General features: G+C 44.9%; 121 protein-coding genes (2 of these 121 running past the window's edge). 66 read left to right on the top strand and 55 right to left on the bottom strand.

Going from position 1 to position 114,134, the window contains the following annotated elements; genetic code table 11:
• The 5 genes from AC20MK_RS11710 to AC20MK_RS11690 form a co-directional block, all read right to left on the bottom strand.
• Positions 1-1,062 carry the 5' portion of a sodium-dependent transporter gene (locus tag AC20MK_RS11710; protein WP_487355987.1) on the bottom strand. It extends 315 nt beyond the left edge of the window, so only the first 1,062 of its 1,377 coding nucleotides appear in the window; the start codon lies at positions 1,060-1,062; its stop codon lies off the left edge, out of view.
• 124 nt (positions 1,063-1,186) lie between these two features.
• Entirely contained in the window at positions 1,187-1,537 is a 351-nt protein-coding gene (locus AC20MK_RS11705) for a nascent polypeptide-associated complex protein (protein ID WP_487355986.1), read from the bottom strand.
• Positions 1,538-1,600: 63 nt separating this feature from the next.
• Positions 1,601-1,924, bottom strand: a complete 324-nt coding sequence (locus AC20MK_RS11700) for a HesB/IscA family protein (protein WP_487355985.1) — start codon at positions 1,922-1,924, stop codon at positions 1,601-1,603.
• Positions 1,925-2,019: 95 nt separating this feature from the next.
• Positions 2,020-3,342, bottom strand: a complete 1,323-nt coding sequence (locus AC20MK_RS11695) for a hypothetical protein (RefSeq protein WP_487355984.1) — start codon at positions 3,340-3,342, stop codon at positions 2,020-2,022.
• A 52-nt stretch (positions 3,343-3,394) separates the two neighbouring features.
• Positions 3,395-4,168, bottom strand: coding sequence for an RAD55 family ATPase (locus tag AC20MK_RS11690; RefSeq protein ID WP_487355983.1), 774 nt, complete (start codon positions 4,166-4,168; stop codon positions 3,395-3,397).
• A gap of 119 nt (positions 4,169-4,287) precedes the next feature.
• On the opposite strand from AC20MK_RS11690, the gene hisI reads away from it, so the two are divergent.
• A complete protein-coding gene (gene hisI, locus AC20MK_RS11685; protein ID WP_487355982.1) occupies positions 4,288-4,653 on the top strand; it encodes a phosphoribosyl-AMP cyclohydrolase in 366 nt (121 codons plus the stop codon).
• A 97-nt stretch (positions 4,654-4,750) separates the two neighbouring features.
• Positions 4,751-6,604 carry an ATPase, T2SS/T4P/T4SS family gene (locus tag AC20MK_RS11680; RefSeq protein ID WP_487355981.1) on the top strand — a complete coding sequence of 618 codons (1,854 nt, stop codon included), beginning with the start codon at positions 4,751-4,753 and terminating at the stop codon, positions 6,602-6,604.
• 51 nt (positions 6,605-6,655) lie between these two features.
• On the opposite strand, the gene AC20MK_RS11675 is transcribed toward AC20MK_RS11680, so the two are convergent.
• Together AC20MK_RS11675 and cbiM are read right to left on the bottom strand one after the other, a co-directional pair.
• A complete protein-coding gene (locus AC20MK_RS11675) occupies positions 6,656-6,952 on the bottom strand; it encodes a PDGLE domain-containing protein (RefSeq protein WP_487355980.1) in 297 nt (98 codons plus the stop codon).
• Entirely contained in the window at positions 6,949-7,605 is a 657-nt protein-coding gene (gene cbiM / locus AC20MK_RS11670) for a cobalt transporter CbiM (protein ID WP_487355979.1), read from the bottom strand. Before cbiM ends, AC20MK_RS11675 begins: the two co-directional genes overlap by 4 nt.
• A gap of 286 nt (positions 7,606-7,891) precedes the next feature.
• Here cbiM and AC20MK_RS11665 point away from each other — a divergent pair, with 286 nt between their 5' ends.
• The 4 genes from AC20MK_RS11665 (at position 7,892) to AC20MK_RS11650 (ending at position 11,496) form a co-directional block, all read left to right on the top strand.
• Positions 7,892-8,746: an energy-coupling factor ABC transporter ATP-binding protein gene (locus AC20MK_RS11665; RefSeq protein WP_487355978.1), complete on the top strand. Its 855-nt coding sequence runs from the start codon at positions 7,892-7,894 to the stop codon at positions 8,744-8,746.
• A gap of 5 nt (positions 8,747-8,751) precedes the next feature.
• Entirely contained in the window at positions 8,752-9,564 is an 813-nt protein-coding gene (gene cbiQ / locus AC20MK_RS11660) for a cobalt ECF transporter T component CbiQ (RefSeq protein WP_487355977.1), read from the top strand.
• Between the two features lie 88 nt (positions 9,565-9,652).
• On the top strand, positions 9,653-10,948 hold the full coding sequence (locus tag AC20MK_RS11655; protein WP_487355976.1) for a UDP-glucose dehydrogenase family protein: 1,296 nt from the start codon (positions 9,653-9,655) through the stop codon (positions 10,946-10,948).
• 5 nt (positions 10,949-10,953) lie between these two features.
• Positions 10,954-11,496 (top strand): hypothetical protein, encoded by a 543-nt coding sequence (locus AC20MK_RS11650; RefSeq protein ID WP_487355975.1) that lies wholly within the window; start codon positions 10,954-10,956, stop codon positions 11,494-11,496.
• Here the strand turns inward: AC20MK_RS11650 and AC20MK_RS11645 are convergent, their stop codons facing one another.
• Both AC20MK_RS11645 and AC20MK_RS11640 read right to left on the bottom strand, forming a co-directional pair.
• The gene (locus AC20MK_RS11645; RefSeq protein ID WP_487355974.1) at positions 11,497-11,943 is read right to left on the bottom strand and encodes a carboxypeptidase-like regulatory domain-containing protein; all 447 of its coding nucleotides are present in this window, start codon (positions 11,941-11,943) and stop codon (positions 11,497-11,499) included.
• 25 nt (positions 11,944-11,968) lie between these two features.
• Positions 11,969-12,451, bottom strand: coding sequence for a carboxypeptidase regulatory-like domain-containing protein (locus tag AC20MK_RS11640; RefSeq protein ID WP_487355973.1), 483 nt, complete (start codon positions 12,449-12,451; stop codon positions 11,969-11,971).
• 289 nt (positions 12,452-12,740) lie between these two features.
• On the opposite strand from AC20MK_RS11640, the gene AC20MK_RS11635 reads away from it, so the two are divergent.
• The 3 genes from AC20MK_RS11635 to AC20MK_RS11625 all read left to right on the top strand — a co-directional run bounded on the left by AC20MK_RS11635 (position 12,741) and on the right by AC20MK_RS11625 (position 15,401).
• Positions 12,741-13,148 carry a hypothetical protein gene (locus AC20MK_RS11635; RefSeq protein WP_487355972.1) on the top strand — a complete coding sequence of 136 codons (408 nt, stop codon included), beginning with the start codon at positions 12,741-12,743 and terminating at the stop codon, positions 13,146-13,148.
• A gap of 307 nt (positions 13,149-13,455) precedes the next feature.
• Complete coding sequence (gene hisH, locus AC20MK_RS11630; protein WP_487355971.1) at positions 13,456-14,064, top strand: imidazole glycerol phosphate synthase subunit HisH; 609 nt, start codon at positions 13,456-13,458, stop codon at positions 14,062-14,064.
• Positions 14,065-14,078: 14 nt separating this feature from the next.
• A complete protein-coding gene (locus AC20MK_RS11625; protein ID WP_487355970.1) occupies positions 14,079-15,401 on the top strand; it encodes an AIR synthase-related protein in 1,323 nt (440 codons plus the stop codon).
• Between the two features lie 3 nt (positions 15,402-15,404).
• Here AC20MK_RS11625 and AC20MK_RS11620 read toward each other — a convergent pair whose 3' ends face one another.
• A complete protein-coding gene (locus AC20MK_RS11620) occupies positions 15,405-16,718 on the bottom strand; it encodes an NfeD family protein (RefSeq protein ID WP_487355969.1) in 1,314 nt (437 codons plus the stop codon).
• 15 nt (positions 16,719-16,733) lie between these two features.
• The gene (locus AC20MK_RS11615) at positions 16,734-17,492 is read right to left on the bottom strand and encodes a slipin family protein (RefSeq protein WP_487355968.1); all 759 of its coding nucleotides are present in this window, start codon (positions 17,490-17,492) and stop codon (positions 16,734-16,736) included.
• 114 nt (positions 17,493-17,606) lie between these two features.
• Here AC20MK_RS11615 and AC20MK_RS11610 point away from each other — a divergent pair, with 114 nt between their 5' ends.
• A complete protein-coding gene (locus tag AC20MK_RS11610) occupies positions 17,607-19,730 on the top strand; it encodes a DHH family phosphoesterase (protein ID WP_487355967.1) in 2,124 nt (707 codons plus the stop codon).
• Positions 19,731-19,796: 66 nt separating this feature from the next.
• On the opposite strand, the gene AC20MK_RS11605 is transcribed toward AC20MK_RS11610, so the two are convergent.
• From AC20MK_RS11605 to AC20MK_RS11595, 3 genes are all read right to left on the bottom strand, one after another.
• The gene (locus tag AC20MK_RS11605) at positions 19,797-20,408 is read right to left on the bottom strand and encodes an orotate phosphoribosyltransferase-like protein (RefSeq protein ID WP_487355966.1); all 612 of its coding nucleotides are present in this window, start codon (positions 20,406-20,408) and stop codon (positions 19,797-19,799) included.
• A gap of 63 nt (positions 20,409-20,471) precedes the next feature.
• Entirely contained in the window at positions 20,472-20,951 is a 480-nt protein-coding gene (locus AC20MK_RS11600) for an NOB1 family endonuclease (RefSeq protein ID WP_487355965.1), read from the bottom strand.
• 70 nt (positions 20,952-21,021) lie between these two features.
• Positions 21,022-22,386 (bottom strand): ATPase domain-containing protein, encoded by a 1,365-nt coding sequence (locus tag AC20MK_RS11595; RefSeq protein WP_487355964.1) that lies wholly within the window; start codon positions 22,384-22,386, stop codon positions 21,022-21,024.
• A 169-nt stretch (positions 22,387-22,555) separates the two neighbouring features.
• On the opposite strand from AC20MK_RS11595, the gene AC20MK_RS11590 reads away from it, so the two are divergent.
• On the top strand, positions 22,556-23,347 hold the full coding sequence (locus AC20MK_RS11590; RefSeq protein ID WP_487355963.1) for an NAD+ synthase: 792 nt from the start codon (positions 22,556-22,558) through the stop codon (positions 23,345-23,347).
• Here AC20MK_RS11590 and AC20MK_RS11585 read toward each other — a convergent pair.
• On the bottom strand, positions 23,339-24,634 hold the full coding sequence (locus AC20MK_RS11585; protein WP_487355962.1) for a TiaS agmantine-binding domain-containing protein: 1,296 nt from the start codon (positions 24,632-24,634) through the stop codon (positions 23,339-23,341). The genes AC20MK_RS11590 and AC20MK_RS11585 overlap by 9 nt on opposite strands.
• A 74-nt stretch (positions 24,635-24,708) precedes the next feature.
• Between AC20MK_RS11585 and AC20MK_RS11580 the strand changes: the two genes are divergently transcribed.
• From AC20MK_RS11580 to AC20MK_RS11505, 16 genes are all read left to right on the top strand, one after another.
• Complete coding sequence (locus AC20MK_RS11580; protein ID WP_487355961.1) at positions 24,709-25,680, top strand: transcriptional regulator; 972 nt, start codon at positions 24,709-24,711, stop codon at positions 25,678-25,680.
• 115 nt (positions 25,681-25,795) lie between these two features.
• Complete coding sequence (gene purN, locus AC20MK_RS11575; RefSeq protein ID WP_487355960.1) at positions 25,796-26,404, top strand: phosphoribosylglycinamide formyltransferase; 609 nt, start codon at positions 25,796-25,798, stop codon at positions 26,402-26,404.
• A gap of 106 nt (positions 26,405-26,510) precedes the next feature.
• A complete protein-coding gene (gene glyA / locus AC20MK_RS11570) occupies positions 26,511-27,755 on the top strand; it encodes a serine hydroxymethyltransferase (RefSeq protein WP_487355959.1) in 1,245 nt (414 codons plus the stop codon).
• 28 nt (positions 27,756-27,783) lie between these two features.
• Positions 27,784-28,644: a bifunctional methylenetetrahydrofolate dehydrogenase/methenyltetrahydrofolate cyclohydrolase gene (locus tag AC20MK_RS11565; protein ID WP_487355958.1), complete on the top strand. Its 861-nt coding sequence runs from the start codon at positions 27,784-27,786 to the stop codon at positions 28,642-28,644.
• A 79-nt stretch (positions 28,645-28,723) separates the two neighbouring features.
• Positions 28,724-29,956: a dihydropteroate synthase gene (gene folP, locus AC20MK_RS11560; RefSeq protein ID WP_487355957.1), complete on the top strand. Its 1,233-nt coding sequence runs from the start codon at positions 28,724-28,726 to the stop codon at positions 29,954-29,956.
• On the top strand, positions 29,953-30,567 hold the full coding sequence (locus AC20MK_RS11555) for a methylenetetrahydrofolate reductase C-terminal domain-containing protein (protein ID WP_487355956.1): 615 nt from the start codon (positions 29,953-29,955) through the stop codon (positions 30,565-30,567). Before folP ends, AC20MK_RS11555 begins: the two co-directional genes overlap by 4 nt.
• A 127-nt stretch (positions 30,568-30,694) precedes the next feature.
• Positions 30,695-30,979, top strand: coding sequence for a PLDc N-terminal domain-containing protein (locus AC20MK_RS11550; protein ID WP_487355955.1), 285 nt, complete (start codon positions 30,695-30,697; stop codon positions 30,977-30,979).
• Positions 30,980-30,981: 2 nt separating this feature from the next.
• A complete protein-coding gene (locus tag AC20MK_RS11545) occupies positions 30,982-31,230 on the top strand; it encodes a hypothetical protein (RefSeq protein WP_487355954.1) in 249 nt (82 codons plus the stop codon).
• 224 nt (positions 31,231-31,454) lie between these two features.
• Positions 31,455-31,766 (top strand): hypothetical protein, encoded by a 312-nt coding sequence (locus tag AC20MK_RS11540; protein WP_487355953.1) that lies wholly within the window; start codon positions 31,455-31,457, stop codon positions 31,764-31,766.
• Positions 31,767-31,890: 124 nt separating this feature from the next.
• Positions 31,891-32,775, top strand: coding sequence for a methylenetetrahydrofolate reductase (locus AC20MK_RS11535; RefSeq protein ID WP_487355952.1), 885 nt, complete (start codon positions 31,891-31,893; stop codon positions 32,773-32,775).
• Positions 32,776-32,806: 31 nt separating this feature from the next.
• Positions 32,807-34,054 carry a phosphomethylpyrimidine synthase ThiC gene (gene thiC, locus AC20MK_RS11530; protein WP_487355951.1) on the top strand — a complete coding sequence of 416 codons (1,248 nt, stop codon included), beginning with the start codon at positions 32,807-32,809 and terminating at the stop codon, positions 34,052-34,054.
• Between the two features lies 1 nt (position 34,055).
• Positions 34,056-34,832, top strand: coding sequence for a coenzyme F420-0:L-glutamate ligase (cofE, locus tag AC20MK_RS11525; protein WP_487355950.1), 777 nt, complete (start codon positions 34,056-34,058; stop codon positions 34,830-34,832).
• A gap of 215 nt (positions 34,833-35,047) precedes the next feature.
• Entirely contained in the window at positions 35,048-35,317 is a 270-nt protein-coding gene (locus AC20MK_RS11520; protein WP_487355949.1) for a thioredoxin family protein, read from the top strand.
• Positions 35,318-35,425: 108 nt separating this feature from the next.
• Positions 35,426-36,439, top strand: a complete 1,014-nt coding sequence (locus AC20MK_RS11515) for an MBL fold metallo-hydrolase (RefSeq protein WP_487355948.1) — start codon at positions 35,426-35,428, stop codon at positions 36,437-36,439.
• Positions 36,440-36,526: 87 nt separating this feature from the next.
• Complete coding sequence (locus AC20MK_RS11510) at positions 36,527-36,916, top strand: EMC6-like membrane protein (protein WP_487355947.1); 390 nt, start codon at positions 36,527-36,529, stop codon at positions 36,914-36,916.
• Between the two features lie 75 nt (positions 36,917-36,991).
• Positions 36,992-38,761: a ribosome biogenesis/translation initiation ATPase RLI gene (locus AC20MK_RS11505; protein ID WP_487355946.1), complete on the top strand. Its 1,770-nt coding sequence runs from the start codon at positions 36,992-36,994 to the stop codon at positions 38,759-38,761.
• 44 nt (positions 38,762-38,805) lie between these two features.
• Here AC20MK_RS11505 and AC20MK_RS11500 read toward each other — a convergent pair whose 3' ends face one another.
• Positions 38,806-39,090, bottom strand: a complete 285-nt coding sequence (locus AC20MK_RS11500; protein ID WP_487355945.1) for a hypothetical protein — start codon at positions 39,088-39,090, stop codon at positions 38,806-38,808.
• Positions 39,091-39,155: 65 nt separating this feature from the next.
• Positions 39,156-40,961, bottom strand: a complete 1,806-nt coding sequence (locus AC20MK_RS11495) for a BatD family protein (protein ID WP_487355944.1) — start codon at positions 40,959-40,961, stop codon at positions 39,156-39,158.
• A gap of 98 nt (positions 40,962-41,059) precedes the next feature.
• On the opposite strand from AC20MK_RS11495, the gene hisF reads away from it, so the two are divergent.
• The 7 genes from hisF (at position 41,060) to AC20MK_RS11460 (ending at position 46,851) form a co-directional block, all read left to right on the top strand.
• On the top strand, positions 41,060-41,881 hold the full coding sequence (gene hisF / locus AC20MK_RS11490) for an imidazole glycerol phosphate synthase subunit HisF (protein WP_487355943.1): 822 nt from the start codon (positions 41,060-41,062) through the stop codon (positions 41,879-41,881).
• Positions 41,882-41,903: 22 nt separating this feature from the next.
• Entirely contained in the window at positions 41,904-42,191 is a 288-nt protein-coding gene (locus tag AC20MK_RS11485) for a MazG nucleotide pyrophosphohydrolase domain-containing protein (protein WP_487355942.1), read from the top strand.
• A gap of 190 nt (positions 42,192-42,381) precedes the next feature.
• The gene (locus tag AC20MK_RS11480; protein ID WP_487355941.1) at positions 42,382-43,332 is read left to right on the top strand and encodes a DUF7490 domain-containing protein; all 951 of its coding nucleotides are present in this window, start codon (positions 42,382-42,384) and stop codon (positions 43,330-43,332) included.
• A complete protein-coding gene (locus AC20MK_RS11475; RefSeq protein ID WP_487355940.1) occupies positions 43,332-43,568 on the top strand; it encodes a DUF8060 family membrane protein in 237 nt (78 codons plus the stop codon). The genes AC20MK_RS11480 and AC20MK_RS11475 overlap by 1 nt, the downstream gene beginning before the upstream one ends.
• Positions 43,569-43,715: 147 nt before the next feature.
• Complete coding sequence (locus AC20MK_RS11470) at positions 43,716-46,148, top strand: U32 family peptidase (protein ID WP_487355939.1); 2,433 nt, start codon at positions 43,716-43,718, stop codon at positions 46,146-46,148.
• Positions 46,145-46,573 carry a nucleoside 2-deoxyribosyltransferase gene (locus tag AC20MK_RS11465; protein WP_487355938.1) on the top strand — a complete coding sequence of 143 codons (429 nt, stop codon included), beginning with the start codon at positions 46,145-46,147 and terminating at the stop codon, positions 46,571-46,573. Before AC20MK_RS11470 ends, AC20MK_RS11465 begins: the two co-directional genes overlap by 4 nt.
• Positions 46,574-46,611: 38 nt before the next feature.
• Positions 46,612-46,851: a pro-sigmaK processing inhibitor BofA family protein gene (locus AC20MK_RS11460; RefSeq protein ID WP_487355937.1), complete on the top strand. Its 240-nt coding sequence runs from the start codon at positions 46,612-46,614 to the stop codon at positions 46,849-46,851.
• On the opposite strand, the gene AC20MK_RS11455 is transcribed toward AC20MK_RS11460, so the two are convergent.
• From AC20MK_RS11455 to AC20MK_RS11440, 4 genes are all read right to left on the bottom strand, one after another.
• Positions 46,825-47,490, bottom strand: coding sequence for a class I SAM-dependent methyltransferase (locus AC20MK_RS11455; protein WP_487355936.1), 666 nt, complete (start codon positions 47,488-47,490; stop codon positions 46,825-46,827). The genes AC20MK_RS11460 and AC20MK_RS11455 overlap by 27 nt on opposite strands.
• Before the next feature lie 2 nt (positions 47,491-47,492).
• Positions 47,493-49,079, bottom strand: a complete 1,587-nt coding sequence (lysS, locus tag AC20MK_RS11450) for a lysine--tRNA ligase (protein WP_487355935.1) — start codon at positions 49,077-49,079, stop codon at positions 47,493-47,495.
• A gap of 64 nt (positions 49,080-49,143) precedes the next feature.
• Positions 49,144-50,193, bottom strand: coding sequence for a decarboxylase (locus tag AC20MK_RS11445; RefSeq protein WP_487355934.1), 1,050 nt, complete (start codon positions 50,191-50,193; stop codon positions 49,144-49,146).
• On the bottom strand, positions 50,190-51,164 hold the full coding sequence (locus AC20MK_RS11440) for a deoxyhypusine synthase family protein (protein WP_487355933.1): 975 nt from the start codon (positions 51,162-51,164) through the stop codon (positions 50,190-50,192). Before AC20MK_RS11440 ends, AC20MK_RS11445 begins: the two co-directional genes overlap by 4 nt.
• Before the next feature lie 120 nt (positions 51,165-51,284).
• On the opposite strand from AC20MK_RS11440, the gene AC20MK_RS11435 reads away from it, so the two are divergent.
• The 4 genes from AC20MK_RS11435 (at position 51,285) to AC20MK_RS11420 (ending at position 54,854) form a co-directional block, all read left to right on the top strand.
• Positions 51,285-51,827, top strand: a complete 543-nt coding sequence (locus AC20MK_RS11435; protein ID WP_487355932.1) for a pyruvoyl-dependent arginine decarboxylase — start codon at positions 51,285-51,287, stop codon at positions 51,825-51,827.
• Positions 51,828-51,923: 96 nt separating this feature from the next.
• On the top strand, positions 51,924-52,604 hold the full coding sequence (locus AC20MK_RS11430) for a metal-dependent transcriptional regulator (RefSeq protein ID WP_487355931.1): 681 nt from the start codon (positions 51,924-51,926) through the stop codon (positions 52,602-52,604).
• Positions 52,585-54,561 (top strand): ferrous iron transport protein B, encoded by a 1,977-nt coding sequence (gene feoB / locus AC20MK_RS11425; RefSeq protein WP_487355930.1) that lies wholly within the window; start codon positions 52,585-52,587, stop codon positions 54,559-54,561. The genes AC20MK_RS11430 and feoB overlap by 20 nt, the downstream gene beginning before the upstream one ends.
• Before the next feature lie 74 nt (positions 54,562-54,635).
• Entirely contained in the window at positions 54,636-54,854 is a 219-nt protein-coding gene (locus AC20MK_RS11420; protein ID WP_487355929.1) for a hypothetical protein, read from the top strand.
• A 10-nt stretch (positions 54,855-54,864) separates the two neighbouring features.
• Here AC20MK_RS11420 and AC20MK_RS11415 read toward each other — a convergent pair whose 3' ends face one another.
• From AC20MK_RS11415 to AC20MK_RS11385, 7 genes are all read right to left on the bottom strand, one after another.
• Positions 54,865-55,650 (bottom strand): C15orf41 family protein, encoded by a 786-nt coding sequence (locus AC20MK_RS11415; protein WP_487355928.1) that lies wholly within the window; start codon positions 55,648-55,650, stop codon positions 54,865-54,867.
• A 3-nt stretch (positions 55,651-55,653) separates the two neighbouring features.
• Positions 55,654-56,286 carry an endonuclease gene (locus AC20MK_RS11410; RefSeq protein WP_487355927.1) on the bottom strand — a complete coding sequence of 211 codons (633 nt, stop codon included), beginning with the start codon at positions 56,284-56,286 and terminating at the stop codon, positions 55,654-55,656.
• A 133-nt stretch (positions 56,287-56,419) separates the two neighbouring features.
• Positions 56,420-56,902: a hypothetical protein gene (locus AC20MK_RS11405; RefSeq protein WP_487355926.1), complete on the bottom strand. Its 483-nt coding sequence runs from the start codon at positions 56,900-56,902 to the stop codon at positions 56,420-56,422.
• Positions 56,903-56,931: 29 nt separating this feature from the next.
• Positions 56,932-57,780: a ribose-phosphate diphosphokinase gene (locus AC20MK_RS11400; RefSeq protein WP_487355925.1), complete on the bottom strand. Its 849-nt coding sequence runs from the start codon at positions 57,778-57,780 to the stop codon at positions 56,932-56,934.
• A gap of 114 nt (positions 57,781-57,894) precedes the next feature.
• Positions 57,895-58,383, bottom strand: coding sequence for a cyclic pyranopterin monophosphate synthase MoaC (gene moaC / locus AC20MK_RS11395; RefSeq protein WP_487355924.1), 489 nt, complete (start codon positions 58,381-58,383; stop codon positions 57,895-57,897).
• Between the two features lie 17 nt (positions 58,384-58,400).
• Positions 58,401-58,580 (bottom strand): hypothetical protein, encoded by a 180-nt coding sequence (locus AC20MK_RS11390; protein WP_487355923.1) that lies wholly within the window; start codon positions 58,578-58,580, stop codon positions 58,401-58,403.
• Positions 58,581-58,593: 13 nt separating this feature from the next.
• Complete coding sequence (locus tag AC20MK_RS11385) at positions 58,594-60,039, bottom strand: NAD(P)H-hydrate dehydratase (RefSeq protein WP_487357109.1); 1,446 nt, start codon at positions 60,037-60,039, stop codon at positions 58,594-58,596.
• Positions 60,040-60,188: 149 nt separating this feature from the next.
• On the opposite strand from AC20MK_RS11385, the gene AC20MK_RS11380 reads away from it, so the two are divergent.
• From AC20MK_RS11380 to AC20MK_RS11370, 3 genes are read left to right on the top strand one after another with little or no spacing between them, the layout of a single operon-like run.
• Positions 60,189-61,691, top strand: a complete 1,503-nt coding sequence (locus AC20MK_RS11380; RefSeq protein ID WP_487355922.1) for an NAD-binding protein — start codon at positions 60,189-60,191, stop codon at positions 61,689-61,691.
• Positions 61,692-61,709: 18 nt separating this feature from the next.
• On the top strand, positions 61,710-62,420 hold the full coding sequence (locus AC20MK_RS11375; protein ID WP_487355921.1) for a YkgJ family cysteine cluster protein: 711 nt from the start codon (positions 61,710-61,712) through the stop codon (positions 62,418-62,420).
• Between the two features lie 53 nt (positions 62,421-62,473).
• Complete coding sequence (locus AC20MK_RS11370; RefSeq protein ID WP_487355920.1) at positions 62,474-63,760, top strand: 3-isopropylmalate dehydratase large subunit; 1,287 nt, start codon at positions 62,474-62,476, stop codon at positions 63,758-63,760.
• A 171-nt stretch (positions 63,761-63,931) separates the two neighbouring features.
• Here the strand turns inward: AC20MK_RS11370 and AC20MK_RS11365 are convergent, their stop codons facing one another.
• Positions 63,932-64,336 carry a CBS domain-containing protein gene (locus tag AC20MK_RS11365; protein ID WP_487355919.1) on the bottom strand — a complete coding sequence of 135 codons (405 nt, stop codon included), beginning with the start codon at positions 64,334-64,336 and terminating at the stop codon, positions 63,932-63,934.
• A gap of 264 nt (positions 64,337-64,600) precedes the next feature.
• Here AC20MK_RS11365 and AC20MK_RS11360 point away from each other — a divergent pair, with 264 nt between their 5' ends.
• Positions 64,601-64,900, top strand: coding sequence for a phosphoribosyl-ATP diphosphatase (locus AC20MK_RS11360; protein ID WP_487355918.1), 300 nt, complete (start codon positions 64,601-64,603; stop codon positions 64,898-64,900).
• A gap of 7 nt (positions 64,901-64,907) precedes the next feature.
• Here the strand turns inward: AC20MK_RS11360 and AC20MK_RS11355 are convergent, their stop codons facing one another.
• On the bottom strand, positions 64,908-65,783 hold the full coding sequence (locus tag AC20MK_RS11355) for a CBS domain-containing protein (RefSeq protein ID WP_487355917.1): 876 nt from the start codon (positions 65,781-65,783) through the stop codon (positions 64,908-64,910).
• A gap of 175 nt (positions 65,784-65,958) precedes the next feature.
• Between AC20MK_RS11355 and AC20MK_RS11350 the strand changes: the two genes are divergently transcribed.
• A complete protein-coding gene (locus tag AC20MK_RS11350) occupies positions 65,959-67,041 on the top strand; it encodes an NOG1 family protein (RefSeq protein WP_487355916.1) in 1,083 nt (360 codons plus the stop codon).
• Between the two features lie 46 nt (positions 67,042-67,087).
• Here AC20MK_RS11350 and AC20MK_RS11345 read toward each other — a convergent pair whose 3' ends face one another.
• From AC20MK_RS11345 to AC20MK_RS11290, 12 genes are all read right to left on the bottom strand, one after another.
• Positions 67,088-68,200, bottom strand: coding sequence for a pyridoxal phosphate-dependent aminotransferase (locus AC20MK_RS11345; protein WP_487355915.1), 1,113 nt, complete (start codon positions 68,198-68,200; stop codon positions 67,088-67,090).
• A gap of 11 nt (positions 68,201-68,211) precedes the next feature.
• On the bottom strand, positions 68,212-68,820 hold the full coding sequence (gene hxlB, locus AC20MK_RS11340; RefSeq protein WP_487355914.1) for a 6-phospho-3-hexuloisomerase: 609 nt from the start codon (positions 68,818-68,820) through the stop codon (positions 68,212-68,214).
• Positions 68,821-68,835: 15 nt separating this feature from the next.
• Positions 68,836-69,351: a hypothetical protein gene (locus AC20MK_RS11335; RefSeq protein WP_487355913.1), complete on the bottom strand. Its 516-nt coding sequence runs from the start codon at positions 69,349-69,351 to the stop codon at positions 68,836-68,838.
• An 18-nt stretch (positions 69,352-69,369) separates the two neighbouring features.
• Positions 69,370-69,729 carry a DUF2073 domain-containing protein gene (locus tag AC20MK_RS11330; RefSeq protein WP_487355912.1) on the bottom strand — a complete coding sequence of 120 codons (360 nt, stop codon included), beginning with the start codon at positions 69,727-69,729 and terminating at the stop codon, positions 69,370-69,372.
• Between the two features lie 5 nt (positions 69,730-69,734).
• Positions 69,735-70,358: an Era-like GTP-binding protein gene (locus AC20MK_RS11325; protein ID WP_487355911.1), complete on the bottom strand. Its 624-nt coding sequence runs from the start codon at positions 70,356-70,358 to the stop codon at positions 69,735-69,737.
• 138 nt (positions 70,359-70,496) lie between these two features.
• A complete protein-coding gene (locus AC20MK_RS11320; RefSeq protein ID WP_487355910.1) occupies positions 70,497-71,525 on the bottom strand; it encodes a PhoU domain-containing protein in 1,029 nt (342 codons plus the stop codon).
• A gap of 83 nt (positions 71,526-71,608) precedes the next feature.
• Positions 71,609-72,244 carry a protein-L-isoaspartate O-methyltransferase gene (locus AC20MK_RS11315; protein WP_487355909.1) on the bottom strand — a complete coding sequence of 212 codons (636 nt, stop codon included), beginning with the start codon at positions 72,242-72,244 and terminating at the stop codon, positions 71,609-71,611.
• Positions 72,217-72,864, bottom strand: a complete 648-nt coding sequence (locus AC20MK_RS11310; protein ID WP_487355908.1) for an HVO_0476 family zinc finger protein — start codon at positions 72,862-72,864, stop codon at positions 72,217-72,219. The genes AC20MK_RS11315 and AC20MK_RS11310 overlap by 28 nt, the downstream gene beginning before the upstream one ends.
• Before the next feature lie 53 nt (positions 72,865-72,917).
• On the bottom strand, positions 72,918-73,787 hold the full coding sequence (speB, locus tag AC20MK_RS11305; RefSeq protein ID WP_487355907.1) for an agmatinase: 870 nt from the start codon (positions 73,785-73,787) through the stop codon (positions 72,918-72,920).
• A 15-nt stretch (positions 73,788-73,802) separates the two neighbouring features.
• Positions 73,803-74,186 carry a translation initiation factor IF-5A gene (locus AC20MK_RS11300; RefSeq protein ID WP_487355906.1) on the bottom strand — a complete coding sequence of 128 codons (384 nt, stop codon included), beginning with the start codon at positions 74,184-74,186 and terminating at the stop codon, positions 73,803-73,805.
• Positions 74,187-74,359: 173 nt separating this feature from the next.
• A complete protein-coding gene (locus AC20MK_RS11295) occupies positions 74,360-75,055 on the bottom strand; it encodes a matrixin family metalloprotease (protein WP_487355905.1) in 696 nt (231 codons plus the stop codon).
• A 19-nt stretch (positions 75,056-75,074) separates the two neighbouring features.
• Positions 75,075-76,475 carry a sensor histidine kinase gene (locus AC20MK_RS11290; protein WP_487355904.1) on the bottom strand — a complete coding sequence of 467 codons (1,401 nt, stop codon included), beginning with the start codon at positions 76,473-76,475 and terminating at the stop codon, positions 75,075-75,077.
• A 143-nt stretch (positions 76,476-76,618) separates the two neighbouring features.
• Between AC20MK_RS11290 and AC20MK_RS11285 the strand changes: the two genes are divergently transcribed.
• The 10 genes from AC20MK_RS11285 (at position 76,619) to AC20MK_RS11240 (ending at position 85,905) form a co-directional block, all read left to right on the top strand.
• Entirely contained in the window at positions 76,619-77,395 is a 777-nt protein-coding gene (locus AC20MK_RS11285; RefSeq protein WP_487355903.1) for a thermonuclease family protein, read from the top strand.
• 83 nt (positions 77,396-77,478) lie between these two features.
• Positions 77,479-78,279, top strand: a complete 801-nt coding sequence (locus AC20MK_RS11280) for an HAD family hydrolase (RefSeq protein ID WP_487355902.1) — start codon at positions 77,479-77,481, stop codon at positions 78,277-78,279.
• Positions 78,280-78,544: 265 nt separating this feature from the next.
• The gene (gene atwA / locus AC20MK_RS11275) at positions 78,545-80,161 is read left to right on the top strand and encodes a methyl coenzyme M reductase system, component A2 (protein WP_487355901.1); all 1,617 of its coding nucleotides are present in this window, start codon (positions 78,545-78,547) and stop codon (positions 80,159-80,161) included.
• A gap of 29 nt (positions 80,162-80,190) precedes the next feature.
• Positions 80,191-81,756 carry a methyl-coenzyme M reductase-associated protein Mmp3 gene (mmp3, locus tag AC20MK_RS11270; protein ID WP_487355900.1) on the top strand — a complete coding sequence of 522 codons (1,566 nt, stop codon included), beginning with the start codon at positions 80,191-80,193 and terminating at the stop codon, positions 81,754-81,756.
• Positions 81,756-82,190: a methanogenesis marker 6 protein gene (locus AC20MK_RS11265; RefSeq protein ID WP_487355899.1), complete on the top strand. Its 435-nt coding sequence runs from the start codon at positions 81,756-81,758 to the stop codon at positions 82,188-82,190. Before mmp3 ends, AC20MK_RS11265 begins: the two co-directional genes overlap by 1 nt.
• Before the next feature lie 9 nt (positions 82,191-82,199).
• The gene (locus AC20MK_RS11260) at positions 82,200-82,655 is read left to right on the top strand and encodes a methanogenesis marker 5 protein (RefSeq protein WP_487355898.1); all 456 of its coding nucleotides are present in this window, start codon (positions 82,200-82,202) and stop codon (positions 82,653-82,655) included.
• A complete protein-coding gene (locus AC20MK_RS11255; protein WP_487355897.1) occupies positions 82,652-83,896 on the top strand; it encodes a methanogenesis marker 15 protein in 1,245 nt (414 codons plus the stop codon). The genes AC20MK_RS11260 and AC20MK_RS11255 overlap by 4 nt, the downstream gene beginning before the upstream one ends.
• Positions 83,897-83,901: 5 nt before the next feature.
• The gene (locus AC20MK_RS11250; RefSeq protein ID WP_487355896.1) at positions 83,902-84,495 is read left to right on the top strand and encodes a methanogenesis marker 17 protein; all 594 of its coding nucleotides are present in this window, start codon (positions 83,902-83,904) and stop codon (positions 84,493-84,495) included.
• Positions 84,495-85,427, top strand: coding sequence for a methanogenesis marker 7 protein (locus AC20MK_RS11245; RefSeq protein ID WP_487355895.1), 933 nt, complete (start codon positions 84,495-84,497; stop codon positions 85,425-85,427). Before AC20MK_RS11250 ends, AC20MK_RS11245 begins: the two co-directional genes overlap by 1 nt.
• 28 nt (positions 85,428-85,455) lie before the next feature.
• Positions 85,456-85,905, top strand: coding sequence for a carboxymuconolactone decarboxylase family protein (locus tag AC20MK_RS11240; RefSeq protein ID WP_487355894.1), 450 nt, complete (start codon positions 85,456-85,458; stop codon positions 85,903-85,905).
• Positions 85,906-85,995: 90 nt separating this feature from the next.
• On the opposite strand, the gene AC20MK_RS11235 is transcribed toward AC20MK_RS11240, so the two are convergent.
• The gene (locus AC20MK_RS11235; RefSeq protein WP_487355893.1) at positions 85,996-86,895 is read right to left on the bottom strand and encodes a presenilin family intramembrane aspartyl protease PSH; all 900 of its coding nucleotides are present in this window, start codon (positions 86,893-86,895) and stop codon (positions 85,996-85,998) included.
• A 163-nt stretch (positions 86,896-87,058) separates the two neighbouring features.
• Between AC20MK_RS11235 and AC20MK_RS11230 the strand changes: the two genes are divergently transcribed.
• The 3 genes from AC20MK_RS11230 to fen all read left to right on the top strand — a co-directional run bounded on the left by AC20MK_RS11230 (position 87,059) and on the right by fen (position 88,887).
• Positions 87,059-87,385 carry a hypothetical protein gene (locus AC20MK_RS11230; protein ID WP_487355892.1) on the top strand — a complete coding sequence of 109 codons (327 nt, stop codon included), beginning with the start codon at positions 87,059-87,061 and terminating at the stop codon, positions 87,383-87,385.
• Between the two features lie 152 nt (positions 87,386-87,537).
• A complete protein-coding gene (locus AC20MK_RS11225) occupies positions 87,538-87,852 on the top strand; it encodes a hypothetical protein (RefSeq protein WP_487355891.1) in 315 nt (104 codons plus the stop codon).
• Between the two features lie 18 nt (positions 87,853-87,870).
• Positions 87,871-88,887 carry a flap endonuclease-1 gene (gene fen / locus AC20MK_RS11220; RefSeq protein ID WP_487355890.1) on the top strand — a complete coding sequence of 339 codons (1,017 nt, stop codon included), beginning with the start codon at positions 87,871-87,873 and terminating at the stop codon, positions 88,885-88,887.
• Here fen and gpmI read toward each other — a convergent pair.
• From gpmI to AC20MK_RS11190, 6 genes are all read right to left on the bottom strand, one after another.
• Positions 88,884-90,440 carry a 2,3-bisphosphoglycerate-independent phosphoglycerate mutase gene (gpmI, locus tag AC20MK_RS11215; RefSeq protein ID WP_487355889.1) on the bottom strand — a complete coding sequence of 519 codons (1,557 nt, stop codon included), beginning with the start codon at positions 90,438-90,440 and terminating at the stop codon, positions 88,884-88,886. The two genes, fen and gpmI, sit on opposite strands and share 4 nt — an antisense overlap.
• A 126-nt stretch (positions 90,441-90,566) precedes the next feature.
• Positions 90,567-91,808 carry an ABC transporter permease gene (locus AC20MK_RS11210; protein ID WP_487355888.1) on the bottom strand — a complete coding sequence of 414 codons (1,242 nt, stop codon included), beginning with the start codon at positions 91,806-91,808 and terminating at the stop codon, positions 90,567-90,569.
• Positions 91,805-93,106: a COG1361 S-layer family protein gene (locus AC20MK_RS11205; RefSeq protein WP_487355887.1), complete on the bottom strand. Its 1,302-nt coding sequence runs from the start codon at positions 93,104-93,106 to the stop codon at positions 91,805-91,807. Before AC20MK_RS11205 ends, AC20MK_RS11210 begins: the two co-directional genes overlap by 4 nt.
• 1 nt (position 93,107) lies before the next feature.
• Positions 93,108-93,845: an ABC transporter ATP-binding protein gene (locus AC20MK_RS11200; protein ID WP_487355886.1), complete on the bottom strand. Its 738-nt coding sequence runs from the start codon at positions 93,843-93,845 to the stop codon at positions 93,108-93,110.
• Positions 93,846-94,239: 394 nt separating this feature from the next.
• Positions 94,240-94,983: a helix-turn-helix transcriptional regulator gene (locus AC20MK_RS11195; protein ID WP_487355885.1), complete on the bottom strand. Its 744-nt coding sequence runs from the start codon at positions 94,981-94,983 to the stop codon at positions 94,240-94,242.
• A 56-nt stretch (positions 94,984-95,039) separates the two neighbouring features.
• On the bottom strand, positions 95,040-95,963 hold the full coding sequence (locus tag AC20MK_RS11190; protein ID WP_487355884.1) for a hypothetical protein: 924 nt from the start codon (positions 95,961-95,963) through the stop codon (positions 95,040-95,042).
• A 506-nt stretch (positions 95,964-96,469) separates the two neighbouring features.
• Here AC20MK_RS11190 and AC20MK_RS11185 point away from each other — a divergent pair.
• From AC20MK_RS11185 to AC20MK_RS11175, 3 genes are all read left to right on the top strand, one after another.
• Positions 96,470-97,336 carry a hypothetical protein gene (locus AC20MK_RS11185; protein WP_487355883.1) on the top strand — a complete coding sequence of 289 codons (867 nt, stop codon included), beginning with the start codon at positions 96,470-96,472 and terminating at the stop codon, positions 97,334-97,336.
• Between the two features lie 116 nt (positions 97,337-97,452).
• A complete protein-coding gene (locus AC20MK_RS11180) occupies positions 97,453-98,049 on the top strand; it encodes a hypothetical protein (protein ID WP_487355882.1) in 597 nt (198 codons plus the stop codon).
• Positions 98,050-98,105: 56 nt separating this feature from the next.
• Positions 98,106-98,960: a class I SAM-dependent methyltransferase gene (locus AC20MK_RS11175; protein WP_487355881.1), complete on the top strand. Its 855-nt coding sequence runs from the start codon at positions 98,106-98,108 to the stop codon at positions 98,958-98,960.
• Between the two features lies 1 nt (position 98,961).
• On the opposite strand, the gene AC20MK_RS11170 is transcribed toward AC20MK_RS11175, so the two are convergent.
• Positions 98,962-100,329 (bottom strand): MATE family efflux transporter, encoded by a 1,368-nt coding sequence (locus tag AC20MK_RS11170; RefSeq protein WP_487355880.1) that lies wholly within the window; start codon positions 100,327-100,329, stop codon positions 98,962-98,964.
• A 184-nt stretch (positions 100,330-100,513) separates the two neighbouring features.
• On the opposite strand from AC20MK_RS11170, the gene AC20MK_RS11165 reads away from it, so the two are divergent.
• Positions 100,514-101,437 carry a UbiA family prenyltransferase gene (locus AC20MK_RS11165; RefSeq protein ID WP_487355879.1) on the top strand — a complete coding sequence of 308 codons (924 nt, stop codon included), beginning with the start codon at positions 100,514-100,516 and terminating at the stop codon, positions 101,435-101,437.
• 14 nt (positions 101,438-101,451) lie between these two features.
• Here the strand turns inward: AC20MK_RS11165 and AC20MK_RS11160 are convergent, their stop codons facing one another.
• From AC20MK_RS11160 to AC20MK_RS11145, 4 genes are all read right to left on the bottom strand, one after another.
• The gene (locus AC20MK_RS11160; RefSeq protein ID WP_487355878.1) at positions 101,452-102,252 is read right to left on the bottom strand and encodes a helix-turn-helix transcriptional regulator; all 801 of its coding nucleotides are present in this window, start codon (positions 102,250-102,252) and stop codon (positions 101,452-101,454) included.
• Between the two features lie 277 nt (positions 102,253-102,529).
• Entirely contained in the window at positions 102,530-104,146 is a 1,617-nt protein-coding gene (gene purH, locus AC20MK_RS11155; protein WP_487355877.1) for a bifunctional phosphoribosylaminoimidazolecarboxamide formyltransferase/IMP cyclohydrolase, read from the bottom strand.
• 74 nt (positions 104,147-104,220) lie between these two features.
• Positions 104,221-106,122: a phosphoadenosine phosphosulfate reductase domain-containing protein gene (locus AC20MK_RS11150; protein ID WP_487355876.1), complete on the bottom strand. Its 1,902-nt coding sequence runs from the start codon at positions 106,120-106,122 to the stop codon at positions 104,221-104,223.
• Between the two features lie 52 nt (positions 106,123-106,174).
• The gene (locus tag AC20MK_RS11145; protein WP_487355875.1) at positions 106,175-106,993 is read right to left on the bottom strand and encodes a CRISPR-associated protein Cas4; all 819 of its coding nucleotides are present in this window, start codon (positions 106,991-106,993) and stop codon (positions 106,175-106,177) included.
• Between the two features lie 122 nt (positions 106,994-107,115).
• On the opposite strand from AC20MK_RS11145, the gene AC20MK_RS11140 reads away from it, so the two are divergent.
• Genes AC20MK_RS11140 through cyaB form a run of 5 tightly spaced genes read left to right on the top strand, consistent with a single transcriptional unit; the run spans position 107,116 to position 111,055 of the window.
• Positions 107,116-107,856 (top strand): helix-turn-helix domain-containing protein, encoded by a 741-nt coding sequence (locus tag AC20MK_RS11140; protein WP_487355874.1) that lies wholly within the window; start codon positions 107,116-107,118, stop codon positions 107,854-107,856.
• Positions 107,857-107,912: 56 nt separating this feature from the next.
• Positions 107,913-108,962 (top strand): hydroxymethylglutaryl-CoA synthase, encoded by a 1,050-nt coding sequence (locus tag AC20MK_RS11135; protein WP_487355873.1) that lies wholly within the window; start codon positions 107,913-107,915, stop codon positions 108,960-108,962.
• Between the two features lie 10 nt (positions 108,963-108,972).
• Positions 108,973-110,145: an acetyl-CoA acetyltransferase gene (locus AC20MK_RS11130; RefSeq protein WP_487355872.1), complete on the top strand. Its 1,173-nt coding sequence runs from the start codon at positions 108,973-108,975 to the stop codon at positions 110,143-110,145.
• A 6-nt stretch (positions 110,146-110,151) separates the two neighbouring features.
• On the top strand, positions 110,152-110,553 hold the full coding sequence (locus AC20MK_RS11125; RefSeq protein ID WP_487355871.1) for a Zn-ribbon domain-containing OB-fold protein: 402 nt from the start codon (positions 110,152-110,154) through the stop codon (positions 110,551-110,553).
• The gene (gene cyaB / locus AC20MK_RS11120; RefSeq protein ID WP_487355870.1) at positions 110,540-111,055 is read left to right on the top strand and encodes a class IV adenylate cyclase; all 516 of its coding nucleotides are present in this window, start codon (positions 110,540-110,542) and stop codon (positions 111,053-111,055) included. Before AC20MK_RS11125 ends, cyaB begins: the two co-directional genes overlap by 14 nt.
• 40 nt (positions 111,056-111,095) lie before the next feature.
• On the opposite strand, the gene metG is transcribed toward cyaB, so the two are convergent.
• Positions 111,096-113,150, bottom strand: coding sequence for a methionine--tRNA ligase (gene metG, locus AC20MK_RS11115; protein ID WP_487355869.1), 2,055 nt, complete (start codon positions 113,148-113,150; stop codon positions 111,096-111,098).
• 132 nt (positions 113,151-113,282) lie between these two features.
• Between metG and sppA the strand changes: the two genes are divergently transcribed.
• Positions 113,283-114,134 carry the 5' portion of a signal peptide peptidase SppA gene (gene sppA / locus AC20MK_RS11110; protein ID WP_487355868.1) on the top strand. It continues 375 nt past the right edge of the window, so 852 of the gene's 1,227 nt are visible here — the first part of the coding sequence; its start codon is at positions 113,283-113,285; its stop codon lies beyond the right edge, outside the window.

Here is a 114,134-nt window from a genome sequence, read left to right as displayed (position 1 = left end):
AAGTCCGCTTATAATTGATGCTTTCTTTCTTTTCCATCCCCATTCGTCCATTGAAAAGGCTATTACATTTTCCGAGATGCCCATTACAGTTGACATTGAAGCAAAGGCGAGGAACAAGAAGAAGAGAGTTCCCCACAATATACCTGCAGGCATTTGATTGAAAACGTTCGGTAATGTTACAAAGAGAAGGCCTGGACCTGATCCTACATCGATACCGAAAGCAGAACATGCCGGAAATATCATAAGGCCTGCCATGAGTGCTATGCTGGTATCAAGGAATGTGATCCTTAGGGATTCTCCTGTAAGGGAATGGTTTTTGTTGATATAGCTTCCGAAGATGGTCATACCGCCTACTCCTACGCTCAGAGTGAAGAACGCCTGGGTCATGGCGGCATAGATTCCTTGCCAGCTTAGGACCGAAAAATCCGGTTCAAGGTAAAAGCTGATCCCTTCAGCAGCGCCAGGAAGGGTCACAGAACGAAGTACGAGTATTATCAAGATAAAGAAAAGCCCTGACATCATCACCTTGGATGCCCTTTCAACCCCTTTCTGCAGTCCTGCTGAACATATGAATGTCCCAAGGCCGACCACCAAAGCCATCCACGTTATCATCTCCAGGGTCCGACCCATGAACAGGTCAAAGAAAAGCCCTATTTCCGAGGGTTCGAGGTAAATGAAACTACCTTTGACCATGTAATAGAAGTATGCAAATCCCCAACCTGAAACGGTAGTGTAGAACATGAGCAGTATGACATTTCCTATGATGGCTAAATACCCGAACAAGTGCCATCTTTTTCCACTTGGCTCCAGCTTACGCAAGGACCCTGCAATATTCTGCTTTCCCGCTCTTCCAGTAGCAAATTCCATTATCAATATCGGCAGTCCGAGAAGGAGGAGGAATGCAAGATAAACAATAACAAAGGCAGCACCTCCGTATTTTCCTACGATGAAAGGGAAACGCCATATATTTCCAAGGCCTATGGCACATCCCGCAGAAACAAGCAAGAATCCAATCCTTGTAGCTAATTGCTCACGGTTGATATCCGATGTGCCATCTTTCATCTTTATCCCTCTTAATATGAATGTCAGGGATATCTATAGATGTCACTGTATAACTATAATTCGATGAAGTTTCAAAATAATGCCCTGTTTTGAGGACAATAAAAAAGCAGGAACCCGTTAGGGTTCATGAAGAAAGGGCTAGAATAGCCTCTGCAAGGTCTCCATTCGCATTTTTAAGAGATTCAAGAGCAGCTTCTTCGGACACACCGGTCTGTTCAGCCACAAGTCTGACGTCATCCGCAGGGATCACAACTTCCCTTGGAACCTCTTCAGGAGTGCCAACCACTTGGTAAGTATCCACGCCCTGTGCGTTCATGATACTGACCTCTGCATCGTTGAACACAATATCCTTATCTGCGGTCCTGATGATGACCTGTTCAACACCTTCTATCTGATCGATGTTGATGCCCATCTGTTTCATCATCTGCTTGACTTTTGCCGGGTTCATGCCCCGACCGCCCATACCTGGAATCATATGATCACCTATTAATTGTTACCGCGTAGGATTGCATTACTAAATTAAAGTCTTGTTCTAATATTAGTGGCAGCTACCACCGCAGCTTCCGCATCCTGTATTTGCGGTTGGATTGTCAATAATGAAGCCTTTGCCACCCTCGGTGTCAATATAATCTACAGTTGCTTCATCAAGCTGTTCGCTGATGTCAGGACCCATTACTATCTTGATATCCTTGCTTGTTACTGTAACATCATCTTCCTTGATCTCGTCATCAAGTGCCATTCCATACTGTACACCACTGCATCCCATGCCAGCGACAAATATTCTGAGTGCGTGATCCTTCTTTTCTTCAGCTTCAAGAAGTGCTTTTAATTCGGTTGCAGCAACGTCTGTTATCTCGATCATTCTTAATTCACTCCATTTTGATATATGAAAATAATAAATGCATTGAACGTTATATATACGTTGTCATATTTATAAGTTCGCAAAAGGGCGAACTATCATACAAACTCCACATCATCATCTACCGGTTCGGTAAGGATCTCCTGTGTGTAAGCATTTATCTCGATCGAGTTCCTTGATCCTTTAACTTCCCATATTGGGACATACACAAGCTCGATATTGAAGCGAATATCATCTGCTGTGGGCTTGAATATCTTATGCTCGGATATCATGGCCTCCCCGACAACATTGCTGAAACGTACATCCTTCGTATATTCCTCTATGATCTCGGACAAAAGGGTATTTTCTGCTTCCTGTTGATCGAACATCTGAGTCTTGATCTCATAACTGTCATCCGGCAAAGTTATGCTGTCATTTACCTGCTGTAGTTCGATATGTTCCCTGTTCCCATTAAGTGCATTCAGGCACCCCTGTCCCTGTCCGGATATGTCTACAACTTTGTTCTTGAACCGGTGTTCAGCCTTAACTGCATATGCATATCTCCAGTATGGGACAAATTTCAGAACAACATCTTTCGGCATTCCTATCTCGGACCTTGCCATTGCAATAGCTCTATCCTTCTGTAATCTTATAGGTACAGTGTGAAGATCTAGCGTAAAAGGCATCTGGCTTTGAGGTTGCCATGATGTGGTCTGTGGTTCTTGCATCATGTTTGGTTCTGGCGCTGGTGCCTGGTTCTGTGGCTGCCATGATGTGGTCTGTGGTTCCTGCATCATGTTTGGTTCTGGAGCTGGTGCCTGGTTCTGTGGCTGCCATGATGTGGTCTGTGGTTCCTGCATCATGTTTGGCGCTGATGCTTGTGCCTTCCTTTGTGGGTGTTCATATTGTATGAAATCGTTGTTTGTTTCTGCCTGTTGCATCTCTGGTGATGTTCTCCATATATTAAATCCAGGTTTGCTATTTGCTGGTACAGCAGGTTCAACATTGTTCGAATCCCATATTTCTGTCTCTTCACATGAATGGCTTATATCAGGTGTCTGAGCAGGAAGTTCTTCATGATGCTGTTTCTTCACATCATATGCGACAAGTTCCAGATCGGAGGTATTTCCTTCTATGTCAGCAATTACTGCTTTTCCTATCTGGAATGCAAGTTCATCGCGGTCCCACGTAATGAGTCCTATATGTGTTGCATAGTCCCACATTTCAGCACTCATCTTTTCCAAAGTTACATAGAGTCCAATGTTGTCTTCCACAACAGCAGCAAAGCTATTTATCTCTGAAATATCAGGCTGTGTTGTCAACTTGATGTAGGTCTTAGTGCCATTTTTTTCGATGATCAGATCCACAGTGTCTGATTCTGAAACACTGTGTCCTGAAGTTGCAAATATATTTGTCAGGAGTTCAGCAAGGTTATCTTTCATTTTTATCAACCATTTTTTTAGCAAATATTAAGGATATCTTTTCCAAAAACGATCAGAGAACTCTGGTCGTGGTCTCCAGTTCAATTCCTTTGTGAGTGATATTATATGAGATCGTCTTGTCAGGGGTTATCATTCCTCTCATCTTACGTATCAATATTGATCGCTCGATATCACTTCCACGCTCCCTCATTCGAAACTCTATGACTCCGTCACACACGCTCTTTAGATTATTTTCGACTTTAGGGTCGTGCATGCCGCCAGTCATCATAACGAGTTGGACCGATTTTGTAAGTTTGCCTATGGAAGATATTATCTCAATAGCCTCAATGACGGAGTTGAGCTCATAGGTTCTCAGGAAGTAAGAAATAGAATCCACAACGCCTCTGTATGCCCCCTTTCTTTCCTTTGTAACAGACGACTTAAGATGGTTCATAGCGTCAGTGTTCAGTTTCAAAAAATCTTTTGCGGAAAGGTCACTGAAGTTCTTATTTGGTAAAATATTGGAAAAACGTGTAGTATAGGCATCAATGAAGTCAACGTTTCCTTCCTTGATATGTTTTTCAATATTCCACCCGAAATTTTTCATATCTTCAACTATCTCCTGGATCGGGTGTTCAGCAGAAAAATAATAGACCTCTTCCTGGTTTATCAAACCACCATAAATGAATTGCTGTGCAAAGACCTCCGAGCTTGCACCTGGTTCTGCAAGAAGAAGTATTGTAGTTCCCGGTGGGACGCCGCCTCCGAGTTGTATGTCCAAACTCGCTACTCCAGTTGGGACGCGGTATCCCCCAGTGCCATTGAAACTGTAATCCATTTTATCCATCCTGTGATCTTCCTTAGGAAATGATTCTGACGAATTCATTCGGGCATCATAATTGTTATCATAGCATATTGATTCCTCTTAGTTTTTATAGTTATAGTATATTTTAATAATTGATTACTATGATCGATCTTGATACTCTCAAATTTGATGGAAATGGTCTGATCGGTGCAATAGCCCAGGACAATGGGACAGGCGAAGTGCTCATGTTTGCTTTCATGAACAGGGAAGCTCTGGAAAAGACGATTGAGACCGGAATTGCCCATTACTGGAGTCGCAGCAGACAAAAGCTCTGGAAAAAGGGTGAAAGTTCCGGGCACATGCAGAAAGTTCATGAGCTACTCATTGACTGTGACATGGATGCTCTTGTCGTTAAGATCTCTCAGGAAGGCGGAGCTTGTCACACTGGACATCGTTCTTGCTTCTACCGCAACATCGAGGGAGATGTTGTAGGCGAGAAAGTGTTCGACCCGGCTGACGTTTATTGATGTTCTGATGAACCTTTTAAGTCCCACTCCTTCCTTTTTTTAATATTTCATTGTTCGTGTCAGTTGTGTTAAATAGTTTTGAAGGATAGTTCTACTTATGGTAAAAGAAGAAAATTACAGGATAGTTCCTGATACAAGTGTGATCATCGATGGTCTCCTGTCCGAGATGGTCGAGAGTGGGGAATATGAAGGTATCGAACTGTTCATATCAGAAGCCATGGTGGCAGAACTGGAATCTCAGGCAAACCGCGGCCTTGAGATCGGTAACAAAGGGCTTGACGAGCTAAAACAGCTTCAAGAGATGGCCCATGAGGGTATGTTAGACATGTCCTTCACAGGCAAAATGCCCACTGCCGAAGAAAGGATGTATGCAAAAGCAGGTACTATCGATGCTATCATCCGTTCCTGTGCTGAAGATCTCGATGCTACCTTTGTGACCGGTGATAAAGTACAGTATGATGTGGCAGTGGCAAAGGGAATGGATGTGGAATATCTTCCTCCGAGGAAGACTGAATTAATGCCTTTGCTCATTGAAGACTTTTTCACTGAGGACACCATGTCCGTCCATTTAAAGCATAAGATCGCTCCAATGGCCAAACGCGGTTCCATCAGGAACATCGAGTTCGTGACAATAAGGGACACTCCTTGTAGTTCCCATGAATTGAAACAAATAACAAGGGAACTGCTTGAGCGTGCAAGGGCAGATGATGAGTCTTTCATCGAGATGTCCCTTAAAGGCGCAACGGTCCTTCAGATACGTGATATGCGAATAGCCATATCCAATCCTCCGTTCTCCGATGATGTTGAGATCACTGCAGTTCGCCCGGTTGCATCGGTAAGTCTTGATGAATATCATCTTGGTGATGAACTAAAGGAAAGAATTCTGGCGCAGCGTGGGATTCTGGTTTCAGGTCCACCGGGTGCTGGAAAATCCACCTTTGGTGCAGGTGTTGCCATATTCCTGCATGAGAACAACTATGTTGTCAAGACAATGGAATCCCCAAGGGACCTTCAGGTTCCAAATGAGATAACCCAGTATGCACCGCTTGAAGGAAGTATGGAAAAAACAGCTGATGTGCTGTTGCTTGTCAGACCGGACTATACTATCTATGACGAGGTTCGCAAGACCCGCGACTTTGAGATATTTGCAGATATGAGACTTGCAGGCGTGGGCATGATAGGTGTTGTACACGCAAACCGTGCCATAGATGCTGTGCAAAGGCTCATTGGCAGGGTCGAGCTTGGTGTCATCCCTCAGGTCGTGGATACTGTCATTTTCATCGATAAAGGCGAGGTTGCACAGGTAATGACTCTTGAGTTCACTGTGAAGGTACCATCAGGGATGCTCGAGGCCGATCTTGCAAGACCTGTCATAGTTGTCTCTGATTTTGAGACCTCTGCTCCTGAATTCGAGATATATACTTTCGGTGAACAGGTCGTAGTAATGCCGGTCTCTGACTCGGGCTCGGTAGTCCGTAAGCCTGTCTGGGGTCTTGCAGAAGGTGAGATCGAAGATGTTGTACAGCGATACGCCAACGGTCCGGTGGATGTTGAGATGTTGTCGGATACAAGTGCTGTTGTAAAGGTTCTTGATAGTGAGATCTCCAAGGTCATAGGCAAAAGTGGTGTGACCATCAATGAGATCGAGAAGATCGTCGGAGTTCATATCGATGTGCGTGAACTTGATGAGGCCTCCCTTAAAAGAGGTAATAAGGACCGTTCTCCCGAAACATCTTATAGGCCTACCATCGAACACACGAAGAAACATGTTATACTGAACGTCCCGGAAATAGCTTCTCAGGATGTCGAGATCTATACAGGAGATGACTATCTTTTCACTGCAACGGTCGGTAGGCATGGCGATGTCAAGGTCCGTAGCAATTCTGCCCTTGCAGAGGATATCCTGGATGCAGTGGATGCCGGAGAGCCAATAATCATTAAAGTACTATAATTAAAATGAGCTTGAGGGGACTATCCCCTCATTTTCCTTATTGTTTTGATATTAGGCCTTGAGTATCTTCCCAAGACCAAAGCTTATTGCCAGAATGCCTATGGTACCCAGGCATATTGCGATTATCTCTCCAAGTTTGCCCTTACCTTCAATGGAATAATCCGGCATTGGTGAATCAATGGCAGCTTCAGTTTCTTCCAGTTCTGCAAATCTCTCTTCCCCGATGACCTTTTCAGCCGCACTTTCTAATCCGTCAGGATCAGAGGATGCAAGGAAAGGTGCGAGTACGGATATCAGGATCGCGAGTGCAAGTACGACATAAAGTAGTTTCATGTTAGGATTGCTCACAACGTAACCTCCTTTGAAGTTTCCACTGCCTTATCATCTACAAGGTCAGGACGTGCTTTTGCAATTGCGCCAATGGCGATGGCAGTGATGAGACCCTCTCCGATCAACCCTATCACAAAGTGGAACGTTCCCATTGCAACTATTCCCGGGACAAGGGGGAATGTGCCTGCTAGGCTCATCTCTATGGCCGTTGCAATGGATGAGATGAAAAGGCCGAGCCATGCACCGATAAATGCCGAGACCTTTATGTCAATCTTTCTTTTCCTGAGTGCGACAAAACCATAGTATCCTATAGATCCTGAGATCACTCCCATGTTGAGTATGTTAGCACCCATTACGGTAATTCCACCGTCAGCAAATACAATTCCCTGTACTAACAATACAAGGGTAAGAACAAGTATTCCTGCAAACGGACTTCCAAATATTATTGCTACAAGGGCTGCACCGACCATGTGGCCGCTGGTCCCCATTCCGATTGGGATGTTGAGCGCCTGAATGGCAAATATACCTGCAGACAATGCTGCAAGAATCGGTATTTTCATGTCATCCATATCTCTTCTTGCCCATCTGAGGGACATGAAGATGAATGGGAGTGCTATTGCCCAGTAGATAAGCGCCTGGGAAAGCGGCATAAATGAATCTGGTATATGCATTTTATCTTCCTCCTTACGAATATTGGAAATTACGTACACGGAAGTGTTACGTAATAGTATCAAAGTAACACTCGAGAAATTAGTTGTAACATATATAAATTTAATGGTAATAAGAATTGTATATTTCGTATTACTCACTACAATTTAAAACGCTATTCGAAGCGACTCTCTTCAAATTTGGAATGCCCAGTGTGACGTTTGTGGCATAATTTATTAATAATAACATCTCTTTTTCCTGTCAGCTGACTGCTGCCTCTGATTAAAAAAGTAGCAGGTGAAGGTGATCATGGCTTCTGAAAACCCTATTATAGAACTGAATGACCTTTCTTACAAATATTCTCACAGTGACGTAAAGGCACTTGACGGGATCGATCTAAGCATCTATCCGGGTGAGAAAATTGCTATTCTTGGGGCCAATGGTGCCGGAAAATCCACTCTCTTCAAGCATTTGAATGGTATAATCTCTCCCTCTTCAGGTGCTGTGCTGATCAAAGGGGAATCCATCTCCAAAAAAACGATATATAAAGCAAGACAGACCGTTGGGATCGTCTTCCAGAATCCTGACGACCAGATATTTTCTCCAACAGTGGAGGAGGATGTGGCCTTTGGTCCTATAAATATGGGACTTTCAGAAGAAGAGGTGGAGGAAAGGATCAGAACCTCCCTTGAAATGGTCAATCTGTCCGGGTTCGAGAAGCGAGCTCCGCATCATTTGAGCGGTGGCCAGAAGAAACTGGTCGCAATTGCAGGCGTTCTTGCCATGCAGCCTGAGGTGGTCGTCCTCGATGAGCCCACAGCAGGCCTTGATCCCTTAAATGCAGCCAAGGTGATGACCATCATTGAAAGGATGAACCGCGAACTTGGTATGACAGTTGTGCTTTCAACACATGATGTCGATATTATTCCGGCATTCGCTGACAGGATATGCATAATCGACCATGGGAAAATCCTGGCAACAGGCAGTCCTAAGGAGATCTTCAGGGACCATGCCCTTATTCAGAAAGCCCATTTGCGCATGCCAAGAATAGCAGAGGTCTTTGAGCTTCTACAGGAAGAGGGTATCGATGTGCAGATACAGATCACTCCGGTGGATGCAAAAGATGAGATCATGCGTGTGATGGATATTCACGCTTCGGAGTAAGATACATGAGCATTGGCCTGACAGAGATCGAAAGGGAATCTTACAAGGACAGTCCTGTTCATAGGCTGGATGGGCGGATCAAGATCATAGCTCTGCTCAGTATCGTATTCTATGTGGCGGCTCTTCCGCGATTGGATGACTCTAATATGATCAAACTTCTTGTGCTCGAGTCCTATCTTTTCGCTTTGATCATTATCGCTCGACTCAATATTTTCTATGTTCTTGTCAGGATGCTGGCGGTACTGCCTTTCGGTTTTGGGCTGGCAGTATTTCAGCCCTTTATAAGACAGCCCTTCGTTGAAACGTTTACTGTCTACCCGGTGTCCCTTCCTTTAGGTTTGACCATCACCTATGAAGGGCTTGATTTCGGGATCACCCTGATGGCAAGGTTCCTTGTCTGTGTGACCTCTATCATTGTTCTTTCATCCACCATGAAAATGAGCGATTTTGTGGTGTCTGCAAGGAGACTTGGTATTCCAAAGGAATTCGTTCTGCTTTTGACCATGATGGTGAGATATCTGTTCGTGTTCTGGAGCGTTCTCAAAAGGATACGTGTGGCACAACAGTCCCGCCTTTTCGATATCTGGAACAAGAACACTCCGAGGAAATGGATACTCGAGCAGGTTGGCAATACAATAAGTTCCCTTTTCGTACAATCGTACGAGCAGGGCGAAAGGACTTACATAGGAATGCTTTGCAGGGGCTATAGCAATGACAATAGTAACCTTTTCATTCGCAGGTCGAAGGTAAAGGCAAAGGATGTAATGTTCTGTGTCATTACAATAGGATTGATATTGTACGTGCAGTTCCTTCTGTGATTCAGGATAGCTACTCTTCAATTCTTTTTTTAATACCATATACTAATATACATTCGTTTACATTTCTTCTATTTAAGGAGAGTTTTTTGTGAAAGTATCTATTATTGGTTCAGGTTACGTTGGTTCAGTGTCAGCTGCATGTTTTGCAGAGCTTGGTCACGAAGTGATATGTATCGACATTGATGAGCAGAAAGTGAAGATGATCAATGATGGCATTCCTCCGATCTGGGAGGAAGGGCTTGAAGGACTGATGCAAAAACATGCTGAGAAGAATCTTATTGCAACTTCCGATTACGACTATGCGATACAGAACTCGGATATATCCTTTATCTGTGTAGGCACACCTTCCAACGAACACGGGAACATCGATCTTTCTATCGTTGGCAATGCTTGCAAAAGTCTTGGAATGGCAATGGCAAAAAAGGAAGGTTTCCATATCGTGGTCGTCAAGAGCACAGTGGTCCCGGGGACCACAGAGGATGTCGTGTTGCATCTTCTCGAGGAACATTCCGGTAAGAGTGCAGGGAAGGATTTTGGTGTGGCAATGAATCCTGAGTTTTTGAGGGAGGGCAAGGCCGTCTATGATTTCATGAACCCTGACAAGATCGTTGTGGGTGGTATAGATGGACGTACAATTTCTCTTGTTTCGGAGCTTTATCGTGATCTGGAATGTGAGGTCACACGTACGAACCCACGGACTGCTGAGATGATAAAATATGTGAACAATTCTTTCCTTGCTACCAAGATCTCATTTTCCAATGAAGTGGGCAATATCTGCAAAAGACTTGGAATTGATACCTATGAGGTCATGAACGCAGTGGGCAAGGATTTCCGTATATCTGAACATTTCCTGAATTCCGGGGCAGGCTTTGGAGGCTCCTGTTTCCCTAAGGATGTACGTGCTCTCATAGGAAAAGCAAAGGAACTTGATTATTATCCTGCTCTTCTTGAATCTGTGGTCGAAGTAAATGATCTGCAGCCGATCCAGATGTTTGAGCTCCTCGAAGAACATGTGGATGATGTGAAAGACAAACGCATAGCTGTACTTGGGTTGGCGTTTAAGAACGATACTGATGACATCCGTGAATCCCGTTCAATTCCGGTCATACGCAAACTTCTCGAGAAAGGTGCTTTAGTGGCTGCTTATGATCCAATGGCATCGGAGAACATGAAAGCTGTCTTTGGGGATATCACATATTGTGAGAGTGCTGAAGAGGCCCTTAATGGAGCAGATGCCTGCCTGATCATGACGGAATGGGCGGAGTTCAGAAAGCTCGATAATGAATTTAGTGGCATGAAGAACAAGGTTGTAATTGACGGCAGGAAGATGATCGATCCTGGTGAACTGGGACAGGATATTATCTACGAAGGCCTTTGCTGGTGATATTCATGAGTGGCGGCACTGTAAAGGAAGATGTGCAGGGGAGGGTCGAGTCCTTTGACCAGAGTGTCAGAAGTCTTGAAAAGCGTCTCCGTGCAGTGGAAAGGCGTTTGTCGGTGGAAGTTAAGGCCGAGGATGTCGAAGGAACGGTCTTCGAGAACACAAGAACAGAAGCTTCCGGGGATGTTCGTCAATTTGTTGAAGATCTTGGAATGTTGAGGTCGGACATAAATGAACTGCGTGATCTGGTCGAGGTATCAATTCGCACGGATATCAATACCATCTCCGAAAGACTTGATTCTGCCATCCTTGAACAAAATGAAAGGATGGCACGAATAGATGACCGCAACAAGATCACTATAGGTTCCATCAAAATGCCGGTTGAGCTTTCCGGTATCGTTGGTGCAGCTCTGCTGTTGCTTACAGGTGGGCTGATATATGCGGACAGATGGGATATTCTCCGGTCCCCTTATTTTTCTCTGGGACTGGGAATTATCCTTGCAATGGCAGTGTTGGTCAAGTTCTATATGGCCAACAGAAGCTCCATTTGATCAGTCACGTATGACCTTGATGAAGTACTCGTTGTGATGGTCCAGATATCCGTCACTCATCACTTTTATGGATATGTGGTCTTCCTGTTTTCCATCAGGCATTGACATATTGTACAGCTTCATTCTCGCATTGCCAAAACTATCTGTTATCGCACCATCGGCAACGGTTCCGGAAGGGTCTCTGATCACCACATTGGAATTACCTATGCTTTTTCCTTCAAAGTCAGAGATGGTTATGTTCAAATAACCGGAATCTCCTGTACCATTGGTCAGTGAGATGCTATATACATCAGCAGTTGCATACATTGGTCTTGGTGCCACTTGTGTGCTCATTACGGCAGATACGATCACAGCAAAGCCTATCAATCCTATTATTGTCAGCACTACCATTCGTATGGGCAGACCTATGGCTGCTTGCTCATTGCGAATAATGTTTTTACGATACATACTTCTCAGAAATGATTGGGTGAGATCATTTTGTCTTAATGATCATCACTGAATCCTTTTTCTCATAGTCGTAAAAACCATTCGCAGTTATGGTAAGGTCCATTGTACCTTCATTCTGGTTCGCTCCCATCTGTAACTGGGCAGTGGTCGTTGCCAGCAGGGTCTCCCCATTTATATCTGTCGTATTGGTAGCTACGCCTCCAAGTCCGCGAAGGACAGCGTTGGCATTGCGTACAGGATTCCCATCAGGGTCGGTCGCTGTGATCTTTACCATTACTGTAAGGGGGTTCCTGGCAGTGACAGCGTCGACGATAATCGTGTTTCCTGCACTCAGTGGGTTTCCCTGAATTCCAGCTTCATCGATGTTCACGGACATGTTCTTTGTGGGGGGCGGGATTATTGCAATAAGGGCTGCTAATGCCACCATACCTACGACCAACATCACCACAATATTGATCGGGAGCTCTATCGCTCTCTCATCATTAAATAGCTTATTTCTATTTTTCATACCATCACCTTAGGTATTATTTCAGTACCTAACGTTTTTGGTAAAAGGTAAAAAGAAATATAAGAGTAACTATATTTCATAATAATAAAAATAATTTTTGATAGAAACCATCGATTCGTTACATTGGAATGCACATATTTTCATTTTAATGTGTAAGTTAGGCATGTACTGTCTAATTCGGGAACATTTGTATTCGAAGCTCTTCAAAGAGAATGAAATGTAAGTTGAAATAAACATATTTTTACAGGCATGTAATATTCAGGTATTATCTAACAAAGTGGTGCAATACATGAATCTGAGGAATACAAAAAGTGAAGAAACTGTTGGGATGTTTTGTGGGATATTTTGCTTTATTATATACTTATTTACACTAATGAATTTAATCGAATTTTCACCGATATTATATACTCATCAGACCGGTTTTTCTCAAATAGCTCAATGGATGTTGTATGGGCCTATGCTTATTTTTGAGTTTGCAGGAATGTATCTTATAGCAAAAAAAGTAATTGATGAGGGACGGAAAACAGAATACGTAGTGGGTATTAAGAGTTCAATAGTCGGTTTTTTTGTCTGGTTTATTTTAGTGGTATTAGGATCCTCATTAAATATTACAATAAGCTACAATGCAAATATTATTGGAGGGTACTCTGTGATTTTACTGGTATTTTTCTGGATGAAAAAGAGGGCGATTGCCTGATATGAGAAAAACACGATTGATTATTTTGTAAATCATTTAGATTTTGTCACTATCACGTTGTAACAATGTGTGGGGATTTCATCACAATCTGGGGGATGCATAATTGTATGGTATGTTGTGTATATTACCCCAGAATATGCTTATCGTGAGTTGCACCAAAATTATGACCAAATCCATAGGCTGTTACAATACATCTATCATTGCAAAGTGCAGTATAAAGCTAACTATATTTCACAATAATGTAACTAATTTTTGATAGAATATATCGATTCGTTACATTGATGTACCAAAACCGTATGTACTCCCCATGAAAAAAATAGTGATAATTGATTATGGGCTTGGCAATCTTCGCAGTGTTCAGAAAGGGCTGGAACATGCGGGGGCAGAAGTGCTCATCTCAAAGGATCCTGCGGACATTGGAATTGCCGATGGTGTCATTCTTCCTGGGGTGGGTGCCTTTTCAGATGCAATGAAGAACCTTGTTCCTTTTTTGGGATCCATTCATGATTATGTGGCATCAGGAAAACCGGTTCTCGGGATCTGTCTGGGGATGCAAATGCTCATGACCCGTTCCGAGGAAGGAGGTCTTACAGAAGGACTGGACCTTGTCCCGGGAAATGTTGTGAAGTTCCCGAGATCTGAGTTGAAGGTCCCTCAAATGGGCTGGAACTCTCTGAAGATCGAACAGGACCATCCATTCTATGAAGGTATCTCTGATGGTGCTTTCGTATATTTTGTACATTCCTATTATGTTGATACCGATGCATCCCACACGCTTGCATCATGTGATTACGGGATAGACTTTGCTGCATCGGTGGTGAATTCGGCAGGTAATGTCATAGGGACACAGTTCCACCCTGAAAAAAGTGGCGATATAGGTTTGAAAATGCTCAAGAACTTTGTAGACATGTGCTGATAAGGAGCGATTTTATGGATATAGAAGGTTATGCAAGAAAAGGACTTCGAAATAATGATCCCGGGCTTGAGGACAAGCTGACAGAAAGGATACTCGAGATCAAGAACACATCTGAAAAACACGCTCGCAATCTTGCAAAGGCAGCTATTGTGGAAGCAAAGGCGACCTTGAATGTCGAAGGCGATGTACTGACATCAACCGTTTCAGGTGTTACCATGGGTGAGTTCGGTGTGGGCTCCCGGGGACTGGGGGATTTCTATGCACACGAAAAGATAGCTGAGGTCATAGGCAAGACCAGTGCAGCGGTGGACACATCCCATCTCGATGATTCCGGAGCTGTACTGAACGAAAAGGGGGATGGTTACATCATCGTCACCATAGACGGTATTCATTCCCGGTTGAGCGATTTTCCTTTCCTTGCAGGTTTCCACGTGGCCCGCGCATCTCTGCGCGATGTCTATGCCATGGGTTCCCGACCGGTTGCTCTCTTGTCCGATATCCATGTTGCCGATGATGGGGATGTTGCAAAGATATTCGACCACATTGCAGGCATAACCACGGTATCGGAACTTACCGGTATCCCTCTTGTTACCGGAAGTACATTGCGAATTGGTGGTGATATGGACATTGGCGAGCGTATGACCGGTGGCGTTGGTGCAGTGGGCACAGCCACTGAACTGACCTCCCGTGTGCAGACTCAGGTGGGAGATGTCATATTGATGAGCGAAGGTGCAGGCGGAGGAACTGTTTCCACAGCAGCGCTCTATTATGAGATGCACGATGTGGTTGATGAGACCATAAACATAAAGTTCCTGGAAGCATGTGAGGCTCTGATAGCTTCTGGTCTTACCAAACACGTCCATGCAATGACCGATGTGACCAATGGCGGTATTCGCGGGGACGCAAAGGAGATCTCAAGAACAGCTGGCGTGAAACTTGTCTTTGATGAATCGAAGATGCGTCCCCTTGTCAATCCGAAGGTCCTTGAAATGCTGGAAAAGCTAGAGATAGATTATCTTGGCGTATCCCTGGATGCTTTGCTTGTGATCGCTCCGGCGGAATATGCGGAACAGATAATTAAGGTGGTAAAGGACGTCGGCGTTGATATCGACATCATCGGTGAGGTCGTGGAAGGCAGCGGTGCTGAGATAGTCATTGATGGCAAGGTCTGTGATTTCACTCCTCGTTTCAGGGAATCTGCTTACACCCCTATCAAGAAGATGATCGGTGAGGAAGAGCCCAGGGACTTTGAAGAAATGAAAGAAGCGATCGATAAAGCTGCAAAGGAAGCTTCAGAGAAAAAGAAAAGGGTTATGGAAATGATAAGGGGAAAGTGAGTATCACTCTCCTTCCTCTTCTACTTTTTTAACAATGAAGAGAGGTCCCTGTACATCAGTGATCTCCACCTTATCTCCATCGCTGATATCCTCTTTCACTTTTGCTTTCCAGTATTCTCCTCTATACTTTACAAAACCTTCTTCTCCTGCCTTGATGTCCTCTATGGCATTTGCCATATCGCCGGTAGGGTCTTCGCCGATCACAGGTTTTTTGTGTCTGACCTCGAGCACTTTATAGAAGACGAACACAAAAAGGATGCCCATGACGATTGTAGGTGTCACGATCGCGATTATCATAGACCGCTGTACGTCAGCAGGGCTGTACCATCTGGGGAAGTCCATGGGTACCAGGAAGATACTTCCGGCTATTAGACATACAAGTCCGGCAATCCCAAATATGCCGAATCCAGGCGCCTGCAATTCGAGAACGAACAGCACCACTCCGAGCAATATAAGGAAAATAGCTGCAATATTCACATCGAACCCCATTCCCACAAGTCCTAGTGATATTGCAACAACTCCAAATATCTCTGCACCTGCCCCGGGATTGGAAATGCCGATCACTATGCCATATATGCCGAGCATGATGAGAAGTGAGGAAATGATCGGGTCCGATATGATGTCCATGAAGCTCAATCTAAGGGATGGTCTATAGTTCTCGATCGCAGCACCTTTGGTGTTCAGCTCCTTTCCTTTGATGGTCTGACCATCCACCTGCTCAAGAAGGTCATCAATGTCAGATGCAACATACTCGATAACTCCTGCTTCCAATGCTTCTTCCGCATTCAGGTTCAGATTTTCCGTAATGAACTTCTCTGCAGTCGTTTCATTGCGACCGTGCTGTTTTGCTTTTGTCTTTGCAAGGGCCACGAGGGCATTTACTACCTTATCGTCCTCGATGGGTTCTATGCCCTGAGGTGACACTGATACAGGTTGGGCAGAACCGATAATAGTATTTGGTGACATTGCTGCAATGTCTGTTCCGATCAAGATCAGTGTCCCTGCCGACCATGCTTTTGTTCCTTCGGGATATACATAACCTATCACAGGGATATCCGAACTGTCAATGGCTTCTATTATCTTGAGGGTCTCATCAACCCCTCCTCCAGGGGTGTTGAGGGTGATAACAAGGGCTTCGTATTCATTTTGTTCTGCTATCTGCAATGCATCTATTACAAGATCATCCGCTACCGGTGTGATCGAATCGGATATTTCCAGTACCAGAACGGTCTGTTCTGCAGATGCAACTGAGGGTATTAACAATAATAGTAACAAAAAAAAGAAAGGAAGGATAGGTGATCCTTTGTTCAATATCATCACCTTTATCCTCTTTTATTTTTGCGTGAATGCTTTTGACAGTGCAGCGATCTCTGCGGTGTTCGGGGAGCTTGAAATTACAATGAGGTTCTTCTCACGTGCAACTTCAGCAATTGTCTGAAACTCTCTCAATTTGATCGCGGCTGGCATCTCCTGGTAGAGCTGTGCTGCCTGTTTCATCTTCTCTGCAGCCATGAACTCTCCTTCGGAAAGGATGATTCGTGCACGCTTTTCCCTTTCTGCTTCTGCCTGTTTTGCAATAGCACGTAGCATTGTATCATCAATGCTCACATCTCTGAGGGTCACACCGGTGACCTTAATGCCCCAGGGGTCTGTGGACGCGTCAAGTAATTCCTGTATGTCCTTGTTTATGGTCTCACGTTCAGAAAGCACTTCATCGAGCTCGATCTGGCCTATGACATCCCTGAGCGTTGTCTGTGAAAGCATTGCAGTTGCGTATTTGTAGTTCTCAACTTCAGTAACGGCTGCAGCAGGCTTGAGGACCTTGTAGTAAATAACCGCATCAACAGCGATCGTGACATTGTCCTTTGTGATGACAGCCTGCTTTGGTACATCGATGGTTACCACACGAAGGTCTATCTTTACGACAGTATCGATTATAGGGATGATAAGGAACAGTCCCGGACCTTTCACGCCGCTGAGCCTTCCTAACCTGAAAATAACAACCCTTTCGTATTCCTTTACCATCTTAAGTGATTGTGACAAGATGATAACTGCAATGACAAGTATAGGTATGATGTAGTCTTCTATCATGTTTCACTTCTCCCAAATTAAATGGAAGAGATTGTGATAAAAAACTATTGCTTGTGGTAATGCAATGTTACGCAAAGACATAAATCTAACATAAACAATTAAGACTTGATACAAATGAGAGATGAGTGCAACGAATGTGGAGGAAAAGGATACGAGGTCCTTTCTACTGAAAAATGTCCTGAATGTAAAGGTTCAGGAAAAATAAAGTCCGTAAACCTGATGGATCTTTCTCAAAAGGATGTGAAAAATTTCCTGAATGAGGGTTCAGTATGTTCCAAATGTGGTGGAAGCGGAGAGATCGAAGTAAGAAAACAATGTCCTGCCTGTAATGGTAAGGGTGCTTCTTACAGATGTGATGTCTGTGACAAGCCCATTCCTGGACCTATAGATGGCAAGGAAGCCTGTGCTGCCTGTGGCAAGATCGAGATCGTACATGTTCTTGATAATTCCTGCAATCAGGATGAACTGGAAGTGGGCAAGATGTACCTTGCTAAAGTAAATAATCATGCGGACTTTGGTGTATTCGTTGATCTGAATTCCAATTTACGTGGTCTGATCCATTCAAGCAATCTCAACATCAAGCTCGAAGAAAAAGCTCCGGTGATCGTGCAGGTAAAAGAGATCAGACGTGACGGTAAAATGGACCTGATCCCCCGGGTCATCAAGGATTACCAGACAGTAGAGGTCGAGAAGAGCATCTCTATCAGAAGGTCAACCGAACTTGGTAGTTTTACTGGTAAACTTGTAAAGATCGAAGGTGAGGTCATTCAGGTAAAGCAGACCGCAGGCCCTACTATCTTCACAATTTCCGATGAAGACGGGCTTATTTCCTGTGCTGCTTTTGAGAGTGCCGGTACACGTGCTTATCCGGAGATCGATGCAGACATGATAATTACCGCAACCGGTGAAGTTACCTCCCGTGGTGACAGGCTCCAGTTGGAGGTCAGAAGCATGAAACATCTGACCGGTGAAAAAGAAGTAACTGTCAAGAAGCGCATCGATGAGGTAATTGATCAGAGGGCTGAGCCTTCCGAGATCGAGTTCCTTGTAGAGAGCGAGATCCTTGAAAAGCTCCGGCCTGCAATGCGCAAGGTCGCAAAGGAGATCAAGAGGGCTATTATAAGGTCAAAACCGATCCTTTTACGTCACCATGCCGATGCTGATGGAATGACCGCTGCAGTAGCTATCGAAAAGGCCATCCTCCCCATGATAAGGGAAGTGAACGGTCCTGATGCAGAATACCATTATTACAAGAGAGCACCCTCAAAGGCTCCATTCTATGAACTTCCGGATGTCACCAAGGATATCTCCTTTGCACTTGAGGATGCTGCAAGACACGGACAGAAACTTCCACTTGTCGTAATGGTGGACAACGGTTCCACAGAAGAGGATGTTCCAGCCATGAGGCAGGCACAGGTCTATGGTATCGACATGGTCGTAGTTGACCACCACCATCCCGATGAGATAGTTGACCAGTATCTGCTCGGTCATGTGAACCCTGCTCATGTGGGCGGGGATTTCGGTATGACCGCAGGAATGCTGGCCACGGAAGTTGCCCGTATGATCAACCCTGATGTGACAGATGTGATCAAACATCTTCCTGCCATTGCTGCAGTGGGTGACCGTTCTGAAGCACCGGAAGCTGAAGTTTACAAGCAGCTCGTGGCTGACAGGTATTCCCTGCAGGACCTTAAAGAAATGGCACTGGCACTTGATTTCGAAGCATACTGGCTCAAGTTCGCCAGTGGCAGGGGCATCGTTGATGACCTGATGGACCTTGGGGACCACAAGAGGCATAATGATATCGTGAAACTGTTATGTGAGCAGGCAAATGCCATGATCTCAGAGCAGCTTGATGCCTGTATGCCGAACGTGAAGTCGGAAGAACTGCCCAACACTGCTGTACTGAACGTGCTGGATGTCGAGAACTATGCTCACAAGTTCACATTCCCGGCACCAGGCAAGACCTCCGGTGAAGTGCATGACCGCATGTGTCAGAAACTCGAAGGAAGGCCGGTAATTACCATCGGTTACGGTCCTGATTTTGCAGTGATTCGCTCAAAAGGAGTTCTGATGAACATTCCACAGATGGTCCGTGAACTTCACGAAGAGATCGTAGGCGCTGGGGTGAACGGTGGCGGACACCTCGTAGTTGGAAGTATCAAGTTCGTAGAAGGCATGCGCAGCGAAGTGCTTTCCAAACTGGTCGAAAAGATCGGTTCCGTGGGTGTAGAGTGAAACCTCTCATCCATTTTTTATTTTAAATAACAAAAGAAACAAAAAAGAAAAGGGAGCTTTCCCTTTTTAATCTACACGTGTGATACGGACCAGTGAGCTCATAGGCACATTGGCGATCATATCAGCATTCATTTTGTCAACGATAACTGCAACTGCTATTGGAGTTGCACCAACTTCACGAAGCTGTTCAGCAACGTCTGTAACAGTAGCTCCTGATGATATCACATCGTCCACAATGATGCACTTCTTTCCCTCTACATCAGCAAAATTCCGGCTAAAGATGCCTCTTTGATTGGCTTTTCCTTTCTGGTCATCATAGTCATGGAAGATCGCGAAATCGATCTCCAGTTCTTCGGCCATCATGGTGGCTATAGGAATTCCACTAAGTCCTATACCGATCACAAGGTCAGCATCCTGTTGTGTCTTTTCCAGTGTATCCATCACCATATCACAAAGTGCCTGTGAGATGCATCTTAATCTGTATGAATTCTGTCCGACACTGTTCCATGTCACAGAGATGTCTTTTGGTGCAGGTGCTGCAACATCTTTCTTTGAGCGTGTCAAAAGCCATGTGACCGTTTCCCTGGATACGTTTAGCTCATTTGCTATCTGGCCTGTAACAAGACCATTTGATTGCAATTCAACTGCTTTCAGGATCAATTCTTCTATGTTCTTCATATTATCCCAGCTGAAATATTATTAATTTTAACCTTCTAAAATAGTTATAGTACATCTATATGGTTATAGTTTTCTTTTCCTGACCTTCTTTAAAGCAGAACCACAGACGGGGCAATCATCACCATCATCGAATTTGCGATAGCATGCGATACATTTCTTTCCCCATACAAGTACATCCTTTATCTTTTTCTGGCTGATGGGCTTGACTTCAATACCAAGTACTGAAGCCATGTTCTGTACCGCATAGTCATCTGTGAGAAGAACTCCGTTATCCTTGTATTCAAGAGCTTTCGTTAGGATGTCTATATCTGTGGATGAGAGCTCTTCAACATCCCTCGTCCTTTTCGCAATTGAAAGTACCTCTGTGCGAACCTGTGGATCAGGTGCTTCAACTCTTGTACCTGTCTCACAGGCGATCTCAAATCGCATCATAGCTTCCCGGCTCTTCATCTCGTCCTTTACGGAAGGTACGGTGATGAACAGTGATGTGTCGCCATCATATCCATAGATGAAAACTGCGGAATCTGTAATATAGAATGTCATGTTCGTGTGGTCTCAAGCCTGTTTGATACCATAGATATTTCTCCAGGCTTATAAGTATGGCTATCACCATTTAATCCGATGATGGCAACATGATGTCTACACCACTTTCCCTTATCTCAAATTTCCTTATTCCTTTGTCATGAGAGCTTCCGCGCATTTTGATGACAGTTATGGTCTTGTCGATATGGTCTTCTTCCTCTTTTAGTGAAAGCAGTATCGAAGTATCCATTCCATAATCTTCGATATCGTGCATTCCATTAATGTTGTCGTTCCTTTGTGCGAACATTGAGGTGACACCATTTGATCTGAACATCTCTGAAAGTAATTTGATATGGTCCTTTGCATCCAGAGGTGTCATAAGGTCAGAGAATACGTTCACATCATCCACAAAGATACGCTTGATGTTCTCTTTTTTGATGATGGCTCGTAAGTTTATGGCATGCTCTCCGGCTTCAATGGCTGACATGCTGGTGAAGACAACTTTTATGGCACCTGAACTTACAAGGTCCTTTATATCATGGTCAATGGAACTTGCATTTGTAAGGGTCTGTTCCTCGGATTCTATAAATGAAACTATCATTCCAGGCTCTTCGATCCTTGCTCCTTCTGCAATGAAATGTGTCCCTATGGTTGTTTTCCCGGTACCGCAACCTCCGGTTACAATGGTTGAAGTGCCTCTGATGACGCCAGTTCCGGTCATTATGTCAAGCCCCTTTGTCCCTGTTGAGATACGGTCTGTAAAATGGGGTATCTCCATTTCGGTCAGTTCCTGTCGGTGAAGTATAATACCTTCTTCAGTTATTGAAAATGGATGTTTTCCACTTATGTATCCCTGTCCTCTGAGCTTTAAGACCTCGAGGTGGTGTACCCGCCTTTTGTTGGCCTCATCATTGGAAAGATAGATAATGCCATCCGCTACGTGGCTCAGGTCATTTTTCAGGAGCTCCTCTCCGGTGAACTCTCCGATCGCTATGACCAGAGCATCCCATTTTTTCATACGCAGGAAAAGGTCATAGTAGAAACGTCGTTTTGCTTCCTCATCAAGGGTGCTTCCGATGGTCGTTATCGGATCAATGACGATTCGGTCGGGTTTTATTTTTTCAATGGACTCTTCCAAATTCCACATGAATGTATATATCCCTTTATCAAGGGTCTCGGTGCCGATGGGGATGTAGTTCATGGAGCCGGAGGAAAGCAGGGAGATATTGTAGAAATTCAGCTTTGACATGAACTTATTGACCATTGAAATTGGTTCATTCAATGATGTAACATACATGCATTTCTCATTTTTTTCAGCGGCGTTGAAAATGGATTGCATTGCAAGTGTGGTCTTTCCAGAACCTGCTGGCCCTGCTACCAGGATCGCAGAAGGCTTTGGGAACCCGCCTTTTAAAATTGTATCAAGGGCATGTATCTCCGAACTCATTTGTTTCATTATAGCACCTGCTGAATATATTTATATTAATATTCTCTCTACTATATTTAAGACTATGTTAGCTCATTTTTGAAAAAAGTTTAACAGGAAATCTAAATATGTACTGTGAATATAGTATAGAGCACTATTATATACAGAAATATTCGATCATCATCTGGACCTTGGTACTATGGATATTGTAAAAGCAAAAGATATCATCATTGATTTTATTGGGAAGAAACTGGAAGGGACGGGAATTGAAGGTGCTGTTGTAGGTATAAGTGGCGGTATCGATTCTGCACTGGTGGCATATCTGTCCGTTGAAGCGTTGGGTGCTGAGAACGTTCTTGGTATACACATGCCGGAAGCTTCAACCCCTGGGTCCGAAATAGAAGATGCTAAAAAGGTCGCAGAAGCTCTTGGTATTGACCTTAAGATCATAGACATCACTAGCGTTCTTGAAGGCTACAGGTCCGCAATGCCGGATATCGAGGGTGCATCTGCTCAGGTCGACGGGAACCTTAAGGCCAGGATAAGGATGTCCATGCTCTACTACTATGCTAACATGCTTGGCAGAGTGGTGATGGGGACCGGTAACAAGAGTGAGATATTAATTGGTTATTTCACAAAATACGGTGATGGCGGGGTCGATCTGGAACCCATCGGGGATCTTTACAAAACCGAAGTATGGGAGATGTCAAAGATGCTGGGTGTCCCTGAGAGCATTCTGGAAAAAGCACCATCTGCAGGACTCTGGGAGGGTCAGACCGACGAGAAGGACCTTGGTGTTACTTATGAGACCATCGATAAAGTGCTTCAGCCAATTCTTGCAGGCGAGGGGCAGGAACGCGTGCATTTGAAACTCGGGGTTCCAATGGAGGATATCAATTCCATTCTGCTACGTGTCCGGAGCAATCTTCACAAGAGGGCTACTCCTCCGATAGCACACCTTGATGACCTTCGTGATGACTGGTTATCTTGATGGGAAAACTTTCCTATCTTCTTCTTTCTCTTCTTCCTGGCATCTGACAAGGGGTTTTGCAAGGTGTCTTCTTGCACAGGGTGGAACTTCATACATCCCTGTCTCTATCCCCCTTTTGATCTCGACAAGTTCAGGTAGATCTGCTTTAGTGCCACACTTCTTGCAGCGGTAACCCTGCCCCTTTCCTGCGGACTTCATCTTCTTTCCACATTCGGAACAGGTGGGATTGACCGACTCATGTTCCTGGACAAGGCTTATTATGTTCAGCTTTTCGATGTTCAGGGTGTTGTTCTTCACACTTCCTGAGAACACTATCCTGTCCCCGGGCAGGAACTTGCGTACCAGTTCACGGAAGTTCTTGGTGGGTTCGTAGGCTGCACAGTCCATCTCATCTCCTTCATCGTCACGAACTGAAAATATCGTATGTCCGCCCCTTATCGTTTCAGGTCGAGTGAATACCGTTGCTTCAATGGTGTATGAGTGCATGTCCTTTATGTCTGCTATCCTCTTCACTGGAATGAGGTGCAGGTCGGTTCCCTGATCGGTCTTATAGATCGCATATCTTTCAACAGGCTCAGAGATTATCATCTGGGATGTTATGGTGACAGGCTCAATGCCATTTCCTCGAACTCCAAATAGGACAGGGTCTCCTGCATGGGGTATGCATACCACTGCATTGTTCGCAATATCCACTGTGTCCCAGGTGTTCGGGTAGGTGGCAAGGTCTGCTTCTTTCACACTTTCCTCATCGACCTGTCGTTTCGTTCCCCATGTACCCTTTTCGCGATATGCAAGATATTCATAGGTATGGTCCCATCCCGGGTTCAGCATGGCTCCGCAGGCAGCAAGGGCACCTATAAGCCCTCTTCCGTTCTTCCATCCTCTCGAGGGCAGGTCCAGGTCAGCGATAAGGTTCTTTGCATCCTCTATCTGTAATACTTCACGAACCGCTTTCAGGAAGAATTCGCCGAGTTCTTCCTTTACTCTCTCAGATCGCTCCTCGGGTATGAACACCACTCCGGGATTTGTCATCTCGCTCTGCAGTTCTGAAAGTTCATCGACCCTTGAGATGACATGTTCCATTACCTTTTCCGGCTCTGATGTTGTTATTTCAAAAGCGGTTGAAGCATTGCCACGGGTCTTGTAAGGAATGGTGGGATTGAGGCGTATAAGTATAGGGCTTCCTCTGATGGTTCCGTATTCTTTCAGCTCGTCCATCAGTATTGCACAAAGGTAGGTAGTGCACATTCCTTCTCTGGAATCGGTATCGTCTATACTTATTATCATGGTCTTTCAATCTGTGTTCGTTCATATACTAACAAATACATTTATATAGATGTGCAAACAATGGCTTTATTGTAATGACAAAGGATATTCTGATACATCAGATAATTGAAGTATTGGAACGCGCCGGTTTCATGGTGTCGAATCAATGTAATATCAGACCCCGTAGCTTTGACCTCGCTGCACGTCAGGGTAATACGCTCCTATTCTGCAAGGTCTTATACAATATTGACGGTCTGAACGAAGAAACGGCCCGTGAGATGAAATCTCTGGCAAAATACCTGGATGGTTTTCCCATACTCATAGGTGCCAAAACGCGTGACCAGTTGCTTGAGGATAGCGTAGTTTATATGAGGTATGATATTCCTGCATTGAGCATACAGACGCTTTATGATTATTTTGTAGAAGATGTGCCTCCGCTTGTATCCGCAGCACCCGGAGGTTTGTATGTATCCATTGACGGGGATGTGCTCAAGGAAGCGAGGATGAACATATCGATGTCTCTGGGGGCTCTTGCTTCCGAGTTGGGTGTGTCCAGACGTACCATAAGCAAGTATGAGGAAGGTCAGATGGATGCATCCATAGATATTGTGCTTCATCTGGAGGAGATACTGGATATGGCACTTGCGAAGTCCATTGATATACTCCGCAGTTTTGAGAAAGAGCTGGACCCTTCAACTGTCAATGAGGATACATCTGAAAGGAAAACACCGCCCAATGACAATATCCTGAACCTTATTTACACTCTGGGATATGATGTCCTTTCAACGAACCAGGCCCCGTTCAAGGCGGTCTCAAAGGATACTTCCAATACTTTCCTGACAGGGGTTAGTGAATACAGCAATGCAATGGTCAAACGTGCTCACTTGATGAGCAGCATCTCCAATGTCATCGAGACTCAATCGGTTTTCATTATCGAAGGCAAGAGCCGGTATAAGTCCGTTGAGAGCACGGTTCTTATAGAAAGGGACGAGCTTAATAGTATCGCCGATGCTGATGATCTTGATACTCTTATTCATGAAAGGTCCAAGCGGCATAAGGATGAGTGAACTTTTTTAAGTTCCCTTCTTAATATGGTCGAATGGTTTTCTGTAACAATATGTTGAGTGTTTGGATTTATAAGCCCAAAACTCTAATATATAGCAATCCCGTATGATGTGAGCAATGACTCTCAATATTGCAGTTCTTGTATCTGGACGTGGTTCTAACCTACAGTCCATTATCGATAATATTGAAAATGGTTACATCCCTAATGCTGCTATCAAGGTCGTTATCAGTGACAAGGGGGATGCCTATGCACTTGAGAGGGCAGAAGCACATGGTATTGTTCCTGTTTTTGTGGACCCTTCCGCTTTTGAGGATAAAAAAGGTTACGAGGACAAGATCCTGGAGGTTCTCGGGAAATATGATACCAACCTTGTCCTCCTTGCAGGGTACATGCGTATCCTGGGCAGCAGTATAATCGAAGCATACAGGAACAGGATAATGAACATCCATCCGGCTCTGTTACCTTCTTTCATGGGGCTTCATGCTCAGAAACAGGCGTTGGAATACGGCGTGAAGGTTGCAGGGTGTACGGTTCACTTCGTTGATGAGGGAATGGACACCGGCCCGATAGTCCTTCAGAGATGTGTGCCTGTACTTGATGGCGATGATGAGGACTCCCTCGCAGGACGTATCCTGGAGCAGGAACATCATATATATCCTGAAGCCGTGAAGCTGTTCGTTGAGAACAGGCTTGTGGTGGATGGCAGAAAAGTATCGATCATATGATCGGCATGATATAATTATCATGCATCTATCACATTATCAATTTCATACACTCACATCACTTAACAACTGATCAATTAAAACTATAATTTTCAAGGAACGATATAATATGTCTTATATTTCAGAGATTGACCCGGAAATTGCCAATGCATTGTCATTGGAGGCACAGCGTCAGGATTTCAAGTTGAACTTGATCGCTTCAGAGAACTACACCAGCCGCGCTGTAATGGAAGCACAGGGCTCCATCATGACCAACAAGTACGCAGAAGGATATTCCGGAAAGCGTTACTATGGTGGTTGCGAATTTGTCGATATGGCAGAGGACCTTGCTATCTCAAGGGCAAAGCAGATCTTCGGTGCAGAGCATGTCAATGTCCAGCCTCATTCAGGCTCAGGGGCTAACATGGCTGTCTATTTCTCAGTTCTCAAACCTGGCGACAAGATCATGTCAATGGACCTTTCCCATGGCGGTCACCTTTCCCACGGAAGTCCTGTGAGCTTTTCAGGTGAGCTTTACAACATCGTTCCATACGGTGTTTCTCAGGAGACCGAGATGCTTGACTACAATGAGCTCATGGAAATGGCAAAGAAAGAGATGCCACAGATGATCGTTGTCGGAGCATCTGCATATTCCCGTATCATCGATTTCAAGGCATTCAGGGAGATCGCTGACGAGGTTAATGCATACCTTCTCGCAGATGTTGCACACATTGCAGGCCTCATCGCTGCCGGTGTACACCCTAATCCATTCCCATATGCTGACTTTGTAACAACAACCACACACAAGACCCTTCGTGGTCCAAGGGGTGGAATGGTAATGTGCAAGGAAGAATATGCAAAGGCCATCAACAAGTCCGTCTTCCCGGGAATTCAGGGCGGTCCTTTGATGCACATAATCGCTGCAAAGGCAGTTGCGTTCAAGGAAGCATTGAGCGACAATTTCAGGAAGGACCAGGAACAGACCGTTAAGAACGCAAAAGCACTTTGTGCAGCGCTTCAGGAAAGGGACTTCGAGATCGTTTCCGACGGCACCGACAACCACCTTATGTTAATCAACCTCAACCAGTACGACCTTACAGGGAAGGACGCAGAGGTTGTTATGAGCAAGGCAGGTATAGTCATCAACAAGAACACAATTCCGTTCGAGACAAGAGGTCCTTTCATTACCAGTGGTCTCAGGGCAGGTACTCCTGCTTGTACTACCCGCGGTATGAAGGAATCAGCAATGGAAGAGATCGCAGACTTCTTCAAGACCGTCATTGACAACCGGGACAACGATACAGTTCTCGAGTCCGTTAGTGCGGATGTTCAGGAACTTTGCAGCCGCTTCCCTATATACGAGCACCTCGGATAATTCATTATATAATAGAAGGTGATCTTCAATGCCTGATACTGATAATACAAAGATCATTGATGGACGGGCCATCGCAAAGAAAGTGGAAGCTGAAGTGAAAGCTGATGTGGAGAAGCTCATAAGCGAAAAAGGGGTAACTCCCGGGCTGTCAGCCATACTTGTGGGTGAGGACCCTGCATCAAAGATGTACGTGAGGCTGAAACACAAAGCTTGTGAGCGTGTCGGTATCTTCGCTGAGGATCAGCATCTTCCTGAGGATATCACTCAGGAGGAACTTCTTGAGGTTATCAGTTCCCTGAACGCAAGGAATGATATCCATGGTATCCTCCTGCAACTGCCATTGCCTAAACATCTCAATGAGCAGGAAGCGATGAACGCCATCGATCCTGCAAAGGATGCAGATGGTTTCCACCCCTTCAACATGGGGCAGTTGCTCATCGGTATCGAGGAACTCGTTCCATGCACTCCCAAGGGGATCATCCGTGCTCTTGAGGAATACGGTGTCCAGATACAGGGCAAGCATGCCGTCATTGTCGGTCACAGCAATGTCGTGGGAAAACCCATGGCTGCAATGCTCGTGAACAGGAACGCCACCGTGAGCATCTGTCATGTTTTCACCGAAGACGTCACGAAGTTCACAAGAGATGCAGATATTCTCGTTGTTGCCACAGGTGTCAAACATCTCATCAAAGAGGATATGGTCAAGGAAGGTTCTGTGATCTTCGATGTGGGTATCACCGAAGAGAATGGCAAGGTCTATGGAGATGTTGATTTCGAGAACGTCATCAACAAGGCATCCCGTGTCACCCCTGTTCCGGGTGGTGTCGGACCGATGACCATCGCAACACTGATGCAGCATGTCCTTATGTCCGCTCAGAAGACTGCTTAAGATGCAGTCTGTATTTTCTTTTCTCTTTTTCAGTCGAATTATATATAATCCATGAAAACTCATAATTGTTGGTTATACAATGGTCGTTGATGTTGACATATGTGGCTTGAAGGTGGGTGATGAGCATCCCGTTCGCTTAATGGGTGTTATAAACCTGAGCCGCGAATCCTTTTACAAGGGCTCCGTAGTTGATACGGATTCTCTTCTTGATGTTGCTCATAAGATGATAGACGATGGTGCAACGATCATCGACCTTGGTGCAAGGTCAACCTGGCCGCTTTCCGCTCCCATCACAAAGGAAGTGGAATGCGACCGGCTTCTTCCTGCACTGGAACTTCTGAAGGACAATGTCGATGCTGTGATCTCTGTGGATACCGTATTTGCAGATATTGCGGAAAAGGCCATTGAAAGCGGTGCAGATGTGGTGAACGATGTTGCAGGTTTCGCAACTGATGGCGGCATGCTTGATGTTGTCGCTGAGCATGGCTGTCCTGCAGTTGTGATGGCAGCGGGAAAACTTCCCGGTGATCCGCTGGGTATGGATGCTATCATGCAGTCCCTTGACGATATTCTCATTCGCTCTGAAGAACGTGGTATTGATACCGATCAGCTCATACTGGACCCTGCCATCGGTAAATGGGTGCCGGAAAAATCAGCGATGTACGATCTTGAGACCATCGACCAGTTCGAACGCCTGAAGGTGTTCGAGAAACCCCTGCTTGCAGCCATTTCACGCAAGTCCTTCATTGGGGATCTGCTCAACAAACCCGCAACTGAGCGCCTGTACGGAAGCCTGGCCGCCGCCGCCATCGTTGTACAAAAAGGGGCTCACATAATCCGAACCCACGATGTGGCAGAGACATTCGATGTGGTTCAAATTGCGGCTGCGATTCGAAGTAGGCAGCCCGTTGTGGAAGAGAATGGTTTCGAGGTCAGCGTTCTTGACATTCCCTATCCCGATGATGCGGCCCTTTCCATGCGAAATATAGGTGTTACAGGCACAGGTTCCAAGATAATGAAGAACAAGACGGTGTCCCGTGTGCTGCGTATCAGTAACATTACCACCACAGAGGCGTTGATAATCAAACAGGAGATCCTGGCAAGGGGTGGGGATGCAGCACTGGAAAGGGATGCGGTTTCCCATGAGGTCGAAAGGACCGATGTCATCGTCATTGGTACATTGCTACAGGTAAGAAAGCTTGCTGACAAGCTTGAGTGTCAGGCAAGGAACCTTCCGCTTATCTCAAAGATGATAAAGGATGCACTGGATCAGGAATCGGACATTGAATACCGTTATTTGAGGGAATCATGATAATCTCATCCTCCAAACCTTTCAATGAGATCCTTGAAATGCTCATGGACAAGGATGCCGTTTATATTATTGGGTGCAGCGTCTGTGCTGCCAAACAGCATGTTGGAGGGGAACCCGAGGTCGCAGAGATGGTATCTCTCCTCTCTGATGCCGGAATAAACGTTATCGGGGGAGCCGTGGCAAAGGCCGCATGCAGTGTCCGGTCCTGCGAGTATCTTATGGAGCTTGCTCCGAACATCGGTGATGCCACTGCTGTCCTGGTAATGGCATGTGGCAGCGGCACTTCGAACATTGCACGCTTTGTGGACGTGGATGTTTATCCTGCTAACAATACCGATTCGCTGGGTGCCATGACAGGGGATAAGGTCATCCATCATCTGTGTGCCATGTGTGGTCAGTGTACGATCGCTGATTTTGGTGGCATCTGTCCTACGGCACAGTGTCCCAAGGAGTTGCTTAACGGTCCCTGTGGCGGTTCAATGGAGGGCAAGTGCGAGGTCGATCCAGAGAAGGATTGTGCGTGGGAGTTGATCTATGAACGTCTTGAGAGGATAGGCAGACTGGACCTTCTGGATGAGGTTCGGGATGCTAAGGATAGATTGGTGAAGTGAGTTCTGTTTTTGTCATTTCTATGTGGCTCATTATTGTAACATGAGAATTCTGTTTTCTGCTCACACATTTTAAATATTATTGTGGCATTTACAATTTGTTTAATAATGTATGCATGGATCTATTAACGTGAGCAAAATCAAATCAGAATGGACTATCGTTGGACTTATGGTATTCTTTACCATACTTGTTTTTACATATCACATAGGTCAGCTACTATGGGGAATAATTGCAATAGCTATTGTTTTCTGGTTCTTCATGTTCTTTGACTGCCTTCAAAGGAACACCGAGGATTTTCCCAGCAAAGGCAATAATGAAAAACTGATCTGGTCGCTTGTTCTAATTTTCCTGAATTTCATGGGTGCGGTGCTGTATTATTATCTGGTCAGGATGCAGGGTCTGGATGGTGAATAATTATGATCCCAGAAGTTCAGGATTTAATGCACAAGATTTCAAAATATCTTTATCGCAATTATGCAAGTGTGTTACTTGGTTTGCTATCACTTGTTACAATTTTATACTATTACATGGAGTATTTTCATCCAAATAAATATGATCTGTTCTTTATGCTTATAGGAGGAATCATTGGCATTGTCCTTTTGGTGTTGGCAATAATTGTTTTGATAGCTTTTATTCTAGTCTTATTTAGAAAAGTCAATAATTAACATTGGGGAAATTCATCATGAAAAGATTTAGAAAAATATACCGTCTAGTGCCTCTCATAATAGCACTATATAATGCTTATCAAGGGTGGTTTTATGATAATCTTAGCTTAACACTGGTATACCTCACATTGATATCTGTGCTAGTAGTTGTTTTAATAGAAGCACTTATAAAAAAGACAAATGTCAAAGAAATAAATTAATCATATATCTAATATGGGTGCAATATGCTTTCTTCAGGCTTACTAGTTTTTATCGGATCAATTACACCGATTGCAGCCATATTATGTGGCATAATTTCAAAAAATAAATATTTGGGTCTTATTGTAGGTATTACAGGTCCGATGGTCCTTTATTATTCTATTTATATCTATTCAGAGGCTCCATACAGGTCCGATGCGGTTTATTATTTTGGAACTCTTACAATTTTAGGAGGTCTGGCCGGATATTTAGCATCAATTAAAAAAATAGAATATAACTTGTTTGCAGTATGCTTATGTCTTTTCTACTTGATATTTTTCTTTAAAGGCTTTGCTTAATTGGGTTCTATCTCGGAAAAAGTTTGGACCGTGTTCTGCAATCTCACAAGAGGAATTACTTAAACGAAGTTTCCCCTGACTGTCTCGATGCCTTTAAAAACAAATCCCCCATATTCATCCCACGATGCTTTCAACTTTCAACGATGCACTCAAATCGGACCGCTTCCTTGTGACCGCAGAGGTTGCACCCCCAAAGGGTACTGATCTCTCGGCGACACTTGAGGATGCAGAACTTCTCAGAGGGCTGGTGGATGCCATCAATCTCACGGACAATCAGCGTGCGGTAATGCGCATGAGTCCTATAGCTGTCGGTAAAATACTGATGGATGCAGGGCATGAAGTGATAGTGCAGCTTACCTGCCGTGACCGGAATAGATTGGCACTACAATCTGACATTCTGGCGGCATCGGCTCTGGGTATTGAGAATCTCTGTGTGATGACAGGGGATCATACCACCAAAGGTGACCACGTGGGTGCAAAGGCCGTTTATGATCTGGATTCCGTGCAGCTTCTCTCCCTTATCACTAAGATGATGGGTGGGTCCGACATGGCAGGCAATGAGCTTGCAGGGTCTCCGTCCTTCACTGTTGGTGCGGTGTCCAACACCGATGTGACAAAACGGATGCAGATGCTCAAGCTTAAGAAAAAGATAAATGCCGGTGCACGGTTCATTCAGACACAGGCGGTCTATGACGTTGAAAGTTTTAACGATTTTAGCGTTCTTATGGATCAAATAGGTCCTAACGTTCCGGTCATGGCCGGTATAATCCCTCTCAGGTCTGCCGCAATGGCACATTTTATGAACAATAACATTCCTGGAATACGGGTCGGGGATGAACTTATCCGACGCATGGAAAATGCAAAGGACCCGATACAGGAAGGGCTTGAGATAGCTGCAGAAAGTATCCGTGAACTTCGGGATATGTGCAGGGGCATTCATCTTATGCCTATTGGCGGTCATGGCAATACACAAAGGCTTCTTGAGATGGCTGGCCTTGATAATAGATAATACATAAAAACGATTTTAAGAGTCGAATACTATGAGACCCACACAGGTAGAATACGCAAAGAACGGTACGCTGACCCCGGAAATGGAGCATGTGGCCCAGCACGAGTCCATTGATGTGGAAACTGTAATGTCAAGGGTTGCAGATGGCAGCCTTGTGATAATGGTTCGCGATGGCTGTCCTCCGGTAGCTATTGGTAAAGGAGCTAAGACGAAGATAAATGTCAATCTCGGAACCTCTTCTGCAAGCATCGACCCTGATGCTGAACTGGAAAAAGTGAAGGTCGGAGAAAAATATGGTGCCGATACCATAACTGACCTTTCCATGGGTGGTGATATCTCTGCTATAAGGAAAATGGTCTTTGATAATACCACTTTACCTATCACTACAGTGCCTGTCTATCAGGCGGTAGTCGAGTGCGGTATGAAGGACACCTCCAGTGACGATGTGCTTTCCTACCTTAAGAAGCAGGTCGATGAGGGCGTAAGCTCTGTTGTGGTCCATTGTGTGGAAAAGCAGATGCTTGAGAAGCTCAAGGGTACAGGACGTATCATGGGCATGGTCTCAAAGGGCGGTTCCTTCACCAGTGTGCTTATGTTGAAGGACGGCTGCGAGAACCCCTATCTTGAGAACTTCGATGAGGTGCTTTCTATACTGAAGAAGAACGATGTCGTCCTCTCCCTTGGTAACACAATGCGTAGCGGCTGTGTCCATGATCTGTGTGATAATCCACAGATGATGGAGATCAGGACGAACGCAAAACTTGCAAAGCAGGCGAACGAGGCCGGTGTACAGGTTATCATCGAGGGCATGGGCGGCCATGTGCAGGCGAATGATATTGTTCCCCACATTCAGGCACACCGTTCCCTCTCCAATTTCCCTCTCTTTGTGGCAGGTCCGCTACCTACCGATGTAGGTATGGGCTATGATCACATCTCCGGGGCAGTCGGTGCGAGCATTGCAAGTGGCAATGGTGCCGATTATCTTTGTTACATAACCCCGGCAGAACATCTATCCCTTCCGACACCTGAGCAGGTGCGTGAAGGCCTTATTGCATTCAAGATCGCGGCACACATTGGCGATTCCATGAAATACGGTCTCGATGAGCGGGATAAATTGCTTGCTGACAGGCGTGCCAATTTCGATTGGGAAGGGCAGATGGAACTTGCACTGGACCCTGACAAACCAAAGGGGATGTGTCCCATGACAGGGCCTTGTTCCATGTGTGGCGAATACTGTGCCATCAAGATAATGGCTGATTATTTGTCAGAAGGTGTCTGAATTGGTAGCAGAGCTCCCCTCCATACAGATGCTCGGTATTAGAACTCCCCTCATCGAGGTGGGTGACGATATGGTGGAAGTGCTATGCGAAGCCTTCTATAAGCATGGGGTATTTCTGGAAGATCGTGATATACTGGTCCTTGCCGAATCCGCAGTAGCGACTGCAGAAGGCAGGCTGGTGGACCTATCTACCGTAGTTCCCGGGAAGATCGCAGAGGAACTTGCAGGTAAGTATTGTCTTGATTCCAGGGAGATGGAGCTCGTTCTTTGTGAATGTGATGAGATTATAGGGGGGGTGCCGGGAGCTGCCCTTACTCTGACCAACGGGACATTGTCCCCTAATGCAGGCATTGACGGTTCCAACGCCCCCGAAGGGCATGTTGTGCTCTTGCCTGAGGATGCCCAGAAAAGTGCTGCTTCCATAAGGAAGGGCGTTGAAGAGTACTCTTCCTGCCATGTGGGTGTCATCATCGGGGACAGCCGTACCCAGCCTTTGCGCCTTGGTTGTATGGGAGTTGCACTTGGTACTTCCGGTATAGTTCCGGTTGAGGATGCACGGGGCTCCCATGATCTTTTTGGAAAACCTCTGCATATAACACGCAAGGCTGTTGCGGATAATCTGGTCTCTGCTGCCCAGCTCTTGATGGGCGAGGCAGATGAATGCATCCCCTGTGTACTTGTTCGCGGAGCTCCTGTGGAAATGTGTGAAGGGTCTGAGGAGATGCCGCTGTTCACTCCGGAAGAGTGCATGTATTATAGCAATATCAAAAGGGCGTGAGAATTCCTTCTCCTCTTTTTGTTTTTTGACCTCGCATCAAGTCTTCTGAACATGCTCTTCAAAAAAGATATCGAGTATGCAGCTGTCCTGTTAGGTAGTATTCTGATCGATGTTATTGTCACTATCAAAAGCTATTTATAGAATGCAACCACTGGTTTTGTATGAAGCGTGCAATACCGCTTATTTATATTTTTCAGTTACAAAGGTGATCTTCAATGAGCAATGTAGTAGTAATGGATTTTACAGCAACGTGGTGTGGGCCTTGCCAGATACAGAAACCTATCCTTGAACAGCTCGAGGGTGAAATGGGGGACAAGGTAGAGTTCAAGATGATAGATGTTGACCAGAACAATGCCCTTGCAGGCAAGTATGGGGTCAGTGCAGTACCTACTCTCATCATTGAGAAAGATGGCGAATTGGTAAAGCGCTATACAGGTGTTACCAGCGCTGACGTCCTTCGTGCAGAGCTGAATACTCTTATTTAACCCTTTTATTTTATTTCCTTTTCATTCATTTTTTCCTCTATTTTTTATTATTTCTTCTTCTGACAACATGTAAATAACTTGAACTCGTCCATTGGCCGGAGGTATCATTTGAACAGATTTGCAGATATGGGAGTTCTGGCATTTCGCCAGAAGAATTCACGAGGGACGTTCAAACCCCATCTTGCTGTTAAATTCAGGGCAGATGATGGGAACCTTTGCACTTTTTCCATTGATTCCACACGTGTCCCTAAAAAACAGCCTCAACCGGATGCTTATCTTGTCACTCATGCTCATTCTGACCATAACGGCAAGTCCGCAATGCTCTCTGACCTCTCGGTTTCCACTGAAAAGACCGCCAAGGCCCTTGAGATACGTCATGACCGTGAGTTCAAGGGACGTACTTTAGCATGCGGGGATTCCATCGACATCAATGGTGTGACAGTAAAGACCTATCAGACGGGACATACTGCAGGAGCGGTTGGCTTCTATTGGGTGAACGAGGTGGGTACCCGTATCCTTGTCACCGGGGACGTCAAGGATGCTTCCGCACTGCCAAAATGTGACGTGCTGATAACTGAGGCGAACTATGGGGATCATTCCGACCCGTCCTGTCATTTCGAGGATGATCTTGAAGGGTTCAGAGATGTCATGGAGTGTGGTTCCCAGGTCGCTTTCGGTGCTTATGCATTTGGAAAGGCACAGAGAACTGTGGAGCTTTTGCGTGGTATCGGTTACCATGGGACTATCGCAATGGAAGAGAAGTCATTGATTCTGACACGCAGCCTTGTGGATAATGCCGGAGATATAGTGGCTATAGGGGAATGTGATGAGGACGAGGTCTGCATCGTACCGCCCTGGGACCTTAAGAAGTTGCCTCATTCGATGAAAAAATATGTGCTTACAGGAAGGCTGGACTATAGCTATCCTGCCCTGCAGGTAAGTGACCATCTTGACGCTAATGGCCTTGCCAATATGGTGGAGGATATAGATCCTGAGCTGACGATCGTGTATCATCCTTCAGGGGAGCGGCCGGAAAAGTTCGCTTCCTATCTAAATAGTGTCGGCAGGGAAGCTGTATCCCTTGATCAGGTCAGCAATGTACTGAGTAATGAGTTCCTTTGACCTTACTCTCTGCAGGAATAAACGTTTATATATGTTCTAATGATTATAACAACCAATCTTAATAATTAACTCAGGAGAAGATGCCAATTGAAAAAGGAAAGCAAAGGGAAGTCGGATGGCACCAAAAAGGTAGTTCAGACTGATGCTCCTGCAGTGTCCAAAAAACCCGCTGCGATCAAAGTGAAGACTCCGGAAGAGCGCAGGGTAGCACATATACAGGGTATAATCAAGACTGCTGTTGCAGCATTCCTTGGTATGGTAGCCGGTCTTGGTGCATTCCTACAATTCGGTGCAGGTACCGAAACTAAATGGTATGCAGTGCTGGTCATTGTCGGTGTGTTGGCATATTATGCACAGCGCTTGATCTATCCCGCTATCAAGATAGATACGAAAGAGTTCGGACCAAAGGATTGGTTCTATGTTGAATTCATCGTTATCGACTTCTGCCTTGTGACATGGGTATTGCTGTTGAATTGACAGTATTCATGGTACTCTTTTTTTCTTTTGTATAATCATTATTAAATATCCCATTAACAACTTCAGTGATCTATCATGCGAATTGCAATATTGAATAAGGATAGGTGCCAGCCAAGGCGATGTAGCCACGAATGTGAGAAATACTGTCCTAGGGTCAGGACAGGATACGAGACGATCGTGTTCGGGGATGATGGTAAGGCCATCATATCTGAGGAACTATGTGTCGGCTGTGGTATCTGTATCAACAAATGTCCTTTTAGCGCTATTATGATAATCGGTCTGCCTGAGGCCCTTGACAAGCCGACCCACAGGTATGGCCAGAACGGTTTTGCCCTTTATGGTTTGCCAACCCCTCAGGTGGGTAAGGTGACCGGTATTCTTGGTCCGAACGGTATTGGTAAGAGTACTTCAGTACAGATCCTCTCAGGTGCCCTTGTTCCTAACTTCGGGGAAGAGACCGGTGACTGGGACACAGTATTGGAGCACTATGCCGGTACTGGAATGTATGACTATTTCAAGAATGTCATCGACGGCAAGATCAAGGTATCCCAGAAACCGCAGTATGTGGATATGATCCCCAAGGCCTTCAACGGCAAGACACGTGATCTTCTTGAAGGTACCGACGAGCGCGGTGTAATGGATGAACTTGTGGAGAAGCTTGACCTGGGTCACATAATCAACCGAAATATCGGTGAGCTCAGTGGTGGAGAATTGCAGAGGGTGGCCATTGCCGCATGTGCTGCAAGGGATGCCGATTTCTACTTCTTTGATGAGATCAGTCCGTATCTGGATATCTACCAGCGTATCAATTCCTCAAAGCTTATACAGGAGCTTGCAAAGGACAAGGCAGTTCTTGTCGTTGAGCACGACCTTGCAATTCTGGACATGCTCTCTGATGTCGTTCAGGTAGCATACGGTATGCCAAGCGGTTATGGTGTGGTCACACATCCAAAGGGTGTCAGGATCGCTATCAACCAATATCTCAAGGGTTATCTTCCTGAAGAGAACGTACGTGTCAGGCCGGATGCCATTACCTTTGAAGTGCATCCTCCAAGGGTTGCAACTGATATCGCCACCCTTCTGGATTACAATGCTTTTTCCAAGAAGTACGGCGACGGTTTCTCACTTAGGTCCGATGGCGGTTCTTTGAAAGAAGGTGAAGTTATCGGAATTGTCGGTCCTAACGGTATTGGTAAGTCCACTTTTGTGAAGATCCTTGCAGGAGAGGTTATACCTGATGAGGGTGAGCTGGAATCGGAAGTTTCCATCTCCTATAAACCTCAGTATATCAAAGTTGATTCTTTCATGCAGGTGCAACAGTTCTTGAGGAGCATTACCCGCAGGTTCGATACAAGCTATTATGAGGCTGAGATAATCAAGCCTCTTCAGCTTGAGCCCTTATTCGAGAAAATGCTGAACGACCTGAGTGGTGGCGAATTGCAGAGGGTTGCCATCGCAGCCTGTCTCTCAAAGGATGCTGATCTGTACATTCTCGATGAACCAAGTGCGCATCTTGATGTGGAGCAGCGTTCCCTCGCAACGAAGGCCATAAAGAGATTTGCAGAGAATAATGGTAAGACCGCAATGGTAGTAGACCATGACATCTACATGATCGATATGCTCAGTGAACGCCTGATAGTCTTCGAAGGTGAACCGGCAGTCTTTGGTATAGCACATCCTCCCTCTTCAATGCAGGTTGGAATGAACAAATTCCTCTCTGACCTTGGTATAACTTTCAGAAGGGACGAAGAGACCATAAGGCCAAGGGTCAATAAAAAAGATTCACGTCTTGACAGAGAACAGAAAGCAAAGGGCGAATATTATTACTACAAGGTGGATGAGTGAATATCTCATCCTTTTTATTTCCTTTATTTAACTTGATATTTTAATTAGATCTTTTTTCTCGAAAGGTACCATGTAAGGAATTCGGTATAGAGTATGATGCCGATGATGGTGGACCATGTGAACAATAGCAGATGGTAATTGTTGATCGGCACGATCCCTCCTGCAAGACGTATATGCTCGTGGGCCAAAAACCCAGTGGCTGCATTAGGTATGATCAGCATGACCACCAGTGGAATTCCAAGAAGTGCGACACCTGCTATCAAAGAAGAGTGGTTAACTAGCAGGTACAGTACAATGGCGGAAAGAAATCCGAATATTATAACTGCCAATGCTATTCCAATTATGTCCGTTCAAATCCCCTCCTTTCTTCTTTGGATCTCATTCATAAATGGTTTCATTGTATCCTTTTCCTTCTATCTGACTGTTGTCTGCTAATATATAAATATGCAATAAATGGTATGGTGGAAAGCACACCCAGGATTGTGATGAATGATGATAGCAGGAATAATATCCTTCCTTTCATTGTGAGGGGTTGGTAATCAACTTCCTGACCTTTGCTATCATCATCTATCGGTCCAACTGAATATGCATATAATCTTATCGCATTCGATTCAAACGTTCCCTGTGTACCACTTTCATCGTCAAATTCTACTTTTGTGGGAGGTAGTTCATAGACCGCTTCTTCCTTTGCAACCATTGTATAGACGATCCGTTCTTCTTCCCCTACGCCAATATATCCTACCCAGCTTTTCTGTCCGCTGACAAATTCAAATCCTTTCGGGATGTTCTCTGTGTAGGATACGGTCGCATCCCTGGTGCCGATGTTACGTATGTTTATGGTGACATCTACTTCTTCACCTGTATATATATCAGTTGAACTAACTGCCTTTTCAACTTCCAGCAGTGTACCACTAGTAACGATCGTGCTGCTCTCTCCTGAATCCACGCTATATGTCTCTCCCTGTGAATACCAGTTTGCAACGGCTGGCATTATCTCAAAGGTACCGGCAGCAGTGGGAATCGCACTGTATGTTATCGTTTTTGACTTTTCGGGATCGATAAATAAATTCCATTGGGTGGAAGCTATGTCCACAGGCATGAACGAAGGAGGTATCGGATCATTCACAGCTACTTCATGTGCAACGCTTGCATTGTTGTATATAACTAGAGTGAAAATTATCTCCGGATCATCTATCCCTTCTTGTAACTGACTGGTATCATACGATCTTGAGATCGCTATATATGGGTCGACAAAAGTAACTGCGCTTGCTGATGTCTGGTAGCTGTTCCCTTTGTAATCATATCCTTCAACGATGACACTTATTTCGACATCTTTTCCGAGAGGTGTTTCCGGGAGCTTGAGGCTGACCGGGATTTTCTGTCTGTCTGAAGTGTCCAGTATCGGTACCTCAAAGCTGCCAGATTCGATCTGTGCATTAATTGCGGAAGGTGTGATCGTAATTCCTCTGGCAGGTATGGTTCCCTCATTTTTTATAAGAATGTTAAAGACAGGGTCTTCATTAGGATAGTATCTATCCTCAATGTCCTGTATCTCAAGGGCAAGTTCCGGTCTGCCAGGCAGGTACGGTAGTATTGTGATAGTCTGTTCTATTTTATCAATATAGGTTAGCCGAATGAGGGCTTCATCGAAGTAGCGATGATGGTTGCCTGTAATGTACTCGTCACTGAGGTTTCGTCCATCCTTTGAGATCTCTATGGATGCAGAATCATCGTTAATTCCAACGGCTTCGATGTTGATGCCATTCAGGTCATAATTTTCTCCAACTTCGAGAACAATGGTATCTCCAGGTATCCATACAAGTTCGTATTCATGGATGTACATCTCAAGGGATATTCCGGTCTCGTCAAGTGCAAGTGTTCTGACCTTGAGATCTTTGTCATATAGGAACTCATTGTTCAATTCCGCATCTGCAAAGAAAGCCTCTTTGAATTCCCCGTCAACGTATAGGAGAACGTTCGCTGAATAACCATACTCTCCTGATCGTATCTCCTGCAGTTTCACAGTGTATTTTTCAGCTGATGCTTTATCATTATCTGAAAGGTCAAAGGCTCCCTGATGGACCCAGATCTCTTCATACTGGAACTCGAAGGCGGAAGCTGTCGTACACATTAACAAAAGGACTATGATTCCTGTGAGGACAGCACGGTTCAAATGCATCAGGCTTTTTATGTGTTTCATGACGTTTAAATATTCCGTTTATATTTCATCATTTTTATACTGGTTTCTTTGTTTTATTCTCAATAACATTTAATTATAGAACATTCATTACGTAAGCTATGCTAACAAAAAGGATAATCCCTTGTCTCGATGTTACCCTTGATGCTTCAGGTGGGACCGTTGTCAAAGGCGTTGAGTTCGTTGATCTGAAAAAAGCAGGTGATCCTGTGGACCTTGCAAAGCGCTATAATGAGCAGGGTGCGGATGAACTTGTTTTCCTTGATATTACAGCATCCCACGAAGGCCGTTCCACAATGATAGATGTCATCGAGCGGACCGCTGATGAGGTATTCATTCCTCTGACCGTGGGCGGAGGTATCAATTCTGTCGAGGATGTCAGGCAGATCCTCCGGGCAGGTGCTGATAAGGTATCTGTCAATACTGCAGCAGTGAAGAACCCGGAACTCATTCGCGAGGCTTCTGAGATCTTCGGTTCCCAGTGTATTGTAACAGCCATCGATTGCAGGCGTAACCTCGATGTCGAGAACAATCAGGACAAGACCATAATTGAGCTTGAGGATGGTACTCTTGCCTGGTATGAAGTGGTCATCTACGGTGGCAGGGAACCTACCGGACTGGACACTGTCCAGTGGGCCAAGAAGGTGGAAGAACTCGGTTCAGGGGAGATCCTTCTCACAAGCATGAACCGTGACGGCACCTATGATGGTTTTGATATCCCAATCACAAAAAAGCTCTCTGAAGAGCTTGATATTCCTATAATAGCTTCCGGTGGCGTTGGCAATCCTGAGCACATGTACAAGGGATTCGTTGACGGCAAGGCCGATGCAGGACTTGCTGCAAGTATCTTCCACTTCGGGGAATATACTGTGCGGGATGTAAAGGAAGCCCTCAGGGCAAAGAACATCCCGGTACGCCTTTAATTTGATCTCAGGAGGCAATATCATGGAAATATCCGAATTCCAGAAATTCATGTATGATCTGTATGCCCATAACGACAGACGCAGGGGCGGACCTGCCACGACACTCTGGCTGGTCGAGGAGGTCGGAGAGCTCGCAGAGGCTGTTCGAAGGAATGATATGGAGAATCTGAGGGAAGAGCTTGCTGATTGTTTTGCATGGATAGGGGCATTGGCGAATCTCTATGATATCGATCTTGAAAAGGCATTTCTGGAAAAATATCCGCTCGTATGCCCGACCTGCAGGAAGAATCCGTGTATATGTACTGATTGATATTTGATACAAGTCTTTTTGGACCTGCCTCATTTTCTTATTTTGTTGTCCTTACCTTACCTCACCATTCCTTTATCCTTTTTAGATCAAAGCTGATTTCTTTCCCACATTACAAGCAAATGCACCGGTTGCAAAAATAATATGGGAAGTTATTTGTACTATTGTTCTTCTCTATCATTGGTGAAAATTTATGGATAAATCCCAAAAAATAGTGGGATGTACATTACTATTACTTGTTATGTTCGCATCAGTGATGTCCGCTGGTTGTCTTCGGGACTTTGAAGATAATAGTCAGCTTGAGATCTCAAACGTGGATATCTCTTCAGAAAAAATAAGAAGTAGCTATGTAGATCTCAATGTTACGACCGAAATTAAGAGTCGGTTTGCAGATAGTAATAATGTATCCATTCTTCTGAAAGTGTACGATACAGACACTGGTTTTCTTGATATGGAACGAGAGGTTCTCATAGGTTTTCTGGAAAACGGTGATACGTTATCCATACCCATAGAACTTACACTTCTAAAAGAAGGTGGCTATCGAATGGAAGTACAGCTTCTTGAAGATGATCAGGTAAAAAGGTCTCGCCAGTTGGACATCTCTAATCTGGACTCCTTAGCTCCTGATGTGGCTGATATTGGGATAGAGATCGGGGATGTTGACTTTATCGTAAAGGGTGTTGTCGATAACAAGGTCGAGTTGCAGGCGGATGTCTATCTTTCAAATGAAGGAAGGGCCTTGAGCGATGATTACAGAGTACTCATCAAGGCACGGGAAAGGGATGCCAGCCTGCTTGCGGATAAAGTTTGGACCAATACAGGTTCCATACTTCCTGAGACAACAAAGATCGTTTCAGTGGGTCTGACAGTTCCTAAAGATTACAATTACATTGTGGATGTGATCATCTGGGACAATGATACTATCATCAAGCGTGGCGAGGGTCAAATTCAGCTAAGTCCTGAAACCGTTCTTGAAAAGGATACAGTTGTTCAGAAAAGAGTGATCAATGCAGAGGACTTTGAGGAACGGTTCGTAGATGAAGTTCCCGAGGAGGAATATGCTGATGAAACTCCCGGTTTTACCATATTGTTCGCGCTTGCTTCGATATTAGGTGTTGTGTTCATACATAGGAGGAGATTATAATGGATGAGAATATCCCAAATGGAAAACTGAATCTGGAATACTATTTCAGGTTAGGTGTTTTCGGTCTTGCAATGATATTTATGATCTTGTCGGCATTCCAGCTCTATATTTCCATAGAAGGTATCATTTATACCTGGTTCGAGCATGAGTATGTTCTGATAGTCAAATCGTTGGTCAATCTTGCAGTTCTGGCCCTTAGTGTCTACATAATAAGGCTCTATTTTGTGAACAAATGAGTGAGTTCTTCTCCCTCATTTTTTCATTTCCGACCTTCTGTTTTTTGTGTTCTGCCTTGTCTAATCACGCTTATATATGTTCAGTTGTTTGATAGCAGGTATATAAGTATTGATCATTGAAACTTTATCGGACATGCTGTGGATACAATGAACGAAAAACCTGAACTTTTGGCTCCAGCAGGAACCTGGGACTCCTTTGTGGCTGCTGTAGAGAACGGGGCTGATGCTGTCTATCTCGGAGCGAAGGCGCTGGGTGCGAGGGCTTTTGCCGGAAATTTCACTCTTGAAGAGATAGGTGATGCTGTGGACTATGCCCACCTTCGCGGGGTAAAGGTCTTTGTGACCGTCAATACCCTTGTTAAAGATATGCAGATGAAAAAAGCAGCGGATATGCTGTGCTTCCTCAATGAATGCGGGGCTGATGCTGTCATCGTTCAGGATATAGGGCTGCTTCATCTGGCAAAGGATATTGTTCCTGATCTGCCCATACACGCAAGCACACAGATGACAGTTCACAACAGTGAGGGTGTTCTTTTTCTTGAGGAACTTGGTGTCAAGAGGGTAGTACTCGCAAGGGAGATGTCCATCGATGAGATCAGGCAGGTAAGGGAAAAGACGAACATCGAGCTTGAAAGTTTCATTCATGGCGCTCTTTGCATATCCTATTCAGGGCAGTGCCTTTTGAGCAGTGTCATTGGTGGCAGGAGTGGAAATCGTGGGCAATGTGCCCAGCCATGTAGGAAATCCTATGAGCTGCTGGGGTATGATGGGGCTGTGGGTACAGAGGGTCCTTATCTTTTAAGTCCCAGGGACCTGAACAGCACGGCCGTTCTTCCGCAGCTTATTGAAGCTGGAGTCTCTTCTTTCAAGATCGAAGGGCGGATGAAAAGACCCGAATACGTTGCAGGTGTCGTTGGAATATACAGGACATTGATAGATCGTTATTTTGATGATCCCGAGGCATATTTTGTCTCTCCGGACGAGTCGCTGGTGCTTGAACAGCTTTTCAACAGGGAATTCACCGATGCTTATCTGAAAGGCTCCAGGGTCGGAATGATGAGCCGGGAACAGCCATACAGTCGAGGGTTGGTTGCAGGCAGTGTTGTGGGCTACAATGAGGAAGATAGGCGTCTGATCGCGAACCTTTCTGCAGAACTGGAGCTTGGCGATGGTATCGGTCTCGAGGGCATGGAAGGGGCAGGAGAGAACATCACCCAAATGGTCATGAACGGGGAACAGGTAACTTCAGCTCAGGCAGGGGATGTTGTGGAGATCTCATTTGGAAGGGAACTTCCTGAAGGCTCGATGATCTTCAGGACCATGGACCGGTCTCTTATGGAATCCCTTAAACGTACGTTCACATCCTCAAAGCCGCTCAGGAAGGTTCCGGTGACCCTCAAAGCGGATGTTGTTGCAGGCTCGAACATTGCCCTTGATATGGAAGATGAGGATGGTAACCGTGTTTCTGTTCTCTCGGATTATGTGGTAGAGGTTGCACAAAAGAGGCCTACCGATAAAGAGCAGATCGAAACACAGCTTTTGAAACTGGGCAATTCCGTTTTCGAGGCTTCCTCGATCGATGTGAACGTTACCGGCGAGGTTTTCATCCCTATCAAACAGCTCAATGATGTGAGGAACAATGCGGTTTCCCTTCTGGGCGCTGCAAGGATGGAGAAATGGCACCGTCCAGAGCATGGGAAATGTGTCTTGCCTGAAGTGCCTTGTGGGGAGAAGAGCTCTGAAAAGCCGTTGCTCGTTGTCAGTGTTGACACTCTCAAGAGGCTGAATGCTGCCATTGAGGGTGGTGCCGATGTTCTTTATGTCGGTGGCGAGTTCTTCAGGGGTCGTCAGTATATCGATCTGGAAGAGGCGGTCAGCATATGCAAGGACAAGGGGCGCAGGGTCTATGTGAACAGTTCCAGGATCGTTTCGGAAGACGATATGGATGCTGTGAGGGAACTGTTCGAACTGGCAAAGGAGCTTGAGGCCGATGGTGTGGTGGTTTCCAATTACGGTACCTACCATCTTGCAATGGGCCTTGGTCTGCCTGTGGTTGCGGACAGTCCCATGAATGTCTTCAATGTAAGGTCCTATGCTGCCATGAAGGAGCTTGGTGCGGATACGGTGGTCCTGTCCCCTGAAATGTCAATTGCACAGGTCGAAGAGGTCGCAGAATGCGGACCTGTGGAATGTATAGTGCATGGTCGCCAGGATGTCATGGTGTCACGCTATTGTATGCTTGGTGATCTTTTCGGGAACAAGGATGGATGCATTAAGGTCTGCGAGGAAGAGGATTTCGAGCTGGTCGATGAGCTGGGGTACTATTTCCCTTTGCTGGTGGACTCGGATTGCAGGATGCATGTGCTTAATTCCAGGGAACTCTGTATGCTCGAGAACATGAATATCATCCTTCGGGCAGGGGTTGCGGCCATAAGGATAGAGGCAAGGACAATGGATGTGGAGCTTGTGAAGAAGGTGACCCGCCGCTATCGTGGGGTTCTGGACGGTAAGAAGGCCGGGAGATGCAAGGATATCACGGATGGCTATACTGCGGGACATTATCTGCGAGGTGTGGTATGAAGGTATTTCTGTCCGGCTCGATCCGCGGGGGGCGGCTGATGCTCCCCACCTACCAGTTCATCTGCAGGTCCCTGAGGGATAAGGGACATGAGGTATTGAGCTGGCATGTTGCGGACAGTGAGGTCGAAGACAAGGAATCCCTTTTGACGGAGACCCAGATATATGAAAGGGATATGTCCTTCTTGCAGGACAGCGAATGCATGATCGCAGAGGTCAGCATGCCCTCCATTGGTGTTGGTTATGAGGTATGTTCAGCTATCAAAAAAGGCATTCCTGTAATGTGTGTGCACATGCCGGATTCCAATGTCTCTGCAATGTTGCTTGGGAACACCTATGCTGATATCTCTGTAAAGGAATACGGGGATGATTCGGAACTGGAACTCATTCTTAATGGGTTTTTGAGTTCTTTTAAAAGCAAAAATTAAATACCTTTGATATATATTTTATAGTGATCAATATGGTAATGGAACTAATTATAGTGCTGGTTGCGATCATTGCAGCCCTTTTATTGTACAAAGTGCTTAAGACCATCAAGAATATGGTTGTAAACACGGCGATTGGTATCGTTATCCTTCTTGTGGCAAAGTTCGTGCTGGGGATAAACATCGCATTTACCTGGGTAACTATACTCGTGTGTGCACTGGCGGGTGCTGTCGGTGCCTTGCTTTTAGTTCTTTTAGCTTATCTTGGTATCACTTTCTGATACCTTTTGAATGATGCCGTTGACCATGTGGCGGGTATAGGACTCGCCTTTGAATATTTTTTTTGTGATCACATCATTTATGTCGTTCGTGGCGAATCCACTGAAAAGGGTTTGAAGTTCTTCCTTTGTAAAATAGTGGTAGATTATCCCGCTCTGGCGAACGAATGTATGCTCTTCTACCTCTTCTCCGCCATATCTCATATCCTCTATGCCGAAGACCTCGAGGAATATCATCCCTCCGGGCCTTAACACACGTTCAAATTCACATACAGCTGTTTTCCTTTCTTTTCTGAGAAGGTGCTGTAGCACTCCGAAACAGACAATGGCATCAAAACTGTTGTCCTGGAACGGAAGATGGGTGATGGAAGCAGTGGAGTGATGTGCCTCCCTATCCCTTTTTGCCAGGTACTCTCTGGAAGCTGTCAATGCCTTTGTGGATACATCGATACCCACACAATCGTAAAAATTAGATAGGGGCAGAAGGTGGCGACCATTGCCTGAACCGGCATCAAGGATGCACCCCTTTTCAGGTATTCGGGAGCGTATGGCATCTATGGGTGCTGCTCCGCCCCATTTCACATGGGAGTATTCCTCCTCCCATGCTGTGAAATGTGATATGGTCGCTCTACCTTCTGTCATATTCAGGGTCTGTACAGGGCTGCTTCGCTGAAGCGCTTTGCAAGGAAGTCCTGGTCGATGGATGAAAGGAACCATCCGGCCTTTGGACCCGACTGCTGGCCAAGTACTGATGTATAGATGGCCTTGAACATATCCTTGGGATTTATCTCCACCTCATCAACGCTCAGTTTTTCAACTATCTTATTGTTAAGTTCTGAACCTGCTTCCTTTGAAGAATAGACGAGGTTATGATAATCTTCGCCTGTCAGTTCTCCGCTGTTCCCGATGATCTCTGATACTGCACCGAGGAATGCTTTCTGTTCATCCGTGAGGCTGGCTGTCTCTTCAGGCAGTTCGTCCTTCACGCTGAACTTTGCAAATGGAGGTGCGTACATCTCGAGCCAGTTAGCGACATTGGCCACAAGCTCCCTTACACATTTTTCGTTGGTGGTGTCGTAGCCGGCACGCCCAATGATCTTCATGATCTTGTCGAAGTCCCCATGTGCTACCTGGGCAATGGTGGTCATGTGCTTGAACGGGATATCGGTATGGCAGATGCCCTTTGCGTGGGAGAGCTCCAGTACGCGCTTGTTAAGCCCTTCGATCTCAGCGTTCGAGTTGAGGCGTTCATATTCATCCACAAGTGTCAGAAGTGGCTGTGCTGGATCGAACTTGATGTGTTTTTCAGGCTTTGTGCGCATGATGAGGTAACGCAATACTTCCGGTGGCACTACTTTGAGCATGTCGGATATAGATACGACAACGCCGCTTGATGATGACATTGCTCCCTTCTGTCCGAGCATGATCCACTCATATACTATGGGCTGTGGGGGCTCGTGGTCGAATATCTCCCTAACTATCCTCTTTCCGGTATCGTATGAACCACCTCTTGAAGCATGGTCCTTTCCAAAGGGTTCGACCGTTACATTCAGCATCTTCCATTTTGCAGGCCAGTCCACACGCCATGTGAGCTTTCCACCGCCGATCATCGAGACCGTGCCGGAGTGTCCGCAGGAACATTCATAGTCAACGGTCTCTGCATCTGCATCGAATCCGGTGACAATTGCGGTATTGATCTTCTTACATTCCTGGCATATGGGATTGAAAGGACTCCACTCAGGAAGGACATCCTTTCCTGATACTTCTTTCAGGATCTTCGCGATATCATCTCTTTTGATGAGGGCTGCCTTGATAGCTTCGACAAACCTTCCGCTCTTGTAAAGCTCATCTGCACGGTAGACCTTGGGGTGTATTCCCAGTTTCTCAAGACCTTCAAGGAAAGGTGTTAGGAAGTGCTCTGCATAGCTCTTACATTCCCCGCATGGGCATGGGATCTCGGAAATGGGTTTTCCCACATGTTCTGCATAGCTTTCAGGGAGGAAAGGATAGACCTTACGGAGGGGGTCGTAATTATCTGCAATGTAGATGAACTCGGATTCGAGTCCTGCATCGTTCATTGCCCTGTAAGCTGCATCAGCAGTTACGACCTCTCTCATATTCCCTATATGGATGTGACCGGAGGGGGTAATTCCGGTGGATACCAGATGTTTATTGCCATTTTTTGCTGCTTCTTCAGCAATGACATCTGCCCAGTGTGTAATTTCAGTCATTTTGATCACCGATAATAAGATAATTGATGTACAGATTGGATTTCAATATTATAAGTTTTGGTTTTTAGTCGATAATTTCCGTTACTATCTCTTCAAGGTCACAGAAGTTCGACCAGAAATTGTAGGCTCCTGCATTGATGAACACCAGCTCATCACCAATTTTAGGTTCATCCTTCAGGTAAACCCTATACCTGAAAAGGTCCATGGAACAGGGTGTGCACCCTTTCACAACATAAGGTTCCCCACTATCGTTGCCGCCCTCTCCTTCAATTCGAAGTTTCACTGGGACCAGGATCGCATCCATGTCACTGTTGTATACGGATGCGTTCACTATGATATTGTTATCATATACCCCTGTTATGTGGCTCACAAGTTTCCCTGCAGGGGCAGCTATGAACCTCCCTGGTTCTATCATGAGCTTGATGTCCTTCTCATGGAGCCATTCCCGAAGTTCGGATATGCGTCTGAATATTCCGTTTATGACATCGACATTGGTGTTGGCATATTCTGAGGGAAGTCCGCCCCCGATGTTCAGTATGTCGATGGCTTCCAGTGTTCCTTCTGTGAGCGCATCCTCTATCTCAGGCTGGATCTTCCATTCGTTCACGTTCTGTGTTTTCCTGTGGAAGTGGACCCCAAGATCTTCGATGTTCGGATTATCTTTAAGCTGAGATATCCTTTTGTTGATGGTGTCCGAGCTCATTCCGAAAACGAAGTAACGCTCGGTGCGTATGGAGTGTTCCTTGAGCTTGAGGCGTAGCAATAATGTGATCTTCCAGTCGGTATCATCGATGGTCGAAAGCAATGTGTCGAGGTCGAACTCGTTATCAACTGCAAAGGAACGGATGCCTTTCTCGTAAAGCTCCCTTATCATCTCTGGTGTCCACGCCTGCGCCAGGAACAGCACCCTTGACATGTCCTTTGTGTGCTTCAGTTCGTTCGGCATGTGGACACTCAGGAGTCCATCGGTCTCAGCTTCGATCAACGGGCTGACCTTCGGGTTCGTCTTTGAGCTGAATGCGACAATATCCGCCACTTCCTTGACCTTGCGGTACTGCTCAAGTATTATATTCTTTGAAAGGGTGAATCTCGGTGCAGATACTGTACTGTTCATTTTACCACTCCTGTGGTCCTGTTCTCCTGCAGCCCTTTAAGCAGACCATCGGCTGCCAGTTCGTCAAGTGCCCTTATCATTGCCAGGGGGAAGGTTATGCTCACATCCCCTATTACAGTGGCAACATCACTTTCATCCTTGACCTTTCCCCATGATTTTGCTTCATTGGTGTTGGCTCCTGACATGCTCCCTGAGGTGCGGTGTGCAGTTGTCATATATACTGCGTATTCAGCACCTCCGTTCAAAAGGGTGCTCAATATCGCATGATGTTTCGAGATGGATCCGCCAAGGGCTATGACGCCCTTGCGGTCATCATGACTGCTGGCAAAAAGGATGTTCCCGAAGTCCTTCACCACATCCACAATGAAATCCGGGTGTTCCTGCTGGAACAGATATAGGTGGAATCCGAAGGCTCCATCGGTAATGGCAGGGCAGAATATAGGCACGTTGTTCTTTGCAGCCTGGTAGAGGATGGAGCTCTCGTCATCGAGCATAAGTCCTATCTCCCTGAGCATCTCAGAAACTGCCCAGCGGTTTTGCTTTTCGTAAAGCTCTTTGAGTATCCTGTCGACGAGACTCTCGAAGTTCATGTAGCTCTCTGTTTTGATGAGCAGGTTCCCGACTCGGTTGATCCCCTGTTCATGAAGTTCCACATCATCAGTCTGGAAAGAGCCTATCTGGAAATCCTCTCCTGTGGCCTTCATTATATCCTCTTCAAGACCGCCTACGGTGGTGACTATCACATTGGCAATGCCAAGATCGATGAGCTGTGCAAAGAATCCGCGAAGCCCTGAAGTGACCATGTTCGAGGTAAATGTAAGGAAGACCTTTGCAGAATCCTTTTTCATCTTCACGATCACATCGGATGCCCGCTGAAGCTCTACGCTCTGGAATCCTATGAACTCATAGGAATCGACAAGCTCAGAAACTCTCATGTCCTGCTTCCATTTAAGGTCCTTTACTTTTACCATTAAAGATCACCGTTTAAGTATGAGGGTGATGGAATCTTTGAATCATATATAAATGTTGGTCTGTTCCTGAACGATTCTGCCAGCGAAACATATTTAAGTCTCTTCTCAATAGCCTTCCCTATGATCCCCCGGAAAGCATTCGTGGTAAAAGGCACAGGCGTGCACAAGGATAAACTGGCATCGTTCGAGCTTGCGTTAAGGGATGCGGGAATTGAAAAGTTCAATCTTGTGACCGTTTCAAGCATACTGCCGCCTAACTGTGTCATCGTTCCAAGGGAAGAAGGCCTTGAGGAACTTGCTCCGGGGCAGATAGTATATTGTGTCATGGCAAAGAACCAGACCAATGAACCGGGACGTATGATCGCAGCGGCCATTGGGAACGCTGTGCCGGCTGATAGCAATGATTATGGGTACATTTCCGAACATCATTCTTTCGGAGAGGATGAACGGACAGCAGGGGTCTACGCAGAGGACCTTGCAGCTACAATGCTCGCTACAACACTTGGCATCGAGTTCGATGCTGATTCGGCATGGGGGGAAAGAGAAAGGGTGTATAAGGCGAGTGGTCATATATTCGATACTGTTCACTATTGCCGGTGTGCAAAAGGGGATGGAAACGGGCTGTGGACAACGGTCGTTGTTTCCATGGTATTTGTTCTTTGAATTAGTATGTATCCGAATAATTTTCGGCATGGCTAACCACAATTTATATATTTAGAACAGGGATTATAGCCACACATATACTATAGTGTGAACAAGATGACCGGCGATCGTATAGAAGAATATCTTGAAACGATAGATTCCCTTGGTAAGAGCCGTGGGACTCCCGTCAAGAGCAAGGATATTGCTGAAGGGCTTGGCGTATCTCAAGCTTCCGTTTCTGAAATGGTGCAAAAGCTGACGGATGAAGGGCTTGTGAAACACGAACCTTATCATGGCGTTGAGCTCACAAATAGGGCTGTCCTTCAGGTGAACAGTATTCGCCGTAAACACCATGTTATCGAGAAGTTCCTTTCTGATGTACTGGCCCTCGAACCTGAGGTTGCACATAATGAAGCCTGTGGGCTTGAACATACGGTATCTGACCTTGTAGTGGAGAGCATGTGCAATTACCTTGGTAACAACAATATCGATTGCAAACCCGCAGATGGGAATGAACATTGTCCTTTCAAGGAGAGCTATGTTTCTCTGGCCGACCTCAAAGAAGGGGACTGTGGTACGGTAGTCATGATGACATTGTCAGACCCCTCTAAAGAGCGTCTGAGCTCACTTGGAATGATAACCGGCGAGAATATAGAGGTCAAACGCAAGCAAAAACAGGGTTCTACTTCTATACTGACCCGTGGGACCGAGATTGCTCTTGGAAATGAGATCGCTAAGAAGATATTCGTACGTTTGGGTATGAGGAAGAGGTATCCACGTGGAAAAGACAGAAATTAATGATGGGTCTGCTGCGAATATACGTAAGGCGAGGTCGCCTGATTTCGACATGACCATAGCCTTTGTGGGCAATCCAAGCGTAGGCAAAAGTGCATTCTTCTCCCGTCTGACAGGTGTGGGAGTTGTAGTGGCCAATTATCCCGGAACCACTGTGGAGCTTACACACGGCAGTGTCAATGTAGGTTCCAAGAAGCTCGATGTTGTCGATCTTCCGGGTATCTATTCTCTGGGTGCATCAACTGAGGATGAGAAGGTCGCAAAACGCTATCTTTTGCGTGAATATCCGGATGTCATCATCAATGTGGTGGATGCTACCCGTCTTGAACGCAATCTTTTCCTTACACTTCAATTGCTTGAGCTAAAAATCCCCATGGTGGTGGCACTTAACCAGATGGATGCTGCAAAGGAAATGGGTATCGATATAGATATCGAAAAGCTTTCCGAGACCCTTGGAGTGCCTGTGGTACCTACCATCGCCACCAAAGGCGTGGGCCTGGAAGAAGCTGTCCTCGTGGCTATCGATGAGAAGGTTTCCATTAAGGACAGGCATAGGGTACATTACGATAATCATATTCTTCGTGCAATTAAGAAGCTGGATGAGGACTTTCCGGAGATCGGATATGGTATCAAGGTCAGGGCACTGGAAAGGGATGAAGAGTTCGTTAAATTGAGCTGTCGCCCTCACGAGGCCGACCTTTTGTTAATTACCTCCGAATCCATTACCGATGATATTGAAAAAGCACATGGCATGTCCATTTCGGATACCATCGTGCGTGACCTTTACGGTGAGGCCGGTTATATCGTTGACAGGGTGACCACTCAGGTAGAACATAAGGTCACATTCAAAGAAAGGATAGATTCAGTGCTCACTTCGGAATATGTGGGCATTAGCGGACTTGTTGCTGCATTGCTATTGACCTTTTTTGTAGTTTTTACTGTGGGCGGTTTTCTCGAAGAGGGCATCGTTTCCCTGTTCGAGACCTTTCTTATCTCTCCGGCAGAAAGTCTGCTTGCAGGCTCACACCCTGTTATCAGGAACGTTATCATCTATTCTCTTCTGGGAGTCGAGGCAGGTTTCGCTATCGCTATTCCCTACATTGCAGTGTTCTACGTGATACTGTCACTCTTCGAGGATTCCGGCTATCTGACAAGGGCATCCTTCCTGCTTGATAACTGGACGCATAAGGTAGGGCTTCATGGCAGGGCCATCATTCCCCTGATACTTGGAATGGGCTGTAATGTCCCGGCAATAATGTCTACACGCACCCTGAATACGGTCCGTGAGAAAAGGATAGCATCTGTACTCATAGCACTGACACCATGTTCTGCAAGGACCGTGATAATAATTGGACTTGTGGGCACCTTTGTGGGATATTGGGCAGCCATTTCCATCTACGTGCTTGAGCTTGTGATAATCTTTGCCACTGGCTGGGTGCTCGGAAAAGGGCTTTCTGGGGAAAAGACCGGTCTTATCATGGAAATGGCCCCCTTGCGGAAGCCGGACCAAAGGGCCACTTTCCAGAAGACCTGGTTGCGTGTCCGTGAGTTCATGTATGTTGCATTTCCGTTACTGGTGATTGGAAGTGCACTGCTTGGTCTGATCGATGCCCTGGGTGTCCTGGATGTGTTCCAGAATGCAGTGGAACCTATCTCAGTGGGGATATTCGGATTGCCGGCATTTGCAGCAACCGCGCTTATCTTCGGCATACTCAGGAAGGAAATGGCGTTGCAGATACTGGCGGTGCTTGCCGGAACTGCAAACTTTGCCCTGGTGCTCACACCCCTGCAAATGTACTCCTTCGCGGTCATTACCACCATCTATATCCCATGTGTTGCAACCATTGCAATACTTAAGCACGAGCTTGGATGGAAGGACACAACTTTGATATCACTTTTTACCATCACACTGGCACTGGTCATCGGTGCACTGATAAATATGGTCGGAATGAACCTTTAAAACTCGATCTATCCAATTTATCTATAATATTTCTAGCTCGGCAGGTTTTAATAGTACTAAACAAACTTATCTATATGACCCGTATCAAAGCAATTACTGAAAGGCCTGCAATAACCGCTCTGATGGATATTTTCGAGATGAGCAACCTGCGTGCACCGGGGTTCGATGAAGTCTCTGATATGCTCGAGATGATGGGTACGCATGCCTCAATAATGGATGGTGCAGTGTCATATGAGGAAGAAGAGGTCTCCCATGTTCATACACTGAGCATCATGGACATAAAAAGAAAATGAGTTATTTTTTTCAAAGGGTCGAACTCAGAAGTTCGTCTATTTCTGCATCTATTTTTGTATCCAGGTCCATGTAAAAAGTGTGGTCACGTATTAGATTGTCTTCAAATTCTATGGTATCAAGGTGGCCGTACCAGTAGATCACCATTCCTGTGCCATAATCTCTTTCATAATGCTGGAACTGCTTTTTAAAATAGTAGGCGTGTTCTCTTTCATCCCCGAACATTGCCTTGCTTTCTATCCACTCGATCTCAGTGCCATCAACATATAGGGTCTTGTCAAGGAAAAAATCCGGTGTCTTCTGCATTCCCAGTTCTCTCAGGTCTTCTTCAGTGCTGTAACCTAACCTGTGGTGGTCAAGCCACTTGGCTATAATATCCTCTCCCATCTTTCCCTTTGCAACCTGAAGTGCATGTGCTTTAGGGGAGAAGAAATGGTCCGAATCTATCGCATCTTCTATTTCACTGGCAAGTCTTCTGTTGTCCAGTGTGTCCAGATTCTTGAGAACATGCTTTTTAGAGTAACCCAGTTCCTTGATGATCACACTTGCCATTAAAGTAGCTGGGACATCATTATTCTGTGCCAGTGCATTGATGGTCATACCCTTTTCCCAGAGATATTGGAAGTTCTTTCCCTTATTCTGAAGATGTCCCATCTTTCTTTTGACCTTTGAGACCGTTTTCTGATTGAGGATAGCAGCAATGACCCCTGTGCTTTCTTCAAATTCAATAGCTAATATCTCTATATCTTCAAGGGTGTTCACCCGCTGATATATCTGGAGGTAGGTCTCGTTTTCCATTTTTTAGTCCTCTCCCTTTGAGCCTTTGGTAAGTATACAGTCGTCGCACTGTTTCTTTCCGCAGTAGTTCTTAGCATATTCCACTATCAATGCGTGGTATTCTTTATAGAGCGACACATCTTCTGGGAGGTTCTTTTCGAACATCTCCTGAAGTTGCATATAATTGCCTTCAATACCGATACATTTCATGATCCGTGTTGTATAAGCATCGATCACGAACTTCGGTTTGTCAGCAGCATAAAGGACAATACTGTCGGCAGTCTCATTTCCCACACCATTGAGGGAAAGCATGAGTTTGCGCAACTGGGTTGTGGGTAAGGAAAATACATTGTCCATTCCTTCCCTTGCAAAGAAACCTGCAATATCTTTAAGACGCTTTGCTTTCTGTCGGTAAAAACCACAACATCTAACAAGTTCTTCAATAAGTTCCAGGTCAGCTCTTGCAAGTTTCTCGGGTTCTATAAGGTCATACTTCTTCAGACCTTCTATGGCCTTCTCGACATTGGCCCATTTCGTTTGTTGTGTCAGTATTGTGCCTATCACAACTTCAAAAGGAGTGTCAGCAGGCCACCATTGAAGATGTCCTATCTTTTCGAGGAGCGCCTCGTAGATGTAACTGACATGTTCGTTTTTCATCTCATTTTATAGATGTTCTCTTATTATATAACCATTGAAGCTCTCTTCAGTAAAGGCAGAAATGGAAAAACATCTCTTGAGATGAAGTTAATAATGAATGCAAAATTAAATAAAAATTAAAGGGGTTAGATGCTTATTTCCAAAAATCCTTCTCATAATCCTCAGAAATATCCCCAAGGTCCATGATCTTAGCTAACTTATCCTTTTTGTCGCTATTTTCATTCGAAGAGGTGGTCTCATCGACCATTTCCGTATTGGGATATGAAACATGTGATTCGATCACGGTGGTATCCTTTGATTCCATAACAATGGTTTCTATTATCTCACTAATGTGAGGGACCATCTCTTCCTTTTCTTCGATGGTCTCCTCCACCATGGTGAATATCTCTGGTGTATGTGTCCTGGTCGTTGCCTCGGAGCTATGCCCAAGTCTTATGCGAGTCTCTTCAGCATATGTGTCGTGAGGAGCCCCTATCGGATCACTTTGTTTGTGAGTGGCACGGTATCCGATGGAACAGTTCTCCTCCCTCGTACGCCAGTCTATATGGTAGAGGTAGCATTGCTCTTTCTTGCATCGGCTTTCGTTGTTCTGTGGGCATATATCGGGTAACACCATGGTAGACCACTTCGTTATGCTTATGTTTCTCAGAGGTTCTTCAGGAAATCAGCAATTAGCGGGGCAACACTGATGTTGCTTTGTGCTTTTTCAAGGGTGTCCGATGCGATTATGTCATGGACGCCAGCATTGTAAAGCCTTAATACACCGTTCTTGGTAAGCACAGGATGAACGCAGGCGATGTAAACATCCTTGGCGCCCTGGCTACGAAGCAGCTTTATGGATTCTGCCATCGTGCCTCCCGTGGCGATCATATCGTCTATGAGGATGATCTCTTTTCCTGTGACATCGATGTTCTTCGTCTTGATGGTGACAGTGTCCCCGGAATGTCTGGTCTTTTCAAGGTAATCGTACTCGATCCCCACATCCGCGGCTGCACTTTCTGCAAGGGCAATAGCTCCTTTGTCAGGTGCGATGATAAGCGGATCTTCCAGACCCAGGGACCTGATGTAATTCCCTATCAAATGGGATGCATCAAGGTCAAAGGAATCCGCATTGAAGTGTTCCAGTACGCTCTTCTCATGAATATTTACCGTTATGACCCTGTCTGCATGGATGGTCCTTGCAATGGCACGTGCACTGATCGCTTCTCCAGACCGGAATGATTTATCCTGTCTTGCATAGCCCATGTAAGGTATGACCACTGTGATCGTGGGTGCATCCTCGCAGGCATCGATAAGCTGCAACAGGGAAATGAGGTCTGCGTCTGTGGGTGTGCTCTGTATAATGGTCACATCATCGACAATATCTTCGAGTATCCTTGTATAGACCTCTCCGTCGGGAAAACGGTTGAATTCGCAAAGGGTTGGTTCCATATTTAGTTCTCTTGCCACGCGTGATGCAAGTAACTGTGATGCAGGTCCTGCTATGATCTTCAAATGATGTACCTCTCTTGTCTCGTTTTGTAGTAATCGAATTATCAGCCAATGAACTTTCCTATTTACATTGAACCATTAAAAGTCATTGGTTTGTAATGGTCTCTTTCGCTTTTCTTACAACATGGATATTCTCATAATGGTCTCTTTCACTTTTCTTACAACATGGATATTCTCAATGGCAGTTGATGGGTAATTACCGGTATTGTCCTTTTCGGCAGACTTTACCATGTCCCATACCGTAAGAAGTGCAACTGACACTCCTGTAAGTGCTTCCATTTCAACACCTGTTCTTCCCACTGATCTTACTTCAACGTTAGCAGTAACATCACTTTCACCTATCTCAAATTCCACATCCACGGAAGTGATGGGTATCTGGTGACACATGGGTATCAGGTCCGGTGTTCTCTTTACTGCAAGTATGGCAGCGGTCCTCGCCGTAGCAAGGACGTTTCCTTTTTCCACACTTCCACTGCTTATCTTCTCGACAGTTTCTTCATGAAGTTTTATCTTTCCGGAAGCTGTCGCATACCTGACAACCGTGTCTTTGTTACTTATGTCGACCATGTGGGCACGGTCATCTTTAATGTGACTGAATTCCTGCATTAACGTTTCTCCAATATTTAATCGATACGCACCTGTTTCCTCTGGTCATAATCAATTATTGCATCCTGCATTTTTGACATGAGTTCCCGGGCTTCAGGGATCGAGAGCTTGACGATCTCCTCGTCCTCTCCATGACTTACTACTACACGAACCCGATTCCTTTCTATATCGACTATTATTTTTCTTTCTGTATCCATATTCCCACTCCCTTTATTTCATTACTTCTGTTATCATATCAATGATATCTGTTGCAAGCAACCCGTGCCCCCGTCGTTCAAAGGCAAGGTCTCCTGCCACTCCATTGATATAAGCTGCACCACATGCCGCCTCCATTGCAGGCGCAATTGCAAAAAGAGCACCTGTGATCCCGGCAAGAACATCTCCTGTGCCGCCTACCGTCATTCCCGGATTTCCGGTATTATTGATGGCGAGCCGCTCTCCGTTGCTTATGTGGTCCTCTTTCCCCTTAAGCAGGACAGTTACATTGTTCTTCTTTGAGAACTCAAGTGCGTCCTCTTTGCCATTTCCGGCCAGTGCAGTAAATTCTCCTGCATGTGGCGTGATGATCATTTCAATGTCTTTCTGGACCGGAAGGGCTATCCCGTAAAGTCCGTCTGCATCGACAACCACTTTTTTGCAAAGGGGTACGATCTTCGAGACCGTATCTTTCGTCCTTTCGTCCCTCCCAAGTCCCATCCCCATGACCACTACGTCATGGCCTTCTATGAGCTTGGCAACGGTTTCAATATCCTCCTCACACAGGATATTGGAAGAAAGGGATCTCACAATGATGTTCGGTGAGTATGAAGCTATGATGTCTGCAACATTTGCAGGGGCTGCCACTGTCACTATGTCTGCACCGGTGCGCAGTGCTGCCATGGCAGTGAGTGCAGGGGCACCGGAGTAAGGGCCGCCGCCGATAATGAGCACCCTTCCATGTTGTCCCTTGTGGCTGTCCCTTGACCTTGTTCGGAATGCAGCGATATCCCCTTGTCCAACGTAGGTCTCAGCATCCTCGCAAACCCCTATGTTGATGACCTTGACCTCGGATGTGTATTCTTTAGCATGGTCTGATGCCAGCCCCCTTTTCATCCTGTGGAAAGTGAGGGTAACATTGGCCCGTACCGATCTATCGAATTCCCCTCCATCAGCATCGAACCCTGAAGGAACATCAACAGCGACCACAGGAATGTTTGAATCGTTGATAAGGTCTATCACGGTTGTTTCAGTTTCCCTTAATTTTCCGGTGATGCCTGTTCCCAGTAATGCATCCACTATCAGGTCTGCGTCATCAAGCCAACCAGTTGCTTTAAGCTGTTGGGGGTCTGTTATTTCAATTAAACTTTTAATTCTACAATGTTCAAGTAGATCGAAATTGTGCCTTGAGTCCTGTGTTCTTATTCTCGAAGCCGATCCAATGAGTGCAATATTGACTGAAATTGCAGGGTCGTATGCCAGATGTCTGGCAGCAACGAAAGCATCGCCTCCGTTATTCCCCCTTCCTGCAACGATGAGCACATTTCCTTTTTGAATGCGTTCCTTCACTTCATGTGCAATGGCAGCCCCGGCATTTTCCATAAGCTGGAGTCCTTTTAATCCCATTTGCTCACAATTCTCATCGATCGCTTTCATCCTTGAAGATGTCATCCCCTTCATGTTCCTCATATATTCTTCTGTTTGCATCGTATTTAGTTCTATCAATCTGGTTATTTTGAATTCAATAAGTGCGGATCGGGCATGTGTTCATTTCCGGTGGACGCGTTCAGGTATATATACGTTTTCCGAAAGACGCTTAATAGCGAACAATGAATTATAGCTTACGAGGAGGTATCAATATACCCACTTTGAAAGAAATAGATGTCCCGGACAAGAAGTGGCAAAATCCCACTTATCTGATCTTGGGAAGCGGCAGTATCGGTTTTGCTGTCGCAAAGGAGCTCCGTGAGCTCGATAAAGACCTTATAATCGTTGATAAGGATTCGCAAAAAGTTGAAACATTACGCGAAGATGCGTATGAGGCTATTGCAGGGGATATTTCTGACCCTGAGGTCTACAAACAGCTGAACCTCAAAGAGCTTACAGGCGTTCTTGTTCTTAGTTCTGACAATGAGGCCAACAAAAAGGCACTTGAGATAATACCCACTTTGGGTATAAATGATGCTTATTGTGTGGCAAGAGCATCAGATGCCATCAATCTGCAGGAGATGGAAGCTCTCGGTGCAGACCTTGTGTTAATGCCATCCCGATTGGTTGCAAAATCGCTTGCAAGATCGCTTGGGCGTGCAGAGGTTGTTCACCGTGGGAACAAGCTGTCCCAATGGTTCAAGGATATGTCCGGCAATGCACTTGCTATCGTAGTTCATGATAATCCTGATCCGGATGCTATTTCCAGTGCACTTGCACTGCAAAAGATCGCGGATTCATTTGATGTTAAGTCCTCAATATTGTATCATGGTGAGATAGGACATCAGGAGAACAAGGCATTCGTGAATCTGCTGGGTATCGATCTTAACAGGATGGAAGAGCATAGCCTTTCTGATTTTTCTGATATCGCAATGGTGGATTGTGCGGTCCCGGGAGCTAATAACATGTTATCCCCTGGAATGCATCTTGGTATCGTTCTGGACCATCATCCACTGGGTGATGCTGATATCGATGCTGATTTTGTGGATATTCGTCCTAATGTGGGAGCATCTGCAACGATACTCACCAAATATCTGCAGGAATTGAACATCGAGATCGAACAGGTTCTTGCAACAGCTTTGCTTTACGGTATCAGGACCGATACATTGGATTTCAAGAGAAATACCGATTCAGCAGATCTTTCTGCAGCTGCTTACCTTTACCCATTGGCAGACCATGATATACTTGACCAGCTCGAACGCCCTTCAATGTCGATCGAAACGCTTGATATTCTGGGAGAGGCTATCCTTAACAGGCAGGTCATTGGTAGCTATCTGTTGTCGAACGTTGGTGTCATAAGGGACCGCGATGCACTTCCGCAGGCATCGGATTACCTTCTCAGCCTTGAGGGGATCTCTACATCAATTGTTTTCGGTGTGTCCGATGACCGTATCTTCATCTCAGGTCGAAGCAATGACATCAGGATAAATCTCGGTGAGGTCCTTAGAAGGGCTTTTGGAGAAAAGGCTGCAGGAGGTCACTCCAATGCTGCAGGAGCACAGATCCCGCTTGGGGTTTTCAGTGATATAAAGGATAGGCAGACACTTCTCAGACTTGTCAATGAGGCAGTTGTTAAGAAATTCCTTAAAGCGGTCGGTGTTGATGAGAATACGGAATTATCTTGAATAACTTGTAGGTTGGTCATGTTCTCAGATTATCGGCAGCGTTTGGTCAATGAACTCAAAGAAGAGCTTGAAGCTGCCGAAAATATTTCTTTTGAAGATCTGGCATCACAGATACTTAGTATAGGTTTTTCCTGTTCCATGTGTGGGGAATGCTGCAGGCGTTCCTGTGGGGACAACCGTGTTTTTTTGACATCTTCTGATATACGTTCATTGCAGGCTTCCTCCCTTGATGCTGTGATCATTCCAATGCTGCCTGATATTCCTGATGTTCCTCTTGAAGATGCTGTAAATGGGTATGCCAGGGAGTTAGAAGTGGATTCTCAGGGCAGGTATCATACCTTTGGATGGATGCTGAAAAGGAATGCGAATGGCAATTGTTCTTTTATTAGTGAGGATGGCACGAACAGGTGTGGTATCTATGATCGCAGGCCTATGCTTTGTGGTACCTATCCTTTCTATATCGAGTGTGGCAAATTGCTGACCTCTGAATGTGAAGGTCTGGGCAAGCCTATTTTCGACGAGGATGCTGTTTTGCTCGCAAAGGTCCTGCTGGACAGGTATGTTACTGAGCTGAAAGATACTGTTCTCCTTTATGAGAAATTCGAGGCCAATGACCCCTCTTCTCCTGTTCTCGCTCCCTCAAAGAGTTCTTCAGATACTGATGATGTCATTTTTGTCGTGCACGATCATAATGGCAATTCGGAGTTTGTAATTAAATTGGATAAGTGAAGCTGCTAATCGATTGTTTTATTTATAAGGTACTCATAAATGCAGTGATTACCATGTCCAATACTAATGATCATCCAATGACGATCTCTGAGAAGATCTTTTCAAAAGCTTCAGGAAAAACGGTTAAAGCCGGAGATTTCGTACTTGCGAACATCGACCGTGCAATGACTCACGATATAACTGGTCCCCTTGCAGTAGATGGTTTTTATGACATCATGCGTGACAAGGAAGAGAAAAAGGTATGGGACCCAAGCAAGATCGTGATAGTCTTTGACCATCAGGTTCCTGCCGATTCTCTCAATGCTTCTGCAAACCATATCATGCTCAGGAAGTTTGCAAGGGAACAGGGAATTTTGAACTATGATGTCTATGAGGGCGTATGCCATCAGGTCATGCCTGAAATGGGCCATGTAAAGCCCGGTGACCTAATTGTGGGATCTGATTCTCATACTTGCGCATACGGTTCCCTTGGTGCATTCTCTACTGGTGTCGGTTCTACTGATATGGCAGCAGTGTTCGCATCAGGTAAGCTCTGGTTCAGGGTACCTGAGACCATCAGGTTCGAAGCCAATGGAAAGCTTCCAAAACACGTCTATTCAAAGGACCTTATACTGCACATGATAGGTGATGTCGGTGCAGAAGGTGCAAGATATATGGCTGCTGAGTATGCAGGTTCCACCATTGAAGGCCTTACGATGTCCGAGCGTATGACCATCTCCAATATGGCAATTGAGATGGGCGGTAAAGCAGGTATCATTGAAGCTGACAAGACCACAGAGGCATATCTTAAGGAGCGTATTCCTGATTACGAGTTCGATCCATACTGGAAGTCCGATGAGGATGCAGAATATGCTGAGTTCCATGATTATGATGTTTCCGACCTTGAGCCACAGGTGGCATGTCCTCACAACGTGGACAATGTAAAACCGGTTTCTGAAGTGGAAGGTACAAAGGTCGATCAGGTATTCGTAGGTTCATGTACCAACGGTCGCTTTGAGGATATCAAGATCGTGGCTGAGATGATGGGTGACGAGCCTGTTGCAAAGGATGTACGTCTTTTGATCATCCCTGCATCAAGGACCGAGTACATGAAAGTGCTGCGTGCAGGATACGTGGAGCAGTTCATGGAAGCCGGTGCAATTGTGGAAGCACCATGCTGCGGGCCATGTATGGGTGGTTCCTTTGGTCTGCTTGGTGATGGTGAAGTGGGGCTTGCAACATCCAACCGTAACTTCAAAGGAAGGGAAGGCAGCCCTGAATCATTCGTATATCTTAGCTCACCTGCAACAGCTGCAGCATCTGCACTGACCGGTGTGATAACTGATCCAAGGAAGATCTGAGATTTCTCTCAGTTCTTTTTTCTAAGTTGACCAAAAAAGATATATTAGAATATTGATAATTGGGGGTCGACGTTGGTATAAACCAACAACAATTCCGTCATATTGTGTTCGGATTACACACCAACGTCAATACCCTATTTTATTCTTCATTATTTTAGCATGCTGTCTCTTTTATTTCCTAAACAGCTCTTTTATGATGTCACTGGTGCTGATTATCCCTATTGGTCTGTAGGATGCTCCAACGGTCTCTTCTGACATGACTATCAGGCGGTGTACCTTTTTATCGACCATGATGTCAGCAACATCGTGAACGGTTGCAGTTGGGCTGACAGTTTCCACAGAATCCGACATAAGGTCTTCCACAGATGAAAGCTCCCAGTTCTTATTTTTCATCTGTCTTAAGATATCAATATCAGATATGATCCCAAAGGTCTCGCCGCCATCCTCGATGGCCACAACTGTGGATACGTTCTGGTCAGCCATCACCTTTGCTATCTCCGCCGCATTCGACTCAAAAGGTACTGTTACTACTCCCCTTGTCATTACGTCCTTAACCTGCATACTTTCTGCTATCAAGATATCTTCCTCCCTTGTGTCTAAAAACAATCTGTCTGCCAATACGGATGGCTTCAAAAATACTACAATATTTATTTTGAGAGTTTAGCTATAAATAAACATCGGGTAGTGCATGATGTCTTCAATGGAACATTGGGGGATTTTATGTGTGGGGGGATGATATGCGGAAATGTCATTGAAATCCTTTTTAAAGATGTAATCCTATTAGCTAGATAGACTGGATCCTATGGTCCTAAAATTTATGTTCAATATAGAGGTTTTCCAATGACTGATGCAGATATGTCTGTTCTGAACGAAGTATTCGATGTGATAATGGACCGCAAGAACAATCCTGTGGATGGTTCTTATGTTTGTTCTCTTCTTGACCACAGGAAAGGTATAAACAAAGTGCTCGAAAAAGTAGGTGAGGAGACTGCTGAAACGATCCTTGCTGTTAAGGATAATGACCGGGCTGAGATAATCTATGAGACCTCAGATCTGTTATTCCATCTGCTGGTAATGCTTGCAGCTACTGACATCACTCTTGAGGATATTGCTGAAGAAATGAAAAAAAGAAGGCATTAAGGTCATATCAGTATATGACCAGTTCATGCAATACATCTGTTCTTGATATCATTCCTCTTGGAACTCCATCAATGGTTACGATAAGCCTTCCGATGTTGTGTTCATTGAACATATGAGCTGCATCACTAAGGGATGATTCACCATCTATGGTAATGACATTCTTTGTCATTATATCCTTTATTTTCAGGGTCATCTTCCCGCTTGCAAGGGTTTCCCCTATGTCCATGAAAGTTACTATTCCCACTATCTTTCCATTATCTTTCACTGGGGCGCCGTGTATCTTGTTCGTGATAAATATCCGGGCAGCTTCTTGTATCGTGGAATTCGGCTCCACAGAAATAGTGTCTTCTTTGATGTAATGTTTGATGGATCTCTTTGGTAGGGATACCATTTCCGTTATTTCAAAAAGAAGTAAGTTCTCAGTATCATCCCGGCCAACGACCTCTCCTCGCACTATCAATCGGTTCACTGGTGTTGGTCCTACTTGTACCTTGTCTCCACTGTTGAATGCTTTGATGTTCCCAAGCACTTTAATCCTGCCATTGCACAGGTCCGGATGTCTCACTGTTGTGAAACTTATCTCTGCAACAGTGGCACCTTTTACAACCTCTTCATTCTTGTAGATGGGAACTTCTGCTTCCTTGTCCATCGCAGTGACATTCAGGGCTTCGTATGCATTACCGGTTGCTCTGTATCCGCCTTTTGGACCTGGAACTCCCTCTACAAGTCCCAACATTTTAAGGGACTGCATCTGATTCCTGACAGTCCCCGGGTTCCTGTCTATTAACTCGGCGATCTCCTCACCTTTAACTGCTGATGCCTTCTGACGTTGAAGGTTGATCAATTCAATGATTATCTCTTTTTGAATGGGGGTTAATTCCATAAGCTCACCGTTATCTCCTAATGGATTTATCTGAATAGGGCTATATATACATGTTGTAAGAATTGCAATGAATGATAATTAATAATCCTTTATTTGAGAGCTATACTTCGAGGAACACTAATATATAGCTTATGCGAGTTTGAAGCTGATTATAGCTAATTATAGGTAAAAGATCATGATATTTGAGAAGATTCACACGGTTCCGACTTCGGACGAGCTTATTGATAAAGCGTTTCGGAGGGCAGCGCGTGCAAAGGCAGGAAAGACGGTAAGGGATAGGGACGGTGCAATGAAAGCACATGAGTCTATGATAATGACCTCTGGGAATATCCTATCTGACAATCTTGCAAATACTGTCAGGCGTTTTCCAAACTTTGATGATCTATCTGATTTTTATTATGAGCTTACTGATATCGTAGTAGGTATTGATGACCTTCGTATCGCTCTTGGGTCTGCTGACTGGGCAAGTAACAAGATCCATGAGATCTCAAGGGAATATGTGGGTAAGATAAGAAAGAGCAAGGACCCGGTAAAGACCCGTAAAGAGGCATTTGGCCGTATGAGCTCTGTGATGGCTACTGTTAGTAAGCATCTTATCTTCCTGAACGATGCCCGTAATATGATGAGGAAGTTCCCGGATGTGCGCGAGGAACCTACAATTGTAGTTGCAGGTTATCCTAACGTTGGGAAATCAAGCTTTGTTGCAATGGCTACCGGTGCAAGACCGGAAGTGGCATCTTATCCTTTTACTACAAAAGGTGTTCTTATCGGACATTTCGAGAGGAACCATGACAGGTATCAGGTAATCGATACTCCTGGTCTTCTTGACAGGCCGATGTCTGAAAGGAACGAGGTGGAACTTCAGGCGATCACTGCGATAAAACATCTTGATGCAGTTGTACTTTTCATTCTCGATGCAAGTGAGACATGCGGTTACGAGATCGCTGATCAGAAACGTCTTCTTGATGAAGTCGTGGCAAACTTTGAAATGCCGGTCTATGTTGTTGCGAACAAATGTGACCATGATCTCTTCAAAATACCTGATTTCGTTGATGTGAAGATGTCAACCGCAACAGGTGAGAATCTCGATTCTATCGTCGATAGGCTTGTTGAGCTGATCGAAGAGACCAAGAATGAAAAGGAAGCAAAAGAAGCGGCTGAAGAAGCAGCTAGAGAACTAAGCGAAGAATTGGCTGAAGAAGCAGCTAAATTAAGCGAAGAATTGGGTGAAGAACTCGATAAAGCCGATCTTGAATGAATTTCAAGGTCCAATAAAAAAATGAACAGGTCCTTTATAGGACTGTTCACAGTACTTTTTCCATTATCTGTAAAGCTCTTTTTATCTCATCCATTGATGTTGCATAAGACATTCGTATATAGCCATCTCCGTTCTCACCAAAAGCTGTTCCTGGTACGACCACTACTCCGTTAGCTACCAGCTTGTTGGCAACTTCGGTGCTGTTCTCCACTTTTGGGAACATATAGAATGCGCCCTTTGGGGGTTCACATTCCATTCCCAGTGCATTGACGCCTTCGACAAGGACATCCCTGCGTCTTTTGAACTCGTCCCTCATTGTATGGACAAAGTCCTGCGGACCAGTGATGGCTGCAAGGGCTGCTTTTTGTGCAATGGAGTTCGCACATGCCTGCACGTACTGATGGACCTTTAGCATCTGTTCGGTATATTCCTGGTTCGCAGCGGTATAGCCCACACGCCATCCGGTCATTGCATATGTCTTTGAGACCGCGTTGACCGTTATGACATTGTCAGTGAACTTTGCAGGGCTGACGTGCTCTCCTTCGTAAAGGAAATGCTCGTAGACCTCATCGGAAATAAGCGTGATGTCATTATCATCTGCTATGTCCGCATATGCCTTGATGTCTCTCTTTGAAAGCACCCCTCCTGTGGGATTGCAGGGGGAGTTCACGATGACCGCTTTTGTCTTAGGGGTGATCCTCTCCAGGACATCTTCCGGTCTCATGGTAAGACCTTCTCCCAATGGGACTCCGATTACCTTTCCGCCCATGAATCCTGCAAGGGCATTATATGATACGAATCCCGGGTCGGAGATCATTATCTCATCTCCCGGGTTAACGAGGGCTGCGATGGCTATTTCCAGCGCTTCGGAAGCGCCTGAGGTGACGATGATGCCGTCAGTACTTACTTCAAAACCATTCTCTTCCCGAAACTTCTGGCTTAATGCTTCCCTTAGTTCGATTATACCGGCACCGTATGTGTATCCGGTAAATCCTTCATTAATAGCATCGATGGCTGCCTGACGAATATGGTCGGGTGTGTCAAAATCCGGCTGTCCAAGTCCCAGGTTGACCGCGTCTGAACCGGCAGCCTCGAACATCTTTCTGATTCCTGAAATATCAACATCCAGAACACGTTGTGCAAATCCTCTGCCGCTCATGATATATCCCCTTACTCAAGTTTGGCATGACGTGACTTTAGGTCTTCCTCGGATGCTCCTGTGATGGAGATAAGCTCTGCAATAACGGCATCAAGGAATACGAGGGATGATATCTCAAAAGAAGTTCCCAGGGGTGTGAGATTTGAATAGTCTCCACGCATATGTCTTTCAAGGTATCCGCCAGTATCCTCCTTTGTCCTTCCCTTTATTTCCATGGTGACATCTGAAAGATTGCCGAGTGTGGAATCGCTGTTGGATGTGATCGTGATGAGCTTTGCTCCGATATCCTTTGTGATCTTTCCAAGATTGGAGATCGATCTGGTTTCTCCTGAACCGGATATTGTGACAACAACATCCCCTGGGTGAACTGCAGGGGTGGTGGATTCTCCGACCACGTAGGACTTCAGGCCAAGGTGCATCAGACGCATTGCAAATGCCTTTCCTACAAGGCCTGATCTTCCTGCACCCATCACGAATATGCCGTCCGCCTCAAGGAGGGTTGTTATAAGATCTCTGATACTTTCCTTGTCAAGGTCGCTTGCAACACTTTCGAGGTGGTGTGCCATAAGTTGCATGGATGATATCAAATGCTCACATTTTATTGAAGATACGTCTTTCATAAATATTCATTCCTTTCATATCTTAGGGCTATCTCTGTGCTTGCCCTCGTCTTTATATGTAATATCCTTTACTTTCCACCCCTCGATATTCTTGAATTCCTCAGATAATCGAGCGATGTCTGAATCGTCACCGTTCCAGTAGATGTCAAGGTGCACATCATCCTTCTTCAAATCTTCGATGATGGACTCTGCCAGGTGGTAGAGTGCTTTGTTACTGTAAAATGGGATGTTGAACATGGCGCGGTATCCATTATTTGCCTTCGCATAGGATACCAGTATATAGCCACTACTTTCATATTCTGTGATCTTGTCGAAGTCGCATACGAGCTCAGTTTCATGGACCGCTGTTTTGTCTATCTTTGAGATGCTAATGAGGGTCTGCCCCACAATGACACCTGGCGTCTGCCGTCCGTACCAGATGGATATCTTTCCATAGGTGCAGACAATGTTAACCTCATCTGTCCCCATGGAATAAGATGACAATGAATGAGTTGCTTCTATTGCTTTTTGTTTTTGTTCAGCGATATCCATTCGGTGTCCCACTTATGATTATTTGTTTGAGACAAGTGCACTTATCATGTCACGGTCTTTCTTCAAGGTCTTCAGTTTGTTGGCAGGCCCTATTACAGTAAGTCGGGTTCGAACTGCATTCTTCTTGAGCAGCTTTCCAAGTAATGATGTATCTGTTTGGCTTGGATAACTTTCCATCTCGATACCTGCAAAATCATCAGGTTCGATCTGTGTCATCGTCATTTCTATAAGTGTTGCTTCTTCTTCAGGGGTAAGTCCCTTTTCAAGAACGAGGATCTTCCCATCCTTGACTTCATCAATGATAAATCGGATCTTTTCCACAGGTTGCATCTTTGCGAGTCTGTCCTCTGAGACCAGGTCCATTTGAATTCCCTGCATGTCGATCACCCAAACCTTTTTGCAACTTCATCGTAGAACGTATCGATGTTCTTTCCTTCAAGAGCAGATATGGCTACCATTGGATGCTGTGGGAATGCCTCTCTTATTGTAGTTGCTGAAGATTCCGGAAGGTCTGTCTTGTTAGCAACGATAAGTAATGGTAAGTTCCTGGCTTCCATATTTCCAATAACTGTAACATTGACCTGGGTATATGGGTCCTCAGTTGCATCCATTACCAGTATGACCCCGTCAAGGTTCTCCAGCCATTTCACTGCTTCGATGACCCCTTCGGTCGCTTCCTTTGCTCTTCTTTTGGATTCTGCTTCGTTCATTCCCAGTTCCATGAACTCATGGAAATCTATCTTTGTTGCAAGCCCGGGGGTGTCGATTATATCAAGACTTATCGAACCACCGTTCGATTGGATGGTCACTCCTTCTCGCCGTCTTGCACGGCGGGTTTCGTGAGCAACGTGGGATACTGAACCCATGGCATCGCCTGTCCAGTCTCTGAGTATCCGGTTTGCAAGTGTGGTCTTTCCTGCATTGGGCGGACCATAAATACCGATTCGTGCATTCTTTTTGTTAAACATTCTTTTGAAGAATTTCTTAAATGATCCCATTACGCCCATAAGTTCCCTCCGATCTAATACGGGAATTCCATTCAAATATATACGTTTTGATATTACTCATGCCTTATAAATAATCGCCTGAGTATCATTATAATAGTGTATCATTAAATACGTCATAATAAATAATCATTCTGGATTTTATTTGTTTTGAACGAGTGCCATTGATAGATTTATTGCAAGTTCTGCAATATTGGACCCATAGTCCCCTATCCTGTCAAGACTGTCTGCCACAGTACCAAGTGCAACAATGGATTCAGGTGACTCAAGCGTCAAAAGGGATGCATCAAGCGCATTGATCTTAACCTTTGTGTCCCCCGCTCTTGAGATGACCATATTTGCAAGTCCCGTGTTCTGGGTGTACAATGCCTCAATGGCATCCTCTACCATTTTACTTGAGGCTTCTGTTGATGCCTCTATAAGGTCCATTGTTTCCGCAGGGATCTGGATGGCCAATGTCGGTACTATCGCTGCTATCTTTGAAGCGTGGTCAGCAATACGTTCGAGCGAACTTGCAGCGAGTCTAAGATCATGATACTCATCGATCGTTGTTTCGGATGCATCGGGGACACGCTTTCCCCGGAGCACTGATCTGAACTGCTTTGCTATCAACAGGAATAACCGGTCAACTTCATCATCACGCTCTACTACATCAATGGCGAGGTCGTGGTCCTGTGTCTTTAATGCCTGTATGGCATCCTTTAGCATGGAATTGGAGATAAGGAATATTCGGCGAACACTCTTTTTAATGGATACCTCGTTCGGGTTCAAAAGGTCCTGAATGAGTACCGTTTTTGCGGTCTCTTCGATTATCTCGGGTCCGATCAGCTTATAGCAAACATTTCTTATTGTCTTCTTCTGTTCCGCTTGTATCCTGTTTGCGCGAAGCTCGATCAGGTCTGACCCGGACAGGTATGCAGCAATGAGGGTGCGTATAAGCTCGTCTCCAGCGTGGTCGCTAACATCTATCACATTCTTTTTCTGGGCAGGTGTCTCACTGTCCATTGGAGCAATTGTAAGTGAACCGTCCGATCGTGGTAGAAGTGTCACTTGGGACCCGGTCTTTATTCCCGCCCTTTCAGCCCATTTTTTTGGGAGGGATACGATGTATGTGGACCCGCCTGTCTGCTGTATCTTTCGCGTTTCTATATCTATCTCTCCTTTCTGCACATTTCTATATAGTGCTATATACGAAGGGGCCTGTATATAGTTTTATTCAGGAGAAATGAATATATTTATGCATTATCCATAGTTCAAAAACCGTATTTTCCAATAAGGGGTACAAAGATGACCTCTCCCCATGTTCTACTATTGATGTTGCCTTCGTTGTCTTTCCTTACGACGACAAGGTTTTGCCGGCTTGTTCCTACCGGGATCACCATTATACCGTCCTTTGCTAACTGTTCCCTGAGCGGCTGTGGGACTTCGGGGGCTGCGGAAGTCACAGTGATGCGTTCGTATGGGGCGTGTTCGGGCAGGCCGCAGGAACCGTCATCATGTATCACCGTGACGTTTGAATATCCTGCTCTTTCAAGATTGCTTCTGGCAAGCTCGGCAAGTTCCGGAATGCGCTCTATTGTGTAGATCTTCCCGTTCTTGCCTACAAGTTCGGCCATCACAGCAGCATTATATCCTGATCCGCTTCCGATCTCCAGAATGGTCATCCCTTCGCTAATTTCCAGAAGATCGCACATTATGGCGACCATATGGGGTGCAGAGATCGTCTGATCATGTCCGATGGGTAACGGAGTGTCTGCATAAGCAACACTTTGCATATCCTCCGATACAAAAAGGTGTCGCGGGACCTTTCTCATGGCATCGAGCACTCGCTCGCCAGTCCCGTTCAATTTCAGTGCTCTTATTAATATCTCCTGTCCCTTTGGCTCCATGAGGTTTTCCCCTCTCCCCATCCTGCCCTGCGCTTTTCGATGGAATAGATGCGTTTTATATACTTGGCAGCGACCCTGTCTCCCTTACGTGACTGGAATGCACCGCCTCTTATCTTTATCTTGGTTATGTGGAACGTTTTTCCTTCGGCGTTATAGTCTTCGCCGACAACGAACTCAAATTCTCCGGGGACTTTCTTTTCCAGAGATGTTGATCCGTTCCTTACCTTCAATGAGATCTTTGCAGTAACCTCATCTGTGGCACGTCCCCAGATCGTATCGATCTTCTCTACTTCCTGGCGGTCCACGCGGCGACCTTCGGACTCAATGGAAGTGACAATTATGGGATATACTTCTTCAGAATTCTCATCATCGATCACAAGTTCATCATCGATATATAGCATCTCTTCTGAGTCTATGGGTGCGTGAAGGGTAAATGAAATGTCATCCTTGCTGACGATCACTTTTGTAACTATGGGCTTTTTCTCTTCAATTACTGTTGTGTGGACTGCTCCACATTCCTGGCACTGTACAACGGGATTCTGGCCCGCTCTCAATACCTCATGCTCTACCGATTCCTTTGGTGAGCATACAGGACATTCTACTATTACTTCTTCGTTCATGGTATCTGAGCATATGATTGTTAGATGTGTGTATAAACTTAACCATGAACAGATCATCTCATTGAGGCAGCATGTGAGGCGATGAACTCTCTAATGTATTTTGCACCAAGTATTGCAGTCTGTCCATTATCATATTCCGGGGAGATCTCCACTACATCAAAACCTCTGGCAATGGGCGCTAATTCCCTGATCATGTCCCTCACTTGTACCGATGAGAGTCCGAATGGTTCAGGTGTTCCCAATCCGGGTGCAAATGCGGGGTCAAGTGCATCCATATCAAGAGATATGTAGATATTCTCACAATCAAGATATTCCCTTATCTCTTCCGTGAGTCCTTTTATCCCCTTCTCTGTAACATCTTCGGGAGTATAATAACGAACGTTGTTCTCCTTGGCATATTCCCATTCTTCCTTTGGACCACTTCTAATTCCTATGCTGACATAGTTCTCAGTGACCTCTTCGAGGATATGGCGGGAAACACATGCATGATTATACTTTATTCCTTCGAACTCATCCCTAAGGTCAAAATGGGCATCCAATACAACTACTCCGAGGTCCTCTCCTGCATTTTTTGCACAGGCTTTCACACATGGCAATGTAAGGGAGTGTTCCCCTCCCATCATTATTGGGACCTTTCCGTCGTCAACGACGTTAAGGACATCAAGATAAAGCTCATCAAGGACATCGTCCACAAGAGCTCCTGCTTCGAAATTTCCTGCATCATGGGCAGGAACCTCTGAAATATCAATATCAAAAAAAGAGTTATAACTTTCAAAATTTGCAGTGGCGCTCCTTATTGCATCAGGAGCCCATCTGCTCCCAGCCCTGAACGATGATGTGCGGTCAAATGGTACTCCAAATATGACATAACTGGCAGAATCGTAATCTGCCAGTGCATCCATCATGCCGGGCTGGTAGAACATAATATTCCTAAGGGTTTATCTAAGGTCTATCTTCATCTTACCCATAGCTTCAAGGTATGTGATATCTTTGCCTTCAGTTACCCTTTCCTTGTATTCTTCAGGGATAGTAAGTTCGAATGTTGCGTAGGTTTCCATGTCCATGAGCTGTGCGATATCGCCAGAGATGGATAATACCTGTGCACTCTTACGCTCGACGATAGGTACGTAGGTCTTAGCGGAAACTGAGCTTATGATGGAACGTTTCTGGCCATCGAATATGCCGATTGCCTCGATCCTTGCTTTTGCTGATCCGTGCTTACCTGGCTTTGATTTTGAGATGCTCTTGATAACACATGGCTCATCATCGGCAAGGACGTATTTACCTTCTTTAAGTTCTTTAACCTCTACCTGCTGTTTCATTTATAATCCTCCTATAATCGCAAAAAACGTAATGTTTTTTATTAATGGATGAATGTGTGGTTATAATTCTTTATTCTATATATCAGTTTAACGAACAAAGAAATTCAATGGGCATGGATGTTTCAAAACTATTTAAATGCATATCCTCTGTATATGTTCCAATGTTCTGCATTTCACTTTTTGAAGTTTTCATCCTCGAGGCTCTTTATCTTTTTGTGATAGCGGAGCCATCCTGTTCCTAAATATCCCAGGACACCTATGGCGATAAGTACAATTGCAATTATTATGGGATACGTCTTTTCCAGAAGCAAGGGATTCACATTCTCCCTCTGTTCATACGAAGGGTACATTATGTCCTTTTTATCATTGCTATGGTCAAGTCCAAGGGCATGTCCGAACTCATGTATGGCGATCTGTTCCATGTTCGCATCTCCATATTGTTGCCAGGAATATCCTCTTTTATCGCCAACTTCCAGAACGATACTGGCACGAACGAATCTGCCCGCAGCTATTTCCGGTCGGCAGTATCCTGCAACACCATCCTCTGCACCTGTTACCTCTTCCATGGTCTCGACCCACATGACGTAAATATCTGCATTAGGGTTATCAACTATCTCGAAATCTGGGTCATAATACAGTTTACCATTCCCACCGTTTTCCCAATACTTCGTTGCATCTACAATTGCTGTTCTATATGTATGGCTGTAGTGGAGGGGGGTATTCACATCATCTATATACACTGTTATGGGGGAATGGTCCCACGGTTCATCAAAGAATCTCGGATACTCCTTTTCTCCAAGAGCTCCGGACGCAGGGGACACAAGGGTGCATATCAGAAGAATGCTGATGATCGTAAATTTGAGCTTCATTTCATCTCACTTGGGTATGTTATCTATCTTTGAATGTGATCTTTATTTCTGTTCCATTACTTCTGTTAAGATGTACATTTCCACCGATCTGGTCCACCAGCTCGTTCACCAGTTGCATGCCTAAGGTATTTGTTTTGCCTATCTCGATCCCTTTGGGGATGCCTATCCCATCATCGGCAACAATGAAAGTGAACTGCTCTTCCTTTTTGTGGAAAGCAATGGATATATTCCCTTTTCCTTCTGGGAATGCATATTTGAAAGAGTTCACAATAAGTTCATTAAGAATAAGTCCGAGGTGGATGGCCCTGTCAACGTTCAAAAGAATATCCTCGACATCCATCCTTAGTTCAATATCTTTTCCCTGCAGGTCATTCATCTGATACAGGTAATTTGTAACGTCATTCACATAATCCCGGAAAGCAACGTTTGTCATATCTCTTGAACGGTACAGTTCTTCATGTGCAATGGATATTGAATGGACTCGGTTCCTGCTTTCTTCAAATGCATCTATCACACGGGGGTCTGTGAAATTGCCGGCCTCAAGGTCCAGCAGACTGGCGATTATCTGAAGATTGTTCTTTATACGATGGTGTATCTCTTTCTCATGTGTCTCTTCAGCCTTCGCGAGTGCTTCTTCTGCTCGCTTTCTCTCAGTAATATCTTCTCCGGAAGATAACATCCCTGTTATTTTTCCATCCTTGTCTTTTAACAGGGTGTTGTGCCAATTCACGATCCTTTCTTCTCCATCCGGTCTTAGCAGTGGGGATTCAAAGTTCTCAAGCCCGTTCACATTTCCGGAGATAAAGGTCTCAAAGTCTGAGATCTCCTTCTCCCTAGTTCTTTCAGGTATAAGTGTTTTGAAGAAATCAGTTCCTATAAGGTCCACTTCTCCACAACCTATGATCTCACACCCCTTCTTGTTGATCAGCTTGAGCTTATGGTCAGGGTCTATCACTGTGAGCATGACATCGGCGGTTTCAAGATACTTTTTGGCAAGATCTTTCTCGGCGATGTTCTTATCGTAAAGCTCTTTGAGTCTCAGCAGGGATTTGACCCTTGTTTTCAGTTCGATCTGATCGACAGGCTTTGTAAGGAATTCATCTGCACCGGCTTCAAGGCCCTGGATGCGGTCCTTTCTTCTGGAAAGGGCTGAAACAATTATGATCGGTATGAATTGAGTATTCTCATTTTCTTTGAGTTTAACACATACTTCATAACCTTTCATATCCGGCATCATCACATCAAGTAGAACAAGATCTATCTCCTCTTTTTCAAGGATCTCAAGTGCTTCTTTACCCCGGTATGCAGGAACCATTTCATAATCGGGCGAGAGGTATGCTTCCATCAATTCTACATTTTTCTGGTCATCATCCACGACCAAAATCCTTGGTAAAGCATTATCCTGCAATTTGGATCCCATCCCTTGAGAATTGACTTGTTTGAGAAAAATATTATCAATCACATCCATCTTGATACACTTCTATATAAAATATCCCGTCCTTTTATTCATTTATAGGATGTTATTCGGAAAATTTTATAATGTTCTGTTCCAATCTTCACTTCATGAACAAATGTATGGCTCTTTTTTTGATCATTGTATGCCTTGTCGGATCTTCAGGTTGTGTGGGGTCGGACGCCGATACATTGGCTCATGCCCTTGAGTTCGTGAATGTGACGGAGGTTATAGATGGTGATACTATCGTGATATCTTCCGGTGAAAGAGTGAGGCTTATCGGAGTTGATACTCCTGAGGTCGGAGAACCTTATTATTCCGAAGCAAAGCAATATATGGTTCACAGGGTCCTCGGCAAGGTCGTCGGCCTCGAAAAGGATGTACGTGAGACCGATAATTATGGCAGACTTTTAAGGTATGTCTGGGTGGAGGGTGAAATGGTGAACAAAGAACTTGTCCTTTCAGGACTTGCTTTCTCAAAGGCCTATAGCCCGGATATTTATTATCAGGACATTTTTGATAGTGCGGAGATAATGGCAAAAGAGGATGGTGTCGGGCTATGGTCGGTTCCTGCCATGGCCGGGGATGCTGTCACGATCTCATATCTGGAAGCAGGACGCTACATCGACCAGGTCGTTACAGTCGAAGGGACTGTGGTCAGGACAACTAAAAAGGATGATGCAGGGATGGTCTTCCTTAATTTTCATGACCCTTATGAGGGATATTTCACTGTGGTGATCTGGAGGGCTGACTGGGATCGTTTTTCACAGGACCCTGAAGTACTGTATGAGGGAAAACAGGTGCTAGTGACCGGAAAAGTGGTCGAGTACAAGGGAAGTCCTGAGATCATCGTTGAAGACCCTTCCCAGATATTTATAATTCAATGAAGGATATTTTTGTTCTTCGGCCTTCTTCCTCTTCTTTTTTTAGAACACAAGTTTAATAATCTGGTATGCTGAATCATATCATTATGCAAAAGAACGTAGCTGTGGTCTTCGATAGTGCTGGGACTCTATTGCATATGTATCGCGTTGCAAAGGATATGGGATCCGGTCAGATCATTACGGGCATAGATAGTACCGGACTTGTTGCACAACGAAAGGGGCGGGCACTTATAGTTCTTCATACCGAGCCTAGCGTGGTATTGGGTGCCGATCATAGCATGCGTGTTAGTGATTTTATTGATGAGTATGGTATAACTATTGCTATCAGTTGTGCCAGCGAACCGTTCTCTGTTGATGAAGCCTATGATATCATCAAGGGAAGCGAACTGAGGATATCTGATATACTTCAGGTCGTTGACAGGGTAAAAACACGGTGTCCGAATATATTCTATGTCGCAGCCGGGATCATAGTGGACAGGAACGATTATTCTGTCCCTTATGTATTGAGTACCGGGGGACGTTTGTTCCACGATACAAAAGATACGATAGAAAAACTTGAAGAGCGCGGAGCTGATATCTATATTGCTTCAGGTGACAGTATGCGCAATCTCGAGCAGCTTGCAAAATGTCTTTCTATTCCTATGGAGAGGGTCTTTGACATTGCCACCACCCGTGAAAAAGAGCGGATAATCCTTGAGCTGAAAGGGAAATATGAAAAAGTTCTCATGGTGGGCGATGGGATGAATGATATTCTTGCTCTCAGGGCAGCTGATGTCGGGGTTATGACCATACAACAGGGGGATGAACGCCCGGAAAAGTTGATGAAGTCTGCAAACGTTATTATCAATTATATTATAGAAGTAGTTGACCTCGTTGAGGTCGATTGAATCCTGGGCATCTGGCGGAAGGTCCTCTTTTGGCTCGATGATATCTGTTTTTTAATGTTAACAGTGATACGGCAATACGTTATATTTATGTACTGCATTATGTAACTCTGTGTATCTACTGAGGATAAATTCTTGGTGATGTTATGCACAAAATGAAGTTAATTCGGTTTTGATATTTATATACAAAACCATTAAGTAACATTGAAAATCAATATATCGATATATCAAAATGGGTACTTACGCTAACCATATCGGAGGAAAGCAAATGTCATTGTTCATCGAGGTCAAAGATCTAACTATCACTTACGACGGTGTTAATGTTCTGAAGAATATCAATCTTAGCATCAATGAAGGTGAGGTTATTGGAATTCTGGGGCGCAGTGGTGCTGGGAAAACAATTTTGATGCACGCTCTGCGAGGTGCTGAAGAATACGAGAACATTTCCGGTTCCATCATTTATCATCTTGCAAGATGCGATAAATGTGGTCATATCGACCCGCCAAGCAAAGTAGGCGAGCCTTGCCGTCTCTGTAATCATAAGGATATGAAGGCATTTGATGCGGATTTTGTAGCTCTGTCTCAGCATAATCATGAGCGAAGAAGCGTTTCCAAGAGAATTGCCATCATGTTGCAGCGTACATTCGCCCTTTATGGCGATGATCAGGTAGTTGCAAATGTGATGAACTCTCTGACAGAGATCGGATACACTGGTCCTGATGCGATGTCAAGGGCTATGGAACTTCTTGATGATGTACGTCTGTCTCACAGGATGATGCACGTTGCGCGTGATCTGAGCGGTGGGGAGAAACAAAGGGTGGTTCTTGCAAGACAACTTGTGAGAAATCCAATGCTTTTGCTTGCGGATGAACCTACCGGCACACTCGACCCGAGGACTGCTGATATCGTTCATGATGTTATTGAAAAGGCCGTGAAGGATTACAACATGACCATGGTCATCACCTCTCACTGGTCTGAGGTCATAGAGAAGCTTGCAGATAAGGCTATCATTCTTGAAGACGGTGCCATAATCAGTGAAGGTGAGCCTTGCAAGGTCGCTAAAGAGTTCATGGGCATGGTATCCAGTATTGATAAAGATCATAAGATCCCTCTTGGTGCTCCGATAATCGATGTCAAGAACCTTGTCAAAAAATACATCTCTGTAACAAGGGGTGTTGTTCATGCGGTAAATGATATCTCTTTTGATGTGAAGGAAGGTGAGATCTTTGGTCTTGCAGGTACAAGTGGTGCAGGTAAGACCACTACCTCTGAAATGCTCATGGGAATCGTTGCACCCACAAAAGGGGAGATCCAGGTTCGTGTTGGCGATGAATGGGTGGACATGACCATACCGGGTCCTGATAACAGGGGACGTGCCACTAAATATATGGGTATCCTGCATCAGGAATATGGGCTTTACACTCACAGGACGATCATTGACAACATGACGGAGTCAATAGGTATCGACCTGCCTTATGAGCTTGCAGTACGCAAGGCCATTAAGACGCTTGTAACTACTGGTTTTAGTGAGGAGAAGGCAAAGTCCATTCTTCCAAAGATGGCAGATGATATCAGTGAAGGTGAAAGGCACAGGGTCGCCCTTGCTCAGATCTTGATGAAGGAACCTAACATCATTGTAATGGACGAACCTACCGGTACAATGGACCCTATCACAAAGATAGAGGTCACAAGGTCTATTCTCAAAGCACGTGAGGAAATGGGTGATACCTTCGTTATAGTATCTCACGATATGGACTTTCTGCATGAGGTATGTGACCGCGTTGCACTGATGAGGGATGCCAAGATCGTATCTATGGGTGAGCCGGCAGAGGTGCTTTCTCAACTTACTGAAGAAGAACGTTTGTTTGTTGCTCAGGAAGCATAAGTTTAACATTTAGCTTCCTATATTATGTAATGGAGGCGATAGGCCTGAGCGGCGAGATTAGTGTAGAGGTCAATGATCATCGCATAGCAATGCCCCCAAATTCTACATTGGGGGATGCTATACAAGCATCTGAAACTCCTTATAAGGAAGGTTCTGCCATAGGTATTCTCAAGAAAAATGAGGGCGGTAGAAGCGGTGCTATTATCGATTATGTCGTTAAGACCTCTAAAGGTGAATTTAAAATAGAACTCAATGGTGAGTCGGTATCCGCAGGGATATGGGCAGACCGTTTTAAAGATTATGAAAATGTCAGTGTACGCTGGGATTCCAGGGATGCAATAGCTTTTGGTCCTTTCGAGGCGGATATTGTTCCTGGTAAAGGCTCAGTGTCACTTGAGAAATATGATGTGATCTTCGGTGCTGGTGGTCTTGATCCCAGTAATACTCATTTGATCATCGCATTGGATGACCACTCTTCAGAATACGGTGTACCTGACGATGGTTCCTTTGGAAAGGTGATCAGTGGTATCAATGTCCTGAAAGAAATTGGAAGCGGGGATAGCATTGTTTCCATCGAACCTGTCCTGGAATGGGAAGAGTCCGGGGAACATATCTGTACTTCCGATCTCTCTACGGTACTTGAGGACGGCTACCGTATATTCACTTATGTTGAGGTGGAGCTTAATCCGGAAACCCCTGAAGGTGCGGAACACTTTTTTGCTTTGATAAGGGATGGTACCTTCGATGTGGACTTTGTTTCCAGCTCTTTTATCTCGGATAGTTCTTTGCACGGTGAGATGTGCAAGTATGAAGGTTTTGACCCGCGGGACAGAGGTTCAGTATGGGTAAGGACAGTAGGGTATGGTTCCGGCAAGGTCTTCATTGCCCGGGATGACCGCCCGGCAAGTATCATGCATTCCGTTATAGGACATTTGCTGCATGGTATCGAACTTGTACAGATGGCAGAAGCCGGTCAGAAATTGATGGTAAAGACCGATCCGGAACCTATCTGGTTATTAGGTCTGTCCTTCAAGACCGCAGAAGAAAAGCTTTCCGCACTTGGGATCGAGCTTGTTAAGAAAGGCTATGTTGAAGAGGATGCTGTTATTGTGAAACAGGACCCTCCACATAGCATCGATGTTATGCGACAGGGTTCAGTGGAAGTTATGGGTGTTCCGGATTCAAAGCTTGTAAGCATTGAGCTTTATGATGATCTGGCTCCAAAAACGCTTGATTTCTTCAGACATGCCATAGATCTCCAGTTCAAACCCGTTGGTGCATTGCCGGTCATGATGACCTACGAGAACACGTACATATTCAAGGCGGAAAAGGCTGCGGAGAAATATAAGGAGATCCTGCCTGAGAATGTTCCCGAAGGCAAGGTAAATGCAGGTGATATAGGGGTCACCAACCAGGCGGCTAAAAGGCATGGTATGGTCGGTGTAAAACTGGACGACGATGATATGTTCGGTCCTACTGGTGAGAAGTTCCTGAGCACCAATATAATTGGTCACATCCTTGAACCTGAGAAACTTAAAGGGCTTAAGGATGGGGATGTTATGTACGTTATTGAAAGTAAGGGAAGTGATAATTGATGGCTGAAGAAACTGAGGATAACATCACGAAGATAGTTGTCATAAGTTCGGAAAGCATCCTGCCCACGGACGCAGTCATGAAGGTCTACGAATCAGAAGATTCCATCACCATCAAGGAGACCTGTTTTGGTACGATGGTGAATGGTCCGAGGGAGGCTGTGCTCAAGGTGGTCGAAACCCTTCGTTCAATGGACCGTAATCATATATTTGTAAAGGAAAGGGGCTTTAAGCCGGGTGCAGAGGTCCGGTGCCGGGCGGGAAGAGGTGGCGGTCCAAGGCCAGGTTTCCATTTCCTGAGGGAAGAGGTGAATATGCTTCCCATGATAGGTAGAGCACTGGACAAATATGAGGCTGGCGAACCTCTTGAAGAGCATGAGGCTCCGAAAAAACTTGATATATCGAAATTGAAGAAGATAATTGATTCAGAATTATGAGGTGTTACATTGGCAAAAGTTATCATTTATCCTACTAACAGCCTGATCCTTTCAGATATGGTGGAAAGGTTCGGACATGAACCTCTTGCTATGATGGAGAAGATCAAAAAGATAATAAACACGGTTGGGGTTGATTCTCCTCCTTTGAACATTACTCCTGAAGAGCCCAAACGCGGTTTGAAATATGCTGCGGTGGAAGTGCCTGCAGGGGTTCGCGGAAGGATGGCCCTTATCGGTCCCATGATAGAGCTTGCAGAAGCTGGCATCATCGTTGGCGATTCATCTATCAGTTTTGGATGTATGGGCTGTGCCCGTACCAACGAACTGACAAAGTTCCTTATCAGGGAAAAGGGCATCCCTATACTTGAGATACAGTATCCTCGTACAGAGGAAGAAGGGCAGGATTTCGTTTACAAGATCGCAGAGTTCTTGAAATCCCTGCCATCCGGGAGTGATGAAAAATGAGCGATAAAGGAGATCCGGTACTGATAGCTCTCGTTTCCTGTGGAAGTGAGTATGCTGGTGTCCAGAGCGAGCTGGAAAAGGCTGCAAGTATGTTGAATGCTAAGCTTGTCTATCCTGAGATGGATGTTGCAACCCTCGATACCATAGGAATGGACTTCGGGTTGGAAGTGGCAAGTCCTGATCTTAGACTTATGATGGCAAGGGCGAAAGCGGTCGTTGAAGGCGTTGCAAAAGTGGACGGTGTTTTCGTGACATCATGTTTCCGTTGTGCTGAAGCTGCAATCGTGAGGAATGAGTTGAGGAGGTATATCTTCGAGAGATCAGGTCTGCCTGTGATAAGCTATTCTTTCACTGAGCGTACCACTGCTGCGACACTGCTTACTCGTCTGGAAGCTCTGACTACCATTGCGAGAAGGAAACACCTGCTTGCGAGAACGAAACAAACTGGTATCACTGCAGGTATAGATTCCGGTTCAACCACTACTAAAGCGGTCGTTATGAAGGACAACGAGATCGTTGGTGAGGGCTGGGTCCCAACCATAAAGGTCCTTGAAAGTGCAGAGACTGCATTACAGCAGGCGCTTGATCAGTCCGGTATCAAAAAGGAGGATATTCAGGCGATCGGTACTACCGGGTATGGTCGTTTCCTGATAGGCGAGCATTTCAAAGCGGACCTGGTGCAGGAAGAGATCACAGTGAACTCAAAGGGGGCTGTCTATCTTGCAGATCAACAAAAAGGACCTGCTACTGTTATTGATATTGGTGGGATGGACAATAAAGCCATTTCCGTACAGGACGGTATTCCCGGAATGTTTACCATGGGCGGTATCTGTGCCGGTGCATCAGGTCGTTTCCTTGAAATGACCGCTAAACGTCTCGGTGTGGAGATCACGGACCTTGGGGATCTTGCTATTAAGGGCATGGGCAAGAACGTTGAAATGAACAGTTACTGTATCGTTTTCGGTATTCAGTCCCTGGTCAATTCGCTTGCAAAAGGTTCCTCGCCGGAAGATGTCGCAGCGGCAGCCTGCCATAGTGTTGTCGAGCAGATATTCGAACAGCAACTGCAGGAGGTAGAGGTAAAGGAGCCTCTTATCCTCGTCGGAGGTTCATCCCTTATCGCAGGGGTTCCAAAGGCCCTTGGTGACCTCCTGAAAATAGATGTCATAGTGCCACCGCATTCACAGCTTATTGGTGCTGTGGGTGCAGCCCTTCTCGCATCAGGCTATGTATCGGAGTGATCCTCATGGAACCTCTTGAGATATTCACTGTTGAAACTTCTGAACCTTCCGAGGCTTTGGCTTATGAGAGCATCCTTAAGGATATTATATCCGAGCTTGCATTCTCCCGCACAATAGGCAGGATAAAAGTGAGGATAAGGCCGGAAGATTCGCTGTTCATGATGGTCATCCTCCTTCGCAGAGGTCTTCCTCCTATTAAGGCAGGTGAGATCTCTGATACTGAGTTTGACAGGGAACATGCAAAGGTGGTCATCACTGTCAGGGAGGAGAAGACCATTCCTCAGTTCCTGGAAAAGCTCTGGGAACAGTTTGGAAGGCAGAACGTTATGCAGCCAGAGCGGAATATTATCGAGGTTGCCTCTGATCTTGAGACTGTGGACAAGTATCTCTCCGGGCTTATCGTGGATGACCCGGAGAAGACGATCCGGGAAAGGCTTGCCGACATGGCGATACGTGCCACCCCGGAAGGTTTCAGGATTCGCTATCATTCCCTTGATAGTGGCAAATTCGTTTTCGTGGCATCAGAAGATACGATGCAGCAGGATTGGATCGATGAGGCCAATGTTATGTTGAAAGGACTGGAAGGAGATGATTCCTGATGGCAGCAGTACTTGAACCGTATATCTATGAAGGCGGTATTCACAAACACAGTCTGATCCTTGAGCTTCTGGAAGACCTGGGTGGTTATCTCGTTCAGAAGACCCCCGCTTCAACAGAGGTCACTCTTGTTATGCTCATTCCGAAAAAGGATGTCCATCTGGTCGAGGATCTCTGCAAAAAGCTTCTTGGTAAGCTGACCTCGGCACCGCTTACGGGTACTGAGATAGCTGTAGTTTCTCCTACACTCGCCTCCCATCATCTTCCACATTCAGCATGTGATGTTGCGGAATATCTCCGTCGGGGAGGGGCTAATACCAATATGATCGGACTCGCAAGGGGAATGGGGCGAAGGGTCGCATTGTCTGCTGATTATGAGAGAAAGCTCATTAATGAGCACGATGTTGCTGTTTTCTCGTTCGGCACTTTCAGGGATTGTATCATTAACAAGAAGCCCAAGCTCTTTGAAGGCATCGAGATCCCCATCGTAGTGACCGGTGGCCCTGACATAAGAACTGAGGAGATTTCCGGAGCTGACATATATGTTGGTGGTATCGGGCGTGTTGCTCATAGGATGAGGAAAGGTCCTGAACTGGATGCAATGGACGTTCTGAACGAAAAGGTGGGTGAGATAGTGAACCTCAAGAGGGAGAATATTGCAAAGGACCCGCTTGCAGTTCTTCCTGCAAGGCTCATGAAAGAGGTTCAGGAGCAGGTTCCTGATATCCTTAATGTGCTGACACCTGCCCCGATAACGCTTCAGCTTGATGGTATGAGGATAAAACTGCCTTATGATAGATACCATGAAGCTGTCGGGAATATCGAATTCGATGAAGGCTTCTTCCTTTTGGATGTGGCGAACATACTTCCTTCCAAGATGAAGGATTATATTCTTGTAAAGATAAAACGCAGGTCTGAGGTAGCAAATATTTAAAATATCTGTAGTTTAAGTGAGGATTATTATGGACATTGAGAAGATCCGTGAGATCATCGATAAAGAGCCTGATGAGGCAGTTTCTGATATACTGGAAGGCGTGAAGGAGCGTTATGGTGAGATCCCATATATTCTGGAGTTCATGCGGGATATGCCGGATCTCCTTCTCCCCAAGGTAATGTATGACAATTCGATCATGCGTGAATTCGAAAGGCTTGATCCGAAAACGATCGAACTGATCTGTATCGGTGTTTCATCTGCCCTTCGGTGCGACCATTGTATGAATATGCATATTCGTGTGGCGCACAGGCTCGGACTCAGTAAGGAAGAGATCTTCGATGCTGTTCTGATCGCTGGTGCTATTTCCAATGCATCCGTACTTGCAGAAGGAACACGTGCCCTTGATGCAGAGCTCAATGGCAAAAAATGTGATGGCAACGATGATTGTGATGTTTGCAAGATCGCGAACCACGATTAAAAAAAGCATGATGATGCTGCTTTAAGCATCATCTGTATTTAATTCAATTTTTATTTACAATTTTATCTTACTCGCATATATTAACTTCTCTTATCCCAGAAGCGGAGCTCCTGAAAGAAGTGCACCTGCGAGGTATCCAAGGATAACTCCACTGTTCAGGAATGGAAGTCCTGCCTGTGGTTTTCCTTTCATGACGAATATTGTAAGCCCGATGAATCCGGTAAGTGTTCCTATTATTGCCCCAAGGGCAGGGTATGATATGAACCCTGTGTGGGCAATGAAAACGTTTGCAGATACCACCAGAACGGTTGGCATGACCGCATCCCCAAGTCCCATGAAGAATGCATCTCTTTCGCCTTCCTTTTTCATTCCGTCCTTTATGAACGAATAGTTCAGCTTTTTCGGGATGATGAAAAGTATTGGCAATCTGAGGTCCATCACACCTTCTGCAAGATCGATCATATGCTTTGTCTTGTAGACCGATATGGCATCGTATATTGCAAGAAGGGATAACAGGATGATCGCTGGTAGTATCCCGAAGGATATTCCGAATATTGAACTGGCGGCAGCTCCGATTATTATGCCGATGGTATCTATTACATACCATTCAGGGAACTTATAAAGGACGATGGTGAGTGCAATTGCCAGTACAATTCCCAGTGTACTGCTCAATGCCTCGCTTATTCCGAGCAGATACAGGATCGGATAGAATCCGTAGAATATGGTGGCTCCTACTGCAAGCAATATTGTCAGTTGTATTACCCATTTCATGTTACGTTTGATGGCAAGCAGTAACAGGAATGTGAATGCGAGGATGAATCCTATGTAATAGAACGAATTGGCAGTCGATTCGGGATTCTCCACGGCTTGCATCCCAAGTTCACCCATTGGGTGTGCCAGTATCAATGCGAGAACCTGTACTATTAGGATCAGCCCGGCCATTGCGAACATTGGCAGATAATCTTTGAATGTGTCTTTTTCGGAACTCAATATAATTCTCCCTGTACCCAAAATATCTATGTAATGTAAATTTCAAATATCGGCACAGTATTTAATAGTATGTAATTGTTATAATGGTTATAATAGATGTTATCAGTTAATACATCGATGTTGTTATCGATGGGATTACTGTACGTTTAGTAAATGAGGTAAAATGATGGATCCCCGGGACATTGTATTTTCGATCGTGATGGTTGTATCTTCTTTTGTGCTGACCTATGAATGGCTTGGCAGGTTCAAACCCAGTTCTGCTAATTCTTTGATCATACTCTCTGCTATTGTAATGGTGGGTGCATTGGCTGCGATGATCCTTTCTCTGGATATCAGGCTTCGGAGGATCGAAAAGACGCTGGATGATAAGGAACGTTCTCTTCGTATCAATATACAGAGCATTGAGAGCTCAATGGACAAGAAGATGAACGAAGTTATCACTGTAGTGGATGAGGCAATGGACGTAGTTAACAGGAAATCATATCGTTAATTCCCTCTCTTTTTTTCATTGCTCTGGGCAGAATCATTTGCATGACAAACTGTTCTATTAAATTGTGCCTGTCGACATCTGCCGAAACCCATATATGTCTACCAGTATATTGTGGAACTTGTAATATTGCTAAGATTCAAGGGAGTGCGTATATGCGCATCAATTTAGAACCAATTGGCATAATTAAAAAGGCTGGAAAGTATTCAGAAATACTGATATATTCTGAATTTGAGCAGATCATAAAAAATCTGGTCTCAATGGTGGGAAAAGGCTCTGTGGGTGGTCAGGAGCTTCTAGTGGTACATAAGAACTATACTAGTAGCGATGGACACCAGGTCGAAGTGACCAAGACAGAAGTAGTTGAAAGGGATGGTAATGTCCTTAAAGTTGGAAAAATGAATGCAAACGATGATTCTGTCATCGATATCAGACTTTCCATTACCGACGGTCTCTCTGGAGATATATAATATTTACATCATTTGAACATGGGTACGGATATTGGGGATCTACTTCTTAAGGATGCGATCGAGTTAGCTGGGCTTTCGAATAAAGTAGTGGCTATAGATGCGTACAATACTCTTTATCAGTTCTTAAGTATAATCAGGCAACGCGACGGAACCCCTTTAAAGGATTCCAGTGGTCAGATAACCTCTCATCTTTCGGGTATCCTCTACAGGCTTACCAATCTCATCGAAGCAGGCGTTAAACCCATTTTTGTCTTTGATGGCAAACCTCCTGATTTCAAATCCGATACTCTGGCAAAACGGCATGAGGTACGGGAAAGTGCAACTGCTAAATGGGAAGATGCAAAAGCACAGGGACTTGAGGAAGAAGCCTATAAGTATGCACAGGCCTCCTCAAAAGTGACCTATGAGATGATCGAAGATTCTGTCAGATTATTGGAATTGATGGGTATCCCTTATGTGAAAGCGCCCTCCGAGGGGGAGGCACAGGCCTCCTACATGGTGCAAAAAGGAGATGCTGATTATATCGGTTCACAGGACTATGATTCTTTTCTTTTCGGTGCACCACGGGTGGTTCGAAATCTCACTATTACCGGTAAGCGGAAGCTTCCGAAAAAGAACATCTATGTGGATGTTAAACCTGAGGTCTTATCCCTTGAGGATTCCCTTGGGGAACTTGGCATTACAAGACAGCAATTGATCGATATTGCCATGTGTGTGGGTACAGATTATAATGCCGGTCTCGAGAACATCGGTCCGAAAAGGGCGCTTAAACTGGTGAAGGAACACGGCGATATAAAAACCGTACTTGAAGAACTTGGAAAAGAGATCGAAGGCCTTGATGCTAAACGGGATTTCTTCATGAACCCGCCGGTAACAGATGATTATGAACTGAAATGGACCAAGCCTGACCGTGCCGGGGTAATTGATCTTCTCTGCAAAAAACACGATTTTTCAGAGGATCGGGTCAATAAAGCACTTGACCGCCTTGAAGCGAACATGGGTGGCAGTCAAAGCACTCTTGATCAATGGTTTTAACTGTTCTTTATTAAAGGAACACCGGTCATTTCCGGTGGCTTTTCAATACCCATGATCTTCAGGATCGTGGGTGCAACATCTGAAAGCCTGCCCTTTTGAAGTTCGACTCCTTTTTCCTGTGTCACATAGATACAGCGTACCGGATTTGGTGTGTGGGCTGTGTGGCATTGCCTGTCCGTATTGTTGCAGAACTCTACCATCTTTTCGGCATTGCCATGATCTGCCATTATCATAGCTTCGCCACCGGCCTCCTTTATTACGGTCATTATCTTTCCCACACACTCATCAACGACCTCCACCGCTTTAACGGCCGCTTCCATTATGCCGCTATGTCCTACCATGTCCATGTTGGCAAGATTGAGCACGATCACATCGTACTTTCCAGATCTTATCCTTTCTATGAGCTCTTCGGTGACCTCATAGGCACTCATTTCCGGTTTCAGATCATAGGTTGCCACCTTTGGTGATGGGATCAGACATCTGTCCTCCCCTTCGTTCTGCTTCTCAACACCGCCATTGAAAAAGAATGTCACATGTGCATATTTCTCTGTCTCAGCTATACGCAACTGCTTTGTTCCCTCTTTGCTGAGCACCTCTCCCAATGTGTTCTTCAATTCTTCCGAAGGGAATGCTATAGGGACATCCAGCTTTTCATCGTATTCGCTCATGCATACAAAATACACTTTCGGATGGCTTTTGCGTTCAAAATTATCAAATTCATCATTCACGAAAGCATAGGTCAATTGCCTTGCGCGGTCAGGACGGAAATTGAAGAAAATGACCGTATCGTTCTCATTCACAGTTCCTGTGGGTCTGCCATTTTCATCGACGATCACCGTAGGTTTGATGAATTCGTCATTCTCGCCTCTCCCATATCCCTCGGAAATGGCATCGATGGGTCCTTTTGAATAATATGCACTTTCGCCCACGATGATGGCATTGTATGCATCTTCGGTCCGGTCCCAGCGGTTATCCCTGTCCATGGCATAATAACGTCCTGAAACAGTGGCCACCTTTGCGACCCCCAAGTTGTTGCAGTATTCCACATGTTCCTTCATGTCCTCAAGTGCAGCTCTAGGGGGAACGTCCCGTCCGTCCAGGAATGCATGAACGAATATCTCAGTAACTCCTTCAGCCTTTGCAAATTCAATGAGTGCAAGAAGATGTTTCATGTGGCTGTGAACACCACCATAAGAGAACAATCCCATAAGGTGTAATGCAGAACCATGCACTCTCGCATTTTCAATTGCTTGCTTCAATACAGGGTTCTTAAAAAAGTCTCCGTTCCCTATATCCCGGTTGATGCGTGTAAGGTCCTGGTAGACAACACGTCCTGCACCGATGTTCAGGTGTCCTACCTCAGAATTGCCCATCTGTCCCTCTGGAAGTCCCACATCCTCGCCTGAAGCACTGAGAAGTGTATTCGGATATGTCTCCAGTAAATTGTCAAGGTTGGGGGTGTTGGCTGTACTGATGGCATTTCCTTCTTCCTCAGGAGAATATCCCCAGCCATCAAGTATGGTCAACAGAAAAGGTCTTTTGGTAAAATTCATGCGAAGTAGATTATCCTGATGGTTATTAAATACGCTGATTTGCAAGTCGTAAGGATATAGTGACAAATAAAAGAGTAGTGTTCCTGCCAGTTTTTTAGCAGGAACTATGTAATGTCTACAGTCTGTTCATTCATATCTCAAAGCATCTACCGGCTTCATCTTGGATGCACTGTATGCAGGGATAACGCCGGAAATAACTCCTATCAACATTGCAAGTCCTATCCCAAGGACCATCAGTTCGAGGGAAAGCCCGGTGGTCGATGCAGTTGTACGGCCCAGTTGGAATCCGCTCATGGGTATGACAACTCGTGAAACTATCTCTCCAAGAACTATTCCTAAAAAACCGCCAACAAAACCCACAAGTGCAGAGTTCATAACAAATATCATCATGATATCCCCGTTCTTCGCACCAATGGCTTTCATTGTGCCGATCTCCTTTGTCTTTTCCATTACGGAAGTGAACATCGTATTCGCAATTCCCACTGCACCGACTATAAGGGACACTGCCGCAATTGCGCCAAGGAAGTACGTCATTGATGACACCATATCAGATACTCCCTCCATCTGTGATATTGAATCTGTTACTGAAAAATCCCTGTCCTTTTCAGCAAGATGGCGTGAGACAAGAAGGTTACTCTCTATCTCTTCAACAGCCGATTCCACTACATATTCGTCTTCAACCTTTATCACTATCGATCCATATACGTCTTTTTCGGCATCGTCTATAATATTGATCGCAGCATCTATCGGCATTATTATTGCATTATTGTTCTCCCCATCTTCCAGTATTCCTACCACTCTTACAGATTTATCTCCAACTGTTATAACTCGGTTCACTCCAATTGGCTGATCGAACAATTCATTTGCGACATTGTATCCGATCACTGCCGCATAGTTGTCTGATTGTTCAAGGGCACGGCCTGAATCGTAGTCCATATTAGATGTGTACTTCCACACCTGTGGGTCCACTCCGGTAACTGATAGGGATGCAGTTTCTCCAGTATAATCGACATCGGCTTTCCCACTGATCTGACCGTACATGTACTCTATCTCTTCGACCGATCGAAGTGCCATTATGTCCTTATCCGTAAGTTCATCTTCATCAGTGGTGGTGGCAGCACCTCCGCCTTCACCCCTGCCTGGTCCCATGGATGACTGAGCACCGGAATATCCGGGTGTGACGGTTATTATCGTAAGGTCCATGTCCTCAAAGCTGCTCTCAACACTCTCTGTCATTGCATCTCCAAGAGCAACGATACTAACTACTGATGCAACACCTATGACGATGCCAATGATGGTTAGCCAGCTTCTGATCTTACTGTGCAGAAGGATGTTGGTCGCAAGTTTAAGAGATGTTTTGTACCTCATTGTTCCCTTTCCTTGTCCTTTCTCTTTTTATATACTACAGCAGCTCCTACAACGATTGCGGCGAAGATCAGAAGGTATGTGGTAGTGCTGGTTCCGCTACTTGTACTCCTGTTCTTGGCGTATGCTACATCACTTTCTCCAGTTGCACTTGAGGTAAACGAAATATCAACGTTTTTCTCAACCGAAAGCCTCTGTCCAGTCGAATCAGTATATTCTATAATTGCTGTCAGCTCATCACCTGAACTTTTGCTGGCAGAACGGTCTGCAGGTCTATCTTCTCCAGTACCTGAATTTTCATCATCAATATTTTCGTTTGTCGCAATATTTGTGGTTTGGACAACGTTGAAAGAAGTGATGGTGTAATCTCCCTTTTCCAGGTTTCCCACAATGGTCGAAGAACTTCCTGTAACTTTGTATGCATCCTGTTCCGGAATTGATACTTTCACAGAATATGCCTCATTGTTCCCCACATTGGCAACAGAAAGTGAGACTTCCCCACTTGCACTCTCAGAGAAAGAAACATCGAAATCGGTTTCTCCTCCAACAAAAAGTCCGGCTTTCGTAGTGATCTCATTTGTATTTGAGTCATAATCCTCAAAACTCAGGCAGATATCCATCTGATAAAGCCCGGGAACCGCATTCACATCGGCCATGACTGTGTAGCTCACTGTTGCAGATTCACCTGCATCGAGATATGCGATATATTTGGTGTTATCAGAATATACTGGCAGAACAACTCCGCTTTCTTCATCCCATGAGATCACCATGTTCTTCAGGGGTGAATTTCCGGTGTTGGTTACAATAAACTCAAGCGGTTCTTCGGTTGCTATGTCGATTTTTGATTTAGTTATGGTGACGATCTGTGCGTATTCCTTTCCACGGACGTCAATATTGACGGTCGTTGTGACGGCACCACCGTTCTCACTGTCAGTTACGACTATATCCAGCTCATACAGGTCTTCAGGTGCATCATTATCTATAAACAGTTTATATTTGAGTATGGCAGCATCATCGTCATCCTGTCGGGAGTTCAGATATGGTATTGTCTGGGTCAGGGATTCACCTGTCACTTTTGAGAATGGATACTCCGGTTCGATGGTAACTGTAACATCTTCAAGGTCTGAATTTCCATCGTTCATCACACTGAGGGTGATCTCCATGGTCTCTCCTGGCCTTGCAGGGTCCGGGTTTTGATTTAACATATCAATCGTTATCATCGAGGAATCCACATAAACTGCTGCAGAAGCACTTCCGATGCTCATGCAGATGAGTAGTAATAATAGTATAGTTTTCTTCATATCAATTCTCCATCTTATTTCTGTATTCTATCTTCTCGACCTGTCCGTCCCTGATGTAGACTATCTTGTCTGCATACTGTATCGGTTCGGTATCATGTGTGACAATAATGATCGTTTTCTTCTCTTTTTTGTGCATCTCGTTCAGAAATTCCAGTATGTAGGTTCCGGTTTTACTGTCGAGGTTGCCGGTTGGCTCATCGGCAAGGAGTATGGGTGGATCAATGGCCAGTGAGCGTGCAATGGCTACTCTTTGGCGTTGTCCTCCGGAAAGCTGGGAGGGTAGATTCGTAAGTTTATCCCCAAGACCCACGATCTCCAGAAGTTCCTTTCCTCTCTTTTTAGCAATCTCGGGATCTACTTCCTGAAACTCGAGGGGTAGTATGACATTTTCTAAAGAATTGAGTGTGGGGATCAGGTTGAACTGCTGAAAAATGAATCCTATGCTTTGTCCCCGAATCTGTGCAAGATCTGATTCCTTTAACTTTGATATGTCCTGATCTTCAAGACGTATGATGCCTTTACTTGGAACATCAAGGCAACCTATCAGGTTCATCATTGTGCTTTTCCCGCTTCCGCTGGGTCCAAGGATCACAACAAATTCTCCACTGTATATGTCCAGATCCACATTTTTCAATGCATCAAATTCAATTTCTCCCATCTGGTACGTTTTCCAGACATCACTGAGCTTTATCAGCGGGTCATTGCTCTCTTGCATTTCAACACGCTCTGTTCCATTCATATTTTTAATCGTCTCGTCTCTTTTTTTGTTCTCATGAAAGCACCTGTAAGATAGATCTGTGAGGGGTACAGGTGCCATTCATGGGTTTGTGTAGTGCTAATGGTACTGTTTCAGTACCACTTTGTGCAATCCTGCATTAGTGGTCTTAAATATAAGCATACTTTATAATCTAAGTGAAGAATAAGATTTAAATTTGTAATGAAGCTTTTTCACAGCTTTTGATTCTTAAAAAAACTATTTAATTGCATTATAATCAAATTAGAACTATTATTGTATGTAAAATTCAAAAAAAAGTGCTGTTTGAGGTATGCTGCAGATCATAAAAAAGTGCTGATAATAGTTGATCGCAATAAAATGATATATTTTTAAAATGGGGTGGAGGTAGAACAATTAATTATTCTTGTTTATGCTCATCTTTCAGGAATACAATATTTCCTCTTCCTTCCTTCCTTTTTTCAACCCAGCCCTTTTTCTCAAGATCGTTTAGCATCATACTAACCTTTCCTTCTGAATAATCTATCCTGCTTCGAATGTCCTTTTGTGTCATACGACCATCATTGGACAGGAGTATTTTCACAATTTTCTGCAGGTCTGCAGGTAGATCTTTCATATCTTCAGGATATGTCCGATTCTCATCTTCCAATAGAATTTCTTCAGCATATTCAGGTGCTGAATATTCTGTTATTTCTATTTCCGGTTCAATGTGGTGCCTTTTCTGATATTTTTTATTTTTTGATGTTGTTCTTTCAATTACTACCATTAGTACGATTGCAAGTAACAGATAGAAAACTATTGAAATTGAGCTAACCTGTGTAGCTGGCAGTTTCTCATTTTCTTCGCTCTCTACAATATCTGAATAAACGGGCATCAGCAAAAGATCGATCACATAGGTGCCATTGTCAGTGATGGTCAGTGGTACTTCTGTGGAATATTCAAGTGTGTTCTCTTTATATGAAGTAGCTGTGATCAGATAATTTCCCGGAGGTAATTCCAATGAGTAGATACCGTATTGTGGAACTATGGACTGGATGGGTGTTGTGTTTATCTCTATGTATACATTATCAGTAGGCTCGAAAGTGTCCCATTCATAAACCACTCCATGTATGGTGGCAGTGCTATCTGCACTTGCTAATGGCATTGACGCCAGGACGATGGCGATCCAGAATATAATTGTTATGGGCTTCATTTTTTTATTTAACTAGTTTGACGTTTAGTGCCAAATCCATGGGCTAGCCATTCCATTGGAATTGTTTCATTCTCTTTTTCGTAAGTGTAGGTTCCGTTCCCTGATAGTGCTGCAAAGCCATCACCCATGGCCTTAAAATTAATACTCTGTCCGCGTATCATCACTATGGTGGATGTTCCGGTGATGTCCATTGTACCGTTCACATTGTGATAAGCTACGATCTTTGGATCGATGTTGCTTTCCTGCGTATATTCTCCATCTATGGAAATTATCTTGTCATTATTTTCATCCCTGATCATGACCGCAGCATTTTGAACTGAAAAGGTCATTTCGATGTTTCCTGAAAGAACCGCAGTTCCATTTCCACTTCCATTCAGATATACATCATCCTTTAGTTTAACCTGTCCAGGTTTCATTATTCTTTCGTCATTGAATATCTGTGGCAATATCTCATGAACAATTCGGAGTTCTTCAATTGCATTGAAAAGGTAGTCTTTCTGTTCTCCACTAATTGTTGTGAAGTTTTCATTGTCTTGCGAAAGTTCATCCGAAAGGGTCTTGTTCTTTTTAGCATTTTCGAGATGTTGACTAGCTTCTTCGATCCTATTGGTCAGTAAGTTAACATCCTCACCTTCATTTTGCAGCCTCTCCGCTTCTTTCTCGAAATGTTTAAGTGCACTTTCAGATCTTTCGATATCCTTGTCTATGATATTGGCAATATCCTGATCATCTACAAAAAATGGTGGTTTATTCTTATATAATGGTTTATGTTCGCTATCGAATGGCCAGTAACCGTTGTCATGTACTATGTCCGATGTGAACCAGATAGGTCTTACTACCTCGTGTTGGAATTTATCCTGTCTATCAGCACAACCGGAAGTCAGTAGTATGAATGTCAGTAAAACTAATGTAATGCCTAATACCTTTTTCATTTTGATAATCCTCTTTCCCAGATCAATGCGATCAATGAATACTTCCAGTTCTGCTATTGAAGATATAAACATACTTTATGAAGGGACAGTATTTTGTTTTTTCGTATATTGAAATATGTATCTTATGATCTTTTTTAACTTCAATATCCTTTATTTATCCTTCATTGATTAAAAGAGAATCTAAATATCTATTAAATGCATTTCTCTATCTATATTATTAATCTATGCAATTTTCATCTCTTTTATTAGTGTCTATTAAGTTTCTTTGATGATATATCAACATCATCTTATTCAAATTATTTTTGAATAAACAATATCGAAATTTTGTATTATATTATCAATTTAAAGGCTTATTAATGTTCAATACGTTTATTAGAGTTCTAATAAGCTTCTTTTTCATAATTAAATACTTTAAATCCTTTTTGTCTGTAAGTATGCTTATATTCTCGACTGCAAGTGGGTGAATTGTGAATACCCGGATATTGCCGGGACACAGAGATGATAATATGAAAAATAAGATAATGAAAACAATTGGCTGCTTTGCAGCTATCCTGATGGTATTCAGTTTGTTTCCAACAGGTGCGCTCGCGGCAGAAGACAGTACTACAAAAGACCTCTCAATGATGAAGTTCGGTGAAAAGAATAGGATGGCACATGGGATCGGTGGTGGACTTTTCCTTTCTGATGACCGCCCTGTATGTCCAGTGGAGTTTGAAAGTGAAGAAGATGCATTTGAGTTTCATAAAGAGCATTTGATCACTTCTTTTGATGAAAGGATCGAAAGACTGGAGACTCTAAAAGAGAATCTCGATGACATTGGTAACGAAGAGATCACTGAGGAACTTATAGATGAGCACATTGTTCAGCTTGAAGACGCAAAAGAGCTCATCTCTTCTGCTGAAGACAAAGAGGAAATTAATGAAGTAATGGAATCATTGTCCCCAATCTTTGAAGGGATGCATGGAATCGGTTCTGATATTGATAATATGAGTTCCAGAGATTCTGATGACCGCTCTGTATGTCCAATGGAGTTTGAAAGTGAAGAAGATGCATTTGAGTTCCATAAAGATCGCTTGATCACTTCTTTTGATGAAAGGATTGCAAGGCTGGAGACTCTAAAAGAGAACCTCGATGACATTGAAAATGAAGAGATCACTGAGGAACTTATAGATGAGCACATAGTCCAGCTTGAAGATGCAAAGGAACTCATATCTTCTGCTGAAGACAAAGAGGAAATTAAAGAAGTAATGGGATCATTGTCTCCCATATTTGAAGACATGCCTGAAGAACTTAAAAGCTCAAATGGCAAAATGCATCCTCGTGGGCAGATGAACGGTATGCATTCAAGGGGTATGGGTTCAGTTGAAGAATGAGCTTCAGCCATTGAATTAAGAAACATCTTAAAGTTAAAAATGGAGCAATTAGCTCCATCTTTATTCTTGACGTTTGTTCTATGATCCAATAAATAATTGTTATAATGGTGTTTAATATGATAAAAAGTCTGAAAACTTTCGCTGTACTGTTAATTTTGTTATGCTCAATATCAGGAAGTGCTTTTGCAAAGGGGGATATGTCTGATAATGCCAGATTAGATCCCGGTGCCGATGGATTTACAAATCTGATAAATTCAAAAATACAACTCCTTGAGAACGAGATCGAAAACAGCGATGATGCATTGTTTGTTGAAGAAGCTGAGATCCTTATAGTTGAGCTGAAAAATGTCAGGGATGAAATCCAGGAATCTTCCAATGAGGAAGAATTTGCATCTTCACTTAATAAGTTCAATTCTCTAATGGAAAACTCTTCAGAAGATTTTGAGCAAATTTTGATGGGCAACCAAGAAACGTCTGTTGCTCGAATTGATGATTTAAGAAATGTAAGTGTGTCAATGAATGATGTAAGAAATAAAAGTGCACAAATGAATAATGCAAGTGGCGATATGAAGTCTTCAATTCTGAGCGACGAAAGAGAAGATATTATTAAGGATGTTTCCTCGAGATCTGCAATAGTTGATGAAAATGAGGCTTCAAGCTCCAATTCCAATTTCTTGAGCAAATTCATGAATAAAATAATGTCTTTATTCTAACTGCAACTTTCTGATCTTAAGAACATTTATGCAATATGAATTCAATTCCATTTCTTATGAACCTGAATAAAATTGACTGGAACGATGTCTGGAAGGAACAGATGAGGCTCTATAATGAGGTCGAGGGAACTCTGGAAAAAGTTGATATCTGGGAAAGCAAGGAAAATGCCCGAAGATACTGGGAAATGTCACAGAACAAGGGTGCTGACCGCATTGAACAGACTTTAAGTGAGCTCGATCTTAAAGCGGATTCGCGTGTTCTTGATATTGGTTCCGGTCCAGGTGCTCTGGCCATCCCTATCTCCAAACGTGTTCGGGAAGTGGTGGCAGTTGAACCCTCGGATGGCATGATGTCAGTATTGCAGGAAAATATAGAGAAACTGGGCATAAACAATGTCAAGTGCATTCACAAAGGCTGGGAAGACATCGATATTGATGAACTTGGCGGGAAGTTCGATGTCATCATTGCTTCCTATTCGCTGAATGTGCCTGACATAAGGCAAACGTTCGAAAAGATACAGGCGGTTTCCAGTGGGCCTGTTTATGTTTACTGGTTTGCAGGGGAGACCTCCTGGGATGATCAATATCGTGCCATATGGCCTGCTCTGCACAATGAGGAATATCACAGTTCCCCTAAGTGCAATGTCATGTACAATGTCCTTTATGACATGGGTATATTCCCCAATATGGAGGTGTTCCCCATGCAGAGAAGTATGAACTTTTCTTCCATGGATGAAGCGGTCAAACACTATGTTCCGCATTATAGGGCATACACTGAAGAGCAGGTCTCTATACTCAGGGAATATCTGGAAGAGATCCTACCGGTCACTGAAGATGGTTCCATACTGCACCTTGGCGATACCACGCGGGTCAGGATGTGGTGGGACAACGCTTCCGATGATCACAAATGAATCAGGAAAGATCGGGATGTATATCCTTTTTGAAAAGACTGTATTCCTTTGCCAGCATGACGAAGGTCACCAGAAAAGACAGTCCGTCAGATAATGGGAATGCCATCCATACTCCCTGAAGTTCAAAGAAACGGGGTAGTATCAGGACAAGCGGTATCAGGAAAAGTACTTGTCTGCTGATTGACAGGAAAAATGCTGGCTTTGCTTTTCCAAGTGTCTGATATATGGATGCTCCTACTATCTGGAATCCGACTAGGGGCAGTGCAAGTGCCATTATCCTCATTGCTGTTTTTCCTGCCTCTATCAACTGCTGGTCAGTGGTGAATATGCTGAACAACTGGTTTGGGAATATGAATAGCATTAAGAAACCTGCAATCGATACCAATGTTGTTACTTTCATGGCCAATGCTGTAGAACTGATGACCCTTTCGTAGTTCTTTGCACCATAATTGAACCCCACTATCGGTTGCAGGCCCTGTACAATACCTATCATTGGCATGAAAGTGAACATGAACAATCTATTAACTACACCAAATACTGCTATGGGAATATCTCCTCCGTAAATGGCAAGCACATTGTTTATCACTATCACCATAAGGCTTCCCGATGCACTTCTTGCAAATGAGGAAGTTCCGATGGTGACCATCTCTTTTAGTATCTCTGGGTGGGGTACAAAATATCTGATGTGGAAATGAAAACTGCTCATTCCCTTTGTAAAATAATATAAGAGGTAGAGGGCACTTACCACCTGTGAAATAACGGTTGCAATAGCTGCACCTTTTATGCCCATATTCAGTCCAAAGATGAATATGGGGTCAAGGATTATGTTAAGCCCTGCTGATATTACCATTGTAAACATGGCCACCCTTGCATTTCCTTCTGCACGAACAATGTTATTGAGTGTCATGGAAAATGCAAAGAAGATCGTGCCGTAGAGGATTATCTTTGTATAATCGTATGCAAAAGGCATGATAGTTTCTGTGGCGCCGAACATTCTCAGCAGGGGTTCAATGTAAACTAAACCCAATATCGTCATAACTATGCTAAGTGCAAGTATGGCAGTTATGGCATTCCCGAGTGCGATATCTGCACGTTCGTGTATCCTTGCACCTAAACTTCTGGAGATAATGGACGCACTTCCTATGCCTATTGTGAGTGCTATTCCCATGATTATCATCTGGATCGGGAATGCAATGGTTATCCCTGCAATACCCTGTACACTTTCCGCCCCAAGTGCCCGTCCTACGAAAATAGTATCTACAAGACTATAGAGGGCCTGAACTATCATTCCAACGGTCGCAGGTAGTGAAAGCTTAAAAAGGACCTTTTTAATGCTATCTTCTGAAAGCATTCTGGATCTCTCGTTCATAGGTATTTCCTCAGAAGTCTGTGGGATGAAAAGAAAACACCTTATAAAACAGTTCCGTATCTATCTTTCTTTTTGTGTGACTTTTAGGATCCTATGACTTAACCGATCAGCACTACATAAGTAGTTCAATGGTATAATTGTATACTGAATTAATAATATCAGGGGGTTGTGTAATTTTATATCTATGGGTGAAAAAACATCTTTCTCATTAAGTAATGTCCGATTTCCGAAAAACAACCAAAATTCATATCATTTCCCGGATATTTCAAGTCTGTGGCCAACGCTACACCTTTTGAACAGTTCTACACTGGTGTCGGTCTCCGGCGCTTTAAGGATATACCTCGCATTCCTTTTACTGCAGATGCAATTCAATGTCCTTTCCTGTATAGGTGGAGGCCTGGTGGTATATTCTGTCTATACTCTTGATCGTGCGCTTGATTCTGAGGAAGACGCAGTTAACAGGTCTGAACTTACCGGGGCAAGACGGGAGATTGCACTATTTGCGTCATTGCTGACATTCCTTATTGGTGCTTATTTCTTGTTCCTTGACGGTTTATTGCTTCTTGCTTTTTTGCCTTTGGTGACCGGTTTCCTTTACAGTAAAGGGATCAAGGTCGGAAAACATCATCTCAAGCTCAAAGGCGGTCTCGGTGTGAAGAACCTGGTTGTCGGCATAACCTGGGGTGCATTCATTGCTGGTATTGCAGGTTGGTATGCAGAAAGCATATTTCCGGTGTTTGCTGTATTCCTTTATTTTGGGTGCAAACTTTTCGTAAACTCTTCTGTGTATGATTTCAAGGATCTCAAGGGCGATGCCCTGGCAGGAATAAAGACACTTCCTGTAAGTCTTGGCGAACAAAAGACACGTGATATCCTTCTGGGGATCCACCTGTTCTCTCATTCCCTTCTATCGATCCTGATAATGTCAGATCTTCTTGCCTATGAGCCGATTTTACTGGTCTACAGCTTCATTGCAGGTCTTGTCTGTATCGATCGCTTTGCAGCACCGGTTGAAAAAGAGTCAAAGAACAGGTTGTACAAACGACTGTTCGTTGTGGATGGCGAATCGAGTATGATCGTAGGTCTAAGAGCAATTATGGGAGTTTGATATCGTATGGAAGATCAAAGGGATTTAATTTCCCTTGCTTTCTCTTTATAATGCTCAAATAACTCTTTTCCCCATTGCACAGCAGCTTTGTCGTGTCCTATTAGATCGTTCTGTGGGTCATATGTTCCGTTCTTGAAAAACAATGACATAGAAAAGAAATTGTCGGTTACAATGAATGCGACCTTTGCTTCATCGATAAGGTAGAGCTTTGTATTGTCAGAGTTCAGATACGTCTCCAGTGAATCTCTGTATTCGTCCTTCACCTTTTCGAATACATTTTTTGTCAGAACAAGCTTTGTAGGGATATCATTTTTGGCGAGGCTGACAAAGAATTCCGGATATACCGGGATAAATATGGTGGAAACTCCATCTATTTCGGTTGAATTTGTGACGTTCCCAAGAAAATTTTTGTGGGAGTCATAGATGTTTTCCAGGCCTTCCTGATGGACAGAGCATTCACTGAGGTCACCGATCCTATCGAGAAGCTTTTGTGGTATTCCATCAAGTAAGTGATCTTTCCAGAAATCCTCGTTCCTTTCGATGGCATCAAGGGTTTTTATCAGTGGTCTTAGATATTTGGATGCCACTTTTCCGATCGGTGTAATGTGGTACTTTTTTTCATCCTTGAATATAAGGTTTGAAGCTACCATCTCTTTTATTCGGGGTGATATCTCTGGCGAGCTCACTTTGAAATATTCCCTTATTTGTGATAATGTACGAGGTTCTTCTTCTATAAAGAAAAGAAGGTCTTTTCTTTTTTCTGAAAATGTGAGAACGCTTAGCAATCCACTTGATCTCATTTTCTTCAGCTCCATAGTGTTGGGTGTACCGATTGCATATATAATTAATGGACACCTTTTAAATATTTAGTATCTAATACTTGGATTTTTTAAAACACTACTACCCTTTTTCTTTAAGTTTTGATAGTATCCACTCGATAAGTTCGTACTAATGGTTCGTACTCCCCGTTTCACCACATATACAATTGAAAATTATCTTACTTCTACTGTAAATATGTGGCGATAGCTCTAAAAGAAAGATCTGTCCTAAAAAAGAAGGGAATGTGTGCAAAAACACACATCCAAGATATGATCAGTGCAGGAAGTGTCTCATTCCAGTGAACACCATTGAGATGTTCAGACGATTTGCAGTAGCAATGACCTCATCGTCCCTTATGGAACCGCCTGGTGAAATTATGTATCTTATCTTGCTTTCATCAGAATAGATTATACTGTCATCGAATGGGAAGAACGCATCAGATGCCATGACCGACTCTGAAAGTATGGATTGCCAGTATTCTTCAAAGCTCATGTCCGGCTTTTCCCTTTCATAGATGATCTCAAGGTTCTCTTTTGCTTTTGTTGCTGCAAGTTTGCGTATGGAATCAACACGGTTTGGCTGTCCTGCTCCCATTGCTATCATAACGTAGCATCCGTCCTTGTATTCGTATGCAAGGGTCACGGAATTGGATTTTGTGCTCTTGCAGGCGCAGATACAGAATTCGGACAGTCCGCGTTTCTCTTCAGGGTATGCAGTTTCAGTAACACAGTCCCATTTCTCGTAAAGCCCTATGTTCCTTGTCTGTTTAAGCATTCCGCCGATCACATATTTGTATGTGGTCTCGGTGTCAAATGCTTCGTTGAACTGTGGTAACTCAAGAAGGCGCAGATTTGAGCTCTTATCTTTCAGATATTCAAGGGCATCATGCTCGAATCCGGGTGCGAGTATGATCTCCACGAACTTACCCTTAAGGAACTCTGCGGCTTCAAGGTCGAAAACGGTATTGGTGCAGATTATACTGCCAAATGCGGATATGGGGTCGCCGTCCCATGCATGCTCCAAAGCCTCGCAAAGGGTGTTACCGGTTGCCAGTCCGCATGGGTTATTGTGTTTGACAATGGCGACTGCGGGATTGTTGTTGCCTACCTCTTTGATGGTCTGGAGGGCATTGTCCGCATCCACATAGTTGTTGTATGAAAGTTCCTTTCCATGCAATTGCTTTGCATTCGAGAGTGCAGGGCCAACGATTGTCTCATCCTTGTAGAATGTAGCTTCCTGATGCCAGTTCTCTCCATATCTGAGCTTTGTACCCTCAGTGAAGTTCATGCGCAGGACATCTTCATCGAGGAGGGTCTTGCTCAGGTACGTATCAATATTGCTGTCATAATTTGCAGTGTGCCTGAATACCTTGACCGCAAGTTTTTCGCGAGTGGTGTCAGAGACCACACCTGCAGATCTCAATTCCTTGAGTACCTCTCCATAGTCTTCAGGGTCTGATATTACTGTTACAGATTTGTAGTTCTTAGCGGCAGAGCGGAGTAAGGTAGGTCCTCCAATATCGATGTTCTCTATAGCTTCATCAAGGTTCACGCCCTCTTTCGAGACTGTTATCTCGAAGGGGTAAAGATTGACAGCTACCATGTCGATAAGTTCGATGGATTCCTTCTCAGCTTCTCCCATGTGTTCAAGATTTCCTCTCATACACAGCAATCCGCCGTGTATCCTTGGGTGGAGTGTCTTTACACGTCCTCCCATCATTTCAGGAAAACCGGTAACTTCTGAGACGTCGATCGTCTCAATACCCGCATCGCGAAGCATCTTCGCAGTTCCGCCAGTCGATATAATCTCTATGTTCAGTTGCTCTAGTCCCCGTGCGAAATCCACGATTCCAGTTTTGTCAGAGACGCTTAGCAGTGCCCTTTTTACCAAAAAATCACCAAGTTAGATTGTTATATATGTTGTATAAATGTTCTGGTTGGCCATTACGGCCGTCAATTCCAAGATCATCCAAATTTCACCACGGGGCAAATTGCAACGCAAGCGCCACAATGAGTGCATTTGCTGCTTATGATCGCCTTACCGTCTTCTATAGTGATACAGCCTTTAGGGCACTTTCCTACACAGACACCACAACCCATACATTTCAAAGACCGTCTTACGGCCCTTTCGATATGGTTCATGAACTCTCTTGCATCTGTTTCGTCATTGCCTCTTGCAGTTACTGTGCCTGATGCGAATATCTGTGCACGGTCATCTTCGTGATGCACAGAAGCAACACCCTCGATATAGGCAACTTTACCTGCTGCACGGAGCATTCCGGTGGTTTCCAGAAGTTCCATGTCCAGTGCAATGCCGAAACTGCCTTCAGCTGACATCCCGCCTTCGCGGCATGGTCTGTATCCTGAGGTTACACTGAATTTCAGCTCACCCTTTTCATCACTCTTTGGTATGATATTGATCCCCTTTTCCTCTGCTACTTTTGCAATAGCTGGTGGCAGGGTCTGCCATCTCCATAGTCCGTGCTCTACCCATTCTTTCGAGAGTCCCATCTTCTCCGCATATTCAAGCAGATGGTCATTAAGCCGTTGTTCCAGTTCCGGATGGGTTTCTTTCAGCCTGAACAGGTCCGACAATGAGGACGATGGGCATAACCAGCATCCTATGCGGTCGAATCCTCTCTCGTACATTACATTATAGGGTACACCGGTCTTGAAGATATAGAGCCAGACGTGCATTGCTGTCCAGTCCTGTATGGGGGACGCTCCGATCTGGTTGCCTACCCAGGGGTTCTTCCAGACACGTTCACTGTTCGCCCTTGCAGCGGACTCGTACTTTCTTTGGCCGATAAAAGTGAGGCATCCATCTTCATAATTGTCATTGATGATCTGTGAGATAGGTCCAAGTTTACAGACCTTGCAACACCAGCGTGCTTCCACTGACGGAGGTCCGAAGTTCCCGACAGATTCCCAGAAAGCTTCTCCTGCATCCTTTGTCCGAAGAGGGCGCTGATAATGTTCCACTATGTCCTTCACATTCTCTATGGTCTCAGGGAATTCAAGTCCTGTGTCCGCGAAAAGGAGTTCATAATCATCAAGGCACTCACTTACAAGCTGTAATACTGCAAGGCTGTCCTTTCCTCCAGAATAGGACACGCTCACCGGTCGGTTCACGGTTTCATTAGTATGTCTGATGAACTGATGTGCTTTATCTTCGAATAGCGTAAGTATCTCGGAATTGGCTTTGACAGCATCATCCCAGGTCTGTCCACCTTCAGGCACATCTATCTTTTCAGGTTTGCCTTTCCATCTGTTCTTGACACCAACACCTTTTTTGTGCTCGATCATGTCCGCACCGCTCATGCGTGCTCTTCCGACTGCAACGATGTCGCCTTCAGGTGTAAGTACAACAGTCTCGTCCGAGACCTGTATCTGTGGGTCGGCATCTACTACCCCCGGGGCCAGTACGCTTGCCCCTTTTAAGATAAAACTGACCGCACCGCCATCAAGCACTACCCAACCCCTCATCTCTTTCAGATCCTTGCCTTCAAAAAGGCGTCTTGCACCGGCCAGTCTTGGCAGGAGCACCCACTTCAGACTGTCCATCTCAAAACGGAAACTTGCAAGGACCTCGCCATCAACGATCACTTCTTCCATCCTGTCATCGTAGGGTGCTTTATTGAGAACTGCTAAGTGCCCCTCAGGTATCAGGAGTGCATTGAACTGTTCCATTGAGGCCGCATTTATGTTGTCTATATCATACTGGAAAGCTGGCCTTATGTCACCAGGCGGTGTGACGCCTACTTTCGTAGTTTTCTTGCCGCAGCTGCATTTTTTCCCGAGTACGGGTACATTACAGTCTTTACACCAGTGCAGAAGCAGTTTTCCCAGATATACAGGTTTTGACATTGTAGATGGACACTGGAAGAATACATAAATAGGTGTTGGGTGCTCGGATATCTTAGAAGAATTTAGAGGCAAGAGTAGACTTGTTTGTGCAGAACTGTGTGAAATTACAATGTTCGCACAGCTTCCCTTCTTTGCGTTCAGGCAGGTTTCCGTCCTTTATTCTGTCGACGCGGTCGCGTATCTTGAGCACCTGTCTTCTGTCCTCAGGTCTGACCTTCACTTTTCGTATCTTCCCTTCCTTTGCATATTCCACAAAACCGAGCTCAACAGTTTCCCCGCTGTTCTCCTCTACCAGCATCGAAAGAGCTGCAATATGTATCCTGTCGTTCCCCCATACTCCGTTTTCCGGGCACCTTCCGGTCCTTATGGAAAGGGGTACCATCCTTTCTCCATATTGTACTATGGCAGAAGGGATGCCTGTCAGTTTCAGTCTGTCAGAATGAAGTACAGGTTCTGTTCTATGGGGCATTATACTTTGTATGACCTCAGCTTCGCTGCTCTTGAAGACCGCATGGGAAAGGTTCGTTGCAATATTATCAAGCAGTTCAAAGACGTTCTTTTCGGCAGTCTCTATTACATTAAAAGGGATATTTTTTAGCTCAGTTGTGTATATGAGGTCAAGTTCGCTCTTCACACGTTCGAATTCCGCACTAAGTTCTTCCAGAATGCTTTCTTTTGTGGGCTTTGCTTTTTTGATAATGTCTGCATAACCCATGGCTAGTTCCTTTATCATCATATGTTCAATATATCCTGAACTGATAGTTGGCAGAAGCTCTTGCTCTCGGTATGTATAATATACTTGTCTGGGGCATTTTAAGTACAGAAGAAGTTCCGATACATTAGCATGCAATTTCAGATCTGCCAGGGACATGGTTTATAACAGATTATCGGCATTTTATAAATAGTTGAACCATATAATTGGTTTTATTCGTCAATTGTCGATAGAACGTTCGGTACATATATATGTGTGACACTCATACAGTTTATTGAAGCATGACCAAAGATATGGCCAATGAAAATATTCGTCAGCGTCTAGCTGAAAAAATGGCAGGCGAGATCACCTTATCCGAGAAACCCGGGGAGGCGCTGAAAAAATGGAGACTTAACTTCGACATTGCCCAGACTGATCTCTCAGGCTATCTTAAAGTATCTCCTTCTGTCATCAGTGATTATGAAAGTGGACGGCGAAAGTCTCCAGGAACTCTCATTGTCAGCAAGATAGTAGATGCTCTTTTGGAGATCGATACTTCAAAGGGCGGACAGAAAATACACAGCTACGAAGGCATGCTTTATGCCGATCCGGGAGCTAAGGCGGTGTATGCGACCTATGAATATACATATCCTATACAGCTCGCCAAACTTGCGACCCTGATCGAAGCGGATGTTGTGAACAAGGGTGTGGAAAAACCCCTTTACGGTTTTACGGTTGTGGATAGTAAGAAGGCCATCCTTGAGCTTTCTTCCCATGAGTTCCAGAAGCTCTATGGGTGGAGTACCGAACGTGCATTGATATTCACCAAGGTCTCCACAGGAAAATCACCACTGGTGGCCATTCGCGTGACCAATCTGAAACCCGGAGCGGTTGTCATCCATGGGATCCGTGGCAATCAGGTCGATCCGATGGCAAAGAAGATGGCAGAGATCGACAGGATACCACTTCTTGCAACAACGATGGATATTGATGAACTGGTCGAAGTGCTGAAAAAGTACAGCCAGTATCACGTGATAGAATAATGATCTCCTTGAGATCGATTTTGAAAAACTTGAACATATAAACAGGTGAATGATTTATGAGTGTAGGAATTGTTTCTTACGGTGCTTATATCCCCAAATTCAGGATAAAAGTAGAAGATATTGCCCGCGTATGGGGAGATGATGCGGATATTCTCAGTGCAGGTCTGATGGTATATGAAAAATCAGTTCCTGACCTTGATGAGGATACTGCGACCATTGCGGTGGAAGCTGCAAGGTCTGCGGTTTCACGCCACAATATAGATGCTAAGCGTATAGGGGCCGTTTATACGGGTTCTGAAAGTCACCCTTATGCTGTAAAACCTACCAGTACGATCGTTGCTGAAGCTATTGAAGCAACTCCTGCACTGACAGCTGCGGATTTCGAGTTCGCATGTAAGGCAGGTACTGCTGCCATGCAGGCATGCATGGGCCTGGTCGGCAGCGGAATGGTAGACCTTGGAATGGCCATAGGTGCCGATGTATCCCAGGGCGCTCCCGGAGATGCACTGGAATATACTGCAGCAGCAGGCGGTGTGTCCTATATTATCGGTAACAAGGAATCTGAGATGATAGCAGTTATAGAAGACACATTCTCATTTACCACCGACACTCCTGATTTCTGGAGACGTGAAGGTATGCCATATCCGGAACACGGCGGCAGGTTCACAGGTGAGCCAGGTTATTTCAAACATGTGACCGGAGCTGCAAAGGGTCTCATGGAAAAGATGGGCACAGAACCTTCTGATTATGACTATGCTGTTTTCCACCAGCCAAACGGGAAGTTCCCTTCAAGGGTGGCAAAGATGCTGGGATTCACTAAAGAACAGATCAAGCCCGGTCTGGTAGTTCCATGGCTTGGGAACACATATTCCGGTTCATGTATGATGGGTATTGCCGCAACACTCGACCAGGCAAAACCAGGTGACAGGATATTTGCAACGGCATTCGGTTCCGGTGCAGGCGGAGATGCGTTCAGTTTCAGAGTGACCGACAAGATAGATGAGGTCCGTGATGCTGCGCCAAAGGTTCAAGATCTGTTGAAAGATCCTGTATACATGGATTATGCAATGTATGCCAAACACAAAGGTAAGATAAGGCTTGCATGAGGGTGTTGATATGAGAGACGTAGCAATTATTGGTGTTAAGAACACAAATTTCGGTGAGATGTGGGATCGGTCCTTCAGGGACATCGTTGTCGAAGCAGGTGTCGGAGCTATTGAGGATTCCGGTATATCCGGTGAAAAACTGGACGGCATGTACGTTGGTAACATGAGCGGAGGGCAGTTTGTAGAACAGGAGCACATCGGTGCCCTCATAGCTGATTATTCCGGTCTTTCCTTAGACCTTCATATTCCATCCACTCGTGTGGAGGCAGCATGTGCTTCAGGCGGTCTTGCGTTCAGGCAGGCTGTAATGGCAGTAGCTTCCGGTCACGAGGACCTTGTGATGGCAGCGGGTGTAGAGAAGATGACCGATGTTTCATCAACGGCAGCTTCAGCAGCACTGGCAGCAGCAGCAGACCGTGAATGGGAAGGCATCATGGGTGCGACATTCCCGGGTCTTTATGCAATGATAGCAAAAATGCACATGCATCAGTATGGGACCACAAGCGAACAGCTTGCGGCAGTTGCTGTGAAGAACCACAAGAACGGATCAATGAACCCCATCGCACAGTACAAGAGCCCTATAACCATAGATAATGTCCTAAATTCCATCATGGTGGCTGACCCATTGCACATATTCGATTGTTCGCCTATCACAGACGGTGCATCAGCATTGGTACTTGCTCCTGCGGATATCGCACACGAGTACACTGACACTCCTATCTATGTGAAGGCGACAGCACAGGCAAGCGACACAATTGCTTTGCATGACCGTCGTGACATCACAACACTGGATGCATCCGTGGCAGCAGGAAAGCGTGCTTATGAGATGGCAAAGATGACCCCTGCGGACATCGATCTTGTGGAGGTTCACGACTGTTTCACAATTGCAGAGATATGTGCAATCGAAGACCTTGGCTTTGTAAAGAAAGGTCTGGGCGGAAAGATGACCGAAGATGGTGAGACTGCTATTGGCGGAAAGATCCCTGTGAACACTTCCGGTGGCCTGAAAGCATGTGGTCATCCGGTTGGTGCTACTGGTATCAAACAGCTCGTAGAGGTCACACAGCAACTTCGTGGGGATTCAGGTCCTCGTCAGGTCGATGGCGCAGAGGTCGGAATGACCCATAATGTCGGAGGATCCGGCGCGACCGCAGTTGTAAACATCTTATCGAGGAAGAGGTGATCAAGAATGTCTGTAGCAAGATTCTGGAGAAAGCAGATCAACAGGTACAATATTGTGGGAACACACTGCAAGACCTGTGATACACACTACTATCCGCCACGCAACGTTTGTCCTAAATGCAGGCGTGATGGCGATATAGAGTCCTACAAGTTCTCTGGTCCGGGCAAGGTAGTTACCTACACTATAATTCACACCGCAGCAGAAGGATTTGAACAGCAGGCACCGTATGCGCTTGCAATCATCGAACTGGATGAAGGTCCAAGGTTCACAAGTCAGGTAGTTTGTGATCCAAAGGAAGTTTCCATTGGTCTTAGGGTCAAGCCTGTGTTCAGAAAGCTCGGTGAGAGCGGTGACAAGGGTATGATCTATTACGGAACGAAGTACGTCCCGGACAATGATCGAAATTGAAATAAAAGTGCGTGCTGAACATGCTCCTGTAAAGGATAGGGTAGTAAAGCTCGGTGCGCAACAAGTTCGTACGGAAGATCACGTTGATGTGTACTACAATTCACCTCATCGTGATTTTGCCAGAACGGACGAAGCATTGAGGTTGCGTAGTGTCGATGGTGGCACACGCATGACCTATAAGGGTAAGAAACTGGATGAGATTTCCAAGACGCGGGAGGAATTTGAGACTCCTGTGGATGGAGTGGCTGCTCAGGGCATCCTCAATGCACTTGGTTTTTTTGAATCCGGTGTCGTGAAGAAGACGCGTGATATCTACAGATACGACGACATAACCATCTGTTTTGATAAGGTCGAAGGTCTTGGCGAGTTCGTGGAAGTTGAACTTGTTGCGGATTCGGACATTGAATCTCATAAGGAAAAGCTCTTCGCCTTCCTTGAGATGATAGGGTCAAAAAAAGAAGATTCCATCAGGACATCTTATCTTGAGATGCTGATGGACTAATTAATTATTATTCGTTAAGGGGGAAGTCCCCCTCATTTTTTCAGTGTATGCAGGTGCCTGGGTTAGTTTCCTTCTCCGGCTGCAAGAGGATCGCGTTATCCGCAGCATCCACTCCGGCAAGTACCATTCCATTGGACTCGACACCGCAAAGTTTTGCAGGTGCAAGGTTTGTGAGGACAGCGACCTGCTTTCCTATGAGCTGTTCTGGCTCATGGGATTCTTTTAAGCCTGCAACTATCTGGCGTGTTTCCTCTTCTCCAAGGTCCACCTGAAGTTTTAGTAATTTCTTTGATTTTTTAATAGCTTCAGCGGATACGATGGTTCCAATACGTATGTCCATTTTTGAGAAATCGTCGAATGTGATCAAATCTTTCATCTCCTCTATTTCCTTTACTTCTTCTACTTCTTCCGTGCCACTTTCCTTTGCAATCGCTTCCTTCACCCTTGCAGCGGATATGGCTTCCATCTCTTCGGTCTTCTCATCTTCTATCTTCTCAAAGAGGATGGATGGTTTTTCAAGTGTGGTTCCACTCTTTACGAGTTCAGTGGCTTCCGCATAATTTGTTTCATGGACGTCTGTTGTCATTCCTATCTGTTTCCATGCCTCTTCCATCTTTTCAGGGAGTATTGGCTCAAAGAGCAGACAGAGCGCTTTTGTGATCTGGGCACAGTTCTTGACAACTTCTCCACATGCTTCCTTGTTCTCTTTTATGAGCTTCCAGGGTTCATTTGACTGGAAATATGTGTTTCCGTATGAAGCAAGTGCCATTACAGTGTCAGCATATTTCTTGAACTCGTAGTTCTCCATGGCCTCTTTTGCATTCTCAATGGTAGTGTTGATCTCGTCAAGGATGTCCTGCTTTACTTCTCCTTCGGGTATCTCTCCGAAGTTCTTGTGTGTGAAAAGCAGTGTCCTGTACAGGAAGTTCCCGAAAACGCCCACAAGCTCTGTGTTGACCTTGTCCTGGAACACTTTCCATGAGAAATTAAGTTCCTTTGTATGTGAGGTATAACTTGCAAGGTAGTAGCGTAGCAGGTCCTGGTGGAATCCATGGTCAAGGTAATCCTCGTCCACCCAGACAACATATCCGCGGCTCTTGGAGAATGTCCTGTCCTCGATCTTTACCATTCCTGAAGCCACGACCGCATCCGGCTGATTGTATCCGGCACCCTTGAGCATTGCAGGCCAGAAGATGCAGTGATGGTAGATGATATCCCCACCGATGAAGTGGATGATTCTTCCGTCATCTTTCCAGAACTTCTCCCAGCTCTCATTATTTGCTTCTGCCCATTCTTCTGTGAATGCGATGTATCCGATAGGTGCATCCACCCAGACGTATACTACAAGGTCCTCATGTCCCGGGAATTTGATGCCCCAGTCGAGACTCCTTGTGATGCACCAGTCTGTAAGTTCCTGATTTACCCAGCCCAGGGCATAATTTCTTGCATTGAGGGTTCCGCCAAGACCTTCAAGATGTTCCAAAAGGAAATCCTTGAACTGTGAAAGCTTGAAGAAGAAATGCTCTTGTTGTTTATATTCAGCAGGTCCGTTGCATGTGGTACAGGTAGGATCTTCAAGTTCTCCCGGTTCAAGATGCTTTCCACAACCCTGGTCGCATTCGTCTCCCCTTGCTTCTTTTTTGCAGTGAGGGCATGTTCCCTTTACATACCTGTCCGGAAGGGAACGGTCGCAGGATGGGCAGTATGCTATCTCGATGGTCTTTGGGTAAACATAGCCGTTCTCTATGAGCTTACTCACTATCTCGGTCGTGCGTTCATGGTTTGTGGTGTCATCTGTGGTGCCGAAGGCATCGAACATGACTCCCATCTTCTTGAAGGTCTCATCAAAATGCTTGTGATATACCTTTATGATCTCGTTGGGGGTCGTTTTAAGTTCCTCTGCATTGAACACGATGGGAGTTCCGTGTGTATCGGAACCACAAACGAACGTGACTTCCTGTCCTGTCTTTTTTAAGGACCTTGTGAATATATCTGCGGGAACATAGGTGCGTAAATGACCTACATGCGCCTTTCCATTGGCATAAGGCAGTCCGCATGTGACAAGAACTGGTTTCTCTGATGGGAATTTGGACATTATTGTTCTCCATGATGATTAGTTTTCTTTTGCATAGTGTGCAATCATAAAATATATTTCGCTTATATGTGTCCATAAGAGAAGCTTTTTGAATGGTCAGGTACAATTTACAATATATATTAGGGGTGTTGGATGAGCTATAACACAGATCCAGAAAATGAGAATGAGGATAAAGATGAGCTTATGGAAGAGCTCCTTGAGGAATCCGTATTGGGAGCTCCTGATCTTGGTGCATTGGAATATTCGCCGGAGCCTGAATATACGGAGATACTGGACAATGTTCATGAGCAAGGGGGCTCAGTGGATAATGTGGTCGTAGAGCCTTCCGAACCCTCTGGTCCTGTGAAGAATGTCTCCTCTGTAGAAGTGGGGGAGAAAAGGGTTCCCTCTGGAAATGAACCGATGCCATCCAGAGAACCGCCCCAGTACGCAACTCCTGTGAAAAAGGACCGCAAATGGCAATATATAGCGGTCATCTCAGTGCTGATGTTGATCATAGGCGGCAGTTTCGCAGTCATCTATATGTCGTTCGGTGGGGACATCTATACTACCGACGATAAGGTCGCAGTCATATATGTGCAGGGTTTCATGCTGACTGGAAACCTCCCCTCTGGCTTCGGTTATGCCACTTCTGAAGATGTTTGCAACAGCCTGCGTAAGGCGACAGAGGACGATAGTGTAAAGGCCATTGTGATCAGGGTGAATAGCGGTGGTGGTTCTCCTGTGGCTGCAGAAGAGATAGTCACTGAGATCAAGAGGGTGCAGGACATGGGGATCCCTGTGGTCATCTCCATGGGTGACGTGGCAGCGAGTGCTGCATATTATATCTCCGCACCGGCCGATCTCATTGTTGCAAATCCTTCCTCGACCACCGGCAGTATCGGTGTGATCAGTGTCTATACCAATAGGTCTGAGTTCTACGATAACGAAGGCATTGAGTTCTATGTCTCCAAATCGGGTTCATTCAAGGACGTAGGTGGCGAT

It is taken from the genome of Methanococcoides sp. DA23, assembly GCF_057593895.1.
Note: the sequence above shows the minus strand (reverse complement) of the source record. Positions and strands in the feature narration are given on the sequence as shown.

What these genes read in the sequence shown, in the direction of transcription:
- AC20MK_RS11705 (WP_487355986.1), bottom strand. Translation starts at nt 1,537, where the DNA reads ATGATTCCAGGTATGGGCGGTCGGGGCATGAACCCGGCAAAAGTCAAG.
- AC20MK_RS11700 (WP_487355985.1), bottom strand. Translation starts at nt 1,924, where the DNA reads ATGATCGAGATAACAGACGTTGCTGCAACCGAATTAAAAGCACTTCTT.
- AC20MK_RS11695 (WP_487355984.1), bottom strand. Translation starts at nt 3,342, where the DNA reads ATGAAAGATAACCTTGCTGAACTCCTGACAAATATATTTGCAACTTCA.
- AC20MK_RS11690 (WP_487355983.1), bottom strand. Translation starts at nt 4,168, where the DNA reads ATGGATAAAATGGATTACAGTTTCAATGGCACTGGGGGATACCGCGTC.
- hisI (WP_487355982.1), top strand. Translation starts at nt 4,288, where the DNA reads ATGATCGATCTTGATACTCTCAAATTTGATGGAAATGGTCTGATCGGT.
- AC20MK_RS11680 (WP_487355981.1), top strand. Translation starts at nt 4,751, where the DNA reads ATGGTAAAAGAAGAAAATTACAGGATAGTTCCTGATACAAGTGTGATC.
- cbiM (WP_487355979.1), bottom strand. Translation starts at nt 7,605, where the DNA reads ATGCATATACCAGATTCATTTATGCCGCTTTCCCAGGCGCTTATCTAC.
- AC20MK_RS11665 (WP_487355978.1), top strand. Translation starts at nt 7,892, where the DNA reads ATGGCTTCTGAAAACCCTATTATAGAACTGAATGACCTTTCTTACAAA.
- cbiQ (WP_487355977.1), top strand. Translation starts at nt 8,752, where the DNA reads ATGAGCATTGGCCTGACAGAGATCGAAAGGGAATCTTACAAGGACAGT.
- AC20MK_RS11650 (WP_487355975.1), top strand. Translation starts at nt 10,954, where the DNA reads ATGAGTGGCGGCACTGTAAAGGAAGATGTGCAGGGGAGGGTCGAGTCC.
- AC20MK_RS11645 (WP_487355974.1), bottom strand. Translation starts at nt 11,943, where the DNA reads ATGTATCGTAAAAACATTATTCGCAATGAGCAAGCAGCCATAGGTCTG.
- AC20MK_RS11640 (WP_487355973.1), bottom strand. Translation starts at nt 12,451, where the DNA reads ATGAAAAATAGAAATAAGCTATTTAATGATGAGAGAGCGATAGAGCTC.
- AC20MK_RS11635 (WP_487355972.1), top strand. Translation starts at nt 12,741, where the DNA reads ATGAATCTGAGGAATACAAAAAGTGAAGAAACTGTTGGGATGTTTTGT.
- hisH (WP_487355971.1), top strand. Translation starts at nt 13,456, where the DNA reads ATGAAAAAAATAGTGATAATTGATTATGGGCTTGGCAATCTTCGCAGT.
- AC20MK_RS11625 (WP_487355970.1), top strand. Translation starts at nt 14,079, where the DNA reads ATGGATATAGAAGGTTATGCAAGAAAAGGACTTCGAAATAATGATCCC.
- AC20MK_RS11620 (WP_487355969.1), bottom strand. Translation starts at nt 16,718, where the DNA reads ATGATATTGAACAAAGGATCACCTATCCTTCCTTTCTTTTTTTTGTTA.
- AC20MK_RS11615 (WP_487355968.1), bottom strand. Translation starts at nt 17,492, where the DNA reads ATGATAGAAGACTACATCATACCTATACTTGTCATTGCAGTTATCATC.
- AC20MK_RS11610 (WP_487355967.1), top strand. Translation starts at nt 17,607, where the DNA reads ATGAGAGATGAGTGCAACGAATGTGGAGGAAAAGGATACGAGGTCCTT.
- AC20MK_RS11605 (WP_487355966.1), bottom strand. Translation starts at nt 20,408, where the DNA reads ATGAAGAACATAGAAGAATTGATCCTGAAAGCAGTTGAATTGCAATCA.
- AC20MK_RS11600 (WP_487355965.1), bottom strand. Translation starts at nt 20,951, where the DNA reads ATGACATTCTATATTACAGATTCCGCAGTTTTCATCTATGGATATGAT.
- AC20MK_RS11595 (WP_487355964.1), bottom strand. Translation starts at nt 22,386, where the DNA reads ATGAAACAAATGAGTTCGGAGATACATGCCCTTGATACAATTTTAAAA.
- AC20MK_RS11590 (WP_487355963.1), top strand. Translation starts at nt 22,556, where the DNA reads ATGGATATTGTAAAAGCAAAAGATATCATCATTGATTTTATTGGGAAG.
- AC20MK_RS11585 (WP_487355962.1), bottom strand. Translation starts at nt 24,634, where the DNA reads ATGATAATAAGTATAGACGATACCGATTCCAGAGAAGGAATGTGCACT.
- AC20MK_RS11580 (WP_487355961.1), top strand. Translation starts at nt 24,709, where the DNA reads ATGACAAAGGATATTCTGATACATCAGATAATTGAAGTATTGGAACGC.
- purN (WP_487355960.1), top strand. Translation starts at nt 25,796, where the DNA reads ATGACTCTCAATATTGCAGTTCTTGTATCTGGACGTGGTTCTAACCTA.
- glyA (WP_487355959.1), top strand. Translation starts at nt 26,511, where the DNA reads ATGTCTTATATTTCAGAGATTGACCCGGAAATTGCCAATGCATTGTCA.
- AC20MK_RS11565 (WP_487355958.1), top strand. Translation starts at nt 27,784, where the DNA reads ATGCCTGATACTGATAATACAAAGATCATTGATGGACGGGCCATCGCA.
- folP (WP_487355957.1), top strand. Translation starts at nt 28,724, where the DNA reads ATGGTCGTTGATGTTGACATATGTGGCTTGAAGGTGGGTGATGAGCAT.
- AC20MK_RS11555 (WP_487355956.1), top strand. Translation starts at nt 29,953, where the DNA reads ATGATAATCTCATCCTCCAAACCTTTCAATGAGATCCTTGAAATGCTC.
- AC20MK_RS11545 (WP_487355954.1), top strand. Translation starts at nt 30,982, where the DNA reads ATGATCCCAGAAGTTCAGGATTTAATGCACAAGATTTCAAAATATCTT.
- AC20MK_RS11540 (WP_487355953.1), top strand. Translation starts at nt 31,455, where the DNA reads ATGCTTTCTTCAGGCTTACTAGTTTTTATCGGATCAATTACACCGATT.
- AC20MK_RS11535 (WP_487355952.1), top strand. Translation starts at nt 31,891, where the DNA reads ATGCTTTCAACTTTCAACGATGCACTCAAATCGGACCGCTTCCTTGTG.
- thiC (WP_487355951.1), top strand. Translation starts at nt 32,807, where the DNA reads ATGAGACCCACACAGGTAGAATACGCAAAGAACGGTACGCTGACCCCG.
- AC20MK_RS11520 (WP_487355949.1), top strand. Translation starts at nt 35,048, where the DNA reads ATGAGCAATGTAGTAGTAATGGATTTTACAGCAACGTGGTGTGGGCCT.
- AC20MK_RS11505 (WP_487355946.1), top strand. Translation starts at nt 36,992, where the DNA reads ATGCGAATTGCAATATTGAATAAGGATAGGTGCCAGCCAAGGCGATGT.
- AC20MK_RS11495 (WP_487355944.1), bottom strand. Translation starts at nt 40,961, where the DNA reads ATGAAACACATAAAAAGCCTGATGCATTTGAACCGTGCTGTCCTCACA.
- hisF (WP_487355943.1), top strand. Translation starts at nt 41,060, where the DNA reads ATGCTAACAAAAAGGATAATCCCTTGTCTCGATGTTACCCTTGATGCT.
- AC20MK_RS11485 (WP_487355942.1), top strand. Translation starts at nt 41,904, where the DNA reads ATGGAAATATCCGAATTCCAGAAATTCATGTATGATCTGTATGCCCAT.
- AC20MK_RS11480 (WP_487355941.1), top strand. Translation starts at nt 42,382, where the DNA reads ATGGATAAATCCCAAAAAATAGTGGGATGTACATTACTATTACTTGTT.
- AC20MK_RS11475 (WP_487355940.1), top strand. Translation starts at nt 43,332, where the DNA reads ATGGATGAGAATATCCCAAATGGAAAACTGAATCTGGAATACTATTTC.
- AC20MK_RS11470 (WP_487355939.1), top strand. Translation starts at nt 43,716, where the DNA reads ATGAACGAAAAACCTGAACTTTTGGCTCCAGCAGGAACCTGGGACTCC.
- AC20MK_RS11465 (WP_487355938.1), top strand. Translation starts at nt 46,145, where the DNA reads ATGAAGGTATTTCTGTCCGGCTCGATCCGCGGGGGGCGGCTGATGCTC.
- AC20MK_RS11460 (WP_487355937.1), top strand. Translation starts at nt 46,612, where the DNA reads ATGGAACTAATTATAGTGCTGGTTGCGATCATTGCAGCCCTTTTATTG.
- AC20MK_RS11455 (WP_487355936.1), bottom strand. Translation starts at nt 47,490, where the DNA reads ATGACAGAAGGTAGAGCGACCATATCACATTTCACAGCATGGGAGGAG.
- lysS (WP_487355935.1), bottom strand. Translation starts at nt 49,079, where the DNA reads ATGACTGAAATTACACACTGGGCAGATGTCATTGCTGAAGAAGCAGCA.
- AC20MK_RS11445 (WP_487355934.1), bottom strand. Translation starts at nt 50,193, where the DNA reads ATGAACAGTACAGTATCTGCACCGAGATTCACCCTTTCAAAGAATATA.
- AC20MK_RS11440 (WP_487355933.1), bottom strand. Translation starts at nt 51,164, where the DNA reads ATGGTAAAAGTAAAGGACCTTAAATGGAAGCAGGACATGAGAGTTTCT.
- AC20MK_RS11435 (WP_487355932.1), top strand. Translation starts at nt 51,285, where the DNA reads ATGATCCCCCGGAAAGCATTCGTGGTAAAAGGCACAGGCGTGCACAAG.
- AC20MK_RS11430 (WP_487355931.1), top strand. Translation starts at nt 51,924, where the DNA reads ATGACCGGCGATCGTATAGAAGAATATCTTGAAACGATAGATTCCCTT.
- AC20MK_RS11420 (WP_487355929.1), top strand. Translation starts at nt 54,636, where the DNA reads ATGACCCGTATCAAAGCAATTACTGAAAGGCCTGCAATAACCGCTCTG.
- AC20MK_RS11415 (WP_487355928.1), bottom strand. Translation starts at nt 55,650, where the DNA reads ATGGAAAACGAGACCTACCTCCAGATATATCAGCGGGTGAACACCCTT.
- AC20MK_RS11410 (WP_487355927.1), bottom strand. Translation starts at nt 56,286, where the DNA reads ATGAAAAACGAACATGTCAGTTACATCTACGAGGCGCTCCTCGAAAAG.
- AC20MK_RS11405 (WP_487355926.1), bottom strand. Translation starts at nt 56,902, where the DNA reads ATGGTGTTACCCGATATATGCCCACAGAACAACGAAAGCCGATGCAAG.
- moaC (WP_487355924.1), bottom strand. Translation starts at nt 58,383, where the DNA reads ATGCAGGAATTCAGTCACATTAAAGATGACCGTGCCCACATGGTCGAC.
- AC20MK_RS11390 (WP_487355923.1), bottom strand. Translation starts at nt 58,580, where the DNA reads ATGGATACAGAAAGAAAAATAATAGTCGATATAGAAAGGAATCGGGTT.
- AC20MK_RS11385 (WP_487357109.1), bottom strand. Translation starts at nt 60,039, where the DNA reads ATGAAGGGGATGACATCTTCAAGGATGAAAGCGATCGATGAGAATTGT.
- AC20MK_RS11380 (WP_487355922.1), top strand. Translation starts at nt 60,189, where the DNA reads ATGAATTATAGCTTACGAGGAGGTATCAATATACCCACTTTGAAAGAA.
- AC20MK_RS11375 (WP_487355921.1), top strand. Translation starts at nt 61,710, where the DNA reads ATGTTCTCAGATTATCGGCAGCGTTTGGTCAATGAACTCAAAGAAGAG.
- AC20MK_RS11370 (WP_487355920.1), top strand. Translation starts at nt 62,474, where the DNA reads ATGTCCAATACTAATGATCATCCAATGACGATCTCTGAGAAGATCTTT.
- AC20MK_RS11360 (WP_487355918.1), top strand. Translation starts at nt 64,601, where the DNA reads ATGACTGATGCAGATATGTCTGTTCTGAACGAAGTATTCGATGTGATA.
- AC20MK_RS11355 (WP_487355917.1), bottom strand. Translation starts at nt 65,783, where the DNA reads ATGGAATTAACCCCCATTCAAAAAGAGATAATCATTGAATTGATCAAC.
- AC20MK_RS11350 (WP_487355916.1), top strand. Translation starts at nt 65,959, where the DNA reads ATGATATTTGAGAAGATTCACACGGTTCCGACTTCGGACGAGCTTATT.
- AC20MK_RS11345 (WP_487355915.1), bottom strand. Translation starts at nt 68,200, where the DNA reads ATGAGCGGCAGAGGATTTGCACAACGTGTTCTGGATGTTGATATTTCA.
- hxlB (WP_487355914.1), bottom strand. Translation starts at nt 68,820, where the DNA reads ATGAAAGACGTATCTTCAATAAAATGTGAGCATTTGATATCATCCATG.
- AC20MK_RS11335 (WP_487355913.1), bottom strand. Translation starts at nt 69,351, where the DNA reads ATGGATATCGCTGAACAAAAACAAAAAGCAATAGAAGCAACTCATTCA.
- AC20MK_RS11330 (WP_487355912.1), bottom strand. Translation starts at nt 69,729, where the DNA reads ATGCAGGGAATTCAAATGGACCTGGTCTCAGAGGACAGACTCGCAAAG.
- AC20MK_RS11325 (WP_487355911.1), bottom strand. Translation starts at nt 70,358, where the DNA reads ATGGGCGTAATGGGATCATTTAAGAAATTCTTCAAAAGAATGTTTAAC.
- AC20MK_RS11315 (WP_487355909.1), bottom strand. Translation starts at nt 72,244, where the DNA reads ATGGAGCCAAAGGGACAGGAGATATTAATAAGAGCACTGAAATTGAAC.
- AC20MK_RS11310 (WP_487355908.1), bottom strand. Translation starts at nt 72,864, where the DNA reads ATGAACGAAGAAGTAATAGTAGAATGTCCTGTATGCTCACCAAAGGAA.
- speB (WP_487355907.1), bottom strand. Translation starts at nt 73,787, where the DNA reads ATGTTCTACCAGCCCGGCATGATGGATGCACTGGCAGATTACGATTCT.
- AC20MK_RS11300 (WP_487355906.1), bottom strand. Translation starts at nt 74,186, where the DNA reads ATGAAACAGCAGGTAGAGGTTAAAGAACTTAAAGAAGGTAAATACGTC.
- AC20MK_RS11295 (WP_487355905.1), bottom strand. Translation starts at nt 75,055, where the DNA reads ATGAAGCTCAAATTTACGATCATCAGCATTCTTCTGATATGCACCCTT.
- AC20MK_RS11290 (WP_487355904.1), bottom strand. Translation starts at nt 76,475, where the DNA reads ATGGGATCCAAATTGCAGGATAATGCTTTACCAAGGATTTTGGTCGTG.
- AC20MK_RS11285 (WP_487355903.1), top strand. Translation starts at nt 76,619, where the DNA reads ATGAACAAATGTATGGCTCTTTTTTTGATCATTGTATGCCTTGTCGGA.
- AC20MK_RS11280 (WP_487355902.1), top strand. Translation starts at nt 77,479, where the DNA reads ATGCAAAAGAACGTAGCTGTGGTCTTCGATAGTGCTGGGACTCTATTG.
- atwA (WP_487355901.1), top strand. Translation starts at nt 78,545, where the DNA reads ATGTCATTGTTCATCGAGGTCAAAGATCTAACTATCACTTACGACGGT.
- mmp3 (WP_487355900.1), top strand. Translation starts at nt 80,191, where the DNA reads ATGGAGGCGATAGGCCTGAGCGGCGAGATTAGTGTAGAGGTCAATGAT.
- AC20MK_RS11265 (WP_487355899.1), top strand. Translation starts at nt 81,756, where the DNA reads ATGGCTGAAGAAACTGAGGATAACATCACGAAGATAGTTGTCATAAGT.
- AC20MK_RS11255 (WP_487355897.1), top strand. Translation starts at nt 82,652, where the DNA reads ATGAGCGATAAAGGAGATCCGGTACTGATAGCTCTCGTTTCCTGTGGA.
- AC20MK_RS11250 (WP_487355896.1), top strand. Translation starts at nt 83,902, where the DNA reads ATGGAACCTCTTGAGATATTCACTGTTGAAACTTCTGAACCTTCCGAG.
- AC20MK_RS11245 (WP_487355895.1), top strand. Translation starts at nt 84,495, where the DNA reads ATGGCAGCAGTACTTGAACCGTATATCTATGAAGGCGGTATTCACAAA.
- AC20MK_RS11240 (WP_487355894.1), top strand. Translation starts at nt 85,456, where the DNA reads ATGGACATTGAGAAGATCCGTGAGATCATCGATAAAGAGCCTGATGAG.
- AC20MK_RS11230 (WP_487355892.1), top strand. Translation starts at nt 87,059, where the DNA reads ATGATGGATCCCCGGGACATTGTATTTTCGATCGTGATGGTTGTATCT.
- AC20MK_RS11225 (WP_487355891.1), top strand. Translation starts at nt 87,538, where the DNA reads ATGCGCATCAATTTAGAACCAATTGGCATAATTAAAAAGGCTGGAAAG.
- fen (WP_487355890.1), top strand. Translation starts at nt 87,871, where the DNA reads ATGGGTACGGATATTGGGGATCTACTTCTTAAGGATGCGATCGAGTTA.
- gpmI (WP_487355889.1), bottom strand. Translation starts at nt 90,440, where the DNA reads ATGAATTTTACCAAAAGACCTTTTCTGTTGACCATACTTGATGGCTGG.
- AC20MK_RS11210 (WP_487355888.1), bottom strand. Translation starts at nt 91,808, where the DNA reads ATGAGGTACAAAACATCTCTTAAACTTGCGACCAACATCCTTCTGCAC.
- AC20MK_RS11205 (WP_487355887.1), bottom strand. Translation starts at nt 93,106, where the DNA reads ATGAAGAAAACTATACTATTATTACTACTCATCTGCATGAGCATCGGA.
- AC20MK_RS11200 (WP_487355886.1), bottom strand. Translation starts at nt 93,845, where the DNA reads ATGAATGGAACAGAGCGTGTTGAAATGCAAGAGAGCAATGACCCGCTG.
- AC20MK_RS11195 (WP_487355885.1), bottom strand. Translation starts at nt 94,983, where the DNA reads ATGCCATTAGCAAGTGCAGATAGCACTGCCACCATACATGGAGTGGTT.
- AC20MK_RS11190 (WP_487355884.1), bottom strand. Translation starts at nt 95,963, where the DNA reads ATGAAAAAGGTATTAGGCATTACATTAGTTTTACTGACATTCATACTA.
- AC20MK_RS11185 (WP_487355883.1), top strand. Translation starts at nt 96,470, where the DNA reads ATGAAAAATAAGATAATGAAAACAATTGGCTGCTTTGCAGCTATCCTG.
- AC20MK_RS11180 (WP_487355882.1), top strand. Translation starts at nt 97,453, where the DNA reads ATGATAAAAAGTCTGAAAACTTTCGCTGTACTGTTAATTTTGTTATGC.
- AC20MK_RS11175 (WP_487355881.1), top strand. Translation starts at nt 98,106, where the DNA reads ATGAACCTGAATAAAATTGACTGGAACGATGTCTGGAAGGAACAGATG.
- AC20MK_RS11170 (WP_487355880.1), bottom strand. Translation starts at nt 100,329, where the DNA reads ATGAACGAGAGATCCAGAATGCTTTCAGAAGATAGCATTAAAAAGGTC.
- AC20MK_RS11165 (WP_487355879.1), top strand. Translation starts at nt 100,514, where the DNA reads ATGGGTGAAAAAACATCTTTCTCATTAAGTAATGTCCGATTTCCGAAA.
- AC20MK_RS11160 (WP_487355878.1), bottom strand. Translation starts at nt 102,252, where the DNA reads ATGGAGCTGAAGAAAATGAGATCAAGTGGATTGCTAAGCGTTCTCACA.
- AC20MK_RS11150 (WP_487355876.1), bottom strand. Translation starts at nt 106,122, where the DNA reads ATGTCAAAACCTGTATATCTGGGAAAACTGCTTCTGCACTGGTGTAAA.
- AC20MK_RS11145 (WP_487355875.1), bottom strand. Translation starts at nt 106,993, where the DNA reads ATGTCCCTGGCAGATCTGAAATTGCATGCTAATGTATCGGAACTTCTT.
- AC20MK_RS11140 (WP_487355874.1), top strand. Translation starts at nt 107,116, where the DNA reads ATGACCAAAGATATGGCCAATGAAAATATTCGTCAGCGTCTAGCTGAA.
- AC20MK_RS11135 (WP_487355873.1), top strand. Translation starts at nt 107,913, where the DNA reads ATGAGTGTAGGAATTGTTTCTTACGGTGCTTATATCCCCAAATTCAGG.
- AC20MK_RS11130 (WP_487355872.1), top strand. Translation starts at nt 108,973, where the DNA reads ATGAGAGACGTAGCAATTATTGGTGTTAAGAACACAAATTTCGGTGAG.
- AC20MK_RS11125 (WP_487355871.1), top strand. Translation starts at nt 110,152, where the DNA reads ATGTCTGTAGCAAGATTCTGGAGAAAGCAGATCAACAGGTACAATATT.
- cyaB (WP_487355870.1), top strand. Translation starts at nt 110,540, where the DNA reads ATGATCGAAATTGAAATAAAAGTGCGTGCTGAACATGCTCCTGTAAAG.
- metG (WP_487355869.1), bottom strand. Translation starts at nt 113,150, where the DNA reads ATGTCCAAATTCCCATCAGAGAAACCAGTTCTTGTCACATGCGGACTG.